The organism is Micromonospora sp. NBC_01796 (assembly GCF_035917455.1).
Lineage (GTDB): Bacteria > Actinomycetota > Actinomycetes > Mycobacteriales > Micromonosporaceae > Micromonospora_G.
Genome location: NZ_CP109078.1, coordinates 5,594,913 through 5,710,255 on the forward strand (window position 1 = coordinate 5,594,913; position 115,343 = coordinate 5,710,255).

Below are 115,343 nucleotides of genomic sequence, written 5' to 3' on the forward strand. Positions count from 1 at the left end.
GTGGTTACCGGGGATCGCGATGTTGTTGACCTGGCTGTTGATGAAGCCGTCGGCGTCGTGCCACTGGCCCCACTGTTCCTCGCTGTTCGCGCTGTCGATGAGGTCACCGGCGTTGACGACCATCTTGGCCTCGGGCCGGTCGGCGAACGCCTGCCGGAACACCCGCGGCAGCGCCGAGTCGAGGTAGTTCTGCGCGTCACCGTAGTAGATGAAGGAGAACGGCGAGAAGCCCTCGCCCGCGGTGGTGAAGTCGGACCACTCGCCCCAGTTGGTGCCGTCGCCGACCCGGTAGGTGTAACGGGTGTTCGGCTTGAGCTCGGTGAACTCGACCGTGTGGTAGGTCGAGGCGTAGCCGAGCGAGGTGTTCACCGCCGAGTTGGCGCTCGCCTTGACGGTGGTCACCGCGCCGGCCGCCGGCGCGACCTCGCCGAGTGCCTTGGGCGCCTCGAGAATCTGGGCCTGGGCCCACTCGGCGGACGCCTCGGCCCGCCAGGTCACCTTCTGGGAGGTGGCCGGCGTGGCGGTCGGCGTCAGGATGACGCGGTCGGGCATCGGGGAGGGCTTGTAGATCTCGGCCGCCGGAAACTTGGTCGGCGCGGCGTCACCGAACGCCGACGGGCCGAACGCGAAGCCGCCGACGATGAGCGCGGCGGCGCCCACGGCGGCGAGTTTCGCCCGCCGCGAGCCCGTGTTCCACGGTCGCTTGTTGTCGTCCAAGGTAGGGGTCACCCCTCAAGAGAAGTGGATCGTCCACCAGCGGGAGCGCGGCGGACCTCCGCATTGAGTCGGAGCAGGCCGACCTCCACTCGACGGTTGGCTTGCCACCAGGTGAACTGATGATCACTACGGCGAAGCACACGCCGGGCGTCATCCGGCGGTCGTCGGGCGGACGGCTCACGTCTCCCGTTGGTTCATCAACGCCCGCCTACCATGCGGCGGGGCCCGTCCGGTTGCCCGTACCACCCGTCCAGAACAGGCCGCGTCGATGACTCTCGCCCTGCCGAACGCACTGCTTCAGCGCCGTCGCCGCTGGGCCGCGGTGGCCGCCGTCGCGCTGATCGCGGTTTTTCCGAAGGCCGAGCCGGCGCAGCCGATCGCGGTCAAGGGTGACGACTTCATCTCCGCGGCGACCACCGGCATTCTCAATATCGAGGGGGGCGAGTGCTTCTCCGATCCCGCCTATTCGAAGCGGTCGAACGACGTGGTGGTGATCTACAAGGAGTGTGAGGAGCGGGCCGACAACGAGTCGTACGGGTTCGTGCACGTCGCCGACGGTGAGTGGAACCGCCCGGCGGTCGCCGCGTACGGGTGGGCGGAGTGCGGCAAGGACTTCCAGCGCCGGTGGGGCACCCCGGAGGAGTCCGGGCTGAACTTCTTCCCGATCCTGCCGACCGCCGAGACCTGGGCCGACGGCGACCGGGACATCATGTGTGTGGTCTACAACCCGGACGGCAAGATCACCCGGAACATGGTGCCGCTGGTGCACTGAACCGTCGGGTCCGTCCGCCGCATTCGGGGACGCCGACCAGACGGACAAATCCGGTGTGGTGACCCGGACCGACCGTCCTGTGTGGTGTCCCGCGCTCGACAGTCCAATCCCATCTGATGATGGCGAGCGCGATCGCGCGATCCGGTGCAATAGCGGTATGGCAGCCTCGAAGCTCATTCTCACGCGTACGCCGTCGGTCCTTTCGGTTGATTCGGAAGGTCCGTACGGCGTTTTTTGCTGATTCCGTCCGCTGAATTGTCAGCTTGCTGACATCCGCATTTCGTCGGTGGGCCCCCGCATTCCTCCGCCCTTCCCCTCCGGGTGAACCGTGACGCCACCAACGTGTCGGCGGCGGCGTCGCGGAACACCGTACGAGCAGTCAGGAACAGCCCGTGGCCAGATCACCAGACTCGGCAGCCCAGTTCCGGGCACGGGCCGAGCAACTCCTCCGACAGGTCGACACCGCAGCCCCGCCTGGTTCTCCCACCGCCGGGCTGCTCGAACCCGTACACCTGGCCGGCGCGGCCGTACGCGACGCCGTGGACGCCCCGCTGTCCGTGGCGGTGCTGGCCGAGTCGGCCGGCGACGACCGGGTGGTCAGCCACAACCTCTGGGGGCAGATCCTCGGCGACCAGGAGGTCCGGATCAGTCCCGAACGGACGATCACCGGCTACGTCACCGTCGTACGGCTGCAACCCGTCGACAGGCCGGCGGTGACGCTCGGCCCGGCCACCGTCGACATCCTGGACCGGGACGCCCTGGCCCGGTGCCGCCGGGACCTGCTCGCGCGGCTCGACTCCGGCGGCTGGGGTTCCCTGCCCGCCGACGCGGGCTGGCCCGAGGTGGTCGCCCAGGCCCGACGGCTCGGGCCGGCCACGGACTCGGACAGTCGCGGGTGGCTGCGCGAACTCTACGACCTCTACCGGGCGGAAAGCTTCGCCGAGCACCTCCTCGGTACGACGGACCGGCCGGTCCGGCTGGCCACCGTGCACCACGCGGCGATGCCGTTCGCCCGCCCCGACGCGGCGCTGCGCCAACCCTTCGCCGAACTCGACCCACCGGCCGTCGCCCTGCCCGCCGAGACCGGCCTGACCGACGGCGTCCTGCACCGGATCCTGCCGGCCGTCGCACGGGTGGTGGTTCCGGTGCAGGTGCCGGCGTCGCTCTGGGACCTCGACGCCGAGACGTTGGACCTGGTCGACCTGCCGATGCTGCACCCGCACCGACCCGCCGGCCGGGAACGGCACCTGATCGAGAACGAACTCGTCCGGGCCGGCGCGGTGGTGGTCCTGCCCGGCCCCGACGCCGCCGTGCCCCGGTTCACCGCGACCCTCAACGGCGCCGCCCCGTCGACCGTGCTCGACGGGCCGGAGAGCCGGTCGGTGCTCGCCGGGCGGGTGCCACCGGACCGGTACGAGCAACTGCGCGCCGCCGTGACCGGCACCGGGCGGGCCGCCGCCCTGGCCGTCCGCGCCGAACGGGCCCGCCTCGCCCACCTGGGCCTACGCGGAGCGATCCGGGAGGTGGTCGTCGCCCTGGACCGGGCACCCGCCGAACAGCCCGCGCCGACGGCCCGGCCCGAGGACGACCTGCGGGAGGTGCTGGGACGGATCGCGCAGGAGACCGCCGCCCTGATCGACGACGTCGAGGAGGGAATCACCGGCTCCCGCGCCCGCCTGGCCACCGGAATGACCCCGCAGGACGCGGTACGTCAGGCCGTCACCGCCCAGGTCCACGCCTGGCCCCAGTGGTCGGTCCTGCTCGCCGCCCTGAGCCAGCAGACCGTGAAACGCGGCACCGGGTTCGGTCGCGACGAACTGCCCGACACACCGGACGTCTTCGAGGCCCGGTTCCGTGCCGCCGTCGGGGAGAGCGCGGCCACCGTGGAACAGGTCGTGGACGCGGTGGTGGCGAACTGGTTGACCCGCCGGGCGGCCAGGGTGGTCGAGTTGAAGGCGGCCCTGCTGGCGCGGGTCGAACCGGTCCGGGGCCGGTTGGTGCGCCCGACCGGGGAACCGGTCCTGCCCGACCTGCGACGGGCCGTGCAGCTCGACTGGTTGGCGCAGGTCCGGCCCGAGGACGACAACCCGACGGGAAGCGCGGCGGCGGGGGTGCCGCGTACGGCGGCGGAGCGGCAGGCGTTGCGGCAGGCGTTCCCGCTCGACCCGGTACGGCCGCTGCCCTGGGCGGCCGACGGTGGGCTTCGCACCCCGTCCCCGCACGGGAACCACCAGGTGGCGGTGATGCGGCTGCGCCGCGAGCTGGTCGAGGCCACCCGGCGGCTCGCGCTGGCCCGGCTCGCGGTCGAGCTGCCCCGGCGGGCCGAGGCGATCCACCGCAGCCTGCGCGCACTGCAACAGCGGCTGCCGCGTACGGACGGCGAGCTGCGGGCCCTGGTCGACGGGCCGGACGCACACCTTCCGCCGGAGCCACCGGCCACCGTGGCGCGGCGGCTGGAGACGGCACTCGACCACGACGACGACTGGCCCACGCTCTCCGAGGAGCGCTGATGAGCGACAGCACCGACACGACGGATCGTCCGATCCTGCCGTACCCGCGTTACTGCCCCGACCGCCACGGCGGGTTCGCCGCGGTGGACTTCGGCACCACCAACTCGACCGTCACCCTCTACGATCCCAGCCGCCCCCGGCCGTCGCTGCCGTTGCCGGTCGACCAGCGGGCGGCCCTGCGTCGGCAGACGGCCGACCTGTTGCGCCGTGAACCCCGTGCCGAGGAGCTCACCGAGCCCCGGCAGGCGCAGTGCCGGGCGGAGTGGTCGGTGCTGCGTACCCGGATCGCGGCCGACCTGGCCCAGGTGGACCCGCAGGCGCTGGCCGACCTGGTCGCCGTCGACGAGTCGACGAACGGGCCGCTGCTCTACGACGTGCTGCTCGCCCTGGACAACGCCCAGATCGGGTGTACGCCCCAACTCGGCGCCTGGCTCGCCGCCCGGCTGCACCACTGCTACGACACCGCGTTCAGCACCCCCGCGTTGGCGCACCACTCGCTCTACCCGGTACGCCTGGACAGCGCGACGGAACTCGACGAGGTGTCGAGCCGGCTGGACGTCACCGACATCGACCCGTACCTGCGCGTACGGCTGGGGATCCCGCTCGCGCACGGCGCCTCGTACGGAACCGTGCTCGGTCTCAAGCACCACCTCAACGATCCCGACTACGCGTTGCCGCTGCGCGACGATCCGCGCCGGGTCGGTTTCGACGCGTTGCTCGGCGCGGCGGTCGGGTTCCTCCTCCAGGAGACCGACCGGTTCACCGGGGCGAACCCGGACCGGCTCGACGGGGCACCGGTCGACCACGTGGTGGCGACCTACCCGACGATGGCTCCGCCGTCGGCTCGACGCCGCCTGGACGAGGTGATCGGTTCCGTACTCGGCGTCGGCGACGTCGACCTCAGCTACGACGAGGCGATCTCGGCGGCGCTGTTCTTCCTGATGCGCGACCTCGGCACCGACTACGAACTGGGCATCGAGGCGCTCCGGGCGCGCTTCCGGCCGGTGCCGGGGGAGGAACGGCACTGGACCGAGAACATGCTCGTCATCGACATCGGCGGTGGCACCACCGACATCGCCCTGGTCACGGTCCACCTGCACGACGGGACCCCGGAACTGCCCGACGTCGAGCCCGGCACCGCCGGGCGGTACTACAGGGTGGTCCCGCAACTGCGCGGCACCAGTGGTCGGAACCGGCGCGGCGGCGACTTCCTCACCCTCCAGGTCTTCCACTGGCTGAAGGCGGTCATCGCCGACCACCTGCTGACCATCGCCTGGCCCGAGCAGACCGGGTTCGGCGAGAGCCGGGAGTCGTGGCGGCAGTGGCAGGACGGGGTGACCGCGAACCTGGAACGGTCCTACCAGGACGACAACGGCCGGTACGTTCCGGGCAGCCTGGTCGAGCGGACCCTGGAGGCGCTGCGCCGGGACACCGACGTGCCGGACAGCGACGCGGCGCAGCGGGTCCGGGACAACGTCGAACGGGTGGTCGGCACCCGGTTCGACCCGCACCGGATCGGACCCGGCTCGAACCAGGTCCGCGAGCAGACCTTCTGGGCGATCTGGCGGCGGGCCGAGGAGGCGAAGAAGCAGATCGCCCCGGGTACGCCGTACCGGCTCGCCACCGATCACGTGCAGGACATCGTACGGACGCTCGACAGCGTCCCCACCGACCAGCCGACGGAGATCGGCCAGGGCCCGGTGGAACTCGGGTACGGGTCGTTCACCGGCGCCGCCACGCCGATGCTGGTCGAGATCAGCAAGCTCGCGGCGGGGCTTGCCGCGAGCCGGCTCGACGCCACCGAGCGGTTGGACCGGATCATCCTCACCGGCAAGGCCAGCCAACTCGCCCTCGCGGCCGAGGTGGTCGCCCGGGAGTTCGCCGCCCGCCGTCCGCGTGGCGAGCCGGCCGTCGAGGTTGTCGTCGAGCGGACGTACCCGAAGAACGCCGCCTCGATCGGTGCGGCCTGGGCCGCGTCGATCAGCTCGCTGGGTGCCCCGGACGCGGACATCGAACTGCTCCGGCAGGGCGTGACCGAGGTTGCCGTGGAGGTCGACAACCTGCTCCTGGAGCTGCCCTGCGCGCTGGCGGTACGCAGCCGGGCCGACCGGAACCGGGTGGTGCTGCCGGCCGGGACACCGTTCGAGGAGTTCGCCGACGGCCGGCTGCGGGCCTTCGCCCGGCTCGGTGTCCTCGGTGACCGGTGTGTGATCGAGCGTCAGGTCGACGGGGGCCATCCGCTGCCCTGGGGTTCGTTCCAGTGGCGGGACCTCGACGCCCGGATCCGGGCCGAGGATCCGGGACTGTCCCTGGACCGCAAGCTCTGGCCGGCCAGGATCAGTGCCGGGATCGAGGTCGACGGCAGCCTGAGCCTGGAGTTGCTGCTCTGGCAGGGCAGCCGGCCGTACCTGCGGATCGACGAGTCACAGGCGGCGGTGCAGGTGCCGGCGGGGCCGTCCGGCGCACCGGCGGACGTGTTGCGGCTGGCCGACCGGATCCTGGTCGAACCGCCCGACGGGCAGCCGCCCCGACCGGCTTTCGGAAGCGGCACCGGCAACCGGGCCTTCACCCGCGAGACCTTCGTCGACGAGTTGGGCGAGAGCCGGCCGGGCGTACTCGGACACCTTCCCCTGCCGCCCCCCGACGACTCCGGGGGCTGGACCTTCCTGCTCCGTACGGACGACGGCGGTGAGCGGCCGATCGGGACGCTCGACGCGGCGTTCGACACCGAGGCGACGTACGTGGTCAGCCTGGACGCCCGTGGGGCGGTCCGGGTGCACGCGGGCGCACCGCCACTGTGGACCACCTCGACCGTCCTGGACATCGAACACGAGCGCGGCCTGGTCTTCCGGCTGCCGCTGGGCACCCCGCAGTCCGACTTCGACGACCATGACAGCCCTTTTGACGGGACACACTGATGGACAACCAGACCGAGTCCACCCGGCACGGCTTCGAGGACCTGCTCGGCGAGGTGCTCCGGGACGCCGGCCCGGCGGCGGACGCACTCCGTGCCCACCTGCCCCGGGTCGCCGGTGCCGTCTACGCCGCGATGCTGACCGAACGGATCGAACGCCTCGCCGCCGCCGGCAACCTCGACGACCCGGCCGATCGCGCCGATCCGTGGCGTCGGATCCATGAACTGGGCGCCCGGCTCTGGCAGTTCACCGAGCCGGCTGCCGTAGAGTCGGCCCCCGCGAAGCCGGCCGCCGTCGAGTCGGATGCCTTCGAGTCCGGCGATGCGGTGACGGACGTTTTCGAGTCCGGCGATGCCGTGACGGACGCCGTTGAGCCCGGCGATGCCGTGGTGGACGCCTTCGAGCCGGACGTCTTCGATCAGGACGCTGCTGGGTCGGGTGCCGCCGGGCCGGCGGCTGCTGGGCGGCCGGGTGCTGCCGGGCCGGGTGGGATGGATCGGCGGGGGACGCCGGACCCTACCGGCGGGACGGCGTCGGTGGGGACCCCGGTTCGTACCGAGCGGGTGACGGCCGGGACCGAGGCGTACGACCGGACCGGAGGAACCCGGCAGGAGGTCGGGCTGGCTCTGATCGCGGGGCAGGTCGAGGAGGTCCTGGCCAGATTCGTCGCCGACGACCGGGTACGGGTGTGGCTCGGCAACACCCCGGCTCCCGGTGGCACCCTGGCCGCCCGTTGGCGCAGTTTCCATCTCGGCCTGCTGCGGCTACCGGCGTCCGTCGCCCGGGAGTGGGCCGACGATGCGGCCCGGGTGGTGCCGAGGATCTGGTACGTCGCGGACGAGCGGTGGACCATGCTCCAGCACGTCTACCTGCACCGGGTGATCATCCCCGGCTGGGGTGGCGAGCCGGGGGTGTGCCTGGACCCGCAGGGCGGCGTCTCGCCGGGGGTCCTCGCCGCGTCCGGCTCCGCCTTCGAGGAACACTTCCGGGTCACCTCGTACGCCACCCAGGTCGAGTGGCTGGTGGCCAACGACCTCACCGCCCTGCACGTACGCGACGCCAAGCTGGAGCCGCTGCGTGACAAGGAGGAACAGCGGCGGTACCGCAAGCGGCTCCACGACGCCCTCCAGTCGTACGCCGGGCAACCGAACACCTCCACCGGGAACGGTGACCCGGCACAGCGGCTGATCCGCGCGGCCGGGCTCGCCGAGGTGCTGCGTTCGGTGGTGCACCAGCCACTCGTCGCGCCGGACAGCTGGTGGGGGAGCTTCCGCAGGGAGGTGTCCGGCCTGGTCGACGACACCGTCCAGCAGCTCGATCGGCAGTTCGGCCGGGAGCCCGAGCGGCAGTTCGACCAGCGATTCGAGGCCACGCACCTCAAGGGGTGGTACCGCGACCTGATCCAGCAGCAGCACACCGAGCGGACTCTGGACGTACGCCTGCCGGCGCCCCCCACGGCCAGGACCGGCGAGGTGCTCGACTGCCTGCGCCCCCGCCTGGTCCTCGGTGAGACCGGGACCAGACCGGGCGTGGTCATGTACGCCGACGAGGCATGAGGGGGATGACGAGATGACACACCTCGACCGGGCGTACCGGAAGCTGTTGCCGCTGTTCGCGGCGACGCTGGCGGTCGCCGTCAACGTGCTGTCCGTACCGGCGGCACCGGCCGTTCCGGCACGGTTCGCGCCCGCCCAGGCCGGTCTGGCCGAGGTGCTGCGCGACCTCCGGGTCGACCGGCTGCCGGCGGACTACGTCGTGCTGGTCGACGTCTCCTCCTCCATGCAGGACGGCGCCGACCTCTACCGGGCGGCCAAGGACGCGTTGCGCCCGTTGCTCGCCGAACTCGACCCGGTCGACCGGCTGCACCTGTTCGCCTTCGCCAACCGTCCCGACCCGAAGTTCAGCGGGGCGGTCGGCGGTGTCGGCGCCGGGGCGCTCGACCGGATGCCGGGTACGGCGGACGGCACCGCCACCGACATCGGCGCGGCCATCGAAGCGGCGCTCGACATCGTCGAGGAGGCCGGCAACACCGATCCCGCGACCGTGATCCTGCTGACCGACGGCCGACACGATCCGCCGGTCAACTCCCGGTACGCCGGCAACGCGTCTCCGGCCTTCGCCCGGCTCACCGAGCGGGCCCGCAGGGTCGAGCAGCGACGCAACGTCCGCGCGTACGGCGTACCGCTCGCCGGTCGGACCGACGTGCAGCTCCTCGATGAGGTCTTCGAGAACACGATCCTGATGGACCTGCCACCGGACCAGGTCGGCAGCTATCTCGACCGGATCCGGGGCCGGGTGGCGGTACAGAAGGCGGCCGCGTACGTGGCCCGGGACCAGCTCACCGCCACCGCCGCGCTGCCGCCGGGCGGGCTCACCGTCGGCGCCGAGCCGGTCGAGATCGTCGCCCGGTTCCGCAGCTCCGCGACCCGGGTCCCGATCACGGTCGGCGACCTGCGGGTCGAGATCGACGGCGTCGAGCTGCGTGCGGTGCCGGAACGGCCCGAGGTGCTGCTCACCCCCGCCGAGCCGGAGCAGGAGGTACGGATCCGGGTGGAGCCGGTGACGACCACCGAACGCCGGATCGGCGGTGAGCGTACGCGCGACGGCGAACTCCGGGTGACCGGGACGGTCGACTCGCCGTGGCGCGACGTCATCACCCGCGATCTCGAACTGGCGTTCACCCCGGCCCCGGCGAGCGCGACGGCTCCGGCCCGGCACACCACCACCGGCTTCCCGATCTGGCTCCTGGTGCTGGTGCTCGTGCTTCTTGTGATCGCCGTCGGGCTGGCCTTCTACCTGCCGGCGCGGCGGTGGAAGGCGATGGGCAGCGGCTCGCTGTCGATCAGCGAGCCCGAGCAGAAGGGTCCCTACCGCCAACCGCTCAGCGGTCGGACGGTCCGGTTCCCGAGCCCGCTGGTCAGGCGCGGCGGGCTGTCGGGCAGCGGCACCGTACGCGCCCGCCGCCTGCGCCGCGAGACCGGTTCGGGCCGGGAACTCGTGCTGTACGTCGACTACCGACGGGACGGGAAGCGGCACCGGGTGACCTGCCGGCCCCGGCAGACCGAGTCACTGCGCGACGGCACCACGTTCACCTACCAACCATGACGACCCGGGCCCTAGGACGGCGGACAGGAGGTTCATCGTGCTTCCCGCACTGGTGATCGGACTCGGCGGCACCGGAAGCGATGCCGTGGCACATCTGAAGCACCGTCTCGCGATCGAGCAGCGGTGGCGGGACCTCCAGCAGGACCCGGCGGCCGTCGAGCGGAGCAACGGCAACCGCTACGACTGGCCGGTGCTGCTGCGCGCGGTCGACGTGGACCGCAAGAACCGTCCCAACGTGGACGGGCTCACGCTGGACGTGGACGTCGAGGATCTCTACCTCAACAGCGCCGTCGGCGGGATGATCGACAAGATCCGGCAGGGCCCCGAGGTCGCGGAGGAGTTCTACCCGACCGTCGCCCCGTGGTTCGGCCCCCGCGACGCGGAGCAGATCCGGGAGGACGAGGCGCTCGCCTTCATGGTCGAGGGCGCGGGACAGATCAGGTCCTTCGGCCGGATGTCGTTCTTCGCCGACGTACTCGGTGCGACACCGGCGATGCGCCGGATCGAGCACGCGTTGGACCAGCTCACCCGGACCGACGCCGACACCACGCCGAACATCTACGTGGTCAGCTCGACCGCGGGCGGCACCGGTTCCGGGATCCTCCTCGACGTGTTGGCGTACCTGCAACAGATGCGTCTGGTGCAGGGCGGTGGCTTCTCGGTGACGCTGTTCTGCGTACTGTCCGGTGCGTTCGGGCGGACGCTCGAGGGGCCGCAGCGGATCAGGAGCGAGGCCAACGGGTACGCGCTGCTGCGCGAGCTGGACCGGGTGATGAACGTCGAGCGGAACAATCCGGCCGAGTTCCGCTGGGCGCCCCGGCACAGCCACGAGATGACCGCCGCGCCGGTGCAGTACACGTACCTCGTGGACGGGCGGCGCGGCCGGTCCGCCCCGCGTCGACTGGAGGGCTTCGACGCGGCTACGGTCTGCCCGGTCGCCGTTGCCGACGCGATCTACGCACACCTGCTGCCGACCGTCGGGACCGCGTTCAGCAGCTACCGGGTGAACGCGCGTCCGTACACCCGCAACAGCACCGACATCTACTCCACCTTCGGCGCCTACCTGGTGGAGTACCACTGGGAGTCGGTGCTGCGGGGCTTCGTCAGCCGGGCCGGGGTGGACGTACTCGCGCAGTTGCCGGACCGGGTGACCGACCTCGGTGCCGAGGTGGGCAAGTTCCTCACCGGCACCGATCCGGAGGCCGACGGGGCGCAACCGCCGCCGGTGTTCAAGGACCTGGACAGTGAGGCGGCCCGGGAGGGGCTGCTCTCGCCGACGTCCGGCTGGCTGCTCGCCGCGGGCAGGAACACCGAGCTGCCGGACCCGCCGAGCCTGTTCGCCCCGTTCGAGGACATCACCCAGTTCCGTACGGACCACCGTGGTCAGTTCGTGATCGACCAGACCAGGGCGAGGATCCGTGCCTTCTGGGGCGAGAGCGGGGTGCGGTTGGCGCCGAACAACGAGCATCAGTGGTACCCGGTCGCCGAGGATCACGAGCGGGAGATCCGGCGCCAGTGGGAGGTGGCGCTGCGGCTCGTGGTGGCGCAGGTGATGTCCCGCCGGGACGGCGGGCCGCTGGCCGGGCTGGCCTTCGTCGACCTGGTCACCCAGCGTCTGGAACTGTTCGGCCAGCGGGCCGAGTTGTGCCACCGGGCGGATCCGGCTCGCGCCCGGGCCGCGCTGGACCAGGCCGAGGAGCGGGTACGTGAGGACAAGGGTCTGCGTCGGGGCAAGCATCAGCTCAACTACCTGGGCGCGGAGCGGAACCTGTTGCTCGCCCTGATCCAGGAGGACTGCTACGACCGGACCCAGCGGACCCTGAAGCGGCTCGCCCAGGTCGCGGCCGAGGTCCGTACGGAGGTCGAGGCGTGGCGGTTGGCGGTCAAGGAGGCCAACCGGCAGCTCGTCGGTGCGGTCGAGGCGGTCGACAAGGAGCGCCGTGCGGCCGAGGGGTTCCCGTTGCGGCGGATCGTGCCCCGGGTCGGCGACCGCGACACCGAGGAGTGGCTGTACACCCACTACGCGGGTGTGCCCGACCCGGAGCGCGGCCGGTCCGGACTGGCTCCGGTCGCGGAGGCGCTGCGCTGGCGGGTGTCGACCGAGGGCGGCCGGCCGGTGCTGGCCCTGCGGGGCGGCACCCGGGTCGCCGGTCCGGGTCTCGTGGACGCGCTGGTCGACGGTCTCCGTAGCCGGGCCCGGCCGGTTTTCGCCCCGCTGCGGGAGCGGTCGGTGTTCGAGATCCTGGAGCACTCGGGGGAGTCCGGTGAGGCGCTCGGCCGGGAGCTGCTCGACGGTAGCGACTGGTTGGTCAGCTACGACGACGAGGAGCACCGCCGGCTGGTCAACCTCGACCAGGACGACGACGGCGAGGCGCAGCAGCAGGTGTACGCCTTCGCCGCGCTGCCGGCGAGCGGGGCGCCGGGCGCCGCGCTGAGCCGGAGCCTGTGGACCTTCCTCGGCGAGCAGCGGGTGGATCTCAACGACATCGTGCCGTCGAACGAGTCCGAGGAGCGTCCCGCGACCGACAAGATCATGCTTTTCGCGTCCCGGCACTCGCTGCGTCTGGGTGCCTTCGCCGGCTTCTCCGACCTGCGTCGGTCCTACCACCAGCGGCGCGGCGGCTACCCCTCGCCGCACGTCCTGGCGGAGGAGAAGACCGCGGCGGCGTTGGAGGCGAAGGCGGATGAGCTGTACGGGGAGGGGGTGATCCGGGAAAAGTTCGGCCCGCTGACCGGTCGGGCGCTGCTGTTGTGCCGCAAAGCCGATCTGCTCCGGGCGACCGCGATCGCGCTGGCCAACGAACGGCTCGTGCCGACGTACCATCCGCACCACCCGGACCAGGTGACGGGCTGGTCGGTGCGGTCGTACCGGGGTGGGCCGGACCAGGAACTCGGCGACAAGGCCAACCTGGGGCAGGTGCTGCGCGATCTGACGCTGTCCGGTACGAAACTGGCGTCGACCCGGATCGGCGCGGTGCGCTCGGCTGCGCAGGAGGTGATCGACGACGGCCAGGACTGGGAGTACGGCACCCGGCGCTTCTACGGGCTGCCGCCGGCCTACCCGCTGGAGCCCGGTCTGTGGCAGATGTTGACCGTCGCCGCCTACCTGCGCATCGACGAGCAGCGGCGTCGTTGAGCGGTCCGGTACGAAGCGGAGGGCCGACTGTTCGGTCGGCCCTCCGCTTTCCTACCTTCGTCCGCCGCGGGGAGGGGCGGAGGACAGGGTGGGGACCGGGCTCAGCCGACCTTGACGACCGAGGCCGGCCAGCTGTCCTGGAACACCTGGCTGCCGGTGTCGCCGCTGATCCGGGTACCGGCGAAGAGGTTGCTCACCCGGTTCGCCTCGGCGGTGCTCGGGTACGGGTTGGTGCAACTCGTACCGGCGCTGCCGCCGGACATCAGCAGGGAGCAGTTGCCGTTGTAGTTGTCGGGCAGGCCGAGGATGTGGCCGATCTCGTGCGTCATGATCCGCAGCGGGCTGTACTGCGCGGCCTGCTGGGTGTCGATGTAGACCCGGCCGTTGCCCAGGCTGGTCCGCACGGCGTACGAGCCGCCGCCGGTGATCTGGTAGATCCGCAGGTTGGACCCGCAGCCCGAGGAGAGGGTGAGGTTGACGGTCGCGTTGTTCCAGATCGTGGCGGCCTGGTTGGCGATCCCGGCATAACTGCCGGCCTGGCTGGTGTTGTAGCAGACCGTCGCCTGGATCGACACGTCCGCCGATGCCGGCGGGCTGGCGACCGTGGCGCCGATCATGGCACCTGCCGTCGTCACGATTGCGACCAGGAGCCGGCTGACTCTTCGTGAGGTCATAGCTCACTCTCCAATGCTTGCCGAGGGGTGCCAGGATCTTAAACATTCAGATATGTCGATTTCAATATCCTCTTATGTCAGATGATCTGGTATGAGAGGGCGCCTCTGTTGATCTGCGGGGATCAGGACGGGCCCACGGCGGCGGGGAGTGGGTGCACGGTGCCAGATGGCGAAACTTCCAGGTCGGTGGCGAGGTAAACCCCGGGCGGGGGCTATGCGTCAAAGGTGCATGACACGCCAGCGCGTACCGTTTCTCGCATTTGTGGTCGTCGTGCTCGCCGCCGGCTGCACGACGGCCGGCCGGGGCGGCCCGGCCACCCCGCAGCCGACCGGCGGCACGCCGGCGGTCGGACCGTCGTCGCCGCCCGCCGACCCCGGGGAAACGCCGGACACCCCGACCGGTCCGACCGGCTCCGATCCGTCCGCCACCGACTACCGGGTCACCTACGGCTGGGGGGTGCCGACCCGGGAGGCACGGATCAGCCACCAGGTCCGGCTGCCGGTCGTGCCGGCGCCGGGCCCGCCGCTGCCGCTGCTCGTGGAGGTACGGGTCGGTGACCATCCGGAGGAGAACCTGACCCGGATCACCTTCGCCTTCCGGGGCGGTCCGCCCTCCTACACGCTGGCCTACGTGCCCGGGGTGGTGGCCGACGGCACCGGCGATCCGGTGTCACTGGCGGGCAACGCCTTCCTGCGGATCCAGTTCGACCCGGCGCAGGCGCACGACGAGCACGGTCGCGTCTCGGTGAGCGAGTCGCCCGGACCACGGCTGGACTATCCCACCCTGCGCGGGTACGCCCTCGCGGGCGACTTCGAGGGGCACGTCACCCACGGCCTGGGCCTTCAGGTGGCGCCCGGCAGCGACCAGGCGTTACCGGTCCGGGCCCTGGAACTCACCCGCCCGGACGGCACCCGGGTCGTCGCCGTCGACGTGCGCCGGGGCTGACCGACCGCGGCCGATCAGCCCGCCACCGGTGTCCCGCCGTGGCGGGCGGGACCCGGATCAGACGGCGCGGTTCAGTGGTGCGCCTCCCGCCGTACGATCGCGATCGCCACCCGGCAGAGCTCGTCCATGTCCGGCGCGAAGCCGGCCGCGATGTCCGGGTGCAGACCGGCCCGGGTCTCGTCGAGCAGCCGCCGGCAGACCTCCTCGACCGGCTCGCCGTCATACCCGGCGCGGACCCGTTCGCTGGCCACCCGCAGGGCCGAGTTGAGCTGATCCTCCAGCGGTTCGCGCAGGCTCTCCAGAGCCGGGCTCAGCCCGCTCGGGTCCAGCGTGATGTGTGGCTCCGACATCGGTGCTCCCTTCGTCGGGTCCGCGGTACCCAGTCGCGGGCGCCGCTCAACCTGCCGCCGGTATCGCGGCGACTCGAACCTCGTACGACGTCGTCTCCGCCGGCTCCTCCCGGAACGACAACCGGCGGATCTGCCGGTTGTCGAGGTACAGCTTGACGTCGACCAGGGCGCCCAGGTGGGCCAGACCGATGTTGACCGCGTGTCGCTTGTCCTGGAGTACGGCGCCGACCCCGCCGAGCAGGGTTGCCGCGTCGGTGCCGTGGTGCCCGGGTGGGCAGTGCAGGACCAGGTCCAGTTCGATCGCCTCGGTCAGTGGTGTCCAGCCGCTGTCCTGGGCGGCGGCGCAGGCGGCCTCGAGCAGTGCCCGCACCCGGTTGGCCTGGCGGTGCCCGGCCGAGAAGATCGACAGTGCCTCGGTCCTCACCGGGGGCAGCCCGCTGACCTGGAAAGACAGCGTACGGGTCGAAGTGTCTCTGCTGATCGCGGGCGGGTTCACCGCCGTGACCACAGCGGTCCGAGTGTCCTGCACAGCGGCACCTCCTCGTTGATGACGATCCTGCCGAATGGATCGTCGGTACGGGGCGCGTTTCGCCGATCGGGCGCGCGAGCCGGAGGGCTTGGTCCGGGCGGCGTGCCGAGAGCGGGTCGGATCCGGGTCCTGCTGGTTGGTGGATCCGGGTGCGCCGGGATCCGGGTGAGCTGGCCGGCGTCGGCGGCGACCCGCTGTGATCGGAGAGCTTTCGACCACGGTATCCGACCGGCCGGCCACCGGGAATACCACTGTGGACCGGCTGAATGATCGATTTCGCTGGCCAGGACGGGGGTGAGGGGGCGCCCGGCTGGTTCGATCCTGCCGGCCGGGCGGCGCCGACGCTTCCTCCGGGTGGTGCCGCCGTACTCCGGCCGGTATGAGTCGATGTTTCTTCGCGAAATCAGCGGGTAGGTCGCAGTCAGGACAAAGCGGGCGAGGGGCAGGGCGGGCGAGGGGAGTTACCTGATGGCGAGCCGGACCAGCGCCGCGCCGAATCTGCGCGCCGGCCACCGTCGGCCTGCCGGGAACCGGTCCGGGACCGGGCCGGCGACGGTGGCGGAGGCTGGGGTGTCGTGGCGCGGGCCGGCGGACGGCGCCTGACCACGGAACGTGAACCGGTGGCCCGAGCGAGGGCTCTCAACCCGCTCGAACCACCGGCCCACAGAAGCCCTACCCAACATCCGGGCAGATATGCCGAACCGGATCGTTCACCGTGCCGGTGCCGCCGGGGTCGGCAGCAACTCGCCGAGCAACTCGCCCAGGACCGCCAGGCCGTCCTGGCTGAGCACGGACTCGGGATGGAACTGCACCCCGGCGAAGGTCGGACCGCGCAGGGCGTGCACCGCCCCGTCCCCGCCGTCGCGGGCGACCCGGACCGGCCCGTACGCGGTGACCAGCTCGTCGGCCCCGGCCAGGGCGGTGAAGGTGGAGTAGAATCCGACCCGCCGTACGGTCCCGAACAGGTCGACCTCACGTTGCAGCCCCTGGTACGGCGCGTCCCGCCGGTGCAGGCGCAGCCCGAGCAGCCCGGACAGCAACTGGTGACCGAGGCAGATGGCGAGTGTGGGCCGACCCTGCTCCAGCAACCCGGTGAGCAGGCCCCGCAGGGACGCCATCTTCGGGTCGTCGAGCTGGTTCGGGTCACCCGGACCGGGTCCCACCACGACCAGGTCGGCCCGGTCCGCCCCCACCGCGTCACCGGCGTCGTGCCAGGGGCGCAGCTCGACGGCGAGGCCGAGGGCCCGCAACTGGTGGGCCAGCATGCCGGTGAAGGTGTCCTCCCCGTCGACGATCAGCACCCGCCGGCCGGCCAGCGCCGGCACCAGGGCGGCGCCGGGGGCGCGCTGCTCCAGCCAGAACCGGGCGAGCCGGTCGTTGCGGGCGGCCAGCGCGGCCCGTACGGCCGGGTCGTCGGCCAGCCGGTCCGGCAGCCCCGCGGCCCGGACCGGGGCGGCCGGGCGCAACCCGAGCGCGGCGAGCACCCCGGCCGCCTTGGCGTGGGTCTCGGCCACCTCCCCCTCGGGCGTCGAGTGGCGGACCAGGGTCGCCCCGACCGACACCCGCAGCGCCCCGGCCGGGGAGATCTCCGCGGTACGGATCAGGATCGGTGCGTCGAGGGTCTGCCGTCCCTCGTCGTCCACCCCGAGCAGGGCCAGCACCCCGGCGTAGTAGGCCCGTCCCCGTCCCTGCTCCCGCCGGGCGATCACCCGGCAGGCGTTCTCCATCGGGGAGCCGGTCACCGTCGGGGCGAACATCGTCTCGCGCAGCACGTCGCGTACGTCCAGCGAGCCACGGCCGGCGAGCAGGTACTCGGTGTGGACCAGATGCGACATCTCCTTCAGGTACGGCCCCACCACCTGACCGCCCTGCTCGGCCACCGTCGCCATCATCTTCAGTTCCTCGTCGAGCACCATGTACAGCTCGTCGGTCTCCTTCGGGTCGGCGAGGAAACGCAGCAGCGCGTCCCGGTCCGCCGGTCCGTCCGGGTGCCGGAAGGTGCCGCTGATCGGGTTCATCATCGCCAGCCCGTCCTCGACGCTGACGTGCCGCTCCGGGCTCGCCCCTACCAGGATCCGGGTGCCGGTGTGCACCACGAAGGTCCAGTAGGCGCCGCGTTCGGCGGTCAGCAGCCGGCGCAGCGCGGCCAGGGCGGCGGTCAGTGGCGGTCCGACCAGGTTCGCCCGATAACTGCGGTGGATCACGAAGTTGGCGCCCTCGCCCCGGCCGATCTCCTCCCGCAGGACCTGCCGGGTGATCTCCGCGTACTCCTCGTCGGGGAGGTCGAAGGCGCCGCCCTCGGTGCGTACCGGCTGGTCCGGCAGGGCCGCCAGGGCGCGGTCCAACGGAACCCGCTGGTGCGCGCCGATGGTCAGGCACTCCAGCGGGGCACCGTCGTCGACGCAGGCGAACCCGCGCTCGGCGATCTGCCGGTACGGAACCAGCGCCAGGGTCCGGGCACCGGCCGGGCCGCCGGGCAGGGGGATGTCGGCGAGCCGGTCGACCGTACGCAGCTCCCCGGTGAACACCTCCAGCTCCGGGGCGTCGGCGCGCCGGATGATCGCGAACGGGCCGGGGTCGGTACCGGCGGCGATCGTGGCGAGCAGGTGCGGGAGCAGGTCCATGGGCGTCTCCTCGGGCCGGGGGCCGTCCGGCGCGGCGGCCGGGGAGTGAGGGGAACGCTGGCGGCCGCCGCGCTGGGCGGCCGCGTGGAAGAACTACGCGCGGAGGTCGGCCGCCGGGTTGGCGGGCCACCAGAATTCGGATCGCGCGAGCATGTTCCGGACGCTACGACCCGCCCCAACCAGCGCTCGCGACCGGCCCGCCCGACGTCCACCAGGTGGACCGGAATCGGCCAGCCGATCGTCGGGGATCGATGCGGTACGCATGTTCGGGGTACCGGTCGGGTGCCGGCGGCCGGCGCCGTGGGCGTACCGGCGACACCCGTTGGGTACGGTGGCCGGCGATGAACATTCTCGCGCTCGACCTGGGCACCTCGTCGGTACGGGGGCTGGTCCTCGACAGTGACGCCGTCCCGCTGCCCGGTGCCCTGGCGCGCCGGAAGATGGCCATCACCATCGGCGACGACGGTGCCGCGACCCTGGACGCCGCCGACTACCTGGCCGCGCTCGAAGCCTGCCTCGACGAGCTGAACGAGGCCGGGCACCTCGACCACATCGGCCTGGTCGCCACCGCCGCCCAGTGGCACTCGGTGCTCCCGCTCGACCAGCACGGAAACCCGCTCGGCCCGGTGCTGACCTGGCTCGACAGTCGCTCGTCACCACCGGCAACCCAGCCCGGCCCGGCGGACCCGGCGGACTTCCACCACCGTACGGGGACCTGGTGGCACCGGTTCTACTGGACCGTACGGCTGCCCTGGCTGCGCGAGTCGCTGGGACTTCGCCCGGCGCGTTTTGTCGGACTGGTCGAGTACGCCTTCGGCGCCCTGCTCGAACACGCCCCGATGTCGGTCTCCCAGGCCTCCGGCACCGGCCTGCTCGACCTGCGCACCCTGGACTGGGACGCCGAGGCGTGCGCCCTGGCCGAGGCGGGTCGCACCGAGTTGCCGGAGCTGGCGGCGGTGGACTGGACCGGACGGCTGCGCGCCGACTACGGCCGCCGCTGGCCGGGGCTGCGTGACGTACCGTGGGCCGCTCCGACCGGCGACGGGGCGGCGTCCAACGTGGGGTCCGGCTGCGTCGACCCGTACCGGGCGGCGGTCACCGTCGGCACGTCGGCGGCCGTCCGGTTGGTCCAGGCGGCGCCCGCCGGTGCCATCCTGCCGCCGTTGCCGGAGGGGCTCTGGCGGTACCGGGTGGACCACCGGCACGTGGTCACCGGCACCGCCTACTCGGCCGGCGGCAACCTCTTCGCCTGGGCGAAGAAGGTCCTCCTGCTGCCGTCGGGTGCGGAACTGGAAGAGGCCCTGGCCGCGATCGAACCCGGCGGCGGTCTGGTCGCCGACCCCCGGCTGGGTGGGGACCGGCCGCCGGGTCTCGCCCCGGCCGGCTCCGGCAAGGTGTATGGCCTGAGTTTCGGCACCCGGGCGGTGGACATCTTCGCCGGCCTGATGGAGGCCCTGTGCCGGCAGGTGGCGGCCGACCTCGCCGAGATCGAATCCACCGTGGACTACCCGGTCGAGGTGGTGCTCGGCGGTGGTGCGGTGGCCGCGTCACAGTGGTGGCGGCAGGCTTTCGTGGCCGCGCTGGCCCCCCGCCAGGTCAGCCACGTACGCAATCCGGAGATCGGTGCGACCGGAGCGGCATTGATCGCGATCGGTCGCTTCCACGACGGGGTCGGTCTCGAACGCATCAGCCGGACGGATGAGGGCCGATAGGCGACTCCGACACCAGGGGCTGGGCCGCAGTATCCTTCCTGTGCCGCGCTGCTGTTCGGATGGTTGACAGGGCTCTCCTACCTGGTTGAGATGAACCCCGCTCCTCGACGTGCCCGGCATCGAGGAAAGTAGGAGGCGTGGTGGCTGCTGCTCTTGACCCCTCGGGCAGCGGGGTGCCCAACCACCGTCGCCGCCGGCTTGACGTGCGGGTCGTACCGCATCGACGGCGGTCTCCGCTGCGCCTGCGGGACTGGCGACTGCGGGTCAAACTCGGCGCCGTGCTGATCATCCCGTCGGTGGCGTTCCTGGTGCTGGCGACCGTGCAGACCGGAACCCTGCTCGGGCAGGCCAACGTCCTGGGTGAGTTCTCCCAGGAGGTCACCATCGGCCGGCAGATCACCGCCCTGGTGCACGAGCTGCAGCAGGAACGGGACCGGACCGCCGGTGAACTGGCCGGTGCGGCGGCCTCGGCCAGCGGTCGCGGCGACCCGGGCCAGATCCAGGCCGCCCTCAAGTCGACCTACGACGCCGCCAACCTGGCGACGACCCGGTTGCAGGAGGCGGCGGCGCCGCTCGCCGACGCGGACGCCTCGTGGCGGATCTCCTACTCCAGGGCACTGGACGCGCTGCGCCAACTGCCCGACGTGCGGTCTGCGGTCCCGGCCGGCGTACTCAGCGTCAACACGGTGCTGGGCACGTACAACCGGGCCGTCGACGCGCTGCTGGCCCTGCTCGCCGAGCCGTCACCCGGTGACGACGAGCAGGACCTGACCGACCGGGTGCTGCGTTACGTCCAGATCGCCCGGGTCAAGGAGATCAGCTCCCGGATCCGGGGCACGCTCTACAGTGCCGCCCGCGCCGGTCAGTACGACCTCGACGACGCGGTGGAGCTGACCGACCTGCGGGCCCAGCAGCTCACCGCGCTCGGTGACTTCCGGGTCGCGGCGACCACCCCGCAGATCCAGCTCTACCAGCAGGCGTCGGCCGATCCCGGGTTCAAGACGGCGATCGAGATGGAGGAGGACACCATCACGGTCGGCGCCAGCGGGCCGCAGGTGCTCGTCGCCGACACCTGGTGGCGGGTCAGCCAGCAGCGGCAGGAACTGCTCCGTCAGGTCGAGGCCGCGGTGCTCGGGGACGCCGTACGCGTCGCGGAGGACCGCAGCTCCGACCAGTTGCGCCGGACCCTGCTCGTTGCCGGCGGGGTGCTGGCCGTACTCCTGATCGGTCTCGCCACCTCGATCATCATCGGCCGGTCGCTCAACCGCTCGCTGCGGATGCTGCGGGGTCAGGCCCTCCAGGTGGCCCAGATCGATCTTCCGGAGGCCCTGGAGCGGCTCCGTACGGTCGAATCGGGCGTCCCGCACATCGAGGTACCACCCGCGATCGTCCGGTCGATGGACGAGATCGGGGAGGTGGCCGAGGCGTTCGTGGCCGTACACCGCAGCGCGGTCACGGTCGCCGTCGAGCAGGCCGTGATGCGGCGCAACGTCAACGCCATGTTCGTCAACCTCGCCCGCCGCAGCCAACTGCTGGTCGAACGCCAGCTCGAACTCCTCGACGAACTGGAACGGGAGGAGGGCGACCCGGACCAGCTCGACAACCTGTTCAAGCTCGACCACCTCGCCGCCAGGATGCGGCGTAACGACGACAGCCTGCTGGTGCTCGCCGGCACCGAGTCGACCCGGCGCTGGAACCGGCCGGTGCCGCTGTCCGCGGTGATGCTCGCCGCGGTCGCCGAGGTGGAGCAGTACCAGCGGGTCCGGCACGAGAGCGCGGACCAGCTCTACCTCGTCGGGCACGCGGTCGCGGACCTGGTCCACCTCCTCGCCGAGCTGTTGGAGAACGCCGCGACCTTCTCCCCACCGGAGACGGTGGTACGCATCTCCGGGCGTGCACAGGCGCCGGGCGCGGGTCTGATCGAGATCGTCGACGAGGGGCTGGGGATGAGCCCGAGCGCCATCGACGAGGCGAACGCGCTGCTTGCCGTACCACCGGCGGCCGACGTCGCCGCGTCGGAGCGGATGGGCCTGTTCGTGGTCAGCCACCTGGCGGCCCGCCAGCACGTCGAGGTACGACTGTCGGCGACCGAGCACGGTGTGATGGCCTCGGTGCTGCTGCCGCCGGCACTGATGGCCGCCCAGCCGTCGCAGGCGGAGTTGGACCAGGCACCGAACCGGCGGATCCTGGCCGGGCTGCCGACCAACACGCCGCGCAACGGCTCCGGGGCGACCAGGGGGCTGCCGAACCCCGACGAGCTGCCGGTCGCCGGCCGCCCGCCCGGTCGCGGCACCTCCCGTCGACCCGCCCGCAGCGTGCCGACCCGCGCCGAGGACGTGCTGGCCCCGGCGGCCGGCGTAACGGCGGCGAACAGTACCTGGTGGTCCCGGCAGGGCAAGGCCGGCGGATCGTCGTCCGGCAGGGCGACGCCGGCCGCCGCTGCCGCACCGGTGCGCGCGGAACCGGTCACCCAGGTCACCGTGGCGGTGAACGCGAACGGCCTGCCGGTACGGGTGCCGATGGCGCAGTTGCCCTCGGCCAACGAGCCGACGCCGCAGGTCGTACCGGTGCAACGGTACGAACCGGATCCGGACGCGGTGGGTGGCATGCTGTCCAAGTTCTACGGCGGCGTACGGCGGGCCGAAGCCGAGGAGACCACCGAGATAACCATGGCGCCGGCCGGCGCGGGCAAGGAAGAGGAGCAACAGTGACGACGCTGAGTCAAGCGGCACGAGACCTGAACTGGCTGGTCAGTGGTTTTGCCGAGCGCGTGCCCGGAGTGGCGCACGCGATCGTGGTCTCCGCCGACGGGCTGCTCGTCGCGGTCTCCGACCACCTGCCGCGCGACCACGCCGACAAGCTGGCCGCGGTCACCTCGGGGCTGATGAGCATCACCGCCGGTGCGGCCCAGATGTTCGACGGTGACATCGTCAAGCAGACCGTGGTCGAGATGGGCCGGGGCTACTTCCTCGTCATGCAGGTACGCGACGGTTCGATCCTGGCGACCCTCGCCGCCACCGACGCCGACATCGGCGTGGTCGGCTACGAGATGGCCCGGCTGGCCAAGCAGGCGGGTGAGATGCTGACCCCGGCGCTGCGCGCCGAGTTGCAGCAGGCCCTGCCCCGCTGACCGGGAACGATTCCGTGGCCGGCGTGATCAGCGGAGCTGGCCGAGCTGGGCGACCAGCAGCTCGGCCAGCCACCGCTCGAACTTCTCCCGTTCCGGCCCCTGCCACCCCCGGGTGGCGCCCTCCACCAACATGATCAGGTAGAGGTAGCAGGTGTAGAGCGTCAGCCGTCGCCGTACATCCGGGGTCGGGTCGATCCGGTGGTGGCCGGCGGTGTTGTAGGCGGCGAGCAGGTCCGGGAGTTCGGCCGGGTCCCGGAACAGGGTCATCGCCACGAACTCGGCCACCGGGTCGCCGTAGAAGGCCCGCTCGCCGTCGATCAGCCCGGTCAGCGTGGCGCCGCCGGTGCCGTCGGGCAGGACGAAGACGTTGCCGTCCCACAGGTCGAAGTGGACCAGCGCCGGCCGGTCGACCTCGTCCAGCACGTCGAGGTGCCGGTGCAGCCGGTCGCCGATCTCGTCCGCGCTGATCGGCAGCGAGGTGCCCAGGCGCAGGGCGTCGTCCAGGATGTCCTGCACCATCGCCCCGAACGCCGCCCGCCACGTCGGCTGCCAGGTGCGGCTGTTGCGCAGCGGGTACCCGTACGCCGGGCCGGTGATCGTGTGCAGGCGGGCCGTCTGGGCGGCGGCCTGCGCGCGCACGGCGGCCAGACCCGCCGGGGTCAGGTCGTCGCGCACGGTGTTCAGGGCCACCCCGTCGATCCGGGCGAGGAACACGAAGTCGCTGCCGACCAGGTCCCGGTCGACGTCCGCGAAGACCACTTCGGGTACGGCGACGCCCGCGGCTCCGGCCCGGCGGAAGAACTCCACCTCGGTACGCATCAGGTCGACCTCGTGGCTGAGCAGCTTCAACGCCGGGGGTGGCGCGATCTTGAGGATCAGGTCGGCACCGTCGGCCAGCCGGATCGCGTAGGCGACGTTGTAGTGCCCCTCGGTCAGCTCGTGCCACCGTTCGATCCGCGCCGAGGGGCCGAAGCCCCGGCGAACCAGCGCCCCGAGTTCGGCCTCGGTGACCCGCAGCTTCGTCAGACTCTCCACGTTGCCCCTCCACCGCAGCCGCCCCGTCCCAGCCGAAACGCGCGTCTCCGTACGGTAGCGACCCCGGGGGTGGGTGTGGGTACGGGTCAGCGGCGGGGTCCGGAATGCGGGCCACCGCTGGCGTCGATGTGCCAGCGGCGGTCACCCGCAGGAGGATCGTCAGGAGGCCGACGGGACCTGGGTGTAGAACAGGCTCGGGTCGGCGGCCAGGGACGCCTTGATGTGTGCACTCCACTCGTCGACGATCACCTCGAACCTGCCCGCCTCGATGCCGTCGAGCCCGGCGCGTACGACCTCGGCGGGGTCGACCTTCGGGCCGTTGTAGTCGGCCATCATGTCGGTGTCGGCGGCGCCGAGGTGCAGCCCGGTGACCAGGGTCCCCTGGGCGGCGAGTTCGAGTCGGATCCCGTTGGTCAGGTTCCACTGCGCGGCCTTGGCCGCCCCGTAGGCGTTGGCCCCGTCGTAGGCGAACCACGACATCGCCGACAGGACGTTGAGGATCGCGCCACCGCTCGCCGCCAGTACGGGGGCGAAGGCGCGGACCATGTGGAGGGTGCCGTAGTAGTTGGTGTCCATCTCGCGGCGGATGGTGTCGAGGTCGCCGGTGACCAGGTTGGTGCCGGTGGAGATGCCGGCGTTGTTGACCAGGAGGGTGACGTCGGGTGCCGCCGAGGCTGCGGCCCGTACCGAGGTCGGGTCGGTGATGTCGAGTTGCAGCACCTCCACTCCCGGCAGGTCGACGAGTTCGGGGCGGCGTGCCGTCGCGTAGACCTTCTTCGCGCCCCGTTCCAGGAGTTGGCGGGCGAATTGCCGGCCGATGCCGCGGTTGGCGCCGGTCACCAGGGCAGTGGAACCAGAGATCTTCATCGCTACCTTCTCGGGTGGATATCGAGGACTGTGCTGCGCAGCGGTACGCGGACTACGCTAAAACTTGACGTTGACGTCAAAGGCAAGTGGTGTGACCCACGGCACACGAGGAGAAGCTGATGCGCATCGGTGAACTCGCCGACCGGACCGGCGTGAGTACGCGGGCCCTGCGGTACTACGAGGAGCAGCACCTGCTCGCCTCCGAGCGCAGCCGCAGCGGGCAGCGGACGTACCCGGAGATCGCGGTCGACCGGGTCCGGCTGATCCAGCAGCTCTACGCCGCCGGCCTGGCGAGCAGATCGATCGTCGAGCTGCTCCCGTGCGTCGTGACCGGTGTGGCGTCACCGGAGCTGCTCGACCGGTTGGCGGCGCAACGGGAACGCATCGACGGCCAGATCAACGACCTGATCGACACCCGGGAACGGCTCGACCAGATCCTTCACGCGGCGGCCGAGAGCGCCCGGCGGCCCTGCGCTCCGATGTAGCGGACGCGCGGGGTTAGCCGCCGTGGCATCTGGGCAAGAGATCAGGTCATGGCGGGTGTGGGGAACTACGGTACGGAACTGCTCGGCGGCCGTTACCGGCTGGTCGAGCGGCTCGGCGCCGGTGGGATGTCGGTGGTCTGGCGGGGTTTCGACGAGGTGCTCGGCCGCCAGGTCGCGGTGAAGGTGCTCGCCTCACGGCTGGCCAGCGACCGCGCCTTCCGGCACCGGCTGCGGATGGAGGCCCAGGCCGCGGCACGGCTGGTCCACCCGAACATCACCAACGTCTACGACTACGGCGAGTCCGTCGAGGGCGGGCTGACCGTCCCGTACGTGGTGATGGAGCTCGTCGACGGCGGCTCTCTCGCCGCCCGACTGGGCCGGGACCGTCAGCTTCCGTGGCGGGAGGCGGCCGGGACGGTCGCCGAGGTCGCGGCGGCGCTCGCCGCCGCCCACGCGCGCGGGGTCGTCCACCGGGATGTGACCCCGGGCAATGTGATGCTCACCGGCTCCGGGGTGAAGGTGGTGGACTTCGGCATCTCGGCGCTGGTCGGTGAGAGCGAGGCCGGCCCCGACGGCCAGATCTTCGGTACGCCCGCGTACCTCGCCCCGGAACGCCTGGACGAGGGGCAGGTCTCCGCGGCGACCGACGTGTACGCGGTCGGCCTGCTGCTCTACCGGACGCTGACCGGCCGGCTCCCGTGGCAGGCGAGCACCACCACGGAGATGCTGCGGGCCCACCTCTATGCCGACCCGGCACCGATGCCGCCGGTCGAGGGTCTGCCCGAACAGGTGGTCGCGCTCTGCTCCCGGTGCCTGGCGAAGGCGCCCGAGGACCGGCCGAGCAGCGCGGAGGTGGCCGGTACGCTCGCCGCCGTGGCCGGTCGACCGGTGGCCCTGCCGGTCTCGTCGCAGCCGTCCGGGGTGACGGGACCGGATCACGAGTCGGCCGAGCTGGCCGCCGCCGGCACCACGATCCTGCCCTGGTCGACCACGACCGGCGCGCTCTGGTCCGCCGCACCGACCCGTGAACCGGGCACCGTTCGCCGCAACCCTCTGGTACGGAACCCGGTGGGTCGTCGCCGGATCAGGGTTGCCGTGGCCGGGGTGGGTCTGCTCGCGTTGACCGGTGCGATCTGGGCCGCCGCCGCGTCCACTTCGTCCGGTGGCGGTGGCGCTCCCGTACGGGCCGCCGCCGGTACGGCCGAACCGAAGCCGCCGACCTGCCAGGCCGGGTACGCCCTGCGTACCGACTCGGGGCGGGCGTTCGACGCGGAGCTGACCGTGAAGAACACCGGTGACCAGCCGGTCCGTGACTGGCAACTGGCCTTCGCCTTTCCGGCCGACCAGGCGATCACTGGAACCGAGCCGGCCCAGTGGCAGCAGCAGGGCCGTGACGTGCTGCTCCGCCCGGCGGACGGCGCTGCCGACCTGGGTCCGGGCGCCTCCGTGGCGGTCCGGATCACCGGCACGTACGCGGGCGCGAATCCGTTGCCGGTGCGTTTCCAACTGGGGGAGTCGGTCTGCGATGTGCAGGTGTCCGGGGTTGCCGGCACGAGCGCACCGGCAGGTGGCAGCTCCGCCGGAGCGGCCGCGACCGTACCGGCATCCGGGGGAGGCAATCCGGTTGCCCCCCAGCCCCACCAGGTTGCCCCGCAGCCCCCGGGTCCCGCCGTGAAGGGCAAGGACAACCCGAAGCCCGAGCCGAAGAAGCCGCCGACCAGGCACACCGGGGACGACGAGGAAGAGGACGAGGACGAGGGCGACGAGGACGAGTGACGCGCCCTCGTCGCCGGCCTCGACCTGAGCGGACGGGGTGGTTCAGTTCCGGTAGCGGTCGGCCGGGACCGACCGGGACAGGTTCGGGATCATGGCCTGACGGGCGGCGTCGAACCTGTCCCAGTCGGCGATGTCCGGCAGGGAGAGCAGGGTCATGGGTTCGCCCGCGTCCAGGCCCGCGAGCGCGGCGTCGACCGCGGCGTCGGCGGACATGACCGCCTCCTCCGGGAACGCCGAGATCTCGATGCCGGAGCCGTCCCAGAACTCGGTACGGACCCCGCCGGGGAAAACCGCCTGTACCCGGATGCCGGATCCGGCGAGTTCCTGTTGCAGGGCCTGGGTGAACGCCACCACGTAGCTCTTCGTTCCGCTGTAGACGGCGCTGACCGGCAGGACGTTGAATGCCAGCGCGGATGACAGGTTGACGATCGTGCCGCTGCCCCGCCGGGTGAATCCCGCGAGTACGGCGGTGGTCAGCCGGGTCAGCGCGGTCACGTTCAGCGTGACGAGGTCTTCGAGCTGGGACGGATCGGCCTGGGCGAGTGGACCGAAGGTGGTGCCGCCGGCGTTGTTCACCAGCAGCGAGATCGACTCGTCGGAGCGTAGGCGGTCCTCGACCGTGGCGAGTTGACCGGGGTTGGTGAGATCCGCGGTGAGTACCTCGACCGTCCGTCCGGTGTTCGCGGTGATCTTCGACGCGACGGTGTCGAGCCGGCTCTTGTCGCGGGCGACCAGCAGCAGGTCGTAACCGCGGCGGGCGAGCCGATCGGCGTACACGGCGCCCATGCCGGTGGAGGCTCCGGTGACCACGGCAATACCCTGCGTGTTCGTGTCAGACATGGAGGCGATTTCCTTCGGGATCGGAAAGCGGCTGCCCGATGGGCGCCGCGTTGCTCCGTTTAGATTATCCCTGTCATCTAAAAGTCGCAAGCGGGGTCGCCGGAGCGGTCATCATGGGGCGAAGCGGTACAAAAGGGCGCCCACCAGGTGATCCGGCGGGCGCCCTTCGTGCTGCGGGTCGATTCAGTCTTCCGGGCGAGGTGGCGTCTCCCGGGGGGCGGCCACGCCGGGCAGCGCCTCGTGGGCGGCGGCCAGGATCCGCTCCGACAGGTCGGATCCGGCGGTGGCGCGGGCGAGCGTGAGTGCGCCGACGAGCATCGAGAGGGTGGCGAGATCCTCGTTGCCGTCCGTGGAGAGCCAGCGGGCGAACAGTCCCACGCCTTCGGCGTAGGCCGGTCGGGCGGTGCCGTCGACGTCCTCGTTCGCGATGTCCGAACTCAGGCCGGTGGTGGGGCAGCCCTGGCCGAGATCGTCCCGGTGTTCCGTCGACAGGTAGTAGTCGATCAGATCCTGGCGGGCCGCATCATGGTCGCCCGGACGCTGGTCGTCGAATCCCCCCAACTGCGCGGCAAGATCGGCGAACGCAAGTACGGTCGCCTCGGTGAGCAGCGCCTCCTTCGAGGTGAACTGCCGGTAGAAGCCCCCGTGGGTGAGCCCGACCTCGGCCATGAGATCGGCGACACTCACCGCCTGTACGCCCCGTTCGCGGAACAGTCGCGCCGCCGCGGCAACCACCTGCCTGCGGTTCTCCTGTGCCTGGGCCTGCGATACCCGCCCCATGATGCACCTCCTCCACCAGTATAGATGAGCAATCTCATCTATACTGGTCGCCGGCGGGCGGCTACGCCGGGTACGTGTCCCGGGCGTCGCCGTCCCCGGCGAGCAGGAAGGCCGGCCGATCCGTACGCCACTCCGGCACGTCCATCGAGTTCAGTACGGAGATCAACTTCTTCTCCTCGTAGATGAAGTGCGTCTCCATGATCGCTGCCAGACCCTCCAGTTCCTCCCGTACCCGGGTGGCCGTGGCCGGGTCCGGATCGGTGGGCAGGTCGCCCAGGAGCCGCTGGAGGCTGCCCAGGATCCAGTCGATCCGGTTGTGGTCGGTCTTCAGCTCGGTGATCACCTGGCGCAGTTCGGGGAACTCCCGCGCGATCACCGGGAACGCCCCGCCGTCCTCGCCCGTGTGGTGCCGGGTCAGCACGGAGCAGAAGCCGAGGCAGTACGCCCGCAGGTCGCGCGGCGGCAGACCCTCGCCCGCGAAGTACGCGTCGACGTTGTCCCGCAGGTCTTCGAGTTGTTCCCGTAGCCAGATGTGCACTTCGATCAACTGGTTGCCGAAGGCGGTGAGGCGACTGCTCGCCTCGAAGTCTGAACCCATGCTCTCCCCAGGATCGGCCGGCCCGCCACGGTGCACCGCAGTCGGTCGATCCAGTATTCCAACGCGACACCGGCCGCGCGGGGGCGCATCCCGTCGCCGGAACACGCCCCCGTGCGGCCGGGAGGCTCAGACCTGGTTGTCCTTGATCACTTGCCGGTACCAGTGCGCGCTGCGCTTGAGGATGCGCCGCTGGGTGGGGTAGTCGACGTAGATCAGGCCCCAGCGCTGCTCGTACCCCTGGTCCCACTCGAAGTTGTCCATCAGCGACCAGACGTGGTAGCTCTCCAGCCGTACCCCGTCGGCGATGGCCCGGTGGGCGGCGGCGAGGTGGTCGCGCAGGAAGCCGATCCGGCCCGGGTCGTCGACCCGGTCGCCGTCGAGCGTGTCCGGGGTGGGCAGGCCGTTCTCGGTGACGGTGAGCGCCACGTCACCGTAGTCGCGGCGTACCCGGGTCAGCATGTCGTACATCCCGTCGGGATAGATCTGCTGCCACTCGGCCTCCGTGGTGGGCCACTTCTGTACGGTGCCGCCGCCCGGGGTGACGTAGATCGGGGTGTAGTACTGCACCGCGAGCAGGTCGACCGGCGCGGAGATGATCTTCAGGTCGCCGTCGCGGATCGCCCGGACCATGCGGCTGTCCGGGCCGAGGTCGTCGAGGACGTCGGCGGGGTAGCTCCCCTTGAAGATCGGGTCCAGGTAGAGCCGGTTCTCGTACCCGTCGTAGAGCCGGGTTGCCGCCTCCGCCTCGGCGCCCTCGACGGCGGGGTAGCAGGGGTGCAGGTTGAGCGCCGGCCCGATCCGGCTCGTGCCCGAGGTGGCGCGCAGTGCCGCGACGGCGAGCCCGTGCGCGAGTTGCAGGTGGTGGGCGACCAGGTAGGCGGCCTCCGGGTCGCGGTGGCCGGGGGCGTGGTGCCCGTGCAGGTAGCCGTTCTGCACCACCGTCTTGGGTTCGTTGACGGTCAGCCAGACCGGCACCTTCTCGCCGAGGGCCCGGAACACGTGGTCGGCGTAGTCGGCGAACCGGTACGCGACGTCGCGGTTCTCCCAGCCGCCGGCGTCCTGCAGCGACTGGGGGAGGTCCCAGTGGAAGAGGGTGGCCATCGGGGCGATGTCGCGGGCCAGCAGCCCGTCCACCAACCGTCGGTAGAAATCGAGTCCGCGCTGGTTGGGCGCGCCGGTACCGTCGGCCTGGATCCGGGACCAGGAGATGGAGAACCGGTACGTCCTGAGTCCCAGGTCCCGCATCAGGTCGAGATCGGCCTCGTACCGGTGGTAGTGGTCGGCGGCGACGTCGCCGGTGTCCCCGCCCCGGACCTTTCCCGGGGTGTGGCTGAAGGTGTCCCAGACGGACTCGCCCCTGCCGTCGTCCTTGGCCGCCCCCTCGATCTGGTACGCCGAGGTGGCCGCGCCCCAGCCGAAGCCGTCCGGGAAGCGGAGGCCGAGCCGGGTCTCCGGACTCGGGCTGCGGTCCCGGTCGGAGTCGGTGTCGGCGTCGCAGGCGGCGGTGACGGCGGCGCTCGCCGCGACGGCGGCCGTCGTCGACGCGCCCGCGCTCACGCGGGCCGCGCCGGCGGCGCTGGCGGAGAGCGCGGCGCGGCGCAGCAGGTGGCGCCGGGTCAGTACGGACATATGGCTTGTCTCCTCGTGTGTGGGGCCCATCCGCGAATGGCGCGTCCGGGAGCGCTCCCATCACAAGGTAGCGGCTGCCCAGGTGGTTTGCGTATGGGTTGTTCGGCTGGCGAAAGGCTTCGGGCTGGGCCTCGTCCATCGCCCGCGCCCACGTACCGGTGACCACGCCGTCGGGGCCCCTCGCGGCCGGGGGCGCACTGACTCTTTCGGCGCCGGGCACGCAACAGGTCGACCGGGTGGGCGCGGTGCGCCTGTCCTGTCGACCTATTTCCCCCTTGCCGAAGGGGGTATAGCGTGGGGACGGGGAGGGCAACCCCCGTCCCCACCATCAGTTACACACACGCACGAACGGAATTGGCGTCCAGGTCGTGCGTGTCGCGCGGGAGCCGGGCCACGCGAGTGGCTCTGGTTCCACCTCCTCTCGACGGTGGTGAGTCGGCTGACGGCGGAGTCCGGGCTGGCCCGTCGTCAGCCCCACGGCTGAGCGGTCAGCGCTGTCCCGGGGGCACCGGGTAGCGCCCGATCGGGAGGTCAGGGGCATCGCGATGCTGGTTCGCCCCATGCTTCCCGTAGGTGCTGCAGGTTCTAAGCACTTACATCGCTATCGATGGAAGCGCTCCCATCGACGTGATTGGACTGTATCCCGCGTCACGGGTTTGTGAAAGACCCAAAATAAGATCGAAACATCTGACCAACGTCGATGAAACCCCGATGTGCTTGCCTTGATCAGCCATCGGTGCAGGCCAATACCCTTCGGCTGGCTGTCCCGGATGGACCGCCCCGGCCTCCGGCTTGCTGCGGGAGCGCTCCCATGCAAGACTGTCGAATTATCGCGGAGCGGGAGCCACGCCGACCGCGGGCCGCCGAGGGCATCCGACACTTTTTTCGGTACGGCGCCCAGCACCGACCAGAGCCGCCACGTCCGGCGCGCCCTGCCGTCGATCGCCGACCCCGGTCCGGGACGGGTCGACCACCTTCCCCGGCGCCTCCCACCCCATGCGCACACTCACCACCCCACCCCGCGCACGGAGGCGCCCTGCCGAGGCGACAACGCCCCGGCCAGGTCCGCGAGGAGAAGTCAGCACATGAAGCTCATCGCAAGTAGACGCCGGGTGGCGATCCTCGCCACCGGCGTGCTGGCAGCGCTAGGCGTGGTCGTCGTCCCCGGCGTCGCCCAAGCGGCACCGGCCTGCGACGTGGTCTACGCGACCAACGACTGGAACAACGGGTTCAGCGCCAACGTCACCATCCGCAACACCGGCGACCCGATCAACGGCTGGACCCTGCGCTTCGCCTTCCCCGGCAACCAGCGGGTCACCCAGGGCTGGTCGGCAAACTGGACCCAGTCCGGCACCCAGGTCACCGCCACCAGCATGTCCTGGAACGGCAACCTGGCCACCGGCGCCTCCACCAGCATCGGCTTCAACGGTTCCTACTCCGGCACCAACGCCAAGCCCACGTCGTTCTCGGTCAACGGGGTCACCTGTGGTGGCACCACCACACCGCAACCGCCCACGGTGACCCTCAGCGTCCCGGCCGGACCGTTCGTGGCCCCGGCCGACGTACCGCTGACCGCCACCGCGAGCGACCCCGACGGCACCATCGCGAAGGTCGAGTTCTATCGCAACGGGCTGCTGGTCAACACCGACACCACGGCGCCGTACAGCTATCTGCTGGAGGACCAGCCGGCCGGCAGCTACACCGTCCAGGCCCGCGCGTACGACAACGCGAACCTGACCGCGACGGCCGAACAGGCATTCACCGTCACCCCGGGCTCGGGTCCGGTCCTGGTGGCCACCCCGACCTCGGTGAACGTCACCGAGGGCAGCAGCGCGTCGGTGAACCTGAAGCTCAGTGCCGCGCCGACCGGCAACGTGGCGGTCACCCTGGCCCGTACCGGTGACACCGACGTCACCGTGACGCCCACCTCGACGACGCTGACCACGGCGAACTGGAACACCGGGGTCAACCTCACCGTCGCCGCGGCCGAGGACACCGACACCGCCGGTGGTACCGCCACCATCACCGCCTCGGCCAGCGGGTACGCGCCGCTGGCGATCGTCGCCACCGAGATCGACAACGACACACCCGGCGGCGGCGACAACGTCTACACCGCCCGGTTCCTCGAGCAGTACGGCAAAATCAAGAACTCCGGCTACTTCAGCCCGGAGGGTGTGCCGTACCACTCGATCGAGACGCTGATCGTCGAGGCGCCCGACCACGGGCACGAGACCACCTCCGAGGCGTTCAGCTTCTGGATCTGGCTCGAGGCGCAGTACGGGCGGGCCACCCAGAACTGGGCCCCGTTCAACAACGCCTGGACGGTGATGGAGCGTTACATCATCCCGTCGCACAACGACCAGCCGACCGCCGGCGTGGCAGGCACCCCGCAGTACGCGGCCGAGTACAACCTGCCCAGCCAGTACCCGTCGCAGTTGCAGCCGTCGGTGCCGGTCGGCGTCGACCCGCTGCGCAACGAACTCCAGTCGACGTACGGCACCGGTGACATCTACGGCATGCACTGGCTGCTCGACGTCGACAACACGTACGGGTTCGGCCGGTGCGGCGACGGGACCACCCGGCCGGCGTACATCAACACCTTCCAGCGGGGTCCGCAGGAGTCGGTCTGGGAGACCGTGCCGCAGCCGTCCTGCGACACGTTCGTCCACGGCGGCCCGAACGGCTACCTGGACATCTCCATCGCCGACTCGGGTGCGCCGGCGAAGCAGTGGAAGTACACCAACGCCCCGGACGCCGACGCGCGTGCCATCCAGGCCGCGTACTGGGCGTTGACCTGGGCGAAGGAGCAGAACAAGCAGGCCGACGTGGCGGCCACCGTGGCCAAGGCGGCCAAGATGGGCGACTACCTGCGCTACGCCATGTACGACAAGTACTTCAAGCGGATCGGCAACTGCGTCGGGGCGACCGCCTGCCCGGCCGGTACCGGCAAGGACTCCGCGCACTACCTGATGTCCTGGTACTACGCCTGGGGCGGCGCCACCGACCCGGCCGCCGGCTGGTCGTGGCGGATCGGTTCCAGCCACAACCACTTCGGTTACCAGAACCCGTTCACCGCCTGGGCGTTGACCAACGTCCCGGAACTGCGGCCGCGATCGGCGACCGCCGTGACGGACTGGACCAACAGCATGAACCGGCAACTGGAGTTCTACCAGTGGCTGCAGTCGTCCGAGGGCGCCATCGCCGGTGGCGCGACGAACAGCTGGGACGGCGCGTACGCCCAGCCGCCGGCCGGCAAGCCGACCTTCTACGGCATGTTCTACGACGACCACCCGGTCTACGAGGACCCGGGCAGCAACGGTTGGTTCGGCATGCAGGTCTGGTCGCTGCACCGGGTCGCCGAGCTGTACTACGTGACCGGCAACGCCAAGGCCAAGGCCATCCTGGACAAGTGGGTGCCCTGGGCGATCGCCAACACCACCATCGGCACCGGCGGGAACTTCCAGATCCCGTCCGACATGTCGTGGACCGGTGCCCCGGCGACGTGGAACCCCACGAGCCCGGCGGCGAACACCAACCTGCACGTCACGGTGACCGCGAAGGGCACCGACGTCGGTGTCGGTGCGGCGTACGCCCGGACCCTGATGTGGTACGCGGCGAAGTCCGGCAACACGGCGGCCAAGACCACCGCCAAGGGGCTGCTCGACGCGATGTACGCGCACGCCGAGTCGAAGGGGATCTCGACCACCGAGACCCGGGCCGACTACCAGCGGTTCGACGACGTGTACAACGCCTCCACCGGGCAGGGCCTCTACCTGCCGCCGAACTGGACCGGCGACATGCCCAACGGTGACGCGATCGCCGCGGGCAAGAGCTTCGTGGACATCCGGTCGTTCTACCGCAACGACCCGGACTGGCCGAAGGTCCAGGCGTACCTCAACGGAGGTGCGGCACCCTCGTTCAACTACCACCGATTCTGGGCCCAGTCCGACATCGCGATGGCGTTCGCCGACTTCGGCAGCCTCTTCCCGAACGGCTGACCCTCCCTGAGCGGCCTGATTCCCACGGTCAGGCCAATCAGTGGTGAGCCGGCCGGCTTGGCCAACGCAGCGAACCGGCCGGCTCACCACCCCCGGCGCAACCGCCGGGACACGGCCCCCGGGCGGGTGGCACCACGGTGTCACTCGCCCGGTTCCACCTACCGTACGGATGAATGATTGGCGGTCAGCGCTTTCCCGGCTCGCGCATGGCTCCGCTGCGATGTACCGTTTCTTCACGGAGAGGCCGCTCCCCCCGTGGCGGCCTCTCCGTCTATCTCCGCCCGATCCGTGCTGCCGTCCGGCGAGCTACCGGTCCGCCGTGATCTCCGCCGGCTCGACCGGGTGCCGCAGCCCCGGATGACCGGCCGGCAGGGTCCGCCGGATCACCCACCAGCTCACCGCGACGCAGGCCGCGACCAGCGGCCAGGTCAGCACCACCCGGGCGCCGACCAGCGCCACCACCTGGTCGGCGGCGTAGAGCGGGACGAAGACCGCCAGCCGGATCAGGTACTGGCAGACCCACACCCAACTGCCCCGGCCGTACGCGCGCAGCAGGTCCGGGTCGCGCCGCCAACGTCCACGTTGGCCGAGCAGGGTGCCGACCACCACCCCGAGCAGCGGCCAGCGCAACACGATGCTGACCAGCCAGGCGAGTGCGCTGGCCCCGTTCGACACGAGTTGGAGCAGGAAGAAGTCGCTGGCCCGCCCCGTACGCAGGACAACGAGGGCGGCGAGGCAGACGGCGAGCAGGCCGACGAGGACCGAGGCGGGCCGGTCGCCGCGACGCAGCCGCCACCCGGCGACCGCGACCCCGACGACCAGCGCGGCGAGGGTGCCGTACCAGACCGAGCCGCCGGAGAGCAGCCAGCCGGCGCCGAAGGCGACCGGCGGTACGGTGGCGTCCCAGCCGCCGCGCCGCCCGCCGAGCAGGTCGGCGAGGGATTCCGGCCGGTCCCGGACGGTTGCCATCGACCACCTCCGCAAGTCTTAGGGGAGCCTAACTTATGGCGGCCCGGAGACCCCCTCCGATCTTGCGGTCACGCCCGCGCGCGGGCGATTCGACCGCCGAGTTGCCGTGCTCCGGGAGTTCGTTACGGTGACCGGATGCATGGGCGCAGAACGGCGTTGACGGTGACTTGGCTGGTTCTGCTGACCGTTGTCCAGGTGGCCGCGTTTGTGCTGCTCTGGCGGTTCGCCGTACGCACCGAGCACGGTCAACTACTCGACACCATCGCACTCACCGGGAACAAGATCGGCCAGGACCGGATCGACGGGCTGGTCGGCACCGTACTCAACGCGATGTCGGTGGTCTCCCTGCTCGCCGCCACCCTGGTGATCGGCTTCATCGCGTTGATCCGGGGCCGGGTCGCGCTGGCCGTGGTCGCGACCCTGCTCGTCGTCGGGGCCAACGTCACCACCCAGGTCGCCAAGTACGTCATCCACCGACCGGACTTCGGCGTCGACCCGGAACGGGCCGCCGCCGGCAACAGCCTGCCCAGCGGGCACACCACGATCGCCGCCGCGGTCGCCGTGGCGCTGGTCCTGGTGCTGCCGCCCCGGGTCCGCGCCTGGGGCGCGCTGCTCGCCGTCGCGTACACCGCGCTGGCGGGGGTCGCGACCCTGTCGGCGGGTTGGCACCGGCCCAGTGACGCGGTCGCCTCGCTGCTCATCGTCGGTGCGTGGGCCGCCGTGGCCGGCATCCTGCTGCTGCTCTTCCAGCGGGAGCAGGCCCAGGTGGAGCCGGGGGACGCGCACTGGCGGGCGGTGACCCTGTTCGGGTTGGCCGGGTTGGCCCTGCTGGCCGTCGCCGGGTACGCGCTCTACTCGACCGACGAGGTGCTGGCCATCCCGGTCGACGAGCTGAACCGGCCGAGGCTGTTCGACGCGTACCTGGGCGGTGCCGCGGCGATCGCCGGTGCGGCCAGCCTGATGATGACGTTGCTGCTGGTCAGCGTGCACCGGGTGGTGCCCAGGCACAACGGCTGACCGGCCCCGAGCCGGGCTGGGCGCTAGCTCGACCGTCGCGTACGGAGGTCGCCCGCCGGCCGGGAGTCCCGACCGGCGGGCGACACTACGACGTCAGCCGCGTCGCCACTTCTGGTTGGCGGTGCCGGCACAGTCCCAGAGTTGCAACTGCGCCCCGTCGCCCGAGTTCCAGTCCTTGATGTCGATGCACCTGTTCGCCTGCGGGTTGACCAGGTCACCGGCGGCGGAGAGGACGAACTGCTGGGCCGGGTTGCCGCTGCACGTGACGATCTGGATCGCCGCGCCGTTCGCGGTCGAGCCCCAGGCGACATCCATGCACTTGTTGTTCGAGGTCTGCAGCATCCCGTTGACGAACGTCCACCGCTGCGCGTTGGTGGAGTTGCACCCCCACATCTGCAGCAGGACCCCGTCGGAGAAGTTCGAGTTCGGTACGTCGATGCACCGGTTGTTCCAGTTGCTGACCAGCGCACTGGTGCTGCCCCCGCCGCCGCCGGAGGTGGTCAGCGAGAGGCCGTACACGCCGAGGATCTCGTTGACCGGCTGGAACCACATGGTGCCGCCGGACGAACAGTTGCCCGTACCGCCGGAGGTGACGCCCTGGGCCTGGTTGCCGGAGATCCACGAGCCGCCGGAGTCGCCGGGTTCGGCGCAGGCGTTGCTGCGGGACAGGCCGGAGACGGCCCCCTGGGCGTAGACGATGGTCTCGTTGCGGCCGAGGATGGTGCCGCAGCGCCACCCCGTCGTACGCCCGGACCGGCAGACCGAACTGCCGATCGCCGCGTCCTGGGAGCCGGCCACGACGACGTTGCCGCCGGAGTAGTTGTTCACCCACGGCTGCGGTGTCCAGGAGGCGTTCGTCCGGATCCACGCGTAGTCGTTGCCGGGGAACGACGAGCCGGCGAAGTTGCCCTGCGAGACGTTGTTGTAGCCGAGGGTCGGGCTGCCCGTGCCGCCGCAGTGTCCGGCGCTGACGAATCCACCGGCGACGGCGAAGCCGACCGAGCAGAGCGTGTTGCCGTTGATGACGTACTGGTCGCCGCCGCGGATGTCGTACATCGGCCGGGGCGCCTCGGCGGTTTCGACGACGGTGACCGCGCCCGCGCCGCTGGCCTCGGCGTACGCCCTGGCCGCCGCCGCGCCGCCGGGTCCGGCCGTGACCACGACGCGGTTGTTCGCGGTGTCGACGTACCAGCCGTGGACCGGGCCGCCGCGCAGTCTCGCCGCGTTCCGGTCGAGCTTGGCGTGCGCGGCGTCGAGGTCGGCCGCGCTGCGCGCGACGATCCGCACGTCCGCACCGGCCGCGCGTACCGCCGTGGCCGCGGCCGGGTCGGTGACCGCGACCGTCAACCGATCTGCGCCGGTCGGGATCCAGGCGCCGGCGAAGGTCGCGCCGAGCCGGTCGCGCAGCCGTTTCTCGACCGCCGGTGCCGCCGCCTCGGTCGCCAGCCGGGCGGCGATCCGGTCGTCGGTGAGCCCGAGGTCCCGGCGCATCGCCGCGACCATGCCGGGGGCCATGTCGAACCGGGTGGTGGCGGCGGGTGCGCCGGGTGCGGGGGTGTCCGAGGCGTTGCTCGCGGGCGGGGCGAGGGTGGCTACGGTGAGTGCCACCGCGGCGATCCCGAGCGCCTTGACCGTACGGAACATAAGAGTCCTTCCGTGCAGGTCGACGGCCCGTCTCCGGGGACTGCGGTGACGGGGACGACCGTGCTGACTGGGAGAGTCAAGAGGAAAGAGAGCGCTCTCTTGATCGGAGTCTGTCGATAAGAGGGGGTCGATGTCAAGGATTCAGTAAAGGTTGTTAAGAGCGGTCGTGTCCCGGTCCGATGTGGACGGAAGGTCGCGGGGGCAGCCGGCGTCGGCGTACGCCGGTAACGTCGGGGCGGTGGGAGAGGGAACAGCGCTGCGACCCGTACTCGAAGCCGACCTGTCGTTTCTGCACCACCTGATCAGTGATCCGGCCGCGACCGGCGAGCACCAGTGGTACGGCTTCCACGACCCGCACCTCTACCGCAGACGCTGGGACGAGAACGGGTTGCTGGGCGACGACGGCGGTGTCCTCATCGTCACCGCCGAGGACGACCGGCTGGGCCTGGTCTCCTGGCGCAAGATCCTGACCACCAGGAACGCCTACTACTGGAACATCGGCGTCCTGCTCGCCCCCGAGGCGAGAGGCCGGGGCCACGGCACCCGGGCCCAGCGGCTGCTCGCCGAATACCTGTTTGCCCACACGACGGTGAACCGGGTCGAGGCCACCACCGAGATCGGCAACCTGGCCGAGCAACGGGCCGCGGAGAAGGCCGGCTTCACCCGCGAGGGCGTCCTGCGCGGCACCGGCTTCCGCGACGGTCGATGGCACGACGGCGTCGTCTACGGCCTGCTGCGCGCCGATCTGCACCGGGAGGTCTGACCCGGGCGGCGGCCCGGTCGGGCGGCGGTCAGCGGCGACCGCGCAGGTGGGCCAGGACCACCGGGTCGATCCGGCCGGACACCATCCGCTCCTCCAGGTTCTCCACCCCGGCCCAGTCCGTCAGGGCGGCGTCGACCGCGGCGTCGCCGGTGTCCGCCGGGGCGTGCCCGGCCGCCGTGAGCAGGGCCGCGACCTCGGCGGCCAGCTCACCGGTCAGGTCGAGCAGCGTCTGCGGGTCCGGCTTCTCGAAGAGCATGATGTGTACGTCGAGCAGCCGGGCCAGCTCCGCCACCGGATCCGGATGGTCGTCCACCCGCAGGTCCACCACGACGTCGCTACTGCCCCCGTACCCGCCGCGTTTCGCCACCACCAGCAGCCCGGCGCTCTGCCGACCACGCCGGTCACCGCCGGCCCGGTCACCGGCGTGCAACGCGTCGACCAGCCGTTGCGCGAACCGCCGCCCGGTGTCGCCGCCCAGCCAGGCGTCCCGGATCGCGTCGACCACCTCCGGGCCGACCAGGATGTTGCCCTGCGCGGCCCACCCGTCGCCGGCCTGCCCACCGGCCCAGTCGTGACAGTCGTCCCCGGTGTAGGTGGCGGCACCGCCGTCGGCGTCGACAACACCGAGCTGCCGGGAGGCGCGACCGGAGTCGGCGGCGACCAGACCGGCGATCACGTCCGCCGCCCCGAGCCCGGTACGCAGCAGGGCCAGCCCCTGCGGCCCGTACGCCAGGTTGGCGTGCGCCTGGGTGGCCAGCGCGCCGACCTCGGCCTCGGCGGCCGGCACCACCGCACCGGCGGCGAGGAACTTGCTGGCCACGGCGACGCCGTGCAGCCGCCCGTCATCCGAGCGCGCCACGATCGAGAAGGTCACCCGGTGAGGCTACAACCCGACGGGGACCGTCGAGGACCTGCCGTGTCGGGACCGGCCGGGATGGACACCGGGGAGATATTGCCCGTACCCCCGACTACCGGGCACGATCGACCGGTGACGAAACGTTGGGGTATGACGGTGCCGTTCAGCGGGGTCCCGCTGGCCGATCACGCCGCGGTCTACACCGCGCTCGCCGAGGCCGGCTTCACCGACCTGTGGTCGGCGGAGGTGAACGGGGTGGACGCGTTCACCCCGCTCGCCCTGGCCGCCGCCTGGCGTCCCGACCTGCGCCTCGGTACGGCGATCGCGCCGGTCTTCACCCGTGGCCCCGGGCTGCTGGCGATGACCGCGGCGGCGCTGGCCGAAGCCGCACCGGGGCGCTTCGCGCTCGGTATCGGCGCCTCGTCGCCGGTGGTGGTGGGGGACTGGAACGCGGTCGACTTCGTCGACCCGTACCGGCGTACCCGGGACATGCTGCGGTTCCTGCGGGCGGCCCTGCGGGGCGAGGCGGTCGACGAGGTCTACGACACCTTCGCCGTACGCCGGTTCCGGCTGGAACGACCGCCGGCCGTGCCGCCGCCGATCCTGCTCGCCGCCCTGCGCCCCCGGATGCTGCGGCTGGCCAGCGCCGAGGCGGACGGGGTCATCCTCAACTGGCTGGCCGCCACGGACGTGCCCCGGGTCCTCGCCGAACTGGGCGATCGGCGGGAAGGGTTCGAGGTCGCCGCGCGGATCTTCGTCTGCCCGACCGAGGACGCCGCGTACGCCCGCAACCTGGGCCGGCGGATGATCACGAGCTATCTGACCGTGCCGGCGTACGCGGAGTTCCACCGCTGGCTCGGTCGGGAGTCCGTCCTCGGCCCGGTCTGGCAGGCGTGGGAGGCGGGGGACCGCCGAGCGGCCAGTGCGGCGGTGCCGGACGAGCTGATCGACGCGCTGGTCCTGCACGGGCCGCCGGAGGAGTGTCGGGCGCAGGTCGGCAGCTATGCCGAGGCCGGAGTGGACGTACCGGTCATCGCGTTGCTGCCCACTCCCGAACTCGCCACCGGTGGCCTCGCCCCGCTCGCCACCCTGATCTCCCAACTCGGTCCGGTGCAGTCTCCGGCGCAGGGGACGGCGGCCATTTCCGGGCAGGTGCAGAGTCCCGCGGAGGTGGCGATCGGCACGGCGTTGGCCGTGGACGGCGGCTGAGGGCGGCACGGCGGGATCGCCTTCCCTCAATCTCCTATACGGTGTAGCGTAGATATACGGCGTATAGCTACCCCGTATCAGGTCGGGAGAGTCGATCATGTACGGACTTGACGGCCCAGCCCTGCTGCTCATGCCCCTGCTGTGGTGGATCGTCGGCGTCCGACCGGGACGATGGTCGTGCGCGGTGGCGCTCGCCGTCGACGCCGTGTTCCTGGTGGCCGTGCTCGGCGACCTCGCCTGGTTTCTCGACCGCGACAAGCGGTGGCTGCACGTCGCGCTGACAGTGCTGCCCGCCGTGGCGGTCTGCGGCTGGACGCTGCCAGGGCTGGTCCGCGCACGGGAGCCACGCCACCCGTGGCTGGTCGTGCCGGCGAAAGGCGCCGCGCTCGCTGCCGTGCTGAACCTCTACTTCGCCGCCGTCCCGCACAAGCGGATCACCGCCGCCGTGCTGGCCGCCCCGCTCGTCCCCGCCGCCGCCGTGCTCGCGGTGATCGTGGTGCTGCACCACCGTGACCGCCCGCGGGGACGCCCTGCCCGGGTGGCGATCGGAATCGGCACGGCGTCCGTCCTGGTGGTGGCCCTCGGAGTCGCTGCCGCGACCACCAGCACCGTCACCGGGTACGCCGCCGAAGACGTGGCCGAGGCCCGGAGCCAGGCCGACCGGGTCCCGGTCCGGACGGGAAGGGTCACCGCCGAAGGCGACGACCTCTACTTCGAGGTACGAGGATCAGGCCCGCCGCTGCTGATGATCGGCGGAGCCCAGGGCGACGCCGGCTTCTACACCTACCCGGCGGCGCTGCTCGCCGACCAGTTCCAGGTCATCACCTACGACCGGCGAGGCCACTCCCGCAGCACCCGCAACGTGACGGACTTCGACATCACCCAGCAGGCCCGCGACGCCCTGGCCGTACTCCGGGCCGCCGGCCACGACACGGCCACCGTCTTCGGTAACAGCGCGGGCGCGATCATCGCCCTCGAGCTGGCCACCCACTATCCCGACGCGGTAACCGCCGTCATAGCCCACGAACCGCCGATGATCGCCCTGGAGCCGGACCGCAGGTCGCTCGCATTCTTCGACGCCGTCGGTCGGACCTCGCGCATCCTCGGTCCCGAGGCCGGCATGTTCATGTTCTCCCTGCCGGTGGGTCTCCCCTTCACCGCCTACGGCAGCATCCCGGCCGACTTCAGCGCACGCACCGCCGAGAGCCAGTCCTACTTCGTCGAACACGAGATGCAGGAGTTCGTCGACTACGTGCCCGACCTCGCGGCGCTCCGGGCCGGCAACGTGCCCATCATCCCGGCGGTCGGCGCGACCACCCAGGGCACCAACCGGTACTACGGTCGACCGGCCGCGATTCTCGCCGAGCGTCTCGACGTACCGCTGGTCGTCTTCCCCGGGCATCACATGTCGTACTTCGACCTGTCACGCCTGTGGACCGAGGCGCTGCGTGCCACGCTGTACAGCATCACGGGCGTGCCGGGACGTTAGTCTCGACGGCATGACGCGGCGCGCCAACAGCGGAAGCCCACTCGGCACCGACGCCGAGGGTCGGCCGGTCCGCCGGGCGCTGACCCGCGACCACATCATCCGTACGGCGCTGGCGGTGCTCGACCGCGACGGCGTCGACGGGCTCTCGATGCGCAAACTCGGGGCCGAGCTGGGCGTCAACCCGATGGCGTTCTACCACCACCTGCCGAACAAGGCCGCGCTCTTCGACGGGGTTGTCGAGGCAGTGTTCGGCGAGGTTGCCGTCGGCCTGGACACCCTGAACCGGGAAGACACCTGGCGGGAGCAACTTGCCGCCCTCATGCGACAGTTCCGTACGGTGCTGCGCCAGCACCCCAACGTGTTGCTGATCCTGGCGACCCGGCCGGCGTACACACCGTCGCTGATGGCCTTCGGTGACCGCACGATCGGGCTGCTAAGCGACGCCGGAATCACCGCACACGACCTGCTCGTCATGATCAGCGCGCTGCGCTCGTACACGATCGGGCAGCTCCTCGTCGAGGTCGGCCAGCCCGTCGGCGGCCCGACAGCCGACCCGGACGAGGCCGCCGCACTCATCGCGCCCTACCCCAACCTGGCCACGGCCATCGCCGGTGGCTACGACCCCGACGGCCAGTACGAGATCACCCTGCAAGCCATGCTCGACGGCTTCGAACAGCGCCTGGGCCGCCCGAGGAGTTGAGGGTCCCCGGATCCCCACCCATCTCGGCGCCCCTCTCCGTGCAACGTCGCCTTTCCGTGCAACGTCGCCTTTCCGTGTAACGTTGCCGACGGACGCGGGTCAGCGGCGCCACCGTAGCGGGCCGGGGTGCAGCGACCAGAGCGCGCGCCGCCACCAGGGTCGGACCGCCCGCAGCGCGGTGGCGTACGCGACCGCGAGAGTGCCGGCCCGCCGGGCCTGCTCGTCGTCGGCGGTGCCGGGCGCGAACGTGGCCACGTTGACCAGGGTGGCCAACTCGTCGATCGGTGGCACCGCCGTTCGGGGCTGCTCCGGCGCGGGTGGTGGAGTGGGTCGTGGCCCCGGCGACGGGCGCCTCCTCGGCGGCGGTGCGGACGTCGGCGGTACGGCGGGATCCACCGCCACCCGGGCCGCGTACGCCGCGACCTCCGTCGCGTCCAGGTGCGCCGCGACCGGATGACCGGCCAGCCGCAGCGCGTCGGTCACCTCCCGCCACGCCCCGGCGATCCGTTCCGCCGGGCTGCCCTGGTCGAGCCGGCGCCGCCGCAGCCCCCGCCGCATGATCGTTACCGCTGCCACGAACGCGCCCAGGACCAGCAACAGCGCCCCCGAACCGCCACCGGCCAGCACGGGCAGCGACGGGCCGGAACCCCCGGCCGGGGCGGCGGCCGGTCCGGGGGTGGCCGGCGGGGTCGGCTCGACGGTCGGCGCCGGTTCGTCGGGTGCCGGCGGCGGTTCCTGCGGCTTCGGGGTGAAGTCCTCCTCGACCGGCCGGGGAACGGTGTCCGGGCGTGGCAGCGGGTCGAACGCCACCCAACCGAGTTCGTCGAAGAGCACCTCCGGCCAGGCGTACGCGTCGCCGCCGGTGACCGGACCCTCGCCGGTCGCCGAGTGGAACCCGACCACCACCCGGGTCGGCAGACCCATCAGCCGGCCGAGGACCGCGAACGTGGCCGCGAACTGCTCCGACGTGCCCCGCTGACCACCGCCCTCACGGGGTCCGAACAGGAAGAAGTTCAGGTTCGGGTACGCGTGCCCGCTCGGTGCGTCCGCCACCAGGCGGTAGTGCTCGGCGAGGAAGTCCTGGATCGCCACCGCCCGCGAGTACGGCGCCCCGTTGTCGGTGGCCAACTGGTCGGCGAGGCGCCGAACCGGATCGGGCACCCCTTCGGCGACCCGCAGCACCCGGGCCACCTGCTCACCCGCCGGTACGTTCGCCGAGGGGAGCAGGTTCACGTCGGGGTCCTCGCGGGCGGAGGTGACCGTGTACCGCAGCCCCGGCGTCAGCCCCTCCGGCCGGATCAGGGTCCCGCTGCCCTGGTCGTACGCGACCCGCGCCCCGGCGACCTCCCGGGGGGTCGGCACCGCCGGCAGCAGCCGTCCGGCCAGCTCACCGACGGTGACCTCCTGCTGGACCCGGTTCACCTCGACGTTGCTCGGCGGTTGCACCGCGGGCAGGATCCGCCCGGCGTTGCGGTACGTGGCACCGACCCGCCAGGTGACCCCGTCGTAGTCGCTGAGGACGGCGAGCCGCAGCCGGATCCCCCGGTCGAGGGGGGACGACGCGGCCGGGTCCGGATCACCGACCCGGCCTCCGGTGTCCTGCTCTCCGTCACCGGGCTGCTCGGGCGGGGTACCGGGGTCCCCGGCGGGCGGGACGGCGTCGTCGGCCGGCACCGCACCACCGGTGGTGTGCAGGTCGAGCAGCTTCTGGTCGGGGTTCAGCGCCCAACCGGAGATCCGGATCAGCGGGTTCTCGTCCAGACTGTCCACCTGGGGCGGTTGCACGTAGCGGCGCGGGTCGACCGGGGTGCTGCCGACCCGACCGGCGACCACCGGTGCCAGCAACGCGGCGAGTCCGACCACCAGCACCACCCCGGCGGCGGTCCCGGCGAGCATCCGTACCCGGATCGCGGCCCGTACCGCCGGGGGAATTGTCGTCTCGTCGCCGGCCGGTGCCGGGGGTACCGCTGCCACCGCCGGCACGGCCAGCCCGATCGCGGCGGCGGCGGCGAACGCCACCGTCCACCAGATCGCCGGCTCGGCGTTCGGACCCACCACATACAGGGCACCGGCGTAGAGCAGGGCCGGCGGGGTGTAGCCGAGCAGGACCCGGCCGGCCCGCAGCGCCACCTCCGCCCCGGCCAGCCCGGCCAGCCAGGTCGCGACCAGCGGCACGATCACGGTGTCCGGGACCGGCTCGACCGGGATCATCGCGGTGAGCAGCCGGGGAATGCCGTTCCGACCGGCCTCGGCGACCAGGTCGGCGAAGTCGCCGGGCAGTTGCGCCCGCTGCGCCGCCAACCGCAGGGCGAACCCGACGTAACCGACCATGGCCAGCACCGACACCGGGGCGACCAGCCAGGACGGCAGGCGCCGGGCGGCGACGCTCACCCCGACCGAACCGACCGCCGCGCCGAGCAGCAGTTGGCCCAGTAGCGGTCCGGCGTAGACCCGGCCGAGAACGGCACCGGCCAGGCCGATCATGGCGATCAGGGCCAGCGGGACCGGGACCGCCCGCAGCACCGAGGGCATCTTCGGTCGGCTCACCACCGGCGTACCCCGTCCCACTCGGCGGCGAACTCGACCCCGTCGGCCACGTCGAGGACCCGTACCCCGGCCGGTTCGGCCGGCGTCCGCGCCGGGTCACCGAAGACGGCGGCCAGCACCGACGGGTACGCCGCCCGCAGCGTCCCGAGCTGCCCCAGGTCGTCACGGCCACCCGGCCCGGTGAGGAAGATCAGGGTGTCGCCGAGCCGCTGCTCGCGCAGCCGGTTGAGTACGGCACGCAGCGGCTCACCGCCCCCGTCGGCCAGCTCCCGGTCCTCGCTGGTGATCCGGGACGTCGTACGCAGCTCGGCGGCGGCGAGCCGGTCGAGGAAGTCGTCCCCCGTCCCCGAATCGGCGACCAGGACCAGGGTGACCGGCAGTTCCTCCCGGCGGGCGGCGGCCACCACCGAGGCGGCCGCCTCGCAGGCCGACTCGAAGCTCTCCGCGACCCCGTCGACCACCACCGGGTGGGCCGTGGCCCGGTCGTCGAGCAGCACCACGAGCTGCGGCAGGCTGGTGTCGAGGCTCTCCCGGACCATCAGCTCACCGATCCGGGCACTGGTACGCCAGTGCACCCGGCGCAGTTCGTCACCGACCACGTACTCCCGCAGTGAGTCGAAGGTGATCGAGCCGTGCGGCACCCGGTCCACCCGACCGTCCATGCTCCGCGCCACCCCCGCCGGTACGGCGGTCAGCGGGTGGATCCGTGGGTGCACCCACACCCGGGCCACGTCGCCGTGGGCGCGGGCGACCACCACCAGCCCCAGGGCGTCGCGGCCGGTGACCCGCAGCGGGCCGACCGGGACCACGCCCCGGCGGTGGGTCGGCACCGGGTAGCTGACCGTGGTGTCCCGACCTGGTCGCAGCCGCAGCAGGGGCACCGGCACCGGGCGGTTGCCGCACCGGTCCTCGGCGATCAGGTTCGCCGAACGGACCCGGCCACCGTTGCGGATCGTCAGCGTCATCGTCGCCGGTTCGCCTCGACCGACCCGGTCCGGGTCGGCGACCCGGTCCACGTTCAGGCGGGGACGCCAGGCGGCGGCACCGACCGCACACCCGACCGCGATCGCGGCGGCGGTGCCCAGCAGGGTCAGCTCGGGGTAACCGAACCGGAATCCGAGCAGCAGGAGGAGGCAGGCACCGACGAGCAGGCCGATGCCCCGGGAGGTGATCGTCATGGCGTGCCCGGATCAGGCTCCGGTCCGGGCGAGCTGACCGGAGGGGAGCGGGACCGGGACCGACGCCACCGCCTGGCGCAGCACGTCGGCGGCGGTCACCCCGCGCACCTGGGCGTCGGGGGAGAGCAGGATCCGGTGTGCGAAGACCGGTTCGACCAGCGCTTTCAGGTCCTCCGGTTGGATCCAGGCCCGGCCGTCGATGAGCGCGTACGCGCACGCCGCGCGGGTCAGCGCGATCACCCCACGCGGGCTCACCCCGACCCGGACCTGCGCGTGGCTGCGCGTCGCGGCGGCCAACCGGACCGCGTACGCGTAGAGCGGGTCGGCGATGTGCACCCGTTGCGCCATCCGCACCATCTCGCCGACGGTGGCGGTGTCGGTGACCGGTTCGAGCGCCTCCGGGGAGCGGACCGTCGCGCCGCGCAGGACCTCGATCTCCACCGCCTCGTCCGGGTACCCGATCGTCAGCTTCACCAGGAACCGGTCGAGCTGCGCCTCCGGCAGCCGGTAGGTGCCGTCCATCTCGACCGGGTTCTGGGTCGCCACGACGAGGAACGGCTGCGGAACCGGGTGCCGTACGCCGTCGACGGTGACGGTCCGCTCCTCCATCACCTCCAGCAGCGCCGACTGGGTCTTCGGCGACGCCCGGTTGATCTCGTCGGCGATGACGATGTTCGCGAACACCGGTCCGGGATGGAACTCGAAACCACGGGTGGCCTGGTTGAAGATCGTCACCCCGGACACGTCGGACGGGAGCAGGTCCGGGGTGAACTGGATCCGCCGCCACTGCCCCCGTACGGTCGCCGCGATCGCCCGGGCCAGGGTCGTCTTACCCACCCCCGGTACGTCCTCCAGCAGCACGTGACCCTGCGCGAAGAGCGCGGTCAGGGCCAGCCGGACCACCTCCGGTTTGCCGAGCACCACCGAACTGACGGCGTCGGCGAGCCGGGCGGCCAACGCGGCGAAGCCCTGGACGTGCTGCGGGCTGAGCGGCTCGTGGCTGTTCATCGGCGGACGGTGCTCCTCGCGCGGTCGGTCCGGTTCGGTGGCGGTCGGATCTTCGGCGGCCGGTTGGCCGTTCAGCAGTTCGGCAGCACGTTGATGTTGTCGCCGCCCTCCAGGTTCAGCCATGCCCACGGGATGTAGTTGCGCCCCTCGTAATTCACCTGCACCCACCAGGTGCTGCGCTTGCGGCTGTTGTAGATGTACGAGTCGACGTCCTCGCCCTGCACCTTGCAGTACGCCTGCAGCCGGGTGCCGGGCTCCGCCCACCCGGCCTGCTGCGCGTTCTCCTGCCGGGGCACCCGGAAGATCTCGTTGCCGTTGCGGCCGTCCCGCTCCCGGTCACAGTAGGTCGCGGTGTCGCCGTTCTGCCCGTTGTTGCAGGTCGCGATCCCGAACTGGTCGTTGGTCTTTCGTGAGCCGGTGGCCGTGCCGGGACCCGCGGCGTTGTTCGCGGTGACGGTGAAGTCGTAGTCCGTGCCGGGCATCAGCCCGGTGACCCGGATGCTGGAGCAGGCACCGGCGACCGCCGGCCGCCCGGTCAGCGTCACCGAGCAGGTGGCCTGACCACCACCGGCGTCCACGGTGAAGTTGACCGTGACCGAGGTGACGTCGGCGGTGCTGCCGGTCACCGTCACCCGTGGCGGCGCCACCGTACGGGCCGTGTCAGTCGCGTCGGCGCCGGCACCGGCCTCGTTCACCGCGTGCACCTTGATGGTGATCGTCTGGGCGTCGCCGAGCCCGGTCAACTTCACCCTGGGCTCGGTCACCTCGGTGGTCTTGCCGCCGGCCGTGACCACGTACTTCGTCACCGGTCGGCCGTTGTCGCGGGCGTCGGCCCAGACCACCGAGATCGCACCGGCCTCGCCGGCCACCGTGGTCGCGGCGAGATTCGTCGGGGCGTCCGGCTTGGCGAACGGAACCACCGAGTTGCTCACCGGCGACGGGGTCGAACCCGCCCCCTTCTCGTTGACCGCGACGACCTGGAACGCGTACTGGGTGCCGTAGTCGAGTTCACCGGCCGGGATGACCAGCTCGGTCTTGGTCGACTCACCGGCCAGGGAGGTGGCGCCGGCGGAGATCGCGGTCACCGCGTACCGCCCGATCTTGTAACCCTGGCCGTTCGCCGCCGGCCACGACACCAGGACCGTCCCGTCCGGACGTTCCTGCGCGGTCACCCCCGCCGGCGGATCCGGCACCTCGGACGTCGGCACCACGGCGTTACTGGTCTTCGCCGGCCCGGTGCCCTTCGCGTTCACCGCCCGGACCGAGAACCGGTACGACTCCCCGTTGGTCAGGCCGGTGACCTCCAACGAGCGCTGGTTCGCACCGACCTCGAACTCCTTGCCCGCACCCTCCACCACGTACCGGGTGATCGCCGAACCGTTGGCCGGCGCCGCCCGCCAACTGACCCGGGCCTGCGCGTTCCCGGCCGCGGCGGTCACGTTCCTCGGCGCACCCGGCTTACCGACCAGCGGCTTCACCGGCGGGGCGGGCGGCGGGGCGACCGGCGGCGGATCCCCACCGAGAATGTCGTTCGCGTACTTGTTCACCGGTCGGGTCGCGTTCTTGTCGTCGACCACCTGCGCGTACGCCGAACTCGGCGCGTTGATGAACAGGTGGTTCTCCCGAACCTCCAGCTCCAACGGCCCGGTCGCCTCGGCGACCTTGATCGTGTCGACGATCTTGCCGGCCGAGTCGAACGAGTAGACCGTCCCGGTCTGGGCGTCGGCGCAGTAGAACCGGCCCGCCCAGGCGACCGCCGGGGTCAGCGGACCCGCACCGGGAACCGCGAAGTGCTGCTGCACCGCGTTGTCACCGACGACGTAGACGTTCCGGTCGTCCGGGACCGTCACCGCCACCCGGTCACCGGTCGACCGCACCGGCAGCAGGCCCGGCCCGCTCGTGTCGAGCTTGACCGTACGCGGCTGCTCCTCGCCCCGCACCGTGGTCAGCACACCCGCCGTCCGGTCCAGTACGGCCACCCCGTCGTCCAGGGTGGAAAGGGCAAGATCGTGACTCGGTTCGGCGACCGTGAGGCTCCGTACCTCCTTCGGGCTCAACCCGGCACCGTCCCCACCACCGGGGGAGGCCCCCGCCGACGGCACCGCAGCCGGCGTGATCGCCGAGATCGTGCCCTCGCTCGGCACCCCGATCCAGAGCCGGCCCTTGCCGTCGAAGGCACCCCCGGTGATTCCCGGCAGGAAACGCAGCTGCTCGCCGATCGGCGCCAGCGACCGGGGGTCGAGTTGGCGCACGATGCCCTGGACCGCGTCCACCACGAACGCCGAGTCCTCGTGCAGCGCGACGTTGACCCCGAGCCCGGAGGTGGTCTGCGTCCGGGCGACAACCTGGAGCGTCGCAAGATCGAGAGAGCTGATCTGACCGGTGGTGAGATCGCGCAGCACCAGCATCCGGTCGGTCTGGGTCACCTGCATCGGGTGGCTGCGCCCCTGCGGCAACTGCATCCGGGTGTCCACCCGCGCGGTGATCCCGTTGACCCGGGCCAACTCGCTGCGCGCCGTGCTCCACAACCAGGAACTGGCGTCGTAGCTGGCGACCGCGTTGTCCGCCGCGCCGAGCCCGAGCACGGTCAACCCCATCGCCGCGACCAGTGCCCCCACGACGCCGATGGTGACGAGGCCACCGCGCATCCGGGACCGCCGGACCGGCGCCGGGCCGGACATCGACGGGTCGCTGCCGCCGGGCTCGTTGGTGCTCATGGTGCCGTTGTCTGTGGTGACCACAGCCGGCCGCCTCTCACCTGATCGCGGCCGGATCCGACCGCGCGCCTCCCAGAAACCGGGTGCCATCATATGGCCTGGTCAATCCGGGTGGGAACCCGCCGGGTAGGTCTGTGGACACAGCCGGTGCCGACAGTGGACCCCACCGGCGGACCTAACCGCGCTTGGTGCACACCTGCTGAGAGGTGGCAACAACCTCGGTCGAGTAGACGGCGACCACGGTGAAGCAGTAGTCGACCGTCGCGCTCAACCCATTGACCGTGTGCTTCGTACTGCCGGGCTTGAGGGTCGCCATCGGACCGAGCTGCTGCCCGCTCCGGGCGCCCGCCACGATGAAGGACACCGTACCGCCGCTCGAGTCGACCCAGGTGATCGTGATCGCCGTACCCTCGTCGCGCAGGGCAAGGTCCGTCGGCGGACTTCCGCCGGCACCCGAATCCGGGTCGGCCCCCGCACTCTGTTCGGCGTCCGGCCCGGCCGGCGGCCCGTTGTTCGTAGCCGGCGCGTTCAGCAGGGTGACGACCACCACCACGATCGCGGCCAGCACCGCCACGGCCGCCGCGATCCCGGCCGCGATCACCGCGCCGTGACCCCGGCTCGCCGGGCCCGGCGCCGGCGCCGCCGGTGTCGATGTCGTGATCACCTGGTACGGCGGCAGCTGCGGCGCCGACACCGAGCGGGTTGCCTCCGGGTCCGATACCGGCCACCCCCGTTGCACCGGTACGGCCCGGGTCGGAGCCCCGTCAACGACATCGGTGTACGTCACCTGGAGCGCGGGCCCGCCGGTGGACGGGTCCGGCCGCGTCGGTACCGGCTGTGCCGGTATCCGTTGTGTCGCCGTCGGTTGTGTCGGCGTCGATTGTGTTGGTGTCGGTTGTGTTGGTGTCGGTTGTGTTGGTGTCGGTTGTACCGGCCGCGGTTGTACCGGCTTCGGCTGGATCGGTGCCGGCTCCACCCGCTGCCCCGGCAGGTCCGGCGCGGTCCGGGACGGGGACGAGGTGAACCGCGGTGTTGCCTGTGGCGGGGCTGCCTGTGGCGGGGCTGCCTGTGGCGGGGCTGCCTGTGATGGGGCGGCCGAGGTCGGCCATGCCGCTACAGGAGGGTGCGGGGTGGTGGTCCCGTCGACCGGTGGCGGCACGGGCACCGGTGCGTTCGGCACGGTGCCCCCGGCGCCGCCGACCGCTGACGGAGTTGCCGCTGCCCCGGTCCCGCTCGAGGCGAAGGTCGACGGACCTGCCGCTGTCCCGGTCCCGCTCGCGGCGAAGGTCGAGGGACCTGCCGCTGTCCCGGTCCTGCTCGCGGGGAAGGTGACGGTGGCCGGTTCCGGAACCGCGCCGGTGCCACCGGGCGAGGGCGACTCGCCGAGGTACTCGCGCGCTGCCCGTACCGTCCAGTGGTCGACACCGAGCGCCGCGGGCCCGGCGGTGGCAACCCGGGTGAAGTTGCGGCGGGCCTCGTGCCGGTTGCCCAGTTCCTCGGCGACCGTGCCAAGATCGAAGGAGATCGCCAGGAGCAGCGGATCGCCGTCGCCCCAACGCCGCAGACCGGCGGCGAGCGCCTCCTCCAGCACCCGCCGGGCAGCAGCCGGATCATCGGCCTGTACGTGCAGCCGGGCCAGCAGATGTCCGGTCGCCAGCACCTCCCGGTCATCCTCCCCGTACGCCGGCCGGCCCGCCTCGATCGCCTGGGCGAGCAGTCGGCGGGCGCCGGGGGAGTCACCGGCGTCGGCGAGCGCCTGCGCGTTGCGTCGGACGGCGGGCAGGGGAGGCGGCTGGGACACGTTCGTCATCGTGCCCGTCGGACCCGTCGGCACGCCACCCGGCCCGGTCCGGTTCCGCCCCGATCCGGTCGATCAGGGCACTTCTAGGGTGTCGGGTTCTGGACATCCTGCCGGCTTTCGGACATCCTGCCGGCTTTCGGAAAACCTGCCGGGCTCCGGCAAGTTCTCGGGTCCGGGTGGCGGACCAGGCGGTCGGGGACCCTAGGGCAGTGCGGCGGTGACGTCGAGTTCCACCAGTTGGTCCGTGAAGCCCAGCTGGGCCACCCCGAGCAGGGTGCTGGCGCTGGCGAACGCGGCGGCCAGCGGCGACTCCCGCAGACGCGACCAGACTCCACCGAGCACCGAGCGATCGTCACTGACCACGTAAATCACCGTCCGTACGACATCCTCGGGTCCGGCACCGATCGAGGCCAGTACGGCCATCGTGTTCGCCACCACCTGGTCGACCTGGGCACCGACGTCTCCCGGACCCACCAACGCCCCGGTCGAATCGAGCGGGCACTGCCCGGCGAGATAGGCCGTACGCCCAGCGGACACCACGGTCACGTGGTGGTACCCCGGAGTCCCGTGCAACCCCACCGGGTTCGTACGCGTGATCGTCATCGCGCCATGGTGCGCGGGAGTGGTGCCGGGGGCCACGGAATTTTTGCTTGATCGGATGTTTGGCCTGGTCAGCAGGGTGGGCGAGAGGCGTTGTGCATGATCCACGCCTGCCGTGTACAGTAATCCACCGTGCGGCCCGCCAGGCAGCTCACGGACGGTCTGACCGTTCCAAGGTCAACGGCGGGAAACGTATGTAAGTCCGGGTGGCGGAATGGCAGACGCGCTAGCTTGAGGTGCTAGTGCCCGTATAGGGCGTGGGGGTTCAAGTCCCCCCTCGGACACAAACTAGTACATGATCCATCAGGGTTGGCCTCCGCTTCGATGATGCGGAGGCCTGGTTTGTATGTGAGCTTGAGTCCGAGTTGCTGGTAGACCTGGGCCTTGTCGGCGCGGTCGGCGGTGCGCAGGATGTTGGCGATGCCGGAGAGTGCCTCGACCATGGTGTCGATCTCGTCGGGGGTCATGGTGCGGCGGCCGGTGAGTTGGCGTAGCTCGGCCTCGACGGTGGCCTTTTCTGCCTGGACTTGGGTGGTCCATTGCTGGACGAGTGTGGGGTCGGTGCCTGCTTCCAGTGCGGCTCGGTAGCGGTCGAGCTTGGTCTGGCAGATGGTGATCTTTTCGCGGGCGGCGGCGATGCGCTGCTGGTCGGCGTCGTTGTGCTGGGCGTCGGCGATGGCTTGCAGGGTGACCTGGAGGTTGGCTGGTCTGAATGCCCGACTGATCCACGGGTCGATCTGTTCGATGATTTTGTCCTCGCGGACGTAGAGGCTGCGGGGGTGGGCGATGCTGTTGGCGTCGGTGTATTCGGCGGCGTAGGTGCACCGGTAGTGGTTGCGGTTGTTGTTGAAGCTGCCGACCATCCGTCGTTCGCACAGCCCGCAGAACAACAGGCCGGACAGGGCGTAGCCACGCTTGCTCGCACGTGGCTTGGACTTGACGCCCGGCCGGCGTGCTCCCGCCGCGATCTGGGCCTGGACCTGCTCAAACGTGTCGTCGTCGATGAGGGGATCGTGCACGAGTGCGGCGGAGTAGATCCATTCGCGGGCGGGGTTCCAGCGCATCTTCGTTTCGTGGCCGAGGGCGACGTCTTCGATGTCGATGAGGATCTCGGCTTTACGTTGCCGGTTCCATACCTGCCGGCCGGTGTACCGGCGGTTTAGCAGGATCACGCGTACGGCGCTCTTGGCCCAGGCGTTGCCGTGTCGGTGGGGGTTGCGTCGCGGGTCGGCCGCAGACGGGGACGGGATGCCGTCGCGGGTGAGTCCTTCGGCGATGGCGTAGATGCCCGAGCCGGCGAGGAACTCGCGGTAGATCCGGGCGACGACAGGTGCGGTGAGCGGGTCGGGCTCGAGGCGGTGCAGTCGTCGGCCGTCGGCCGCCTTGCTCGGGTTCGGGTGCGGTCCAGCGTCAGCGAGCCGATAACCATATGGGGGACGACCGCCGAGGAATCTACCCTCGGTGGCGGCCTGGGCGGCCATCGCCGAGCGGACTCGGATCTTGATCCGGTTCCGTTCGCCTTTGCTCATTCCGCCGTAGAGCGACATAACTAGGTCGTGGGCGTCGCTGCCCGGGTCGACCGCGCCGCCGACTTCGGGAATCCACAGCTGGACGCCGAAGTGTTCGAACAGCGGGAAGGTAAGTCCGAACTGGTTGCCGTAGAAGGCGCGCTGTGGCTCGCCGATAACGACGCCGTCGAAGCCCCGACGCGGATTGCGCAGCGCGGTAAGTAGGTCCGCCGCCCGTGGTCGTCGTTTCCATGGCAGGGACCGGGAGGTGCCAATGTCGAAGTATTCCGTGATGATCGTGTGCCCGGCAGCTTCAATGAGGCTGCGGGCGCGGGCGATTTGCCAGTTGCGGGATGCTTCGGGGTCCTGATTGTCCTCGGTGGACACGCGTCCGTAGAAGGCAAATTTCATCCTGTGCTCCTGGATGGTGGGGGTTGCTGGCCGCCGGCCTGGTGGCGTGCGGCGTTGAGGATCAGTCGAAGCAGTGCCGCGGCTGTGCCTGGTGTGATCACGGGGTCGTGATCGGGTAGCTCGACCCGGAGTTCACGTCTTTGTGGCGGGTACGAAGCCGCGGCAGCGTAGTTTGACTCACCCGGCGACGGCAAGGCCGATGTCTTTGTGTCTTCGGTGGATAGTTGCGCGTCGTGATCAGTGCGATGCGCGCCGTGCGACTGCTTCCGGTGGTAGGCCTCACCGACGTGGGTGTCGTCGAGTCCGTCGCGTTTCGGGTGGGCGGTGTTGGTTGAGTCGTCGCGGCTCGTAGCCGGGTTGAGATGGGATTCGGGCATCGGTGGGTGGCTCCCGCGCCGTCGCGGGCCGTGTTCGCATCAACCAAATGCCCAACAGACGGCTGCGGCGCGTCGCCAGGGCCCGAAAGGCAACCCAACAGGTACCCAACAGGGCGGCACATGCCGGGCGGTATGGGGAGTTGGGTCTCCCCCGGAGGGTGGGGGAGACCCAGCTCCCCAACTGTCGGTAGCCGGGTTTGCGCTTCAGCTCAGGATGATCAGCCTCGGATCGAAGGCGGGCTGTTCGACAAGACGGAGGTAGTCGGGTGGGAGCAGGTGCCGTTGGACCGGTGGCAGACCGCAGTCCTGGGGGAGCAGCGCGGACAAGCCCGCGCGCAGGCAGTAGGTTGCTGCCGCCGCACTCAAATGGTCCGGCCCGGTGAGAAGCAGTCGACTCAGGTCGGTACTGGTCAGACCGTCGGGTGGGTCGCCGATCCTACGGCGATTATCCATCTCCCGAGCGTTCTGCCACAGGGCAGGATCGTCGATGCGCTGGATGAACGTCCTCACCACCTGTGGCCACCCGTTCGCTAACCACCAACGCCAGTTGAAGGTCGAACCGCGACAGGCAAGGAGGGTGAGGACGTCGGCCGCACCGTTTCTTGCCACCGTGTCGGTCCAGCCCTTGCAACATGCCTCGACGTGGGCCTGATACTTGGAGAGTTCCTGCTTGTTGGGAGCGAGGTCGAGCAACCTGCGCCCGTCCGGAAGCACGCGGTCAGGATCCGTCAGGACTTGGGAGACTTGGCTGAAGAGGTCCCCTTGTGCGCGCGAGTGGTCGACTAGGACGCTACGGACTAGTCGAGTGGCCGCTGCGTTCGCGCGCATCATGTCTCCGTCAGCAATGCGCCGAAATCGGACCGAATGCCAGTCCTCGACTGGACCGTCGCGCCACGCCATGCGGGTCACTGCGATGGCAGCCAGAGCATTGACCCGCTCGTCGTCATCTGGATCGAAGTCAAGTTGCGCACATGCGCGTCGCAGCAAAGCCTGATCCACGTTAGCCGCCTCCCCGGACGGGTTCAGATGCCTTGCCGGGGTCAAACCGATCCTCTGACTGATCGTTACCTGGCTACCAGCGTCGCAGGTTCGAATCCTGCCCAGGGCTCGAACCTGCGACACCCGGGTGACGAACAGCGGTTGTGGAGGCCGAGCCCGGGGACAAGATGCCCACGCCCCGGCATCTCCACCCGTCCGCGTGGCTGAATCGGGCGGAGAGATGCTCGGCGAGCGACGCCGGCAAACACTGCCTTGGCGTAGGTTGTGGCGTGAGCGTGACGTCGGCCGACAGCGACGCCAGTGGTTTGGTCCCCTCAATTGCCTCCGGCAGGAGCTGATTGACACCTGCCGGCTACCGGGTGTCGGCTCCGCCTGAAAACTGACCATGTGGTTCCGGCTGAATCGGGACCACCTCCTGAAGCATCGGGAGGGGGAGTGTGTCGATTTCGGCTCTGTCTCGCATTCGGTGGTGGCGGAGGGTGCTGGTCAGCCGAGCAGGATGCGGTGTCGTAGGAGGGCGAAGCCCGCTCGTCCATACATTTGCCGCTTGATGAGTTTGGTTTTGGTGTTGACGCCTTCGGTGTCGCCGTTGTGGAAGGGGTAGGTCAGTGCGGCGTTGACGGCGTGGCGGTCGAGGTTGAGGCCGCGGGTGAAGGTGTGTAGGTGGGGCAGGTCGATGGTCTTGACCTCGGTGATCCACGATTCGAGACGGTCGTCATTGCCTTGCGCGGGAGTGAGGAGCGCGGCGAAGGAGCTGATGAAGCCGGTCAGTGCGGTCATCTGGGGGCAGGTAGCGGTGAGGGTGTCGACGAGTGTCCGTTGAGGGTCTTTGAGCTGTTCGGGTGGGGTCAGGAGGTAGCGGGTCAGGCGCCGGGGTGACAGCGCCGGGCGGTCGGCTTCGACGCGGCCTTGGGTGATGTAGCGGTAGAGCAGGTTGAGGGTGCCGGTGTAACCCAGTTCCCTGATTTCGGCGAGGAGTTGGGTGGCGCCAACGGCGGGGTCTTGTTCCCGGCGGCGGCGTAGGTGGACGCGGTAGGGGTCGACGAGGGTGGGCCGGTACTGCGGTGCGCGGATGAGGCGTTCGGGTTCGCTGATTCGGGCGTAGCGTTTGACGGTGTTGAGGCCGAGGTTGAGACGGCGGGCGCATTCCAGCAGGCCGACGCCTTTGTTGAGCAGGTCGTGGACCTGTTGCCACCGCTGCCGGGTGGTCACGGCCCGTTTGCCCTCCTGCAGCGGCGGGCCTGCTTTGGCCCAGCACGAGCTGTGCGCGGTGACCTCTTTGCGGACGGCCTCGGCGAGGTTGTGCCATAGGTGCCAGCGGTCCGCGACGTGCAACGCGCCGGGCAGGGCGCGGCGGACCGCTTCGGCGTAGGCGCCGGAGGAGTCCCGGCATACCACCTCGACGCCGGGATGCTCACGCAGCCACGTTTCCAACGTGTTGGCCTTGCGGTCGGGCAGCACATCGATGCGCTCGCGAGTGACCGCGTCGATCAGGACGGTGGCGTAACGCTGACGTCGGCGCAACGCGAAGTCGTCAACCCCGAGCACGCGGGGCACACGCTGCTCGGGCAACGGTATACGCAGCAGTGTCCGCAGGGCGGTGTGCCGGGACATGACGACCGCCGCCAGGGCCGACAACAACCGAGCGCCCGCGCGGCCGGCCAGCTGACGCACGACCGCGGCGACGTGACCGATCAACCGGGATGTCCGACGCTGATAACGCTCCAGAACTCCCGGAAGCTGTTCCCGGAACGTCTGACGGGGATCGCCTCGTTGAACCCATCCAACCGCCGGGCGTGCTTCGGGACGATCCGCGGGGTGAACGACCCCGCCCGATCCCGAGGAACCTGAATACGCACCGGCCCGACCTCGGTCTGCACCGTCTTTGCTCCATGACCGTTACGGATGTTGACCCGCCGACCGGACTCCTCATCGACACCAGCCTCGTCGAGATGGGCGTCGAGTTCGGCGTCCAGGGCCGACTCGAGCACGGTGCGGGTGATCCCGGCCAGTAGCCCGCCCGGACCGACCAACGACACTCCGTCGGCCTTGGCCCGCTCGACCAACTGCTGGGCGCACTCCAACTCCGCCGGTGTCGCCTGCGGAACCTGAATAGCTGTCTTCTTGTCTGCCATGACGTGGTCCTTCCCGGACAGGATCGACGTCCTGTCCAACGGACCACACCCAGGTCAAACACGGAAATCTACGCAGTCCCAGGCGGCTAGCTCAAGGCTGGGTTTTTGGATGACGCAGGGAGTGCAGCATGATGACGGCTGCTGTGGTCGCGTCCTGCTGGGCTGTCAGGTCGCTGCGGAGATCGCTCTCATCGTATGCGTTGTCGCCCATCGTGCTGATCACGGGAACCCAATCACCTGGGCCTGCCCCGTTTTGACGGACATCCGAGATCAGGGGACCTGGGGTCTCCGGGAGGATGTCCAGCATCATGGAGAGCATGGGAAAGAAGCGGCCGCGGCCTCGGCGTTCGTTCACGCCGGAGTTCAAGGCCGAGATCGTCGAGTTGTGTCAGCGTGGTGACCGCACGCTCCGGCAGGTCAGCCAGGACTTCGACCTGACCGAGACGGCAGTGCGTGAGTGGGTCAAGCAGGCCGAACTCGACACCGGCGTCCGCGCCGATGGGCTGACCACCGACGAACGGGCCGAACTCGCACAGCTGCGCAAAGAGAACCGCAGGCTGCGCGAAGACGTCGATGTGCTCAAACGGGCAACGGCTTTCTTCGCGAAGGAGACCCGGTGAACGTCTTCCCGTTCATCGCCGCGGAGCAGGCCGGCAAGCACAACGTTAAACGTGCCTGCGAACTGCTCGAGGTCTCCCGATCCGCCTACTACCAGCAGAAAACCGGCACCCAGTCGCAGCGCGAGCGGGTCGATGCCCGGCTCACCGACAAGATCACCGTGCTGCACGAACGGTCCAAGGGCACCTACGGGGCGCCGCGGATCCACGCTGACCTCACCGAACAGGGGCTACGGCACGGCCGCAAACGCGTCGCCCGGCTGATGCGCATCGCCGGACTCGCCGGCAAGAGCCCACGCCGCTGGCGCACGACCACAATCCCGGATCCGGCCGCCGGGCTCCGACCTGACCTGGTCGGCCGCGATTTCCGTGTTGATCCTGGCGTAATCGATACCCGCTGGTGCGGCGACATCACCTACATCAACACGTGGCAGGGCTGGCTCTACCTGGCCACTGTCATCGATCTCGCATCACGCCGGGTCGTCGGCTGGGCCGTGGCCGACAACCTCAAGACCGACCTGGTCGACGCCGCCCTCGCCGACGCTGTCGCACGCCGCCGACCCGAGCCCGGGCTGGTGTTTCATTCCGACCGTGGCACGCAATACGTCAGCGCCCAGCACACCCGCCTGGCACACCGTCACGACATCCGCCTGTCCGTCGGCCGGCGCGGACAGTGCTGGGACAACGCAGTCGCCGAGTCGTTCTTCGCCACCATCAAAACCGAACTCCTGCACCGCCAGGCCTGGCCCACCCACCAAGCCGCCCGCCAGGCCATATTCGAATACATCGAGGGCTGGTACAACACCCGCCGCCGACACTCAACCCTCGGCTACCTCAGCCCTGCGGCCTTCGAGACCACCAGCTCACAACCGCTACCGATCGACCGAGCCGCCTAACTAAGATCAACACAACGACCCTGTCCGTCGAAACGGGTCAAGCCCAACCACCATCGCCGGTTGCATATTCGCGCCAAACTGATCCGATTTGAACGGTGGTGTGAACGGCGTGGTTGCGGCGGGTAACGGCGAGATCGATTAAGTCCAACGTTTCAGTCCAGTCGCCCACGCTTTCTCGAGCTAGTCGCCTACGGATCATCTGTGCTAGTTGACCTCCGGTTGCCTTCTTGAGATCGGTCAGGGGATCCAGGTGCCTCGCGATTGCCCCCAGCGCAGCCTCTGTCTCCGCGCCCTGAGCCATCACCAGGCCGCGCAACCTATGCATGTCTCGTGCCTGGAAATCATCGTGCGGATCGTAGGCTGTGTCCGGATAGAGCTCGTTCCAGACGGTCTGCCAGGACAAAACACGCTCCCCAAACCTTGGCCCTTTTTTAGTCTCAGTCACTAGAGGAGTATCTCCTGTGGGGACAAGTAACTCTAGTCGCTATCGGCGTCGCCGTAGGGTGCATCGGTCCGTGGAAAGGGTGCTACGGACCTCCCGACGTCGACACAGCCCTGCTTTCGGGTGGGGCGCTCCAGGGGGACTAGGCCAAGACCCCAGGCCAGGGGGCATCCCAGCGTTGCGCCACCAGGTGCACAGCGTCGGAGCCCGCCAGTGCGGCTATGAAGGGGGCGGCGGCCTGCGTCCGGGGCGCCAATCAGACCCACCTCTGCCTGGGATCAAAGCAGGGTGAGCTGCTCTTGGTCGACTCCGGGTGGGCGTACCTGGTTGGGTTTTCGTGCCGCCCTAGCCGATTTACGCGGAGCTGTGCGGAGCTCGGGTCTTGCGCTGATCACGGTGAGTGTCTTGCGTGCGCGGGTGAGCGCCACGTAGAGGTTAGTGGGTTCGTGTTGGTCGGCGTCGAGCACTACGGCATGGTCGTATTCCAGGCCCTTGATCAGGGTGGGTCGGGAGAGTGTGTACCTGCTGGCTCGCCGTCCTGTCGCTCGGGTGCGATTGCGATGTTGGATCACCGACTCGGCGACGAGCTGACTGCCAGCGTCCGCCGTACGCAGGGCGCTTAGCACCGTGTACCAGGCGTCGTGGCGGTAGGTGGCACCGCCGGGGAGTTGGGCGATGCTGAGTAGCGCCTCCCGTACCGCGTCAGGTGAGGGGCCGGTGAGGAGGGCGGTCAGGGACTCCTGGACCTTTTCCGCGCCTGGTCGGCGTAGGCCGATCGCGAAGACGGTCATGGGACGTACGTCGATCCGGCACGCGGGAACTCCGACTACTTTGTCCAGGTTAGTTGGCTACCTCAGCGTCCCGCTGATGGATTGCCCGTGCGGGGTGGCGGGTGGTGGCATCGGTTTGACGTGTCCGAGCCGGCGAGCGGCGACGAGTCCTGCGTGCGAGTCGGCGACTCAGCTCGGATGGTTCATGGGGTGTCGATGACCGCCCTTCCCCCGGGGGTAGCTCGCTCACAACCTGCGATGAGCGTCCGCCCGTCTGTGACATTCAGGTGACGACGACGCGGCGCCAGCGCCTCGCCTATCCGGAGTCCGTGGGGCCAGTAGTGGCACGAGCACCCATCTCCGAGTTCGAACCGCGCGACGAGTTGGTTGTCAACGGTGAGGATGCAAGAGTCGGCCTCGGGTATGCGAGGTAGCCGCATGTTCCGGCCTTGACCAGGCTGGACTCATCTGCTCCCGAGGCGCGCGGATGGAGGCCGACGGGATGAGCTGGAGGTGCGGCGGGGCAGGGGCGGGGCGGCGGCGAGGGCAAACCCCACCGCCGCCCTAGGGTGAGGTGGGTCAGCGGCGACGGAGGGTCCGCCGGGACGACCCGGAGAACGACTCGGCAATCCTCGGCAGATCCTCATGACGTGCGCGGTGGACGATGTAGAGCCAGAACGCTGACCTGCCAGCTGCCGCCATGCCGAGAACAATGGCGAGCGGCGTTCCGATTTCGGGCAGCACCGATTTCCCCTCCTTTAGGGGCTCGGCGCGTTTCCCGAGAACAAGCTGGGCTGCTCTCCGCCCGTACACCGGAAGGCGCGCAACTGGATTACGCCAGGAAGTAAGACCGGGTACAGCTTAGCCGCTGAGGAAATGCTCTTGCCGATCCACGTCGACGCGTGCCCGACCCGTCTGTGTATTGCAATCTGCCTCTTACCACGCGCTTATGGGTGCGCCAGTTGTTCGGTGAGTATGCCGTGGGGTGCCTGTAGATGAGTTCGGCACCCCACGGTGGGGTCGTTCTTACCCGACTTTGGTTGTTGGATCGGTTACGCGATGTAGATGAGGAGCGAGGTCCAGCTCATCCAGCAGGTAGTCAAATTGCTGCTCTCTGACGCTTGTGGGTAGTTGGAATTGGCCTAGGCCTCGTCGTCGGCTGCGATGGCGTCGACGACCGGTGTTTCGGGGGTGCCGAAATCATAGCGCCGTATAAGATGGCGCACAAACACGCAGGTCATGACCTTTGGGGAGAGTTTCCATCATTCCGATGTGTCCGATTTATCAAGGCTTACGTCATAATTGGCATGACGCGCCTGGCGACCATGACCTCTGTCGATAGTTCGGCGGTCGCTGATCTTCGAACCTCCAGGTCTTAACGTGCCGGAGGTTGATGAGTGACGGTAGAATTTTGTTTGCCCGTTCGAAGATCGCCGACCGTTGTCGATCTTTGGTGGATGCCGCTGGTGGAGTGGGGTCGCCATGTCGGATCAACTCGTCCTCGCTGTCGCAACCGTGTTGGCGACCAAGGGTGCCGAGGCGCTCGTGTCCGGCGGCAGGACCGCCGTCGGTGCCCTGCTTCGGCTCATCCGCACGCGTTTCGGCAAAGATACGGACGAGTCGGCCGCCCTGACCGCGGTGGTCACCTGTCCCGACGACCGTGCGCGCCAGATGGAACTAGCCTCCGCCTTGGCCCGGACGATGTCTGAAGATCCCGAATTCGACGCCGCGGTCCGAGCCCAGTGGCAACTCGTCGAGACGGCCATGTTCGCGACTCAGGGTGACGTTTCCAACCGATTCGCCGGCCAGGCGGATGTGGTCGTGCAGGCTCGCGATATTCACGGCGATGTCCGTTTCTAGTATCGACTGACCGCTTCCAACACGAGTCTCGGGGCCGCCGGTGGAGATCGAAGAAAGCGGCAGTGGTTCCGTGGCGCGGGGCGACACGTTAAATGATCTAGGCGGGACGGTATTCGGGCCGAATGTCCAGTCCGGTGTGATTCACGGTGGTGTGCATTTTCATGCTGGCGCGGGTCAACAGACGCTGGTACCTCGCCAATTGCCACCAGCGCCCAGCTATTTCGTCAACAGATTGGTGGAGATCTCGGCTCTAGATGATCTGTTCGGGCAGGACGCACGTGCTGTGGCGGTGCTATGCGGTCCGGGCGGTGTCGGAAAATCGGCGCTGGCGAGGTGGTGGGCGAATGAGGCGACGGGCAGATTCGCCCATGGGCAGCTCTACGCCGACCTTCGTGGCTTCGGCGGCGACGAGCCACTCGACCCCGGTGAAGTGTTGGCTGCCTTCCTGCGAGCACTCGGAGTTGCCCCGGAGCGCGTCCCGATATCGTTAGCTGAGCAGACCGCCATGTATCGGACAGTTACGGCGAGCCGTTCTCTGCTTGTCGTTCTGGATGACGCGTACTCCGCCGGGCAGGTGAGGCCGTTGTTGCCGGCTGCCGGGTCAGGGGTGCTGGTTACCAGCCGGCGCCGTCTCGTTGGTCTGGTGCCCGACGGGGCGCGGTTGCTGGAGATCGCCCCGTTGTCGGCCCGTGAATCGGTTGAGCTGCTGACCCGGGCTGTCGGAGGTGAACGAATTTCCCGGGAGTACGACCTGGCCGAGGAACTGGCTGGGATCTGCGGCGGCCTGCCACTCGCGCTCAACGTCGCCGCCGGCCGTTTGGTCGCCCGGCCGAAGCTGTCCGTGCAGGGTATCGTCACCGAACTCGCCGACGAGGCGGGACGGCTTTCTCGTCTCTCGACGCTGGAGGGCTCCTCGGTACGGGCCATGTTCGACGTGTCCTACCGTGCGCTGAGCAGGGACGCGGCCAGGCTGTATCGGGCGCTGAGCCTGCACCCGGGTCCGGAGCTTGGGGCGAGTCTGGCCACGACCATGGTCGTGGCAGACGGTGGCGATCGGTCCGGTGCGCTGGATGCCCTCGACGAGTTGCTGGACGCGTCCCTGTTGGACGAGGTCGCCGAGGACCGGTTCCGGTTTCACGACCTGCTGCGGCTGCATGCCCGCGAGATGTCTGACATGTATGACTCCGTGCTGGACCAGCAGGCCGCGCTGCGAGGCACGCTCGAGTTCTACCTGGCCGCGGCACGCCATGCCGACATGGTCCTCACGCCCTACCGGCGCCGGATACCGTACGCGTTCCAGCGGACCGACGGTGCGCTGCCCGAGTTCCTCACCAGAACCGACGCTCTCGCCTGGTTGTCGCGAGAGCGAGCCAATCTCATCCATGCCGGTCGAGCCGCGCTGGCGCACGACTACCCGGAGCTGGCCTGGCAGCTCTGCGATGTGATGTGGCCCCTGCTTCTCTACGTGAAGAACTACCGGGATCGTCTGGAGATCGATGAGCGGGGGGTGCAGGCGGCGCGGGCCTGGGGGAATGTGTGGGCTGAAGCTGACATGCTCAAGCGTCTCAGTGGGGTCTGCGCCCGGGTCGGTGACTACGAGTCCGCGGAGCGCCACGGTGTCGGTGCGGTCGACCGGTACCGGGAAGCCGGCGACGTCCCAGGGAGCCTCGACGCCCGCGAGGGCCTGGCCGGCATCTACCGCGACACGGGCCGTGTGGAGCAGGCGGAGCGGCTGCTCATCCGGATCCTCGCCGAAAACAGACAGCTCGGCCGCGCCCGGAACGTCGGCCTGACCTGCTTCAATCTTGGCACCCTCCTCACTCACACAGGACGTCCGGCCGAGGCACTACCACTCTTTGTCGAGGCCAAGGAGATCTTCGGAGGCCTCGCCGACGTCGACCCCTATAACGGGGCACGTGCGCTCATCGGTCTGGCCGGCGCCTACCTGGGCATTGGCGACATCGACGGTGCCGAACAAGCCGCGACCGAGGCCGCCGGGCGGATGACCGAGCTCGGCTCGGACCACGAGCGCGCAGAAGCATTGGTGGTGCTCGGGCATGCCGCGCGGCGGCGCGGGGCGGCACACGCCGCGCGGCGGCACTACCGGGAGGCGATGCGCATCTTCGACGCACTCGGTTCGGGTCGAGGTCGGGAACTGGTGCAGCGTCTCGCCGATCTGGACCGGGCCGGGGGAGGGGAGCAGCCTGCGCAAGGCGGATCCGTGGCTGTCCCTGCTGCCGACGGCCCAGACAGCGTAGAAAGAACGACCGATGCTGGAGAGGAGCGGGACGCTCGGCCGCAGTGAGGACCAAACGCCGTATCGGACGAGCGACGTCCCCAGTCGTACGCCGATGATGACCACGCCGGTCGATCCGCCCACCACCGTGATCGCCGCGCCGGGATAGCGGTCGAGCAACTCGGTCGCCAGATCTGCGGCCCGCGGATGGTCCGTGACAACAACCAGTACATCGGCCAGCCTTGCTGGCCGCGGTACCGGCTCGGACGGAAGAAGCGGCACGACAACCGGAGAGTCAGGACACCACACGGCCGAGCTCCCATCGTCGTGGCTGCGGAACTGGTACCGGATCGACCTGCCGGTGCCTGCCGGGTTCGACCAGTCGGAGCAGGCGGTACATCGTTTGGCGGAGCAGCACGGCCGCGTCACCGGGGCGAGCGGTCAACGCAGCGGTAACCGCATCCGGGTGAACGACCTGCGCGTTCCGCAACTGGGGGAGTAGTGCCTGCCGGGGGTTCAGGACGGGGGCACTCGCGGCGACCAGGTTCTGCGGCGACCTGCTCGTACGCACCGCCCGCATACCCGGCAGCAGCAGCACCCGCCGTCCGATCGCCGCCGAATAGGCCGTGACCGAACCGTGGTCGCCGATCACGTGGTCGGCCGCGACGACGGCCGCCCGCCAGTCCTCGGTCGGATCCGGCAGGATCAAACCGGCTTCGCGGCAGTCCCGCAGCCAGGCCCGGACCTGGCGGTGACCGTGCGCGTCCCAGACCGCGGGGTGCAGCAGCGCGGCGACCCGGAACCCGTGTCCCGGCAACTGACTCATGACCGTGGGCAGCAGGTCGGGCCACTGCCCGAAGAGCCCGTCACGTCCCCACGTGGAGCTGACCACGACAAGTTCCTGAGAATCGTCGACCTGCAAGGCGCTGCGGTACCGCTCCCGCAGGGGGACGCTTGCGACAAGGCGATCAAAGCAGGGATCACCCACCACGACGGCGGACTCGACGGCCTCCGGACACTGCCGTCGTAGAACCTCAAGATCGCTGTCATGCGACAGTGCGAGGGCCGAGGCTAAGACCCGGCCGCCGTGGACCAGCCGTTGGGCATCCAAGCCGTATACCGGGGGATCCACCAGCGCGGGGCCACCGTACGGACCGGGCCGGACTCTCTTGCCGTGCCCCGCACCATGCGCCATCAGCATCAGAGGTGCGTGGATCTGCGGCAGGCCACCGTAGGACGCGGCGAGCGCCAGGTCGAATCGCTCCCGGACAGCCTGCTGCCACGGCAGGACCAGCGCGCCGTGTCGCTCCAGGTAGCGGGCCACCTGGTGGTTGAACGTGTCAGGCCCTACGGTGAACACCACCTGCACCCGCGGGTCACCCTCCACGTAGTCGATCACGTCAAGCAACCGGTGACAGCTGGCGATTGTGTGCGCCACGACCAACACCGACCGACAACCGGATCTGGTAACCCAACGTCCAGCGTCGATGCCCACAGGTGCAACTTGCCATTCACATGACGTCATTTCGGCTCCCCCAGTGAATATTCAGGACTGGGATGAGAGTCGGTGCCCCGCCTATGGATCATGTTGCCAAGTAGCAGGTGACAAGCTTGCAGCGGACTGGGCAGCGGTATGTCGCATTTTCGACTGTGGGTACGTACTCTTGGAGTGTTAGGCGACAGAGGAAGAGAATCGGGGACAAACGCGGTGCCGGGGGGCCAGCGGAGGGACAATGCGGGTAGAGTTCAGCATTCTCGGTCCAACCGAGCTCAGGGTTGATGACCGGATAGTTCCGCTCGGCCCGGCAAAGCAACGCGGCCTACTCGCCCTGCTTCTCTACCGTGCCGGAAATCCAGTACGAACCGACTCAGTCGTGGAACTTCTATGGCCAGGCCGCCCGGTCGACCCATGCCGTCCCCTTCTGTATTCCTTGGCCAGCCGCCTACGAGCCATCCTGCGAGGAGCCGGCCTACCCGAAGCCCTGGTTCGCGTCGCGAGCACCGGGGCCTACAGACTTGACGTCGACCGCAACACCGTCGACTACCACCGCTTCCTGCACCTGGCCGCCGAAGCCCGCCTAGCCGCCAGCCGACAGCGCTACGACCGCAGCACCGCCCTGCTGGCCACCGCCGTAAGCCTGTGGCGGGACGACCCACTCGCCGACCTACGCGGGGCGCAGGCCGAACACCTACGCCGCGACATGCAAGGCAAACTGCTCGACGCATACAAACTACTAGCCGAGCACGAACTGCACATGGGGCATCACCACACCGTACTGACACGACTCGAACCGTTGATGCGCGAAAACGAGTTCGACGAGCGCCTCGCGAGCCTGTGGGCCGCCGCACTACACGCGTCCGGCCGTACACACGACACCCGGGCCTTCATCACCACCTTCCGACAGAGCTACCGAAGAAAGATGCGAGCCGATCCCGTCCTCGACCACGAAAACATACAAGATGTCGTGACACAGACGACCACGACATCGGGCGACGCGAACCTGCCACAACGACGGAAAAACATCACCACAGTCTGGGTGCCGCAACAGCTGCCAAACGACGTCTCCGACTTCACCGGACACGCCCAGCTATTGGCAGACCTCGACAAATTCGCCTCCGACGACGCCACCGCCAAAGTAATCGTCCTAACCGGAATGCCCGGAGTGGGAAAGACAACCCTGGCAACACACTGGGGACAGCGCCGGCGCGAATGGTTTCCCGACGGACAACTCTACTTGAACGCCGAGGCGCACGGCCCCGTCCCACCGGTCCGCCCCGAGAACGCCCTCAGCAGCTTCCTCAGCGCGCTCGGAGTCCCAGCGGAGCGCATACCAGTCGAACACGAACAGCGGCGAACGCTCTACCTGCAACTCGTCGCCGGCCGGCGTGTGCTCGTCGTACTCGACAACGTCCTGGACTCGAACCAAGCACGCCAACTACTCCCCAGGTCCGACACCTGCCTGACAATCATCACCAGCCGCAACCGACTCAAAGGACTGACCATTCGCGAGGGAATCCGCAGCCTGACCGTACCGCCGCTGCCGGAGCCAGAACGGCGACACCTACTCAGCAACATCTTCGGCCCGGAACGTGTCGATGTTCAGCCCCAAGCGTTGAACAAGCTCGGGAACCTGTCCGGAGGACTACCGCTAGCCCTGCGCGTCATCGGCGAACACGTCGTATCCCGCCCACACACGCGAATAGACGACCTCGCGCACGAACTGACCAGCAGACTCCTCGACTGCGAGGGGGACGAGACCGACGACGCCACCCTGCGCACCGTCTTCGGTTGGTCCGTCAACGCCCTCACCCCCGCGGCCGCCCTGCTGTTCCTACGACTTGGCGTTTTCCCGGGAACAACCATAAGCGCCGGGGCCGCAGCGGCACTCCTCAAGGTCGACCACCCTCACGCGGAAGCCGCCCTGAACACCCTCGCCAGAGCACACCTGGTCAACCACGACACCCTCGGCCGATACCGCATGCACGACCTCCTAAGGCTCTACGCCACGGACCGCAGCATCGAAGATGAGACCCTCGAGCAACGGCGAGCCGCGATCCACCGGATTTTGGACTGGTACCTCCTCACGGCCAACAACGCGATCAAGCTGTTGGAACCCGAGCGTCCCCCGGTCCCCGACTTACCAGACCCCACAACCGTGACGGTCACCCCAGAGCAATTCGCCTCAGACACCGACGCGATGCGGTGGTCGGAGTTGGAACGGACGAACCTACACGCCGCAGTCCGCGCAGCGGCAACAGCGGGATTCCACCGCCACGCCTGGCAGATACCCGGCGTCACCCACGAAATCTTCGACCGATACGGTCCACAAAACGATGTACTGGACGCACTGCACGTTGCGGTCGAAGCCGCAGCGGCCGACGGTCACGACGTCGGCCGGATAGGAACCTTTATCAACCTCGGCGCAACCTACTTCGCCACACACGACTACCGCCGAGCAGCCGACGCCTTCGAAGACGCACTGCGGCTCGCCCAGAGCATCGAACTCATCGACGCCCAGGTGATCTGCATGCACAACCTGGCCGACGTCCACATCAGAACCGGGGCAACGACTGAGGCCATCCCCATCCTCGAGCAGGTCCTCACCACCTGCCGCAACAGCGACAACCCAACGGGCGAAGCATTCACCCTACACAGCCTCGGAGACGCTCACCGCCAACTCAAGCAGTACAGGCAAGCCGAACAGTGCTACCAGGCCGCGCTTCCCGTCTGGGACCGGATCGGGTCGCCGCGATGGCGCAGCCGAGACCTAGTCCGGCTCGCTGAACTGAAACTAGAAACGGGACACCCTCAACAGGCCCTCACCTGGTGCAGAGCAGCCCTCGACCTTCACCCCCGGGTCACCGGCGACGCCATCCACTGCGACGCACTCATAACCGCAGCCGATGCAAGACGCCAGCTCGATAGATATGACGAGGCTATGGCCGACGCCACCGCCGCGATCAACATCAGTGCAAACATCGCCGACGCGCTCCGCAACGCGCGAGCGGTAGCAGTCCTTGCCGACACCCTTGCAGACACCGGAGACACTTCCGCAGCGGAGGCACGGTGCCGGGAAGCCCTGCAAACGCTGCAAAACACGGACCATCCAGAAAACCGCGCCGTAGTCGACCGTCTCCGCAGCACCGCAAGACGCTTGGCAAGGCCCAGCCACCAGAGCCGGCGAGCCGGGTGACACCACCGGTAGCTTGAAATGCTGGTCGAGCCAGTCGCGTCACCCACCCTGAGCGAGCAGGACCCCCAAGCGGGCGAGAGTAGTCACGGTGGCGTGGTGGTCGATCCCGAGACCGCGACAAGAAAGGGGAACCAAACCTGGGTTGGCTGTGAGCAACGCCTTCACGGTGCGGCAAGACGTTCTCCGGTTCGGCATCCGGAGCATGCGATGACACTCCAGGATCACAACGAAGCACCTCGGCGTGGCAGAAAAGATTTTGATCCACTAACGTGGGCGTCCAAAGCAGAACTCGGCCTACGCAACCTCACCGACTGCTGTAACCGCATCGTGTGATCACGAGGAGTGACTCAATGGCAAAGCAAATCATCACCGTGCTGACCGATGACCTCGACGGTGGAGACGCCGATCGGACTGTGGAATTTGCTCTGGACGGGACCAACTACACGATCGATTTGTCCGAGGGGAATGCGGGCAGCCTTCGGAAGCTGCTCGACCCCTACATCACGGCAGGCACCCGTGTCGGCCGCGGCGGGATCAGCCCACGCCGTTCGATAGCGAGCGCCGCGCCTACCCGGAGCGACCGCGAGGAGAACAAGGCGATTCGCGAGTGGGCCGCCAGTAACGGTCACGAGGTTTCGGAGCGCGGACGCATCCCAGCGGCGATCGTCGAGGCGTACAAGGCGCGCTAGGTGCCATGGAAGCGCACCTAGGCGAAGGGTGACGTCGACCCGTTTGGTGGCGGTCAGGGTGCCGCGTGCGGTGCCGAAGTACGAGCCGGAGGTCGGGGCGACGTCGGTGTAGTCGCGGCCGGCGCGGCGGCCGTTGCACGGGTCGAACGCCACCGCCCGCGCCCGGCCCGCGTCGGCGACCACGACCTCCACCCAGGCGTGGGTGCCGCCCTCGCCGAGCAGGTGTCCCGAGACGTACCTGGCCGGTAGGCCGACGGCCCGGCAGAGCGCGATCATCAGGTGGGCACTGTCCTGGCAGACGCCATGGCCGCCGGCGAGCGCCTCGGCGGCCGTGGTCGCGACCGAGGTGACGCCGAACCTGTAGGTGATCGCGTGGTGGACGTGGTCGCAGAACCGTTCCGCGACGGCCAGCCGGTCCTTCCCGTCCATCGTCGCGGCCAGGTCCCGGATCGCGGGGTCGGCGGCGGTCAGCCGGGTCGCGCCGAGCAGCCGGGGGCCGGTGAGCGCCGAGGCCGGCAACAACACGTCGGAAACCGGTCCGGTCCGTTCGACGATCGCCTCGACCTCGAACTCGATGTGGTCGTGCACGTGCGGCACCCGTGCCCGGATGACGGAGTTGCCGGCGGCGTCACGGCGGTGGGTGGTGCGGCCGTCGGAGACGGTGTCCGAGTGCCGCATGATCACCTGTGTCGTCGTGTCCCGTCCGTAGTTCGCGCATCGGGCTCAGTCGGTGTTTAAGCTGGCTGTGGTCAGCCTCGATTGGGATCACCGCGGATCATCCTTCCAGCGGACCACCCCCACGGGCGTGGGGAGCACGCCGATCACATCGACATCTACCCCGTTTACTACGGACCACCCCCACGGGCGTGGGGAGCACGGGCACTTCCGGTGGGCGGCGACGGTCATGGGCGGACCACCCCCACGGGCGTGGGGAGCACTTCAGCCTCCGTCACGCCGGCCGGGTCTACACCGGACCACCCCCAAGGGCGTGGGGAGCACGTGCCATCACGTCGGAATGGGGGCGTGATGGGAGGACCACCCCCAAGGGCGTGGGGAGCACGCACAAAGTCACGGCGACGCCGTGATGGTCGACGGACCACCCCCACGGGCGTGGGGAGCACGGTGGGGGCCTGGAGCATCCGCAGGGGCACCGCGGACCACACCCACGGGCGTGGGGAGCACGCCCGACCGGACCCGGAGAACGTGCGCGCGATCGGACCACCCCCACGGGCGTGGGGAGCACGCGAGCAGGCCCCGGGTCTTCCGGGCGGTCGTGGGACCACCCCCACGGGCGTGGGAGCACGGCGGAAAGCCACGATGGCGGTTATCGAGCGACGGACCACCCCCACGGGCGTGGGGAGCACGCCCGAATAGCGTCCATGTCGCCGGACCACCCCACGGGCGTGGGGAGCATGACCTCTTCCCGTCCGGGTTGAGCAGGATCCGCGGACCACCCCCACGGGCGTGTGGAGCACTCCTTGCACTCGGCCTCCCCACGTGATGTGGCCGGACCACCCCCACGGGCGTGGGGAGCACCCGTTCGCGCTGGCTGCGCGGGAGCCGTTCGACGGACCACCCCCACGGGCGTGGGGAGCACGTCGGCCTGGCTCTCGCCGCCGTCGCGATCAGCGGACCACCCCCACGGGCGTGGGGGAGCACCAGAGCGTCGGTGCTGGTTCCTCGGTAGCCAGCGGACCACCCCCATGGGCGTGGGGAGCACGCGGGCGTATTCGCCCTGCCGTTCAACAGGGACGGACCACCCCCGCGGGCGTGGGGAGCACGTGTTCGACTCGCGGAGGATGCGGCGCCTTGACGGACCACCCCCACGGGCGTGGGGAGCACTTCGGGGGGAGCCACGTTGCGAAAGCCGACATAGGGACCACCCCCACGAGCGTGGGGAGCACACGAACGGGACCTGGACGACCGACCCGGCCGACGGACCACCCCCACGGGCGTGGGGAGCACCCGTTCATAGTCTGGTCCGCCGACCAGCTGTTCGGACCACCCCCACGGGCGTGGGGAGCACAGCCAGTCGAGGTGCTCGGTGACGATCTCCCGCGGACCACCCCCACGGGCGTGGGGAGCACCAACAGACCCCCGCCGCCGACTTCGCCGCCATCGGACCGCCCCCACGGGCGTGGGGAGCACGCGGCATCTGCTCGAACTCACCACACCCACCACGGACCACCCCCACGGGCGTGGGGAGCACGCGAGCACCTGTTGCGCCGGTTCCCGGGCCGACGGACCACCCCCACGGGCGTGGGGAGCACTTCGCGTCCGTTCGGACCTCGCGCCACAGGTCGGGACCACCCTCACGGGCGTGGGGAGCACAGCACGGCCTCGGACCCGCAAACCGTCGACGACGGACCACCCCCACGGGCGTGGGGAGCACTCGCGCAGCAGCGGCATGACCGTCGCGCCCGTCGGACCACCCCCACGGGCGTGGGGAGCACAGCGTCCACAGCGAGTACGCCGCCCGCGTGAGCGGACCACCCCCACGGGCGTGGGGAGCACATGTGCGCCGCCGTGAGCGGGCTCTTGCCCTTCGGACCACCCCTACGGGCGTGGGGAGCACCGGCCGGTAGACCGCTGGCCGGCTGCCGGGCGCGGACCACCCCCACGGGCGTGGGGAGCACTGCGCGATCTCCGTCGCGACCGGGCCGGACGCCGGACCACCCCCACGGGCGTGGGGAGCACGACAGACTGGGGACAACCTAGCTGTCGGAGGGCGGACCACCCCACGGGCGTGGGAGCACCAGAGGGGGTAACCATCAACCCATCCGGGGTGCGGACCACCCCCACGGGCGTGGGGAGCACAACGGGACGCCGCCCGCGCTGACGTCACCCGCCGGACCACCCCCACGGGCGTGGGGAGCACGTCAACCGGAAGGATGCGAACCCGCACGTTCTCGGACCACCCCCACGGGCGTGGGGAGCACACGACGAAGCCCCGGTGCTCGGCGTCGTCGACAACCACCCCCACGGGCGTGGGGAGCACGTTGTCAGGTGATGCAAATGCAACACCTAGTGCGGACCACCCCCACGGGCGTGGGGAGCACCGCCACTGTGGACGTGCCCAGTGGTCACCGAACGGACCACCCCCACGGGCGCGGGGAGCACACCGTACGGGGCACGGCCACCTGCACCGCCGACGGACCACCCCCACGGGCGTGGGGAGCACGGTGCCGGCGGCGGGGGCCACTGCCGCGTCACCGGACCACCCCCACGGGCGTGGGGAGCACGCCTCGGGCCTCGACGTGTCACTCAACCAAGTCGGACCACCCCCACGGGCGTGGGAAGCACGTGATCGCACCCATCTCGCGGATGTCGTTCGCCGGACCACCCCCACGGGCGTGGGGAGCACATCGCGACGAGGCTGTTACGCGGGCGCTCCGACGGACCATCCCCACGGGCGTGGGGAGCACGGCAGAGCTACCTCAGCCGTTGCGTGCAACTCCGGACCACGCCACGGGCGTGGGGAGCACAAGATGCGGTCAAGGCTGGTCGATCGCGTCGGACGGACCACCCCCACGGGCGTGGGGAGCACTGCGGATGATGTCGGGCCAGCCCATCCCCGGGAGGACCACCCCCACGGGCGTGGGGAGCACCGCGCGTCCCGCGCGGCTCTCTCGGCGGCGCGCGGACCACCCCCACGGGCGTGGGGAGCACACGCCAGCAGCCACACCGCCGGCTGGTGAGGACGGACCACCCCCACGGGTGTGGGGAGCACTCGGCCGACTGGATGATCCCTCGCATCCGGACCGGACCACCCCCACGGGCGTGGGGAGCACCGCGACGTGGGCGGGGTCCAGGGCGGGGAGGAGGGACCACCCCCACGGGCGTGGGGAGCACGCGGTGACCATGTCGTCGGTCAGATACCGCTGCGGACCACCCCCACGGGCGTGGGGAGCACTACGCATCACCCAGTGGCTGGCAACCCAACAAATGGACCACCCCCACGGGCGTGGGGAGCACGCTCGATCACCCGCGACGGCACCTGACCTCGACGGACCACCCCCACGGGCGTGGGGAGCACATCAGGTTAGGGAACGGGTTGCGCCGTAGGACCGGACCACCCCCACGGGCGTGGGGAGCACTCGAAGAACACGCCCTCGGTCAGCGGCTTCATGGACCACCTCCACAGGCGTGGGGAGCACGAGCGCGAGTCGGCCGTGTACGGCAAGAACATCGGACCACCCCCACGGGCGTGGGGAGCACGCCTTGAACAGGATCGCCTCGCGGCCGTTCGCCGGACCACCCCCACGGGCGTGGGGAGCACGCCAAAGCGAACGACGTCCCGGACCTGGACGACGGACCACCCCCACGGGCGTGGGGAGCACATATAGTCCCGCCCCTTTAAATGGTCGGACTAGGGACCACCCCCACGGGCGAGCACGCCCAAGCGCGTGAGCGGCAGTCGTTCGTCTCCGGACCACCCCCGCGGGCGTGGGGAGCACGACACCGGTCACGGCGGCCGCCGTCTGTGCCCCGGACCACCCCCACGGGCATGGGGAGCACCACTGCACCGCGATCGACTCGGCCCGCAACCATCCCCACGGGCATGGGGAGCACTGGGAAAGCGCCCGTCCGTACGCTCCGTGGAACGGACCACCCCCACGGGCGTAGGGATCACGCGGTCTCCGCCGCGTTCGTGCTGCGCGCGAGCGGACCACCCCCCACGGGCGTGGGGAGCACCCGGACGCCGGTGACGCGCAGCCGATGGCCACCGGACCACCCCCACGCGTGAGGAGCACTCATGAATGAGGTACTCGAAGTCGTCGACTCACGGACCATCCCCACGGGCGTGGGGAGCACGCCCTCGAACGGGCTCAGGCACACATTTTGTGAGTTGTGCTCGCGGGTAGTTCGGGTTGGGTGCCGGGATGGAGATCATCATGGCGTTGCTGCCGCATCTGGTTGGGCTGCGGTTGGAAACGGTGGTGGTCCGGCCCGACGTTTGTGTCGTGCTCCCCGCGCACGCGGGGGTGGTCCCGCCACCCCGCCAACGGAGGCGGAGTCCCGTGCGTGCTCCCCGCGCACGCGGGGGTGGTCCCGGGGTCGGTCGATATAGCCGGGCGCAAGTGCGGTGCTCCCCGCGCACGCGGGGGTGGTCCCGAGATTTCGTCACGACCAGCGTGTTACTCAGGGTGCTCCCCGCGCAGACGGGGGTGGTCCCGGGGCCAGAGGTGACCGCGCTCGCCCTGGTCGTGCTCCTCCGCGCGCACGCGGGGGTGGTCCCGGGTCCGGGAGATCGGCCTCGCCCTGGAGCCGGTGCTCCCCGCGCACGCGGGGGTGGTCCCGACCGGGCACACCGGCTCGGCCGGGAGATGGCGTGCTCCCCGCGCACGCGGGGGTGGTCCCGTGACCGCCCACAGCCGGCCCCATCGCCACTCGTGCTCCCCGCGCACGCGGGGGGGGTGTCCCCTGGCCGGACCCCAGCTCGCTACGTCAGGACGAGTGCTCCCCGCGCACGCGGGGGTGGTCCCTCACGGAACCCGTCACCCCACCGGCCGTAGAGGTGCTCCCCGCGCACGCGGGGGTGGTCCCGCGTTCTCACGACGGATGACCGCCTGGGGCGCGGTGAGCGCGTTGAGCGACGAGTGCGGCTTGACGCTGGTCTTGGTGCCGCGTGACGCGGGTGGGGCCTACTGACAAGGCCACAAGTCCGATCCGCCCGGTCACAGTCGCCCATGACAAAGCACTACTAGGACCTCGAGGTCTCCGGTGGCTACAACCTCTGTAGGGCCGATGTTCAGGCGACCGTGACGCTGATCTGGGGCTTGGTGCGGCGCCGGGACAAGTTCGACAGCCGTCCCTCCTGCTTGAGCCGGGTGAGGACCCGGAGGTGATGGGTGTCATTCGGGAAGGTCGGCGATGCGGCAGGGGTGGCCAGATCAACGTACGGGCTCCCGAGGTTCGCGAGGACGGCGATGATCTGGTCGGTTGAGATGGCGTTCCCGAGCTGGTCAACCAGCGGGACCACCAGCGCCGCGTCGCGGGTCACCCGGGCGATCCGCTCCAGTTGGGCGTAGCTCAGCGGCACCTGGGCCGTCGCGGCGAAGCGCCCGGCGGCCCGCAGCGCGTCGCGATGGTCTGTCGGGACGAACTCGTCCAGGCGGGACAGGACGGTCTGCCGGACCGTCTGGCTGATCGAGGCGCTGCCCAGCAACCGGGCCGTCATGTCCTCGTCGAGCAGGGCGGGCGTGACGAAGTCGGCGAACTTCGCTGAGCATTCGATGCCGTGCCGCAGTGTCTCCCAGTCGGCGGTGGCGAATCGCTGGAACAGTTCGGCGGTGTCGTCGCAGATCTGGTGGCGGAGCACCTCGCCGAGCAGGGGGCCGTTCTCCGGCTCGACGCGGCTGGCAGTGATCGACTCGGTCAGGGCGAGCGTGGCGACCAGAGTGGCACGGGTCTCGGGGGCGGGGATCGTCTCTCGGCTGCGAAGGATAGTCACGGCGACTTGCGTCTTCTGCTCGGCGAGCCGATCCGGCTCTCCCGGGGGAGCGGTGATCGCGCCCGCGTCAACGAGCAGGCCGGCTAGATCGGCGTCGACCCCGCCGGTCTGCTCGATGTATGCGGCGGTGTTGGTCACCGTCACTGGGATCTGTCGTGAGCGTGCCAGCGCGGGCCAGACCTTTGCGGGTACCTCGGCGAGACGCTCGATCCGGCACTCCGCCGCTGCGGCGCGGCAGGCCCGCTCCGCCAGGCTGGTCTCCCAACCGGCGATGTCCGTGACGATGTCCGCGAAGGTACCGGGATCCGTGACCGTCATCGTGGTGGGCCCGTCGTTTTCGACCGCGGCGAGGTAGGCGGCGGGATTGGCGACGCAGTAGCCGTAGACGGTGGGGTCGATCGTTTGGATGGTGTCCAGGCTCAGGACTGGCGGGTTGTGCAGCGCGCTGCGCAGGTTCCCCGCGGTGAGGGTGTACATGCTGTCGGCGACGATCAGGGCACGTATGCCCTGATCGAGAACGGTTAGATCGTCGATCACTACCCGAGCCTGCCGCAGCAGCGCGACCACGTTGCGTGCCGGCAGCTCGTCGATGGGCCGGGTCAGGCAGGTCAGGCGTGCGTAGTTGTCCTGGAGGTAGGTCGTCACCTGCTCCTCGATCTGCCGATCGAGGTTCGGGCCGGCGTGCGCGACTCCCTCGTCGACCAGGTTGAGCCGGCGTTCCGGCTGCAGGTCCGGAACCTGCAGGATCCGGCTCAGGACCGGCGGCCAGGTGCCGGACAGCCGCCGGACCGCCTCCACGGCCTGTGCTCCACCGCTCAGGTAGGCCTCGAAGAAGGCACGCTCGGCCGGGCCGTCGATCTCGGCGAGGCGGTCGAGGACAGCCCGGGCGCCGGGGTGCTGATTCGCCAGCAGGTAGTCCAGTATCTCGAGGTTGTAGGCGCTGTTCAGGTCGAGGAAGTCCGCCTTGGTCTCCCGCAGGACGCCGGCGATGTCGTCCGGTCCGTTGAAGGCGTAGTACGTGTCGGGGATGTTGGGCTGCACGTGCTGCACGATGAAGTTCATGGCGCGGATGGAGACGCGCTCGCCGTAGTACTGGGCGACGTAAAGGGCGAAGTTCTGGTCGACGAAGCCGCGGCGGATCAGGTCGCGGGCGACCTCGGAGCGGATCGTCTCACCGAGGAGCGTCTCGAAGGTGATCTCCGCGGTGTCGCGGGCGAGGGTGAAGGCGGGGTTCGCGGCGAGGTCGGCGAAGTCGGCCTTCCGCAGCGCCTCGATGTCGGCGATCGCCGTCCCACGTTCGGCCTCCAACGCCTCACGTTCGCGGGAGTCCCAGTCGTCCAGGTCGAGTTCGGCCCGGAACAGTTCGCGGATGTCGCCGATCGGGATGCCAACGGTCAAGGGCGAGTTGTAGTGGTGGGTGAAGCTCGCGGTCGGTCCGTTTCCGTCGGCGATGAGCATCCGCCAGAATCGGGCGGTCCCAGCCTCTGCAGGAGTGAAGGTTTCGGCGCCGATTGTGTAGCCCGTAAGGGTGTAGCGAGGAGTGTTGCCGGAGCGCCGGATGACTTCGGCATGCCAGTTCAAACGCTCGGCGAAGCGCTCGGGCTTGTCCCGCAGAACGTCGGCCAGTGCCTCGGAGTCGGCGAGCTCGCTGAGGCGGTCGCGCCGCCTCGCGATGGACTGATTCACCAGGTCGCGGCTGAGTTTGTAGAGCTTGTCGAGGTCGCTGCGGCCCAGCGAGACCTGCTCGAAGTCGGCCAAGTGGACGTTCTTGTAGACCATCATGGCGAAGACCGAATCGGCGCGCAGATGGGGCACACCGTGCTTCGCAGTGATCAGGCGGGCGGCGAACACGGCGTACTCGTTGCGGATGTTCTTCAGCAGTCGCATGTCGCTGATGTGCCGCGCGATCAGGTCGACCAGGTCGGGTGTCACCGGGACGAGCGCCGGGCCGGCCAGCAGCTTGGAGAGCAGGTCACGTGACGTGCGGTGGGTGATGAACGGAACCACCGGCACGACGAGGTCGAAGAACTTCGTGCGGTTCGCCCGCACCGACTCGGCGGAGGCGCCGTCGTCCAGATGCATGGTGTCGTTGCCCAGCCGCTCGAAGATGCTGTCCTTGAGCGCGTAGACGAACCGGATCGTCCGGCCTCGCGCCGCGTGCGAGGTGTTGAGCAGGGTGTTCAGCTCGCGCAACGCCTCGAAGATGTGCGGGTCGTCGAACCGGTCGAGGTCCTCGAAGACGACGACGTCGAACTTCGTCGACTCGAAGAAGTAGACGATCTCGTCGAGGTACTTGTCGAAGTAGCTGACCTCTTTTGCCCCGAGCGCGACGGTGGCCCCGGCGGCGGAAACCGAAGAGACCTCCCGGTTGTGGACGACCTGCCGGATCCAGGTCAGCACGGCCACCATCAGCAGCCCGAACAGCAGGACCGCCCCGGCCCGCACCGGCCAAGGATGGTCCTTGGTGGCGCCGGCCAGGCGCGGGAAGCGGCCGAGGAGGAACAGGGTCAGCGCGACCACCGCGACCTGCGTCGTGGCGGATGCGACGGCTCGGCGGAGGTCCGGCTTGTCGATGCGCCGGAAGTGCGAGCGGGGCAGCGCCCGCTGCGGCTGGCTGTGCAGCAGTTGTTTAACGAGCTCCTTTTCGATCCGGTTGGTGATCGACTTCTCTTCCTCGGGAGGCCCGAGGGTCGACAGGGAGAGGTTGAGAACTCGTCCTGTGTGTTGGTCGGTGAACGCCTTCAGGATGCTCGACTTGCCCGCGCCGTAGCGACCAGTCAGCGCGATGTTGCGGACGTCCGAGTCTTGCAGGGCGGCGGTCAGCCGTACGACGTACTCCTCATGCTGTTCCGGCTGAAATTGCGGCGTCAGCGGAAGCAGCGCGACATCACCGTCGGTAGACCTCGACGGGCCGACCCGCCCAGCCTGTCGTCGTTTCCACCAGCGCACGTTTTCCCCTTCCCCAGTGACCAGTGACCGATGACCAGCCAAGGTTAGGGGAGATCGCTGCGTCGCCCACGCGCAGTGTCACCATTCGAATGGTGACACTGCGCGTGGGCGACGCAGCCAACGGGGACAAGTCCTTTCCATCTCACAGCAGGTGCGAATCCACCGTTGCCGCAGGCGCTGCGACCGGTGCTCCGCGCTCTCGCCGTCGATCTCGACGACGCTCGTGGGGTAGCCGTACCACGACTCCTTCTGCAACGCGCCGATCCGGCGAACGCTCCCGAGTGATGGGGCTGCGGGAGCGGCCTGGTCTGGGCAGTTACGCACGGTGGTTGTGGATAACTGGCGTGTTGTCCACAGGTTGAGGTCTCGGTCTTCCCAGACCCTCGAATGCGCCCGCACCCTGCTTCCATGCGAATGCCAACCGCACCACCATCAGCAGGTCGCAATCCGGGATCGTGGCATTGTCACGGGGTGGAGGCACGGTGACGACGCTGGCGCAGGTCGGCGCACGTCTACGCGCCGCCGTCACCACCCTCCGCACCGCCGTGGCGCTCTCGAAGCAGGCGTCGACGCAACTGTCCGAGGCCACCCACCGTCTGCGGGAACACCTGCGCGGCGCGGACGCGCCCTCGACCACGCTGCTCATCGCCACACTGTTCCGCGCGGCCGTGCGCGCATCCGAGGCTGCAGCGGCAGCCACGAAGAGCGCCGCCGCGGTCGAGACGTACATGATCACGATCGGCATACCCGTGTCCGGCGGCGACCCGCCACCTGCATTGGGCACAACGGCCCCTGTCGACCCTCCGCCGCACCTGTCGGAGATCGGGGCGAGCCTGCGGGCGATGCTGCCACGGGGAACGAAGACGGTCGGCATGCTGGTCAGCCCGGATGGCCGTACGCGGAGCAAGCCGATCTGGAGCGGCGAGGACGGCCCTGGACACGGTGCGCCGGGACTGCGCCGCGACTCCCCGCTGCGCTGGCACCAGATGGCTGCGGCCACCCAGCACGTCGAAGGCCACACCGCCGCAGTACTGCGAGAGCCGAACGCGCCGAAACGGGCGGTGCTCGTGGTGTCCGCCCCACCGTGCGGCGGACCGAAGGGCTGTCACCGGCGACTGGCCGAGATGCTTCCCGAAGGCACGACGCTCCGGGTGTACGTTGCCGGTGACGACGGCACCACCACCTGGTGGGCGGACTACCATGGCAACGGCGGAGGAGTCGTATGAGCACCGGCTACTCGCTTCACTGGGGGACGGACAACACCGCCCAGGCGCCCACACCCCACGACCTGGACGCCGTGCTCGACCAGATCGCCGCCGCCGGCCCGCAGATCGTTGACGTCGTGCCCGACGACAACGACGACCTCGGCCTCCAGATCGGCGTCGGTCACCCCGCCCGCGCGGTCCTGCTCGTCTTCGGCGTCGAAGGCGGCTACGCCTACGAACCTGACCTTTCGACCTGGCTTGAGCCGATCGACTACGACCAGGGCGGCCAGGCCACCACCTACGTACCGGCACGGACCAGACTCACTCCGGCCACCGCCCGGCGAGCCGTCCACCACTATCTCCTCACCGGGGCTCCACCAGCCGATCTGCACCTCGACCCGGGCGAATAGTGTTGAGGACCGTGCCGGTGCTGACCACAATCCGCAGCAGCCAGCGCGAGTCGCGGTTCGTGGCGGTGCACATGTGCGGTGCTCGTGTGAAGGCGCTCGGCGGATTGCCCCGGTCGGTCATGTCCCTACCCGGTTGGTTCCGGCGTCGATGTCGAAGCCGGTGATGGTTACGGCGGTGTCGGGCGGGTAGGTGGGGTCTGCGGTGAGGTCCCAGGAGATCGTGAGCAGGAACTGGGTGGCCAGTTGCGCGTCCAGCTGTTTGTAGATGATCTCGTACTCGGTGCCCCAGTATTCGGCGTCGTGCACGACGGCGCTGTATTCACCGTCGAGTCGCCCGCTCACCTGACAGGTGATCCGGCTGCCGTCGCGCTGGAGATCGTCGAGGTGTATGGCGACGGTCAGTTCGTCGGCGCTGGTGGATTCGACGCTGCCGGTGTCGCCGCCGCAGGCGCTGCGGACTGCCTGCTCGATCTGGGCTGCTGCGTGACTAACGATTTCGCAAATGCCGTCTCGGATGACCCTGTCGAAGGGGCGGCCGCAGATCTGCTCGATCCATCCCAACATCAGGCGGCCTCGGGCGTCGAGGGTGAACGCCACCCACACGAGCCTGCCGACATGCAGGCCGATCTGGTGGGGCACGAGGAAGTCGACCCGATCCTCGTCCAGCAGTGCCAGGGTCTGTACGACCGCAGGGGCATGCTCCAGGAATTCAGTGCGGGCCCTCGGGTCGCTCAGGTCGGCGCGTGCCGCAGTCATCAGGCTGCGGGCCACCTGGCGGGCGCTGGCGTGCCCGTGGACCCGCCGGATCACCTCACGGCTGCGCTCTTCGGCGATGTGCAGGATGGTGGTCATACCCAGGGTGTGCAGGATCCGGTCGCGCTTCCTGCCGTTGCAGGGCACGCAGATCACGCTCAGGTTCGCGGGCCGGTCGACGTGGAAGTCTGGGGCCAGGCCGTGATACTCGATCAGGTCCTGCAGCATATCCGGGTCGACGGTGCGCGGGATCAGGTGCTCGATCTGCGTCTCGGTGAAGACCTGGGGCTGCTCGCAGGAGCTGCAGACGGTGTTCCACACGTCGAAGAGGGCACCGCGCAGGACTTTGTCGTCGCTGCCGCAGTAGCCGACCTCACCGGCTGGCAGCGGTCCGGACGCCGGGTGGCGGCGGCTCACCGGTCACCGCCGGCAAGGCTGGTATCGCCTGGTCTACTTGCAGGAGAGCTACTCTCGAATCGCGGTGACGCGGGACGCCGGTCGGCGGTGACGCGGGTCCACCGATGCCGCTGGTGTCGCGACACCTCGTCGCCACGTTGAATCATTAGCCAATGCACGGAAGCCATTTTGCCGGGCCAGAGCAACGCCACTGCACCCGCCGTCGGGGTACGGCTTGGAGTGCAGTGCCAGGTACACGATGAGCGGCTCTGGCGCTGATCTTGTGACGGCCCCTAGCTCCCATGGAATTCCTCCAGGTCGAAAGGCCAGAACGCCAAACCAAGCTGGTCAAGCGAAATTGCTCCGACCCTCGGGTCAGCTCCGCTCTCTCGGCGAGCGTCCTCAACCCATGACTGAAGATGTCGCCACATGATCAGCGACAGAGCTCGATGAGCTCCATAGATCCACAAGCCGACGGATCGACGTCGGGTGCATCGAGGGCCGCCGTCGACCACCAGCACGGCTGCCTAATCTAGCTATGTTGGGTCACCGAAGGGCGGAGGAATGAGCGCGGATCGTGGCAGATGAGGAAGCTCCGAAGGACCTGGATAGCCACAAGTGTCGCGGATCAGCTGAACCGTCAAGGCCAGACCTGCTCTGCCGTGATTGGGATGTCTGAGACGTTCGAGGTCGACCGCGTAAACCGTATCGCGGATATTCTTTTGGGCGCCGCTACAGCGAAGGGACTGATTGGCTATCGGGTGGACACCAGGCCGGACTTTCTGAGCCAGCCGCTCGACGAGGTCTCCCGTCGAGCGTTCGACAAGGGTGAGCCGATGTAGAGCGTGGTGGTCGTGTCCCGTAGCACCGACCGACCGAATTCGGGCTTCTGCGGCTTGGCCCGGAAGATGCGGCCCGAGTATCCCTTGCTGAGCGACGACGAGGGGAACAGGAACGCGAGCGCTGTTACGAAGCGGCCTCCTAAGAATCAGTCCTCGTGGGTGCGGCGGGCCCGCGGACCACCCCCACGGGCGTGGGGAGCACCAGCACAGGTACCGCATGTCCGAGCCCTTGAGCGGACCACCCCCACGGGCGTGGGGAGCACGAACCGGGACTCCTGATGATTCACTCATTACGGGGACCACCCCCACGGGCGTGGGGAGCACGTGATCGCACCCATCTCGCGGATGTCGATCGACGGACCACCCCCACGGGCGTGGGGAGCACGCCGGCCTGGGTCGTACTCTCAGAGCAGGCATCGGACCACCCCCACGGGCGTGGGGAGCACAGTTGCGCCCGGTAGTTCCGGAGCGCGCGTTCCGGACCACCCCCACGGGCGTGGGGAGCACCCGCCGACCCGGATCCGCTGGTCGACCCGCTGCGGACCACCCCCACGGGCGTGGGGAACACCTGGCGATTCTCGGCGCGGTCATCGTCGGCGACGGACCACCCCCACGGGCGTGGGGAGCACCCCCTGGGCACGGACGAGTGGTACCGCAGCGGCGGACCACCCCCACGGGCGTGGGGAGCACTACCGGAGGGGGGGTCAACCCCGCCGCCGACACCGGACCACCCCCCACGGGCGTGGGGAGCACGAGCCCGGCCGGGTGGTGCGGGATCCAGCCGCCGGACCACCCCCACGGGCGTGGGGAGCACTCAGGCAGCACATCCAGCACCGGCTGACGGTACGGACCACCCCCACGGGCGTGGGGAGCACTGCCGTAAGGGCTTTCGCGGACGATTCCACGGCGGACCACCCCCACGAGCGTGGGGAGCACCCGGTCCCACATTGGCTGTACTCCTCGCTCCCCGGACCACCCCCACGGGCGTGGGGAGCACCACGAGCACGTCGTCGTGCCACCCGGCGAGGTCGGACCACCCCCATGGGCGTGGGGAGCACAGCGCCTTGGTCGCGACGAGCTGCACCGCGTTCGGGCCACCCCCACGGGCGTGGGGAGCACATCGCCCAGGTCGGCGACACCATCGGCGACACCGGACCACCCCCACGAGCGTGGGGAGCACGCCGGCCGGCAGGTGGCCGAGCAGCTCATCCGCGGACCACCCCCACGGGCGTGAGGAGCACCTCGAAACCCTCAACGGCCACAGCTACTCCAGGGGACCACCCCCACGAGCGTGGGGAGTAGGGCCGTCAAGTCGACCTAGGACCTGTTAGCCATGGGGCCACCCCCAGGATCCGGGGACACCTAACGGTTTGTCATGTATTCGACAAAGCCCTTGGGTGGACCGGGTGACTTGAGCGATCCTCGGGCGTCCGTAATGGGCGGCGGACACTGTGTCATCTTGATCGTGTCACCTGCTGCCGCGCCGTACCCGGCCCCCGAAGCAACGAAGCTGAGGTTAGTAGGTGCTGTGCCAGAGCAAGACCAGGTCGACGTACGAGTTTTTTGGGGCAAGGCTGGCCGGGCGAAAGCGGGCGAGGAGACCGTCCCGCATCCGCTCATCTGTCACACCGTTGACACGGCCGCGGTCGCGGAGATCCTCTACACGACGCTGCTCGGGTCTGCCTGCCGGGCGCAACTGACCGAGACGTTCACGTCTCTCGGCGGCGATGTCCGCAGCTGGGTGGCGCTCCTATGCGGCTTACATGACCTGGGCAAACTCTCCCCGGCTTTCCAGGCGCTACGGGCCGATGTGGCAGTGTCGCTGCTGCCGGAGATGGCGTCGGCGGAGGTTGAAAGCCTGGCCGGTAGGCGGACGCTCGGAGGTCGTACGGACACGTTCCATGGCATCTTGACGGCGTACCACTTCAGAAGACTGTTGAAGGACTGGGGTGCCTCCACGGAGACGGCGCTCGTGCTGGCGCAGGTGCTCGGCGGGCATCACGGCAGCTTCTTCGCTGACACGCTGATTCAAAATGGCGGCGCGGCCAAGTTCGACAACGGCGGCGAGAGGTGGGCCGGGTGGGCTGAGGCATTGGTCTGCCAAACCGCCGAGCTGCTCGGGCTGCCTGATCCCCGGACACTGCCCTGGTCCGCGGTACGGATCGGGACGGGCGCTGCGGTGGCGCTCGCTGGTCTCGCCACGGTGAGTGACTGGATCGCCTCAGGTTCCATCGACAAGAGCACGCATGCGGGCGCCGACGTCGATCTGTTCAAGTATGTCGAGCTATCTCGTGAACGTGCGCGGGAACAGGTGGTCGACCGATTGGGATGGTCCGCCTGGTCACCGTCGGGCGACGTCAGCTTCGCGTGTCTTTTCGCCGAGCAGCCCCGGCCGCTGCAGGTGGCGACTGAGCGACTGGTCGGGTCGAAGAACCGCCCCGGCATTCTTGTCATCGAGGCACCGACCGGTGAGGGCAAGACGAAGGGCGCCTTACAGTGTGTCGTCAGTCTGATCCGCCAGCTTGGCTTGGCCGGGTTCTTCGTGGCCATGCCGACCCGGGCCACGAGCAACCAGATGTTTGACGAGGTCGAGGAGTTGCTGCGGCGACTTGACAGCACCGTGACCGCGAAACTCCTGCACGGCACGGCGGCCGAGTACCTGGCCGACCGGCGGGCGCAGGCGGCGCGGGCCGAGGTGATCCGTCCGGAGGACGTCGGCGGTGACGGGTCCGACGGTGCTCAGGATGAGGCGGTACGCGAGTGGTTCACCCGGGCGAAGGCGCTGCTCGCACCACTTGCCGTCGGCACGATCGACCGCGTCCTACAGGGCGGGATTCGGTCGCGCTGGGCACCTGTACCTTTGGTCGGCCTCTCCAACCGAGTCCTCGTACTCGATGAGGTGCACGGCTACGAGGTTTACATGTCGACGATCCTGGACCGCCTGTTGTGGTGGCTGGGCTGGTTCGAGGTCCCGGTGATCCTGCTGTCGGCGACGCTGCCGGCGGTCCGGCGGAAGCAGTTGGTGCACTCGTGGTACGCCGGGATCGGACGCTGCCGGCCGCATGAGGTCGAGCTTGTTCTCCCTCCTGCGGGCTACCCTCGGGCGCTCTGGATCGACGGGCGGGGTGCGCCTGAGCTGGTGGAGGCCGTGGCGTCGGAAACGAACTCGAACCGACGGGTCGCACTGGCGCACCTTGGCGACCATGTGCTGGTCGAGTGGGCGCTGCGGCATGCCGCCCGAGGCCAGGGCGTCGCCATCATCCACAACATCCACAGCCGCATCACGAACACGCTGACCGCGTTGCGAGAGGCGGTCGGGGCACTCCCGGAGGCGAAGCGTCCCAAAGTCGTCGAAATCACTGGCCAGCTCGCCCACGCGCAACGGGCCAAGATCGAGGCAAAACTGAAGTCGCTGTTTGGCCGCAACGGCAAGCGCGCTCCCGAAACCGGGTACATCGTCGTGGGGACGCAGGTGCTCGAACAAAGCCTGGATCTGGACTTCGATGTCATGGCGAGCGATCCCGCCCCGGCCGACAGCCTGATCCAGCGGGCCGGGCGGCTGCACCGGTTCCGTCCGACGGATCCCCGCACCCCACCCACGTTCGCCATCCTCGGTGTGACAGAACAGAAGACCGGGCCGAAGTGGCCGGCATACACGACGAACATCTACCAGGACCTGGTGCTGCTGCGCACCTGGGCGTTGCTGCGTGACCGAACGGAACTCCGACTGCCGGACGACATCCCGACGCTGGTGGACGCCACATATCCGGGAACAGACAACCTCGCGGGTTGCCCGGCGGGCTGGGAAAAGCGTTGGGTCGGCGCGATCGCGAAGATGCGACGCACACAGGACGCCGATCAGGCAATGGCGCGGGACCTGTTCCTGCCACCCCCGACACGCGAGGACGCGCTCCTGGACTTGACCCGCCATCCGAAGAACATCTCTCAGACCCGCAAGCCTGACCCGCGAGGCCGCCGCAATGACTGACGGTCTACTGGACTACCTGCCCGGCTCAGGCATCCACGTGGTGGTTCTGCGAGCCCCCGCCGATCACGCCGTGCCGGTGGAAGGAAAGACCACGTTCGACCTGGACCGCAGCGAGGAACCATCAGCGCAGTTGCTGTCCGAGCTTCTGGGCTCGACCGTACGGGTCACGACCGCCGAAGGCATTCCGTACGACGTGCTGGCGGTGCTGGAGGGCATTGCCGTGCCGCCAGCCTTCCGCGCCTCGCCCTGGCTCGCCGACAGCCGTCCGATCCTCGTGCAGGACGACGGCACGGGCCAGATCGGGGACCTTCCGGTCCGGTACAGCGCCGATCGGGGCCTCCAGATTCTTTACCCACAACAACAGCCGGAGCCTGATGACAGCGATGGCGATGACGGGAATGGGTGATCCGTGCCTTTCGACCTGATCGAGGAGCGCTGGCTTCCTGTCGTGTACCTCAACGGGCAGACCGACGACGTTGGCCTCGCAACGCTGCTCCACGAAGCACAGCAGATTCGCCGGATCATCGGGCAGACCCCGCCGATGACCGCCGCCCTTCACCGGCTGGTACTGGCCCTCGCCCACAGCGTCTACAAGCCGCTGGGCAGCGTGCGCTGGGAGAAGTTCTGGAAGGACAAGCAGTTACCGCCCCAGGAACTCACGAAATACCTAGTCAAACACCCGGGGCGTTTCGACCTCTTCGACGAGACGCGGCCGTTCTTTCAGTGCCCGGCCCTGGCGACCGTTGCCGCATCGAGCGCGGCGAAATTGGTGCCATACCGGTCGGTGGGAAACAACACCACGCTGTTCGACCACACCACATCGAAGGACGAGGTGACGCTGACGCCGGCGGAAGCGGCTCGATGGCTGGTCACGCTGCAGGCGTACGACCCAGGCGGACTGAAGACGCCATACACCAAGGAGAAGTCGTCGCAGGCCGCGCCGGCCAACTCGTTTGGGTTGGTGCTGTTGGAGGGGAACAACCTTCTAGAGACGCTGCTACTCAACCTGATGCCGTACAACCCGGACGATGAGCAGCCACGCAGCACCTCGTTGACCGACCGCCCAGTGTGGGAAGCCGAACCGCCTGACCCGGAGCCGGACGCGCGACGTCCGAAGGGTTGGACCGACCTGTTGACCTGGCCTTCGCGGCGAGTGTGGCTGGGCCACCGTCAAGCGGGGGACAGGACGGTAGTAGACCGGGTCGTTATCACTCCCGGCGACCGGCTCGATGCTGCTCGGGAAGACAACGAGTGGATGGCCGCCTACCGCCGACCCGAGGTCAGGAAGGCAGGGCAGGCGAAAGGCGGGACGAGTAAGCCGACATATGGGCCTTGGTATCCGATCAGGCTTCAGGAGCACCGGGGCGTCTGGCGGCACAGCCAGGAACTCTTCCTCGCACCGACCGGCGTGGAAGAGCGACGCCAGCAACGGCCGGCAACACTCGACCACGTCGCGAGAATGGTGGGACGCGAGGCGATCCCGGATGACGCCGTGTACACGCTGCGGGTCTTCGGACAGCAACTCGACAGCAAGTCGGCGGTCGTGCATCAGGCGCTGGAAGAGTCCGTCGCCGCCCCGGTAGCCCTACTCAAAGCCGAGTATCAGGTCGCGGGACCGGTCATCGGGCACAGCATCGAACTAGCCAACCTGGTCGGCGGTGCGTTGAACCAGATGGAACGTGACTACTGTGCGGAGTTCCGCGGGCTCCCGTCGGCGTCCCTTGAGCTGGACTACTGGCCTCGCCTGCCACAGCCGTTCGACCGGTTCCTCCTGGCCCTCGCCCTAGCCCTGAAAGCTGATCAGACTCCATCGCCGGCGGCCAAGGTCTGGGCCAAAAAAATACGACAAATCGCTGGACAGGTCACAGACCGCTGGGCCGAGGGTTCTCCCCGCCTGGGACGAAACGTCGAAGCGGTCGGCGCCTACCAGGGAAGGTTCCTCGGGCAGCTAGACCACTTCGTGCACCGCTACCACGGGCATCTCGCCGGGTACATCGACTAGGAGTCAACAGCCTTGGATCCCATCGTCACCATCGACGGCCGGAGGCAGGCCCTGGTGCGCCACCTCTACGGGCTGCACCAAGCCCTCGGCTCTGGCAACCCTCAGCGTTCCGCCGAGGCGCGCCGTACCCTCGCCCGGCTCCGGCGGGCCTTTGCCGGCAGGCAGCAGGAGGCAGAGGCGTATGACGTCGTCTTCCCTCACGACCCACCGGTCGAAGAGCAGGAACTGTGGCTGCTGGTCGCCGGCCTCTTCGCGCTGCATCCGCACGCCGACAACGCCAGAAGGCGTTCGATCGGCGGAGCGATGCGGCTGCTCGTAGCCGACCGGCCGTCGGCCGCGCGTCGCTTCACACAACTGCTGTCCGTCGACCCGGCCGCGATGCCGCACTACCTCCGGCAGACCATCCAGCTACTTCGCTCAGACGGGATCTCGGTCGACTATCAACTCCTCCTCGCCGACCTGGTCAAAATGCACTCCTCGCGCGAGGAGGCTCACCGGGTGAGGTTGCGGTGGGCCCGCGACTACCACCGGCCGAATCGCCAGCCCACCAGCCAGAACACCGAGACCACCGAACCGGAACTGACCGAAGAAGCCGACGTCGAACCTGTCGACGCCTAACCAGGAGAACCCGTGATCATCGAACTGCACCTGCTCCAATCCTTCCCGGTCAGCAACCTCAACCGCGACGACGTGGGCCAGCCCAAAACCGCGACCTTCGGCGGGCAACTGCGAGGACGGATCTCCAGCCAGTCGCTCAAACGGTCGGCCCGTGTCCTCTTCACCGATCGCGGCCTTCAAGCTGGCGAGACCGGTGTCCGGACAAAGCGGCTGGTGTCGAGCGCGACCAGGGTTCTTGTCGACAACGGCCGCGACGAAGCGGAGGCCGTCGCCGTCGCCCAAGCCGGGTTGCGGGCGCTCGGCTTCGGCATCGACGACAAGAAACAGTTGACGCAATACCTGCTGTTCGTCGGCAACAGTGCCGCCGAGCTGCTCGCCGCCTACTGCGAGCGAGACTGGGACCGACTCTCCGCCGACGCCGCCGCCCGAGCCAAGGCCGCCACGAAGAACTCCACCACCCTCAAGGGCGAGCGGCAGCAGGAGGAAAAGCCCTCCAAGGCGAAACCCGACAAGCAAACCCTCACCGAGGCGGCCCGGATCCTCGACGCACGCCGGGTAGTCGACGTCGCCCTCTTCGGCCGCATGATCGCCGACAACAAAGACTTCAACGTCGATGCCGCATCCCAGGTCGCGCACGCGATCTCGACCCACGCGGTGGTCAACGAGTACGACTACTACACCGCGGTCGACGACCTGAAGCCGCAGGACGAGTCCGGCGCGGACATGATCGGCACCGTCGACTTCAACGCCGCCTGCTACTACCGCTACGCCAACCTCCACCTGGACCAACTCGCCAAAAACCTCGACGGTGACACCGACCTGATCGACCGGGCGACGAGCGCCTGGCTGAACGCGTTCATCGACGCCGTACCCAGCGGCAAACAGAACTCGATGGCAGCACTCACCCCGCCGGAGACTCTGCTCGTGGTCGTCCGCGACCGCGGCGCCTGGAACCTCGCCAACGCGTTCCTACGCCCGGTCCAGGACACGGATCTGATGGTCGGCTCCACCCGAGCCCTACTAGGACACTTCGGCCGGCTGCGGCACTTCTACGGCAACGAGGACCTTCGCACCGTGGTCGCGGCCTCCGTCACCGCCGACCTCGACGGGCTCCCGGCACACGAGGTAGCGGAAACCCGAGACGATCTGATCGCTCGCACTCTCGCCGCCACCGCGAAAGCCTGACCCGTGCCGGCATACTCACTCGCGCTCTGCTTCGACGCACCAATGCAGTCCTGGGGCACCCGGTCGCGCGGGATCATCCGCGACGCAGGCAAGGAGCCGAGCAAATCAGGCGTCATCGGCGTGCTCGGCGCCGCGCTGGGAATACCCCGCGACAACCGTGAAGCGATCGCCAGACTGGCCCAGCTGCGCATGGCAGTGCGGGTCGACCGGGAAGGCATCCTCGAACGGGACTACCACACCGTGCAGAACGTGCCGACCACCACCGGCACCGGACACCGCACGGCCGTCAGCCACCGCTACTACCTGGCCGACGCCCTCTTCCTCGTCGTACTCGAAGGCGAAGAACAGGAAAAACTCGACCGCATCCTGGCGGCACTACAAAAGCCGGTCTGGCCGCTCTTCCTCGGCCGCCGCGCCTTCCCCCCAGCCCGACCCCTAACGACCAGCGGACAACCCAACGAGCCGCGAACCGGGCTGGGACTGCTCAAGCAACCCATCGACTGGGTCCTCGCGAACCACCCCTGGCTCGAAGATCGCGCCGAGATACGCGCCGCCGAACGCCAGCGCAACGACCGCAGCCCGCTACGTACGGTGGCCGACTGCGCCCCCAGTGACCCAGCCGCCGAAACCCGCCTCGACCTGCCCATCTCCTTCGCACAGTCCGACCGCCAATTCAGCACACGAGCTGTGCGGACCGGCCACGTGCCGCTGACCGACCACCTGATCACGGCGGAGGCAACCTCGTGTACCTGAGCAAACTGCAAGCCAACACATACTCCCGCGAGTTCCGCCGCGACCACGCCGACATCCGGGAAATGCACCGCTCGGTCATGTCAGGCTTCCCCGACCTTCCCAAGGAGACCCCCGCCCGCCAGTCCCAGGCTGTGCTGTGGCGCCTCGACGGCGTCCACCGGGGCTTCGTGGCGTACGTGCAAAGCAGCTCAAAACCAGACTGGAGCCGGCTACCAGAGAACTACCTCACCGAAGCCCCCCAGGTACGCAGCCTGCAACCCGTGCTCGACGCAATAGCACCCGGACGGCGTTTCGCATTCCGACTCATCGGAAACCCCACCCGCACTATCCCTCGCGCCGGCAACCCAAAAAGCCCCGAGCCCAGGCGACGAACCAACAGCCAGCGCGTAGCCCGACGAAAGCCGGAAGAACAACTCGAGTGGCTCATCCGCAAGGGCGAACAACACGGCTTCGTCATCCCGTCAGCCCACAACGGGCAGCCCGACGTCTCGCCATCACCGTGCCTCACCTTCACCGGCCAGAAACGGCCCAACGATAAGGGCCACATCACGCTCGAGCCCGTACGGTTCGAAGGCCACCTGATCATCACCGACGCCGTAGCCTTCCTAGATGCGCTACAGAAGGGAATTGGCCACGGCAAGGCATACGGATGTGGCCTTATCAGTCTCGCCCCACCTCAACGAAGTTGATCTACGTCGACATCCCACGACGAGAGCGATCCTTACAACCGCAAAACCGTGTGCCGTTCCCGCACCTTCACCCGTGCGCGCCCAACGTCCCGCCATCCTCGTCGCCGCGTACGACGGCGTACTCCAGGTCGAAAATCCCGACCCGCTGTGACGGCTCCTCCGCGACGGCATCGGCCAGGCGCAGCCCACGGATGCTGACTCATGACGACCCCAAGGGCGTGGGGAGCACACCAACAGGGCGGCGTACCGCTGCGGCATGCGCGATCAGTGACCGCTTCGGCCTGATCAAGAAGGCCCTCGGTGGGTACGTCCGAGTTGGGCACGCTCACGCGTACCTGACTAGCCACGCCAACCTGTACGCCGACAGCACGTCTCGATCTGTCCCACCGTCACACCGATGGCCGAACCACCCCACGGGCGTGGGGAGCACTGGCGTGAGCCCCGTACCTGTGCCAGTACCACGGACCATCCTCACGGGGCGTGGGGCAGCACGTGGTCACGTTGCGGCGCAGCTCGTTGAACGCCGGACCACCCCCACAGGCGTGGGGAGCACACTGCTCGTCGGTGAGGGCGAGGATCCCGTGACGGACCACCCCCACGGGCGTGGGGGACACCTGCGCGGTACGAGTCGTCATGCGGTGAAACTCCGGACCACCCCACGGGCGTGGGGAGCACACGCGGAGTGCGGCACGGCGCCCCCTCTACAGCGGACCACCCCCACGGGCGTGGGGAGCACGCCGGCTTGCTCCAGCTCGGTTGGGTCAACGGCGGACCACCCCCACGGGCGTGGGGAGCACGGTGACCAGTCCAGCTCACCGAACACGCAGACCGGACCATCCCCACGGGCGTGGGGAGCACGCGGCATCCGGGCTCACCTCACCCCGCTCGGCCGGACCACCCCCACGGGCGTGGGGAGCACCCGTAGTGTCGGGCATGCGCGCCGCATATCCTCGAACCACCCCCACGGGCGTGGGGAGCACTTCACCAACTCGGCCAGGGCCCGTTGGACGGTCGGACCACCCCCACGGGTGTGGGGAGCACGTGCCGATCCGAGCGACCCGGTCGTAGGCGGGCGGACCACCCCCACGGGCGTGGGGAGCACGAGTAGAGGGCGCCGAGGGCGCCGTTCCAGTCCGGACCACCCCCACGGGCGTGGGGAGCACATCTCCCGGATTCGGTTACGGAGCGCATCCGGCGGACCACCCCCACGGGCGTGGGGAGCACTTCTCCCACGGCGCCGACGCCTTCCCGCCCTCCGGACCACCCTCACGGGCGTGGGGAGCACGCGTCACCCATGACGGCCAGCTCGATGCTGTGCGGACCACCCCCACGGGCGTGGGGAGCACAATCAACCGGAAGGCAGACACCCACCCATGGACGGACCACCCCCACGGGCATGGGGAGCACGGGCGGCAACCCTGATTCGAGGCCGTGAGCGTCGGACCACCCCCACGGGCGTGGGGAGCACATCACCCCCGGGCGGCAACCGTTCGAGGTGACCGGACCACCCCCACGGGCGTGGGGAGCACTGAAGCACGCTCAGCACCACGGCGATCGCCGTCGGACCACCCCCACGGGCGTGGGGAGCACCGGAGGATCGAGCCGCCGACCGTCGCTGCGGCCGGACCACCCCCACGGGCGTGGGGAGCACGTACCGAATGTCCCGCGCTTCACCACGTACAACGGACCACCCCCACGGGCATGGGGAGCACTCGGCCGCCTTGTCCGCGGAATCCCCGACGTCCGGACCACCCCCACGGGCGTGGGGAGCACGTCGGGAGGTCGTCCGGCAGGGTGTAGCCGAGCGGACCACCCCCACGGGCGTGGGGAGCACGGCAGCGTCGCCGGGCGGAACATCGGGTCCTGCGGACCACCCCCACGGGCGTGGCGAGCACAACGGGTCCTTGCCCGTGCCCTTCGCGCCGCGCGGACCACCCCCACGGGCGTGGGGAGCACACCTCACCCAGCGTCGGCGTGTACGTCGCCACCGGACCACCCCCACGGGCGTGGGGAGCACGACGACACCATGACGACACCCCGCCAGCCCGGCGGACCACCCCCACGGGCGTGGGGAGCACACCTTGTGCGCGGCGTGCCCGATGTCCCAGACCGGACCACCCCCACGGGCGTGGGGAGCACTCGTCCGCGGGCAACGCGGCCAGGCCCAGCCTGGGACCACCCCCACGGGCGTGGGGAGCACGCGGTGCCCGCAAGGGGCCTACCTCTGGTCGGCGGACCACCCCACGGGCGTGGGGAGCACGACCGGGCCGGCCTGGACGCCGCGAACGCCAGCGGACCACCCCCACGGGCGTGGGGAGCACGGCATGGGGAATTCCTCGTCCGAGCCGATCAGCGGACCACCCCCACGGGCGTGGGGAGCACGCCGCCACCGAGATCCGCCGGGCCTACAACACCGGACCACCCCCACGGGCGTGGGGAGCACGCGACGGTTGGTGCGGATGACGGCTGCGATGCCGGACCACCCCCACGGGCGTGGGGAGCACCCAGGTCATCGACCTGCCCGAGGTCCACGCTGCGGACCACCCCCACGGGCGTGGGGAGCACGCCACCACCGCGGTTCACCCCACGACCCGGCACGGACCACCCCCAGGGGCGTGGGGAGCACTCGCTGGCCGGGTCTCCGGACAGGTGCACGTGCGGACCACCCCCACGGGCGTGGGGAGCACTTGTGGGCGGCCGCGATCGATGTCGGTATGGACGGACCACCCCCACGGGCGTGGGGAGCACGCCCCAGCCGGGTAGTCGTTCCAGTTGATCTGCGGATCACCCCCACGGGCGTGGGGAGCACAGCACATGGTGAGGTTCTATCGCTGGGCCACGCGGACCACCCCCACGGGCGTGGGGAGCACGCGGACCCGGATCCAGTGCGGCACGGTGCCTCCGGACCACCCCCACGAGCGTGGGGAGCAACGATGCCTGCGGCGACGCCGGGCGTCATCGGCGGACCACCCCCACGGGCGTGGGGAGCACCGTACGGCGTCCGGCGTCAGGTTGTAGGTCACCGGACCACCCCCACGGGCGTGGGGAGCACTTCCGGGCGGTGGTCTTCCGGGCGGAGCCAGGCGGACCACCGCCACGGGCGTGGGGAGCACTTCACAAGTTGCGGCACCCAGGCACAGCATGCCGGACCACCCCCACGGGCGTGGGGAGCACGATCTTCAGGATGCAGACGGAGACGTCCGCCGAGGACCACCCCCACGGGCGTGGGGAGCACATCTGGATCATCAGCCCGACCTGCTCAGCCATCGGACCACCCCCACGGGCGTGGGGAGCACTGCACCCAGCCCACGACCGTGCTCACAAACTCCGGACCACCCCCACGGGGGTGGGGAGCACTTACTGCGGGATCTCCGCACCACGATCGGATCCGGACCACCCCCACGGGCGTGGGGAGCACGAGAAAATCGGCGCAACCGACGTTGCTCGCGCCGGATCACCCCCACGGGCGTGGGGAGCACTCCGAGGAACGGCGCACGGCCTTCCTCGCCAACGGACCACCCCCACGGGCGTGGGGAGCACGGTCAGTGCCCAGACCTTGTTCCCGCTGCCGTCGGACCACCCCCACGGGCGTGGGGAGCACCGTCACCGAATCAGCGAGGTTGTCGACTGCCGCGGACTACCCCCACGGGCGTGGGGAGCACGAGCCCTGTCGGCAGGGCGGCACCGAGTACGCCGGACCACCCCCACGGGCGTGGGGAGCACGCGACAACGGACTGGACGTCCTGCTGCCCGTCCGGACCACCCCCACGGGCGTGGGGAGCACGCCGAGAGGCACGCCTACGCGGCGCCACTCAGAGGACCACCCCCACGGGCGTGGGGAGCACGGCCAGCACCTCGGGGACGGGCCAGCCAGTGGCGGACCACCCCCACGGGCGTGGGGAGCACGGTTGACCTCATCCCCTGCTACGGGCCGTCGTCGGACCACCCCCACGGGCGTGGGGAGCACATCGGCGCCTCGCTCAAGGACGCCGCCCGACCAGGACCACCCCCACGGGCGTGGGGAGCACGTGACACCGTTCCAGCTGTCGGTCGCGATCTGCGGACCACCCCCACGGGCGTGGGGAGCACGAGCACCCGCACATCAAGTACGAGGACGTCGACGGACCACCCCCACGGGCGTGGGGAGCACGGTGCCGTCGTTTACGTGGCGTAGCCCGATGTCGGACCACCCCCACGGGCGTGGGGAGCACATTCGTCCAATCGCCTGGCTACGGAATTCAACTGGACCACCCCCACGGGCGTGGGGAGCACATGATGACGCCGGATCGTCATACATGACGGAACGGACCACCCCCACGGGCGTGGGGAGCACGGCGCGCACCGTCAACAGCGCCTCGAACGCTGCGGACCACCCCCACGGGCGTGGGGAGCACGGTGTCCTGCACTGGGGTGGGCCCCTTTCCGACGGACCACCCCCACGGGCGTGGGGAGCACACCTCAAGCCGACCTGTCCGCCGAGCCCTTCCCGGACCACCCCCACGGGCGTGGGGAGCACCCTGCTCCGGTCAACCCGAGCAGTAACCCGGCCGGACCACCCCCACGGGCGTGGGGAGCACCATCCGCACCGGGCGGTGCACATCGGCCAGCCCGGACCACCCCCACGGGCGTGGGGAGCACCTCGGCGGGGCGGTCGCCATGTTCGCCGCGTCCGGACCACCCCCACGGGCGTGGGGAGCACGGACCAGACCGGTCACCGATCGGGCCGATCACCGGACCACCCCCACGGGCGTGGGAGCACGCTGGCACCAACCACAAATTGTCGTCGTGCGGCGGACCACCCCCACGGGCGTGGGGAGCACCGTTGGTCGGCGGCGACGCGGGCGCGTTCGGTCGGACGACCCCCACGGGCGTGGGGAGCACACTTCGCGACCTGGGGTTTTAGGCGGGGGTCGCGACAGATCGGGAGTGGGAACACGATGTTGTCGCGCATGTGTCGCCTGCTTCGTCTGTACACCCTGGACCGCCTTCTAGCCGTGAGACAGCGACCATGAAAGATGATAAGCCGAGCGTCGATCTTCGAGCGGAGGTGTCGATGCGTGGAAGAGGCCACCGGACCACCGACGGGATGAGAAGTTTCTGGGGGAAGCTGTTCGATTCCTGAGCGAATGTTTCTCGCGCCTAGTGGCGGAAGTTCCTGAACTGTCCATCAATCCGACTATTCAACGGTTGCGTTTGGAATATGGATAGGTGTTTCGCGACGGAGTGGTGCCACTACCTTGGGTGTTGGCGCCACTCTGTCGCGTGCGGCGCGTAGCGTCGTGGCGTCGATCCCCGGAACCCGCTGCGGTGCTGATCCACTGAGGGATCGTCACGGCCTGTTGCCGCGCCGTGGCTGGTTTGATGCTCCGTCCGCCTCCATCACCACGCCGAGCACCGCGACACCCCCTACCTCAGATAACGCCCCCCATCGATGCCCTGCCCACCGAAGGGCGTGGATGTCTTCCCAGGTTGCCGTCACCGTCGCCGTCAAACCGATAGATTTCGAGCGGCGAGTTGGTACCACACGCGAAAGGCCAGGGTGAAACGCCATGAACACATAAGTCACACTGCGTGAAAGATCATCGATCTTGCACACGATCTTAACGGCATCGAGCACCTTCAGTTACCACCAAGTGTGAGACAGAGCCCGAATCTGCTGCCGAGGTTGCCTTAATCGGCGACGCTGCGGGAATGACAAATAACAGTCAGCTTAATTGAAGGTCGGTGGCGATTCTGATTGTGTAGTTGGGGTTCGGACACGTTAACCCCCACGGGTGGTCTTCACGGCCGCTGAGGGTGACTCGGCGGGGGTTTCTTCCGCTCGGCGTTGGTGGGGGATCGCGGGTGGTCGGTGTGTCGCCGCCCGGGTGAGGTTCTCGGTGATGGTCAGCGTTCCGCCGATGGCGCAGGTGACGTGGACATTGTGTTCGAGTAGCGCGGCTACGACGGTGTCGGGGTCGGCGGCCGGGATGCCGAGCCACTGGGCAACTTGTTTGATCGCTTTGGCTTCGTGGATGTAGACGTTGCGCGGCCGGGCCGTCCCATCTGCCGTTGCGTTGCGATGGCCGTGGCGGCAGCGGTAGGCGGGGTGCTTGTTGACCCAGTGTGCGTCGAGGATCCGGTCGCATTCCTGGCAGCGGATCAGTCCGGTCAGCAGGTAGCGTCCGCTTTCGTTGTCGGCCGGTGTAGGCCGGGCGTTGGCGTGTTGGGCGGCGACGAAATCGTGCTCGCTGACCAGCGGCGGATGTGCGATGTCTCGGGAGATGACCCACTGTTGCATCAGGTTCCAGCGGCGTACCTCCGATTGACCGAGCAGATCATCGGCGGTGTCGAGCGGGCCACGGTCGGTGTGCTGCCGGTTCCAGACTTGCCGGCCGGTGTAGCGAGGGTTGGCCAGGATGGGGCTGTTGCGTTGCCTGCGGCCAGGGGGCGAGGCAGGCTTGACCGGTGAAGCTATCGCGTCGTCGTTCCTGGTCGCCGCCGAAGTCGGCGTTCGCTGGGTTTCGTTTCCCGGCCGAGGTGATCGTCGTCGCGATCCGCTGGTACCTGCGTTACAACCTCTCCTACCGGGACGTGGAGGAGCTTCTCGTTGAGCGCGGTGTTGAGGTCGACCACGTCACCGTGTTCCGGTGGGTGCAGCGGTTCACGCCGCTGCTCGCCGACGCCGCCCGATTCTGCCGCCACTCGCCGGGTGACCGTTGGTTCGTGGACGAGACGTACGTGAAGGTCAACGGTGTGTGGCGGTACGTGTACCGGGCGGTCGACCAATACGGGCAGGTCATCGACGTGCTCGTCTCCGCCCGCAGGGACGCCGAGGCGGCTAGGCGGTTCTTCCGTCGGGCGCTGTCAATGCTGAAGGTGACACCGAGCGAAGTCGTCACCGACGCCGCGCCGGTCTACCCCAGAGTCCTCGACGAGCTGATCCCGCAGGCACGGCACCACGTCGAGCGATACGCGAACAACCCCATCGAGGCCGATCATAGCCAGCTCAAACGCCGGTTGAGACCGATGTGCGGCCTACGAACCGACAAAACAACGCGGGTGATCATCGCCGGACACGCCTTCATGCAGAACCTCCGACGCGGCCACTACGAACTCGCCGTCCACACCCCGCCGGCAATGCGGGTGTCGACGGCGTTCGCTGAGCTCGCCCAGGCGATCTGAACCTCGGCCCCCATCCAGGTACAACGCGTTCATCGATCCGGCAACGCAACAGCACCCCTCGGCGGCATCCTGCTCGGCGCCATCGGCGGCGGACCCACCCCCACGGGCGTGGGGAGCACAAGAGCGCCAAATGGTCGCGTACATGAGGCAACGGACCACCCCCACGGGCGTGGGGAGCACGCCGGCAAACCCGTGACGGCCAAGGAAACCTCCGGACCACCCCCACGGGCGTGGGGAGCACTGTTCGCGTCGTGGGTACAGGTAGCGGCCGAGCGGACCACCCCCACGGGCGTGGGGAGCACACTTCGCGACCTGGGGTTTCAGGCGGGGTTGTGACAGGTCGGGAGTGAGAACACGATGTTGTCGCGCTTGAGTCGTCTGCTTCGTCTGTACACCCTGCTGCTCGGCGTCGCCCGGAGCCCGCCGTCACAGTCGGCAGTGGTCTGCCCCGGACGTCTGGTTCGACGGGGCGATGTTCCACGGCGTCGCCAGCCTGTGTGACGAGTTGTTGCGCGTACAGGTGAAACCGGCCCCTGGCTCCGGGCAGGTGCCGCAGATTGGTCGTGGTGGCGCACCGACAGTCTGGACGGCCCGATCGGATAGGTGAGGCACCGGACGCAGGTGAAGGGCGACCGCTGCCAGGGAAGATAGATACAGCGCTATTGTGGACACAAGATGGGCAGAGTATGTAGAGTTTCCTCATGCCGCGGACCCCGGATACCTCGCCCCAGACGCTGCGCGTCTTCGAGGCCCTGTTGAGCAACCCGAATGCCTGGCGTTACGGGTACGACCTGAGCAAGGAGACCGGTCTGGCCTCGGGGACGCTGTACCCGATCCTTATGCGGCTGGCCGAACGCCAGCTACTCGAGACGAGGTGGGAGCCGGCGAGCCGACCGGGGCTTCCGCCACGGCACACCTACCAGCTGACCGCGGACGGCGCCGTCATCGCCGCCCAGCGCGTGGCCGCGCGAGACGCGGCACCGGCGCGGGCACGCGCCGGCAACCGGATCCGCCAGGCAAAAGAGGCGTACTTCGCGCTGTTCCTGGGTGCCACCTCATGAGCGCCGCGTGGGCCGAGCGTCGGATCAGGGGCGCCTCGCTCGCTCTGCTGAGTAGAGCGGTCCGTGGCCGCGACGAGCGTGGCGCGGAATGGGGCGAGGCGATGCTCCGCGAGTTCCCCGAAACCTGCGGAGCGCAGGAGGCGGTGCGCTGGACAGCGAGTGGGCTGCGCGTGGCGCTGCGGGAACGACGCGGGCGTGGCCAGCGGGCACGGCGACCGTTGACTCGCCGCACCCGGCTGTCCCGGCGGATGATCGTGACGGCGCTGACGGTGACCGTGGCCGGAGTGCTCATCAATCAGTTCGTCCTCGGCTTGGCGCCGGTCGCGTCCACCTCGATGGAGCCGAGCCTGCGGGTCAGTGACCGCGTCCTGGTCGACCGTCTCGGTTTCCGCCTGTCCCACCTCAACCGTGGCGACGTGGTGCTGTTCCGGCAGCCCGGCGACGCGACGTCGCTGCAGCGGGTGGTGGGGCTGCCCGGGGACCTGCTCTCCTGTGCTGGTGGGCGCCTGCACCGCAATGGTGTCCCGGCGGAGGAGCAGTATCTGCGGGCCGGCGCCGAGGTGGTCACCGACTGCGAGCCCGTGACGGTGCCCGAGGGTGCGGTTTACGTGATGGGCGACGATCGCGCGATATCGCGGGACTCGCGAACGTACGGACCCGTCTCCGACGGCGATGTCACCGGCCGTGTCGTCACACGGCTGTGGCCGCTCGGATGAGCGGCGACGGTGCGGGCTGGCTCGCAGCCCAGACAGCGATCGACATCCGACATCTCCTCTGGCGGAGGAACCTCAGCGTGTCCTGCTTCTATGTTCCGCGACTACCCATTCTGCGATGCTGAGTCCGTGAAGCAGGTTGCGTTACATCGATGGGGACAACTATGCTCTCTGTGGGCGCCCAGCCATATCTATGTCCGACATCGTAGTTGGGCACCGGACGGGGAGGATTGGGCCTTTGTCAAGGACTAAAAAGCTGCTCGCGACTTCGGGATTGGCCGCAGCATTCGTACTGGGTTTCGCATCCACGGCGCAGGCGCTGGGCGGCCCCCTGAACCTCAACAACGGCACTGGTCATTTCTCGGGGAGCTGGGAATTCTACCCTCAGGGCACCGGGCATGGCGGGCTGCACGTCTGGGGCAGCGTCTGTGACGACAGTAACGACGGCAACGGTGTCTACGGCGAGGGCAGGGTCCACGGCTACGGCTGGTCGAGTAACGTCGGCGACGGCAACGGGTCGGCTGCGGGCTGTGGGTCGGAGAACCGCGAGTTCTACGACAGTGCGACCGTGTACTCCAGCTACGGCTGGTACCAGGTCTGCACAGACGATCTGGGGTCGGACACCTGCGCTACTTCGGCACGCCTGAACCGGTAATTACCGAAGCAAGCTCCGCCATCAACCAAGGAAGAACATCTCTGTGCTCTCAGCGGAAAATTTGACGCTGAGCTACGGAAGCACGGTGGCGCTCGCAAATGCGAGTGCCACCGTGCACCGTGGCGAGGTGGTGGCCTTTGTCGGTCCGAGCGGTTCCGGCAAGTCGACAATGCTTTACTGCATGGCGGGATTACTTCATCCCGATGGCGGTAAGGTCTCTTTCGACGGCGTCGACCTGACTAAACTCGACGATCCTTCACGGTCTGATCTGCGGCGGCGCGACTTCGGATTCGTGTTCCAGTTCGCCGAGTTGGTGCCGGAGCTTTCCCTGCGCGAGAACATAATGCTTCCGCTGGAGCTCAATGGCGTCGGGCGGCGGGACCGCCGCGCTCGCGTTGAGGAGTTACTGCAGCAGTTGGGCATTGAGGAGCAGGCCGACCGGCGACCGGCGAAGGTGTCCGGTGGACAGGCACAGCGTGCTGCCGTGGCGCGGGCCATGGCGCACCGGCCCCGCGTCCTCTTCGCCGACGAACCGACCGGCGCCCTAGACAGCCAGAACGGCGTGGTGGTGCTCGATGCCCTACTCAAGCTTGCCTCTGTGGACGACACCGCCGTCGTGCTCGTGACCCACGATCCACAGGTGGCCGGCCGCGCGCACCGGACCGTACGCATGCACGACGGGATGGCGCAGCTTTGATGAGCGGGAACGTCCTTCTTGCCGTACGCCTGGTGCGCGGGGGCGGGGTAGCGGGGATCGTCCGGCTTGCCCTCATGGTCGTCGGCATGGCGGTGGGCGTCGCGGTAAGCACGCTAGTCGTAATGCTCCCGTCGATCCTCGACCATCGCGCGGACGCTTCTTCGGCACGCCTGCCTGCCCCCGCCGAGGCCGAGAGCAGACGGCCCACCAGTTTCCTGTTCGCCCTCGTCGACGACTCCTGGCAGGGCGCGCGCTTCAGCCGGGTGCTCCTCGCCCGGGTCGACCCCGCGGCCGAGCCGCCGCCGGGCCTGGAGCGCTTTCCCGCCGCCGGCGAGATCATGGCGTCCCCGAGGGCCGCCTGGCTGCTCGCCACCGAGCCCGAGCTGGCCGCCCGCGCGCCTGGACGGGTGGTGGCTGAGATCTCTCCGGCAGGGCTACTCGACCCCGACGAGGTGTTCGCCTACATCGGTATACCACCCGAGCAGTTGAAGGAAGGCAGCGAAGCGTCCGGCTTCGGCGTGGGCTTCCAGGACGACATGGTCCGCGAACTGTTCGACGGCGTGGCCCGGGAGCTCGCGGTCCTCGTCCTCGCTCCGGCAGCGATCTATCTGATGGTGTGCGGCCGGCTCGCGGCGGCGACCCGCGCCCGCCGCTACGCGGCACTGCGCCTGGTAGGTCTGCGGCGCGGTTCGATCCTGCGCATCGCGGCCACGGAGTCGACGATCGCAGGCGGGCTGGGCGGGTTGCTCGGCGTACTCCTCTACTCGCAGCTGAGCCCGCTGCTGGCTCGCAGCGGTGCGCTGGGCTTCACCTGGTTCCCGGCCGTCAGCACGATCGGCCCGCTCGGCACGGCCGCCGTCGTGCTGCTCACCGCAGCCCTGTCAGCCGCCGTCGGAGCCCTCGGCCTGCGGCAGAGCCTGTCCCGGCCGCTGGCCACCCGGGCATCGGTGGAGGAGCCCCGTGCCCGCTGGTGGCTGTTGCTGCCACTCCTGCTGGGTCTCGGCCTGATGCTCCCGGTTATCCTTCGGCCGCTCACCGCGCCGCAGGGCTCTCGGGTCGTCTACTCCGACACGCAGGTCGCCCTGGTCCTCGCCGGCATGGTCCTCGCATCCATCGGCGTCTTGCTGGCTACACGGCCCATCGTCGCGTCGACCGCGTGGGCGGCCGCCCATCCGGCCGCTCCGCTACCGCTGCGGCTCGCCGGCCGGCGACTGAGCTGCGCACCGGCGAGCACCCTGCGGTTGCTGTCCGGCCTCGCCGTGCTCGTGTTGGTCGGCGGGGTGAGCGCTGGTGTGCTTCGAGACGACGAACTCGCTGCCGGGCCTGAGGTCGACGCCTTCACGGTGACGGTCGACGCCCGCCGAAGCGCATCCTCCGACGCCCGGGCCCGGATCGCGGCGACACCCTCGCAACACAAGTGGACGGAGCAGTACTCCGAGGCCAGCCCACCAGCGGGGCTCGGTCAGCCGGAGTCCGCCGCGGACCGAGTCGCCATGTTCGGCCTCGCCATGGTGACGGCGTCCTGCGCCGAGATACGGGTGCTGGTCAAGGCGGCCCTGCCGACGTGTCGAGCGGGCGGCGAATACCGGATCGTCGACGCCGAGCTCGTCAACACCGTCAACGACGTGCCGCCCGGCGTCACGGTCCAGTTCGAGGACGACTCCGGCGGGGAGGCGTCGTACCGCACGCCGGAGGCCGGTTTGGCTGTGGATGACCTGGAGCAGTCGCCCCTTCACCTGAGCAGCGCCGTGCTGGTGGCCGCCGAGCGACCTCTGTTTGGCTGGGCTCGGAACGTGAGGATGCACTTCGTGGTGGCGGAGCCGGAGTCCAACGTCGAGGCGTTCAAGTCGGCGGTGCTCGCTGCTGATCCGACCTCTGAGGTCACCGTGCATCTGCGCAACATCGCGGCGATGGAGGCGTACCGGGCACACCGCGGTACGATCAGCATCGGAGTGCTCATCGGGTTCCTGCTGGGCGCGGTGGCGTTCCTCATCTCGGCGGTGGACCGGGCGATCGAGCGGCGCCGCGACGTGGTGTCCCTCCTCGTCCTCGGCATGCCGATGCGGGCGGTGCGTGCAAGCCAACTGTTCCAGATCATCCTTCCGCTACTCGCGGTCATCGCGCTCGCGCTCGGGGTGGGGCATGTTGCCGGCAACGCGTGGCTGCAGCTGAATGGGCGCTACCACGGCTGGTACAGCGGCACGCTCACGGCCATGTTGCCGCTAGCCGGAATCGGCATCGTCGCGGCGCTGGGCGCAGCCCTGATCGTAATCGGCAAGAACATCAGGGCCGAGGACATGCGTCGTGAGTAGTTCTGACCGGCCCATGGCCTGTGCGGTGCCAAAACCCGTGCCGGGTTCGTGGCCTGGGGCTTCGTTGGTCGGGCTAGTACTGCGACGGTACTGGAGGAGTCGCGTCCTGTTCACGTTCGTTGAGTGTCGCCCGATGGACGCCGATGTTGGTCGGTGGCATGGAGAGCCGGATCAGCTTCACAGCCGGCTGGGTGGCCGGTTTCGTCGGGCGGGCGGTGGCGGCTACTAGCCGCAGGATCTGACACAGGATTTAGGTATCCGAAGGATAGGAACATGCCTGCCTCCATGCCTCGCTACCAATTGATTGGGCCACACAAAACCATATCTCCCATCCAGAACAAGGGGCTTCCGTGCGGCACGCGGTCGAGGCAAAGATCCGCTTGTCATGAAACATTCACCATGATAGCTTTATGTGGCGCGCGCATCTCTCGGGCAGGCCAGAAGAAATCGATGGCGTTTCAATCTGGAGGTTTCGTGGAGCAACAACGACCCAAACTCGATGGATCCGTCGCAAGCAGGAGGGCGCGTCGCAGTCCTCTTCGAGTCGTGGCCGTCGCGTTAGTCATGGTGTTGGCCGCGCCTTTCGTGGCTCAGGCTCCGGCCATGGCCGTCACTAATACCGCGATAAATCCCTCCTCGGCCTATCGTGTTGGCGAGGACTTTGAGCACAACAATTATGGCGGTGCTTATCTCTACGTCAATCTGCCCTTCACGTGCAGCGGCATAGGTACCGACCGTGACTTTGGGTTGGGCAACATGCCAGCAACCTGGAGCAATGAGGTCACGTCTTACCGGACCTTCAGTACGTGCGCAGCCAGACACTGGATGGGTACGTTCTTCAGTGGGGCGAACACGGGGTTGAGCTACGGAACTCCGAATGTGGGAGCAACGTACAACGACAATACTGAATCGATTGAATGGACATAGGAGCTTTAGCATTGAAGCGCGGGGCCGGAACCGGTTCCGCGCTTCAGTGGTGTCCGACGGAACATCCTCGCGGAGGCTATAAGGTGAGCGCTCGGATCGTGCTGGTTTGCACATTGTTGACAATGACCCTGACGGCCACAGCTTGCGGCAGCGCTGCGTCGCCCGAGCCCGAGCCCGAGCTGGGGTCGATTCTTGAGGTTCGTACTGCAAGCGACATCGTTACACCGCTAGACGCCTACGAACCGACGCCGGAGCAGCAGCGGACGATAATCGAGGCCCACCAGCTCCTGGTTCAGAAGTGTGCGCAACGGTTCAGCTTCGACGTGAACATGCCCGAGTCTGTGAGTACGCCAGACGTCAAGCACGCGCGGCTGTTCGGAATAGTGAACGCGGAGGAAGCCGCGAGCCATGGCTATCGCGTACCAGGAATGGAGGCGCCGCCCGGGGCTACAGGTCCCTCGAATACAAAGTCGGCTACTGGGGGATGGAACCCGTCGGATGACGAATTCATCGTCGTGCGAGGAGTCGACAGGTACACCGGACAATCCAAGACGGGCAAAAAGATCAACAGTGTTCCCGTTCCGGATGGAGGTTGTGCAGGGGAGGCGATGCGACAGCTGGGTGAGGGTGGATCGGCAACGGCGCCTGACCTCATGGAGTTGCCCAGCAGGCTTTCCAGCGGAGCGCACCAGAGCGCGGAGAAAGACAGCAGGGTCGTAGCTGCGTTCGGTGCGTGGTCGGCTTGCATGAAGGAGGCGGGATATGAATTCAGCAACCCCTGGGAGCCCAACGACAAGAACTGGGGTCGTCAGGTAACATCTGAGGAGATAGCCACGGCCACGGCCGACGTCGAATGCCGACAATCGACCCGACTCGTGGAAATCTGGCTTGCTGTCGAGGTTGCCTATCAGAATCGTGAGATGGAGAATCATGCGGCGGATCTCTCTGCGGCTAAAAATAGCTTCGAGACGCGCTTGAAGAATGCGGCCAAGATTCTCGCGGGGGCTTAGAGCGCGATCTCAGTTCAGTGATCCTTCGAATACGGTGTCGGTGGAAATGGAAGATGTGATCGACGTAAGCGATCGAGGCTTGTCGTCGCCGCTGGTGCGGCGTCGCCGCTGGGTGGTCGTGGTCGCCATTGCCGCTGCTATCCTCTCAACGTCGGGTCTCTTTGCATCTCTCGTGATCAAGTCACCGCAGCAGATGGCTGCCGAGGCCGGCGAGCCTAGCGCGACAGTGCTCACTGCAGCCGTGGAACGCAGAGTGCTCGTTGACACGGTTGTATTGCGGGGGACAGTGACGCCGCAGTTGTCTCTGGATTTGACGCCCTCGACGGCCCGAGATGGCGGGAAGCCGGTCGTGACCTCGCTGCGTGCCAAGATCGGCGAGCCAGTTCTCGCGGGCCAGGTCATAGTGGAGGTCTCCGGTCGCCCGCTCATCGTTCTTGAGGGTGCCATTCCAGCTTATCGAGACCTGCGTCCTGGAACGGAGGGGCCGGACGTAGAACAGCTTCAACGGGGACTACGGACGCTAGGGTATGCCAACTCGGACAAGCGGGGTACCTTCGGTGAGGCGACGAAGCGTGCGGTTGTCAAGTTCTATTCGGACAGGGGTTACGTAGCCTTGACCGCCGGTGAGGACGACGAGCAGAGGCTATCTGCCGGTGCTCGCTCGGTGACACAGGCTGAATGGGTACTTGAGGACGCGAATCGCGCTCTGGAGCAGGCGAGGTTAGCCGCTGCTCACGATCCCGGGCCGGCCCAGACAGGCGAGGTCGTCACGGCAGAGATTGCCGTTGGCCGGGCGAAGTCTGAACTGGCTGCCAGACGGGACGAACTTACGACCCTTCGTCAACGAACGGGTGCGATGGTGCCACTCTCGGAGTTAGCGTTCCTACCAACAATGCCTGGACGGGTCGAGAAGTTGCCGGTTGGAGTGGGTGAGGTCGTTACCTCGCCCCTGGTCAGGCTATCGAGCGGTGCCCTATCGATCACATCGTTCCTCAGTCCGGGCCAGCGCGAACTCGTAGACCCTGGAATGTCGGTAAAGGTGTCCGCCGAGCTTGCGGGACTCGAGAGCGACGGAACCATCAAAACGATTGGCGAGTTGATTCAGGACGATACGAAGGGGCGGGGGTATCCGCTGACCGTCGAGACCAGTACTGGTCTCGACAAAAAGTTCATCGGGACTGACGTGCGACTCGAAGTGGAGCGCGCGCGAACCGATGACGAGGTTCTCGTTGTCCCGCTCGCCGCGATAACCACGACGTCCACGGGGCAGACGATAGTGATGCGGAGGATGCCTGACGGTCAAGATGAGCATGTCATCGTGACCGCCGGTGCCTCCGGCGCGGGCTTCGTAGCCGTTACGGCCGTGTCTGGCAGCCTGTCTCCGGGTGACAACGTGGTAATTGGAGGCTGAGCTCACGTGTCGACAAGCCCCCGGCCGCCGGTGATTGCGCTCCGGCAGGCCGGCCTGGTCTATCCCGGGTCACCATCGTATGAGGCGTTGAAACCCTGCGAGCTTTTTGTCGAGGCCGGGCAGTATGTCACGGTCGTTGGTCCATCGGGATCGGGGAAGTCGACGCTGCTGAACATACTGGCGCTGCTAGATCGACCGACGACCGGAACGTACGAACTTGATGGCATTCACACCGAGTTGCTTGCGGAGAGTGACCGTACCGCCCTTCGGGGCCATCGAATTGGGTTCGTCTTTCAAGCATTTCAGCTTTTGCCGCACCGTACGGCGGTGGAGAACGTCGCGATGGCGATGGTGTATAAAGGCGTCCCATCCAGTTCCCGTCGCCGACGCGCAATTCAAGCGCTGGACAAGGTCGGGTTGAGCCACCGACTCGGCTACTTACCCTCGCGTCTCTCAGGTGGCGAGCGACAGCGGGTGGCGATCGCGCGTGGCCTGGTCACAGAGCCGAGCCTGCTCCTGTGCGACGAGCCGACAGGCAACCTCGACTCGGCCAATGCAGAAGCCATCCTCGGACTGTTTGACAAGCTCTGGGCCGGGGGCATGACGTTGGTGGTCGTTACCCACGATCCGACAGTAGCGAACCGGGGCCAGCGAAGGTTGGAGATCGTTGACGGCCGAATCATATCGGACATACTTAACCCGATGCGGTCGGCATGCTAAGTCGAAAACGTGGCCGTTCGGACACGCCAGACGTTGGCGACACTTTTATTGAGCCGTCACGTCTTGCTCTTCGTGACCTTTTTGCCGAGACCCTTGCCGGTGTTCTCCAACGGCCCGGGCGGACATTTCTGACCGCAAGCGGAACGGTGCTCGGCGTGGCGTCGCTTATCGCGATACTGGGGTTGACGACAACAGCTAGCGCACAGATCGGCGCCCGTTTCAACGCGCTGGTCGCGACCGAGGTTGTCGTAGAGGACACTGGAGGGGAGGAAGGCGTATCCGCACCAATGTCCTTTCCGGCTGATTCCGGCGACCTGGTCGAGTCGCTGAATGGAGTGCGGCATGCAGGGGTGATGTGGTCTTTACCTGAGCAGTTCGAGGTTACGGCAACGCCCATGCTCGGCGCTGCCACAGTCAACAGCGTGGATGTCGTCGCGCTTTCACCCGGAGCACTGCAGGCGACACATCCAAGATTGAGCAAGGGGCGGATTTACGAGAAGTTCCACAATCAACGCGCGGAACGAGTCGTGGTTCTCGGGGCGGTAGCCGCGCGGCGCCTAGGAGTGAGCCGCCTTGACGCCCAGCCTGCGGTGTTCATTGACGGGACGGCGTTTACCGTCCTGGGTATCATTGACGAGGCGGATCGTCACTCCGACCTCCTGTTTGCGGCAATGGTTCCAGTTGTGACCGCCCAGAAGCTCTGGGGCGATCCTCACACAGACCAGCGAGCATCGATGTGGATAGACACACAGCTTGGTGCGGCCTCGTTGATCGGCCGCCAGGTCGCGTTGGCCCTCCGGCCCGACGCGCCGGGACTGTTCAAAGTCCTACCGCCGGCAGATCCTCGCGAACTTCGCAATGACGTGGCAGGAGACCTCAACGTATTGTTTCTCGTTCTTGCAGTGGTGTGTCTGCTGGTCGGAGCCTTCGGAATTGCTAACACGACGCTAGTATCAGTTCTTGAGCGAGTGGCTGAGATTGGTCTGAGAAGGGCGTTGGGTGGAAGACGTCGACATATCGCTGCCCAGTTTCTCGCGGAGAGTGGTGTCGTTGGAACATTCGGTGGCCTGCTTGGCGCCACAATCGGTATTGTCGTGGTAGTGGCAACGGCTTTGATTCGCGAATGGACCCCGGTCGTCGATCCGTGGTTGCTTCTCGGCGGGCCGGTGACTGGACTCGTCATCGGGATCCTCGCCGGCGTCTACCCCGCTATAAGGGCGATGCGCTTCGAGCCGGTCGAGGCGCTGCGTCGATAGCGTGGATGGGACCATCGGCCGGATCCTGATCTGAAAGAAAGGCCACGCCCGCATCGTGCGGGATGGAGACGCCTACTGCCATTTCGAGGGGCATCGCCCGACGTCCGAGCCTCGCCGCGCAGCCGGCGACCGGCCGACTCACACCCGACCTGGAACAGACCCGGCATCGGGGCCACCGCCACGATCCCCCGCGGAACCGCGGTGCCGTCGCGGCACTTTGCCGAACGTCGTCGGGCGGCGTGACGGCCCGCCTGATCAAGGCGAGGGCTGCCACGCCGCCCGACGACGCAAGGGCCCAACACCGCTGATCCCGCAGGTCCAACGGGTACTGGATAGCAACGCCCAGATCTGCCTCCGCCACCGATCGGGTCGAGGTGGGTCGGCGAGCGGTAGTACCGGGAAGAGCCCAGGAGAAGTGGGAGTGCACCACTACTCAGCAGGTGGTCGTAAAGCCCGCCCGACCACCCATCGGCTGAGGGGGCAGCCGTCCCTGGGCCGATGCTACCCCCCAAGGCGATCGAGGATCGTGACGGCCAGTGTCATGAAGCCGAGAACAGCGCCACCTGCACCCATGACGATGCTGGATGGGCGGCTTTGTTCCATCCATAGCAACGCGGCAATAGAACCGCCGACGAGCATGGCGAGGACCAAGACCACGACCGTCGACACCAGATGACAGTTCATCACTCTTCCTGACCCTCCATGAGGCGATCCAACACCATCCTTCTGTCGGCGCCTGAGGGTCTGTGGATTTAAGGGCTCTGTCTCACATTCGGTGGTGACGGAGGGTGCTGGTTAGCCGAGCAGGATTCGATGGCGCAGGAGAGTGAAGCCCGCGCGTCCGTACATCTGTCGCTTGATCAGTTTGGTTTTGGTGTTGACGCCTTCGGTGCCGCCGTTGTGGAAGGGGTATGTCAGGGCGGCGTTGACGGCGTCGCGGTCAAGGCCGAGGCCGCGGGTGAACGTGTGTAGGTGGGGCAGGTCGGTGGCCATGACCTCGGTGATCCACGCGGTGAGACGGTCACCGTTGCCGTCGGCGGGCGTGAGTAGCGCGGCGAACGAGCCGATGAGGCCGGCCAGCGCAGTCATCTGTGGACAGGCCGCGGTGAGAGCGTCAATGAGCGTCCGCTGATGTTCCTTGAGCCGGTCGGGCGCGGTCAGGAGGTAGCGGGTCAGACGCCTGGGAGATAGAGCCGGGCGGTCGGCTTCGACCCGGCCTTGGGTGATATAGCGATAGAGCAGGTTGAGGCTGCCGGTGTAGCCCAGTTCCCTGATCTCCGCCAGGAGTTGGGTGGCGCCGACGGCGGGGTCTTGTTCCCGCCGGCGACGCAGGTGGTCGCGGTAGGGGTCGACGAGGGTGGGCCGGTACTGCGGTGCGCGGACCAGGCGTTCGGGTTCACTGATCCGGGCGTACCGTTTGACGGTGTTGAGGCCGAGGTTGAGCCGGCGGGCACATTCCAGGAGGCCAACGCCCTTGTCGAGCAGGTCGTGGACCTGCTGCCACCGCTGCCGGGTGGTCACAGCCCGCTTGCCCTCCTGTGGCGGCAGCCCGGCTGCGGCCCAGCATGAGCTGTGCGCGGTGACCTCTTTGCGGGCGGCCTCGGCGAGGTTGTGCCACAGATGCCAGCGGTCCGTGACCTGCAACGCCTCGGGCAGGGCGCGGCGGACCGCTTCGGCGTAGGCGCCGGAGGAGTCCCGACACACCACCTCGACACCGGGATGCTCACGCAGCCACGTTTCCAACGTGTTGGCCTTGCGGTCGGGCAGCACATCGATGCGCTCACGCGTGACCGCGTCGATCAGGACGGTGGCGTATCGCTGACGTCGCCGCAACGCGAAGTCGTCCACCCCGAGCACCCGGGGCACAGGCCGCTCGGGCAACGGCAGGCGCAGCAGCGCCCGCAGGGCGGTGTGCCGAGACACGACCACCGCCAACGCCGACAACATCCGCGCGCCAGCGCGGCCGGCCAACTGCCGCACGACCGCACCGACCTGGGAAATCAGCCGAGATGTGCGGCGCTGGTAGCGGTTCAGGACCCCAGGCAGTTGTTCCCGGAACGTACGACGGCAGCCCCGAGTCGGGCACACCAGACGACGTATGCGCACGTGGACCACCACCGGTCGGGCGTCGACCGGCACATCCGCCAGGCTCCGCTGGTGATACCCGTGCACCCGGCCCGTCACGGCCGCGCAACCCGGACAGGCCACCGGTTGCTGCGGAGTCCGAGCCCGCACCAGGATCCGTTCCCCCTCGTCCGTCACGTCGTCGATCACCAGCGGCAGCAGCCCCGAGAAGACCATCTTCGTAAGATCACCGATCTTGCACACATGATCTCAACGACATCGACCACGTTCAGTCACCACCGAATGTGAGACAGAGCCGTTGGCGAGACAGCCCCCGAGTGTTCGATTTCCGTGTTTGGGCCTGTGGTGTGATCGAGGTTGTTAGATGGTGATCCGGTCGCCGTAGGCGAGGATCAGGGCGTTGAGGGCCTTGGCCCAACCGTAGACCCGGCCGGTGAAACTCCCGCCACCTCGGCGTTTTTTGCTGGACGACGAGGTACAGGACTTTCATCGCGGCCTGCTCGGTCGGGAAGTGCCCGCGTCGGCCGGCGGCTTGCCGGAACCGGGCGTTGAGGGACTCGATGATGTTGGTGGTGTAGAGGACTTTGCGGACCTCGTGGTCGTAGTCGAGGAACGGCACGAACTGTGGCCAGGAGGTCCTGTACCGTGCCAAAACTCGTTTCAAGGCGGTGACCTGGTGTTTTGGAGATCGGGTTAGGCTGCTCGGTGGTATTCGTTGATCACTCCGTCGAGTCGTCGTCGGCGCCGTACGGGCTTGTCCATGGGGATGATGACGGCTGGGTCGTGGTTGGGCGGGCGCTGCTGTCGTCCTTGGTGGGGCCGGTGGTTGTTGAAATGTTTGACGTACTCGCCGACCACGGCCTGCGCGTGCCGCTCGTTGTAGAGCAACATGTGGTCGGTGCATTCTCCCCGGAGGCTGCGGCCCCAGCGTTCGATGAAGCAGTTGGCCCGTGGGGTGCGGGGCGGGATCTTGACCACCGTGATGCCCTCGGCGGCGAACACCCCGTCGAACGCGGCGGTGTACTTGGCGTCGCGGTCGCGGATCAGGAACCTGAACCGGTTGGCATGCTCGCCCAGGTCCATGAGGAGGTTACGGGCCTGCTGGGTCACCCATTGCCCGGTGGGATGGGCGGTGATGCCGAGGAGATGGACCCGTCGGGTGGCTACTTCCATAACCATCAGCGCGTACAGGCGCCGTACCAGGTTGGTGTCGAGGTGGAAGAAGTCGATTGCCAGTAGCCCGCTGGCCTGATTGCGCAGGAAGGTGCGCCAGTTGGTGTCCTGTTGGCGGGGCGGCGGGCCGACACGTTGGCGGGCCAGGATTCGGCGGATGGTTCCTGCCCCGATGCGGTGGCCGAGCTGCTGTAGTTCGCCTTGGATCCGGCGGTGTCCCCAGCGTGGGTTCTCGCGGGCCAGCCGCAGCACCAGGTCACGGATTTCGTCGCTGACCGGTGGGCGGCCAGTTAGGTCCAGCGGTGTCGCACCAGCCGTCGATGCCAGTTCAGCAACGTGGCCGGGGTGACGATCCGGTGTGCCCGTATCCGGCGGGGCAGCAGGCGGGCGAGGGCGGACAGGATCGCCCGGTCCGGCCAGGACAGCCGCGGCCGGCCGTGAATGTGGCGGCGTAGCACCGCTGTCTCGTGCCGCAGCGCGAGGATCTCGACCAGCAACGCTCTGTCGCTGCGGATCAGCAACCCCAGACCATTGAACAGGTGGATCATTCCCAGGTACAGCAACCGCACGACCATACCGGCGATCATCAGACCGAGCCAAGAACTCCCAGCTCACAGCCTGTGCGACAGGTTTTGGCACGGTACACGGTCTCGGC

At 69.0% G+C, this 115,343-nt stretch carries 78 protein-coding genes, 1 tRNA gene, 3 pseudogenes and 7 CRISPR repeat arrays (1 of these 89 only partly in view); of the genes and pseudogenes, 45 read left to right on the top strand and 37 right to left on the bottom strand.

The features are described from left to right. A protein-coding gene (locus OIE47_RS25785; RefSeq protein WP_326557097.1) for a metallophosphoesterase family protein crosses the window boundary here: on the bottom strand, positions 1-729 show its beginning. Its footprint begins 963 nt before the window's first position; only the first 729 of its 1,692 coding nucleotides appear in the window; the start codon lies at positions 727-729; the stop codon falls past the left edge of the window. A 256-nt stretch (positions 730-985) separates the two neighbouring features. Between OIE47_RS25785 and OIE47_RS25790 the strand changes: the two genes are divergently transcribed. From OIE47_RS25790 to OIE47_RS25815, 6 genes are all read left to right on the top strand, one after another. Next, positions 986-1,489, top strand: a complete 504-nt coding sequence (locus OIE47_RS25790; protein WP_326557098.1) for a hypothetical protein — start codon at positions 986-988, stop codon at positions 1,487-1,489. 392 nt (positions 1,490-1,881) lie between these two features. After that, positions 1,882-3,999: a hypothetical protein gene (locus OIE47_RS25795; protein ID WP_326557099.1), complete on the top strand. Its 2,118-nt coding sequence runs from the start codon at positions 1,882-1,884 to the stop codon at positions 3,997-3,999. After that, the gene (locus OIE47_RS25800) at positions 3,999-6,917 is read left to right on the top strand and encodes a hypothetical protein (RefSeq protein WP_326557100.1); all 2,919 of its coding nucleotides are present in this window, start codon (positions 3,999-4,001) and stop codon (positions 6,915-6,917) included. Before OIE47_RS25795 ends, OIE47_RS25800 begins: the two co-directional genes overlap by 1 nt. Then, the gene (locus tag OIE47_RS25805; RefSeq protein ID WP_326557101.1) at positions 6,917-8,470 is read left to right on the top strand and encodes a hypothetical protein; all 1,554 of its coding nucleotides are present in this window, start codon (positions 6,917-6,919) and stop codon (positions 8,468-8,470) included. Before OIE47_RS25800 ends, OIE47_RS25805 begins: the two co-directional genes overlap by 1 nt. 13 nt (positions 8,471-8,483) lie before the next feature. Then, positions 8,484-10,019: a vWA domain-containing protein gene (locus OIE47_RS25810; protein WP_326557102.1), complete on the top strand. Its 1,536-nt coding sequence runs from the start codon at positions 8,484-8,486 to the stop codon at positions 10,017-10,019. 37 nt (positions 10,020-10,056) lie between these two features. After that, complete coding sequence (locus tag OIE47_RS25815; protein ID WP_326557103.1) at positions 10,057-13,155, top strand: tubulin-like doman-containing protein; 3,099 nt, start codon at positions 10,057-10,059, stop codon at positions 13,153-13,155. Positions 13,156-13,256: 101 nt separating this feature from the next. Here OIE47_RS25815 and OIE47_RS25820 read toward each other — a convergent pair whose 3' ends face one another. Further along, positions 13,257-13,829: a snapalysin family zinc-dependent metalloprotease gene (locus OIE47_RS25820; protein WP_326557104.1), complete on the bottom strand. Its 573-nt coding sequence runs from the start codon at positions 13,827-13,829 to the stop codon at positions 13,257-13,259. Positions 13,830-14,058: 229 nt separating this feature from the next. Here OIE47_RS25820 and OIE47_RS25825 point away from each other — a divergent pair, with 229 nt between their 5' ends. Further along, the gene (locus OIE47_RS25825; RefSeq protein ID WP_326557105.1) at positions 14,059-14,775 is read left to right on the top strand and encodes an AMIN-like domain-containing (lipo)protein; all 717 of its coding nucleotides are present in this window, start codon (positions 14,059-14,061) and stop codon (positions 14,773-14,775) included. 71 nt (positions 14,776-14,846) lie between these two features. Here OIE47_RS25825 and OIE47_RS25830 read toward each other — a convergent pair whose 3' ends face one another. The 3 genes from OIE47_RS25830 to OIE47_RS25840 form a co-directional block, all read right to left on the bottom strand. Then, the gene (locus OIE47_RS25830) at positions 14,847-15,125 is read right to left on the bottom strand and encodes a hypothetical protein (RefSeq protein ID WP_326557106.1); all 279 of its coding nucleotides are present in this window, start codon (positions 15,123-15,125) and stop codon (positions 14,847-14,849) included. 46 nt (positions 15,126-15,171) lie between these two features. Next, positions 15,172-15,606, bottom strand: coding sequence for a hypothetical protein (locus tag OIE47_RS25835; protein WP_326563247.1), 435 nt, complete (start codon positions 15,604-15,606; stop codon positions 15,172-15,174). A 758-nt stretch (positions 15,607-16,364) separates the two neighbouring features. After that, on the bottom strand, positions 16,365-18,278 hold the full coding sequence (locus OIE47_RS25840; protein WP_326557107.1) for a chorismate-binding protein: 1,914 nt from the start codon (positions 18,276-18,278) through the stop codon (positions 16,365-16,367). A gap of 341 nt (positions 18,279-18,619) precedes the next feature. Between OIE47_RS25840 and OIE47_RS25845 the strand changes: the two genes are divergently transcribed. The 3 genes from OIE47_RS25845 to OIE47_RS25855 all read left to right on the top strand — a co-directional run bounded on the left by OIE47_RS25845 (position 18,620) and on the right by OIE47_RS25855 (position 23,120). Beyond that, on the top strand, positions 18,620-19,990 hold the full coding sequence (locus tag OIE47_RS25845; protein ID WP_326557108.1) for an FGGY family carbohydrate kinase: 1,371 nt from the start codon (positions 18,620-18,622) through the stop codon (positions 19,988-19,990). A gap of 140 nt (positions 19,991-20,130) precedes the next feature. Then, positions 20,131-22,701 carry a sensor histidine kinase gene (locus OIE47_RS25850; protein WP_326557109.1) on the top strand — a complete coding sequence of 857 codons (2,571 nt, stop codon included), beginning with the start codon at positions 20,131-20,133 and terminating at the stop codon, positions 22,699-22,701. Beyond that, on the top strand, positions 22,698-23,120 hold the full coding sequence (locus OIE47_RS25855) for a roadblock/LC7 domain-containing protein (protein ID WP_396816306.1): 423 nt from the start codon (positions 22,698-22,700) through the stop codon (positions 23,118-23,120). Before OIE47_RS25850 ends, OIE47_RS25855 begins: the two co-directional genes overlap by 4 nt. 27 nt (positions 23,121-23,147) lie before the next feature. On the opposite strand, the gene OIE47_RS25860 is transcribed toward OIE47_RS25855, so the two are convergent. Beyond that, positions 23,148-24,155 carry a phosphotransferase family protein gene (locus tag OIE47_RS25860; protein ID WP_326557110.1) on the bottom strand — a complete coding sequence of 336 codons (1,008 nt, stop codon included), beginning with the start codon at positions 24,153-24,155 and terminating at the stop codon, positions 23,148-23,150. A gap of 159 nt (positions 24,156-24,314) precedes the next feature. Then, complete coding sequence (locus OIE47_RS25865) at positions 24,315-25,022, bottom strand: SDR family oxidoreductase (protein WP_326557111.1); 708 nt, start codon at positions 25,020-25,022, stop codon at positions 24,315-24,317. Positions 25,023-25,141: 119 nt separating this feature from the next. Here OIE47_RS25865 and OIE47_RS25870 point away from each other — a divergent pair, with 119 nt between their 5' ends. Further along, positions 25,142-25,507: a MerR family transcriptional regulator gene (locus OIE47_RS25870; protein ID WP_326557112.1), complete on the top strand. Its 366-nt coding sequence runs from the start codon at positions 25,142-25,144 to the stop codon at positions 25,505-25,507. Between the two features lie 48 nt (positions 25,508-25,555). Then, positions 25,556-27,283, top strand: coding sequence for a serine/threonine-protein kinase (locus tag OIE47_RS25875; RefSeq protein WP_326557113.1), 1,728 nt, complete (start codon positions 25,556-25,558; stop codon positions 27,281-27,283). 42 nt (positions 27,284-27,325) lie between these two features. Here the strand turns inward: OIE47_RS25875 and OIE47_RS25880 are convergent, their stop codons facing one another. The 4 genes from OIE47_RS25880 to OIE47_RS25895 form a co-directional block, all read right to left on the bottom strand. Further along, positions 27,326-28,123: an SDR family NAD(P)-dependent oxidoreductase gene (locus OIE47_RS25880; RefSeq protein WP_326557114.1), complete on the bottom strand. Its 798-nt coding sequence runs from the start codon at positions 28,121-28,123 to the stop codon at positions 27,326-27,328. Between the two features lie 183 nt (positions 28,124-28,306). Beyond that, positions 28,307-28,903, bottom strand: a complete 597-nt coding sequence (locus tag OIE47_RS25885) for a TetR/AcrR family transcriptional regulator (protein WP_326557115.1) — start codon at positions 28,901-28,903, stop codon at positions 28,307-28,309. Positions 28,904-28,964: 61 nt separating this feature from the next. Then, positions 28,965-29,501, bottom strand: a complete 537-nt coding sequence (locus OIE47_RS25890; RefSeq protein WP_326557116.1) for a hemerythrin domain-containing protein — start codon at positions 29,499-29,501, stop codon at positions 28,965-28,967. A gap of 126 nt (positions 29,502-29,627) precedes the next feature. After that, entirely contained in the window at positions 29,628-31,130 is a 1,503-nt protein-coding gene (locus tag OIE47_RS25895) for a GH1 family beta-glucosidase (RefSeq protein ID WP_326557117.1), read from the bottom strand. Between the two features lie 1,094 nt (positions 31,131-32,224). Here OIE47_RS25895 and OIE47_RS25900 point away from each other — a divergent pair. Then, complete coding sequence (locus OIE47_RS25900) at positions 32,225-35,128, top strand: glycoside hydrolase family 48 protein (RefSeq protein WP_326563249.1); 2,904 nt, start codon at positions 32,225-32,227, stop codon at positions 35,126-35,128. A 306-nt stretch (positions 35,129-35,434) separates the two neighbouring features. Here the strand turns inward: OIE47_RS25900 and OIE47_RS25905 are convergent, their stop codons facing one another. Then, positions 35,435-36,097 carry a DUF3159 domain-containing protein gene (locus tag OIE47_RS25905; protein ID WP_326557118.1) on the bottom strand — a complete coding sequence of 221 codons (663 nt, stop codon included), beginning with the start codon at positions 36,095-36,097 and terminating at the stop codon, positions 35,435-35,437. 135 nt (positions 36,098-36,232) lie between these two features. Here OIE47_RS25905 and OIE47_RS25910 point away from each other — a divergent pair, with 135 nt between their 5' ends. Continuing rightward, complete coding sequence (locus tag OIE47_RS25910) at positions 36,233-37,114, top strand: phosphatase PAP2 family protein (protein ID WP_326557119.1); 882 nt, start codon at positions 36,233-36,235, stop codon at positions 37,112-37,114. Positions 37,115-37,207: 93 nt separating this feature from the next. On the opposite strand, the gene OIE47_RS25915 is transcribed toward OIE47_RS25910, so the two are convergent. Further along, positions 37,208-38,758: a ricin-type beta-trefoil lectin domain protein gene (locus OIE47_RS25915; RefSeq protein WP_326557120.1), complete on the bottom strand. Its 1,551-nt coding sequence runs from the start codon at positions 38,756-38,758 to the stop codon at positions 37,208-37,210. 238 nt (positions 38,759-38,996) lie between these two features. Between OIE47_RS25915 and OIE47_RS25920 the strand changes: the two genes are divergently transcribed. Continuing rightward, complete coding sequence (locus tag OIE47_RS25920; RefSeq protein WP_326557121.1) at positions 38,997-39,521, top strand: GNAT family N-acetyltransferase; 525 nt, start codon at positions 38,997-38,999, stop codon at positions 39,519-39,521. Between the two features lie 28 nt (positions 39,522-39,549). On the opposite strand, the gene OIE47_RS25925 is transcribed toward OIE47_RS25920, so the two are convergent. Beyond that, the gene (locus tag OIE47_RS25925) at positions 39,550-40,395 is read right to left on the bottom strand and encodes a DUF1028 domain-containing protein (protein WP_326557122.1); all 846 of its coding nucleotides are present in this window, start codon (positions 40,393-40,395) and stop codon (positions 39,550-39,552) included. A gap of 132 nt (positions 40,396-40,527) precedes the next feature. On the opposite strand from OIE47_RS25925, the pseudogene OIE47_RS25930 reads away from it, so the two are divergent. The 3 genes and pseudogenes from OIE47_RS25930 to OIE47_RS25940 all read left to right on the top strand — a co-directional run. Then, positions 40,528-41,484, top strand: a pseudogene (locus tag OIE47_RS25930) (LLM class F420-dependent oxidoreductase); the annotation flags it as partial. A gap of 199 nt (positions 41,485-41,683) precedes the next feature. Further along, the gene (locus OIE47_RS25935) at positions 41,684-43,075 is read left to right on the top strand and encodes an alpha/beta fold hydrolase (RefSeq protein ID WP_326557123.1); all 1,392 of its coding nucleotides are present in this window, start codon (positions 41,684-41,686) and stop codon (positions 43,073-43,075) included. Between the two features lie 10 nt (positions 43,076-43,085). Next, complete coding sequence (locus OIE47_RS25940) at positions 43,086-43,775, top strand: TetR/AcrR family transcriptional regulator (protein ID WP_326557124.1); 690 nt, start codon at positions 43,086-43,088, stop codon at positions 43,773-43,775. 99 nt (positions 43,776-43,874) lie between these two features. Here the strand turns inward: OIE47_RS25940 and OIE47_RS25945 are convergent, their stop codons facing one another. The 6 genes from OIE47_RS25945 to OIE47_RS25970 form a co-directional block, all read right to left on the bottom strand. Beyond that, the gene (locus tag OIE47_RS25945; RefSeq protein ID WP_442791992.1) at positions 43,875-46,343 is read right to left on the bottom strand and encodes a DUF3488 and transglutaminase-like domain-containing protein; all 2,469 of its coding nucleotides are present in this window, start codon (positions 46,341-46,343) and stop codon (positions 43,875-43,877) included. Then, on the bottom strand, positions 46,319-47,500 hold the full coding sequence (locus OIE47_RS25950) for a DUF58 domain-containing protein (protein WP_326557125.1): 1,182 nt from the start codon (positions 47,498-47,500) through the stop codon (positions 46,319-46,321). Before OIE47_RS25950 ends, OIE47_RS25945 begins: the two co-directional genes overlap by 25 nt. A gap of 12 nt (positions 47,501-47,512) precedes the next feature. After that, positions 47,513-48,508: an AAA family ATPase gene (locus tag OIE47_RS25955; RefSeq protein WP_326557126.1), complete on the bottom strand. Its 996-nt coding sequence runs from the start codon at positions 48,506-48,508 to the stop codon at positions 47,513-47,515. Positions 48,509-48,579: 71 nt separating this feature from the next. Continuing rightward, a complete protein-coding gene (locus OIE47_RS25960; protein ID WP_326563251.1) occupies positions 48,580-51,189 on the bottom strand; it encodes a fibronectin type III domain-containing protein in 2,610 nt (869 codons plus the stop codon). Between the two features lie 211 nt (positions 51,190-51,400). Beyond that, a complete protein-coding gene (locus OIE47_RS25965) occupies positions 51,401-53,026 on the bottom strand; it encodes a tetratricopeptide repeat protein (protein WP_326557127.1) in 1,626 nt (541 codons plus the stop codon). Between the two features lie 201 nt (positions 53,027-53,227). Next, positions 53,228-53,629: a RidA family protein gene (locus OIE47_RS25970; protein ID WP_326557128.1), complete on the bottom strand. Its 402-nt coding sequence runs from the start codon at positions 53,627-53,629 to the stop codon at positions 53,228-53,230. Between the two features lie 197 nt (positions 53,630-53,826). Between OIE47_RS25970 and OIE47_RS25975 the strand changes: the two genes are divergently transcribed. After that, positions 53,827-53,910: transfer RNA gene (locus OIE47_RS25975), tRNA-Leu, on the top strand. Here the strand turns inward: OIE47_RS25975 and OIE47_RS25980 are convergent. The 5 genes and pseudogenes from OIE47_RS25980 to OIE47_RS26000 form a co-directional block, all read right to left on the bottom strand. Further along, the gene (locus OIE47_RS25980) at positions 53,866-55,545 is read right to left on the bottom strand and encodes a recombinase family protein (protein WP_326563252.1); all 1,680 of its coding nucleotides are present in this window, start codon (positions 55,543-55,545) and stop codon (positions 53,866-53,868) included. The two genes, OIE47_RS25975 and OIE47_RS25980, sit on opposite strands and share 45 nt — an antisense overlap. 581 nt (positions 55,546-56,126) lie before the next feature. Further along, the gene (locus OIE47_RS25985) at positions 56,127-56,921 is read right to left on the bottom strand and encodes a hypothetical protein (protein WP_326557129.1); all 795 of its coding nucleotides are present in this window, start codon (positions 56,919-56,921) and stop codon (positions 56,127-56,129) included. A 486-nt stretch (positions 56,922-57,407) separates the two neighbouring features. Beyond that, positions 57,408-58,682, bottom strand: a pseudogene (locus OIE47_RS25990) (ISL3 family transposase); the annotation flags it as partial. After that, positions 58,616-59,056 (bottom strand): transposase, encoded by a 441-nt coding sequence (locus OIE47_RS25995; RefSeq protein WP_326557130.1) that lies wholly within the window; start codon positions 59,054-59,056, stop codon positions 58,616-58,618. The gene OIE47_RS25995 and the pseudogene OIE47_RS25990, both read right to left, overlap by 67 nt. 91 nt (positions 59,057-59,147) lie before the next feature. Beyond that, complete coding sequence (locus tag OIE47_RS26000) at positions 59,148-59,366, bottom strand: hypothetical protein (protein WP_326557131.1); 219 nt, start codon at positions 59,364-59,366, stop codon at positions 59,148-59,150. Positions 59,367-59,373: 7 nt separating this feature from the next. Here OIE47_RS26000 and OIE47_RS26005 point away from each other — a divergent pair, with 7 nt between their 5' ends. After that, the gene (locus tag OIE47_RS26005) at positions 59,374-59,676 is read left to right on the top strand and encodes a transposase (RefSeq protein ID WP_185755210.1); all 303 of its coding nucleotides are present in this window, start codon (positions 59,374-59,376) and stop codon (positions 59,674-59,676) included. After that, entirely contained in the window at positions 59,673-60,569 is an 897-nt protein-coding gene (locus OIE47_RS26010; protein ID WP_326556611.1) for an IS3 family transposase, read from the top strand. The genes OIE47_RS26005 and OIE47_RS26010 overlap by 4 nt, the downstream gene beginning before the upstream one ends. 37 nt (positions 60,570-60,606) lie before the next feature. On the opposite strand, the gene OIE47_RS26015 is transcribed toward OIE47_RS26010, so the two are convergent. Together OIE47_RS26015 and OIE47_RS26020 are read right to left on the bottom strand one after the other, a co-directional pair. Further along, positions 60,607-60,972 carry a hypothetical protein gene (locus OIE47_RS26015; RefSeq protein ID WP_326557132.1) on the bottom strand — a complete coding sequence of 122 codons (366 nt, stop codon included), beginning with the start codon at positions 60,970-60,972 and terminating at the stop codon, positions 60,607-60,609. Positions 60,973-61,289: 317 nt separating this feature from the next. After that, positions 61,290-61,802 carry a hypothetical protein gene (locus OIE47_RS26020; RefSeq protein ID WP_326557133.1) on the bottom strand — a complete coding sequence of 171 codons (513 nt, stop codon included), beginning with the start codon at positions 61,800-61,802 and terminating at the stop codon, positions 61,290-61,292. A gap of 1,461 nt (positions 61,803-63,263) precedes the next feature. On the opposite strand from OIE47_RS26020, the gene OIE47_RS26025 reads away from it, so the two are divergent. Both OIE47_RS26025 and OIE47_RS26030 read left to right on the top strand, forming a co-directional pair. Beyond that, entirely contained in the window at positions 63,264-63,641 is a 378-nt protein-coding gene (locus tag OIE47_RS26025; RefSeq protein WP_326557134.1) for a hypothetical protein, read from the top strand. A 40-nt stretch (positions 63,642-63,681) separates the two neighbouring features. After that, positions 63,682-65,946 (top strand): ATP-binding protein, encoded by a 2,265-nt coding sequence (locus OIE47_RS26030; RefSeq protein ID WP_326557135.1) that lies wholly within the window; start codon positions 63,682-63,684, stop codon positions 65,944-65,946. Positions 65,947-66,172: 226 nt separating this feature from the next. Here OIE47_RS26030 and OIE47_RS26035 read toward each other — a convergent pair whose 3' ends face one another. Next, on the bottom strand, positions 66,173-67,315 hold the full coding sequence (locus OIE47_RS26035) for a hypothetical protein (protein ID WP_326557136.1): 1,143 nt from the start codon (positions 67,313-67,315) through the stop codon (positions 66,173-66,175). Between the two features lie 295 nt (positions 67,316-67,610). On the opposite strand from OIE47_RS26035, the gene OIE47_RS26040 reads away from it, so the two are divergent. Both OIE47_RS26040 and OIE47_RS26045 read left to right on the top strand, forming a co-directional pair. After that, positions 67,611-70,571, top strand: a complete 2,961-nt coding sequence (locus OIE47_RS26040) for an AfsR/SARP family transcriptional regulator (RefSeq protein WP_326557137.1) — start codon at positions 67,611-67,613, stop codon at positions 70,569-70,571. A gap of 350 nt (positions 70,572-70,921) precedes the next feature. Further along, a complete protein-coding gene (locus tag OIE47_RS26045; protein ID WP_326563253.1) occupies positions 70,922-71,260 on the top strand; it encodes a histone-like nucleoid-structuring protein Lsr2 in 339 nt (112 codons plus the stop codon). Between the two features lie 180 nt (positions 71,261-71,440). On the opposite strand, the pseudogene OIE47_RS26050 reads toward OIE47_RS26045, so the two are convergent. Together OIE47_RS26050 and OIE47_RS26055 are read right to left on the bottom strand one after the other, a co-directional pair. After that, positions 71,441-71,938: pseudogene (locus tag OIE47_RS26050) on the bottom strand (transglutaminase domain-containing protein); the annotation flags it as partial. Between the two features lie 109 nt (positions 71,939-72,047). Next, a CRISPR array of direct repeats spans positions 72,048-72,504; the repeat unit is 29 nt; unit sequence CGGACCACCCCCACGGGCGTGGGGAGCAC. A 202-nt stretch (positions 72,505-72,706) separates the two neighbouring features. After that, positions 72,707-73,958: a CRISPR direct-repeat array (repeat unit 29 nt; unit sequence CGGACCACCCCCACGGGCGTGGGGAGCAC). A gap of 90 nt (positions 73,959-74,048) precedes the next feature. Continuing rightward, positions 74,049-74,686: a CRISPR direct-repeat array (repeat unit 29 nt; unit sequence CGGACCACCCCCACGGGCGTGGGGAGCAC). Positions 74,687-74,778: 92 nt separating this feature from the next. Continuing rightward, a CRISPR array of direct repeats spans positions 74,779-75,601; the repeat unit is 29 nt; unit sequence CGGACCACCCCCACGGGCGTGGGGAGCAC. Between the two features lie 1,411 nt (positions 75,602-77,012). Continuing rightward, complete coding sequence (locus tag OIE47_RS26055) at positions 77,013-80,663, bottom strand: YobI family P-loop NTPase (protein ID WP_326557138.1); 3,651 nt, start codon at positions 80,661-80,663, stop codon at positions 77,013-77,015. Positions 80,664-81,145: 482 nt separating this feature from the next. On the opposite strand from OIE47_RS26055, the gene OIE47_RS26060 reads away from it, so the two are divergent. Both OIE47_RS26060 and OIE47_RS26065 read left to right on the top strand, forming a co-directional pair. After that, positions 81,146-81,889 (top strand): DddA-like double-stranded DNA deaminase toxin, encoded by a 744-nt coding sequence (locus OIE47_RS26060; RefSeq protein ID WP_326557139.1) that lies wholly within the window; start codon positions 81,146-81,148, stop codon positions 81,887-81,889. After that, positions 81,886-82,278: an Imm1 family immunity protein gene (locus tag OIE47_RS26065; protein ID WP_326557140.1), complete on the top strand. Its 393-nt coding sequence runs from the start codon at positions 81,886-81,888 to the stop codon at positions 82,276-82,278. The genes OIE47_RS26060 and OIE47_RS26065 overlap by 4 nt, the downstream gene beginning before the upstream one ends. A gap of 117 nt (positions 82,279-82,395) precedes the next feature. Here the strand turns inward: OIE47_RS26065 and OIE47_RS26070 are convergent, their stop codons facing one another. Then, entirely contained in the window at positions 82,396-83,448 is a 1,053-nt protein-coding gene (locus OIE47_RS26070; RefSeq protein ID WP_326557141.1) for a hypothetical protein, read from the bottom strand. A gap of 650 nt (positions 83,449-84,098) precedes the next feature. On the opposite strand from OIE47_RS26070, the gene OIE47_RS26075 reads away from it, so the two are divergent. From OIE47_RS26075 to cas6e, 8 genes are all read left to right on the top strand, one after another. After that, positions 84,099-84,269: a hypothetical protein gene (locus tag OIE47_RS26075; RefSeq protein WP_326557142.1), complete on the top strand. Its 171-nt coding sequence runs from the start codon at positions 84,099-84,101 to the stop codon at positions 84,267-84,269. 173 nt (positions 84,270-84,442) lie between these two features. Then, positions 84,443-85,510: a CRISPR direct-repeat array (repeat unit 29 nt; unit sequence CGGACCACCCCCACGGGCGTGGGGAGCAC). Positions 85,511-85,797: 287 nt separating this feature from the next. Next, a complete protein-coding gene (gene cas3, locus OIE47_RS26080; RefSeq protein ID WP_326557143.1) occupies positions 85,798-88,257 on the top strand; it encodes a CRISPR-associated helicase Cas3' in 2,460 nt (819 codons plus the stop codon). Next, positions 88,250-88,663, top strand: coding sequence for a hypothetical protein (locus OIE47_RS26085; RefSeq protein WP_326557144.1), 414 nt, complete (start codon positions 88,250-88,252; stop codon positions 88,661-88,663). Before cas3 ends, OIE47_RS26085 begins: the two co-directional genes overlap by 8 nt. 3 nt (positions 88,664-88,666) lie before the next feature. Then, a complete protein-coding gene (casA, locus tag OIE47_RS26090; RefSeq protein ID WP_326557145.1) occupies positions 88,667-90,259 on the top strand; it encodes a type I-E CRISPR-associated protein Cse1/CasA in 1,593 nt (530 codons plus the stop codon). Between the two features lie 12 nt (positions 90,260-90,271). Further along, positions 90,272-90,877 carry a type I-E CRISPR-associated protein Cse2/CasB gene (gene casB / locus OIE47_RS26095; RefSeq protein ID WP_326557146.1) on the top strand — a complete coding sequence of 202 codons (606 nt, stop codon included), beginning with the start codon at positions 90,272-90,274 and terminating at the stop codon, positions 90,875-90,877. A gap of 12 nt (positions 90,878-90,889) precedes the next feature. Continuing rightward, positions 90,890-92,062: a type I-E CRISPR-associated protein Cas7/Cse4/CasC gene (cas7e, locus tag OIE47_RS26100; RefSeq protein WP_326557147.1), complete on the top strand. Its 1,173-nt coding sequence runs from the start codon at positions 90,890-90,892 to the stop codon at positions 92,060-92,062. A 3-nt stretch (positions 92,063-92,065) separates the two neighbouring features. Beyond that, the gene (gene cas5e, locus OIE47_RS26105; RefSeq protein WP_326557148.1) at positions 92,066-92,815 is read left to right on the top strand and encodes a type I-E CRISPR-associated protein Cas5/CasD; all 750 of its coding nucleotides are present in this window, start codon (positions 92,066-92,068) and stop codon (positions 92,813-92,815) included. Then, positions 92,806-93,504, top strand: a complete 699-nt coding sequence (cas6e, locus tag OIE47_RS26110) for a type I-E CRISPR-associated protein Cas6/Cse3/CasE (RefSeq protein WP_326557149.1) — start codon at positions 92,806-92,808, stop codon at positions 93,502-93,504. Before cas5e ends, cas6e begins: the two co-directional genes overlap by 10 nt. Before the next feature lie 524 nt (positions 93,505-94,028). Further along, positions 94,029-95,705: direct repeats of the CRISPR family, unit length 29 nt; unit sequence CGGACCACCCCCACGGGCGTGGGGAGCAC. A gap of 91 nt (positions 95,706-95,796) precedes the next feature. Continuing rightward, positions 95,797-98,204: a CRISPR direct-repeat array (repeat unit 29 nt; unit sequence CGGACCACCCCCACGGGCGTGGGGAGCAC). Between the two features lie 1,061 nt (positions 98,205-99,265). On the opposite strand, the gene OIE47_RS26115 is transcribed toward cas6e, so the two are convergent. Next, entirely contained in the window at positions 99,266-99,961 is a 696-nt protein-coding gene (locus OIE47_RS26115) for a recombinase zinc beta ribbon domain-containing protein (protein ID WP_326563254.1), read from the bottom strand. Here OIE47_RS26115 and OIE47_RS26120 point away from each other — a divergent pair. The 10 genes from OIE47_RS26120 (at position 99,952) to OIE47_RS26165 (ending at position 111,430) form a co-directional block, all read left to right on the top strand. Further along, positions 99,952-100,668 carry an IS6 family transposase gene (locus OIE47_RS26120; protein WP_326557150.1) on the top strand — a complete coding sequence of 239 codons (717 nt, stop codon included), beginning with the start codon at positions 99,952-99,954 and terminating at the stop codon, positions 100,666-100,668. The genes OIE47_RS26115 and OIE47_RS26120 overlap by 10 nt on opposite strands. Positions 100,669-101,369: 701 nt before the next feature. After that, a complete protein-coding gene (locus OIE47_RS26125; RefSeq protein ID WP_326557151.1) occupies positions 101,370-101,729 on the top strand; it encodes a PadR family transcriptional regulator in 360 nt (119 codons plus the stop codon). Further along, the gene (gene lepB / locus OIE47_RS26130) at positions 101,726-102,445 is read left to right on the top strand and encodes a signal peptidase I (protein ID WP_326557152.1); all 720 of its coding nucleotides are present in this window, start codon (positions 101,726-101,728) and stop codon (positions 102,443-102,445) included. The genes OIE47_RS26125 and lepB overlap by 4 nt, the downstream gene beginning before the upstream one ends. A gap of 271 nt (positions 102,446-102,716) precedes the next feature. After that, positions 102,717-103,097, top strand: coding sequence for a hypothetical protein (locus OIE47_RS26135; RefSeq protein WP_326557153.1), 381 nt, complete (start codon positions 102,717-102,719; stop codon positions 103,095-103,097). A 43-nt stretch (positions 103,098-103,140) separates the two neighbouring features. After that, positions 103,141-103,794, top strand: coding sequence for an ABC transporter ATP-binding protein (locus OIE47_RS26140; RefSeq protein ID WP_326557154.1), 654 nt, complete (start codon positions 103,141-103,143; stop codon positions 103,792-103,794). Next, the gene (locus tag OIE47_RS26145; RefSeq protein WP_326557155.1) at positions 103,794-106,106 is read left to right on the top strand and encodes an FtsX-like permease family protein; all 2,313 of its coding nucleotides are present in this window, start codon (positions 103,794-103,796) and stop codon (positions 106,104-106,106) included. The genes OIE47_RS26140 and OIE47_RS26145 overlap by 1 nt, the downstream gene beginning before the upstream one ends. A 1,049-nt stretch (positions 106,107-107,155) precedes the next feature. Beyond that, a complete protein-coding gene (locus OIE47_RS26150; RefSeq protein WP_326557156.1) occupies positions 107,156-108,043 on the top strand; it encodes a hypothetical protein in 888 nt (295 codons plus the stop codon). Between the two features lie 46 nt (positions 108,044-108,089). Beyond that, complete coding sequence (locus OIE47_RS26155; protein ID WP_326557157.1) at positions 108,090-109,454, top strand: peptidoglycan-binding protein; 1,365 nt, start codon at positions 108,090-108,092, stop codon at positions 109,452-109,454. Between the two features lie 6 nt (positions 109,455-109,460). Then, positions 109,461-110,174, top strand: a complete 714-nt coding sequence (locus OIE47_RS26160) for an ABC transporter ATP-binding protein (RefSeq protein WP_326557158.1) — start codon at positions 109,461-109,463, stop codon at positions 110,172-110,174. Continuing rightward, a complete protein-coding gene (locus OIE47_RS26165; RefSeq protein WP_326557159.1) occupies positions 110,168-111,430 on the top strand; it encodes an ABC transporter permease in 1,263 nt (420 codons plus the stop codon). Before OIE47_RS26160 ends, OIE47_RS26165 begins: the two co-directional genes overlap by 7 nt. Before the next feature lie 501 nt (positions 111,431-111,931). Here the strand turns inward: OIE47_RS26165 and OIE47_RS26170 are convergent. From OIE47_RS26170 to OIE47_RS26190, 5 genes are all read right to left on the bottom strand, one after another. Continuing rightward, positions 111,932-112,114 carry a hypothetical protein gene (locus tag OIE47_RS26170; protein WP_326557160.1) on the bottom strand — a complete coding sequence of 61 codons (183 nt, stop codon included), beginning with the start codon at positions 112,112-112,114 and terminating at the stop codon, positions 111,932-111,934. A 111-nt stretch (positions 112,115-112,225) separates the two neighbouring features. After that, positions 112,226-113,731, bottom strand: coding sequence for an ISL3 family transposase (locus OIE47_RS26175; RefSeq protein WP_326557161.1), 1,506 nt, complete (start codon positions 113,729-113,731; stop codon positions 112,226-112,228). 52 nt (positions 113,732-113,783) lie between these two features. Further along, positions 113,784-114,134 carry a transposase gene (locus OIE47_RS38060; protein WP_442791993.1) on the bottom strand — a complete coding sequence of 117 codons (351 nt, stop codon included), beginning with the start codon at positions 114,132-114,134 and terminating at the stop codon, positions 113,784-113,786. A gap of 74 nt (positions 114,135-114,208) precedes the next feature. Beyond that, positions 114,209-114,940 carry an integrase core domain-containing protein gene (locus OIE47_RS26185; protein WP_326557162.1) on the bottom strand — a complete coding sequence of 244 codons (732 nt, stop codon included), beginning with the start codon at positions 114,938-114,940 and terminating at the stop codon, positions 114,209-114,211. Between the two features lie 38 nt (positions 114,941-114,978). Continuing rightward, the gene (locus OIE47_RS26190) at positions 114,979-115,263 is read right to left on the bottom strand and encodes a hypothetical protein (protein ID WP_326557163.1); all 285 of its coding nucleotides are present in this window, start codon (positions 115,261-115,263) and stop codon (positions 114,979-114,981) included. Positions 115,264-115,343: the final 80 nt, after the last annotated feature.

What these genes read in the sequence shown, in the direction of transcription:
- OIE47_RS25790 (WP_326557098.1), top strand. Translation starts at nt 986, where the DNA reads ATGACTCTCGCCCTGCCGAACGCACTGCTTCAGCGCCGTCGCCGCTGG.
- OIE47_RS25800 (WP_326557100.1), top strand. Translation starts at nt 3,999, where the DNA reads ATGAGCGACAGCACCGACACGACGGATCGTCCGATCCTGCCGTACCCG.
- OIE47_RS25805 (WP_326557101.1), top strand. Translation starts at nt 6,917, where the DNA reads ATGGACAACCAGACCGAGTCCACCCGGCACGGCTTCGAGGACCTGCTC.
- OIE47_RS25810 (WP_326557102.1), top strand. Translation starts at nt 8,484, where the DNA reads ATGACACACCTCGACCGGGCGTACCGGAAGCTGTTGCCGCTGTTCGCG.
- OIE47_RS25820 (WP_326557104.1), bottom strand. Translation starts at nt 13,829, where the DNA reads ATGACCTCACGAAGAGTCAGCCGGCTCCTGGTCGCAATCGTGACGACG.
- OIE47_RS25825 (WP_326557105.1), top strand. Translation starts at nt 14,059, where the DNA reads ATGACACGCCAGCGCGTACCGTTTCTCGCATTTGTGGTCGTCGTGCTC.
- OIE47_RS25830 (WP_326557106.1), bottom strand. Translation starts at nt 15,125, where the DNA reads ATGTCGGAGCCACACATCACGCTGGACCCGAGCGGGCTGAGCCCGGCT.
- OIE47_RS25840 (WP_326557107.1), bottom strand. Translation starts at nt 18,278, where the DNA reads ATGGACCTGCTCCCGCACCTGCTCGCCACGATCGCCGCCGGTACCGAC.
- OIE47_RS25845 (WP_326557108.1), top strand. Translation starts at nt 18,620, where the DNA reads ATGAACATTCTCGCGCTCGACCTGGGCACCTCGTCGGTACGGGGGCTG.
- OIE47_RS25865 (WP_326557111.1), bottom strand. Translation starts at nt 25,022, where the DNA reads ATGAAGATCTCTGGTTCCACTGCCCTGGTGACCGGCGCCAACCGCGGC.
- OIE47_RS25870 (WP_326557112.1), top strand. Translation starts at nt 25,142, where the DNA reads ATGCGCATCGGTGAACTCGCCGACCGGACCGGCGTGAGTACGCGGGCC.
- OIE47_RS25875 (WP_326557113.1), top strand. Translation starts at nt 25,556, where the DNA reads ATGGCGGGTGTGGGGAACTACGGTACGGAACTGCTCGGCGGCCGTTAC.
- OIE47_RS25880 (WP_326557114.1), bottom strand. Translation starts at nt 28,123, where the DNA reads ATGTCTGACACGAACACGCAGGGTATTGCCGTGGTCACCGGAGCCTCC.
- OIE47_RS25885 (WP_326557115.1), bottom strand. Translation starts at nt 28,903, where the DNA reads ATGGGGCGGGTATCGCAGGCCCAGGCACAGGAGAACCGCAGGCAGGTG.
- OIE47_RS25890 (WP_326557116.1), bottom strand. Translation starts at nt 29,501, where the DNA reads ATGGGTTCAGACTTCGAGGCGAGCAGTCGCCTCACCGCCTTCGGCAAC.
- OIE47_RS25895 (WP_326557117.1), bottom strand. Translation starts at nt 31,130, where the DNA reads ATGTCCGTACTGACCCGGCGCCACCTGCTGCGCCGCGCCGCGCTCTCC.
- OIE47_RS25905 (WP_326557118.1), bottom strand. Translation starts at nt 36,097, where the DNA reads ATGGCAACCGTCCGGGACCGGCCGGAATCCCTCGCCGACCTGCTCGGC.
- OIE47_RS25910 (WP_326557119.1), top strand. Translation starts at nt 36,233, where the DNA reads ATGCATGGGCGCAGAACGGCGTTGACGGTGACTTGGCTGGTTCTGCTG.
- OIE47_RS25915 (WP_326557120.1), bottom strand. Translation starts at nt 38,758, where the DNA reads ATGTTCCGTACGGTCAAGGCGCTCGGGATCGCCGCGGTGGCACTCACC.
- OIE47_RS25935 (WP_326557123.1), top strand. Translation starts at nt 41,684, where the DNA reads ATGTACGGACTTGACGGCCCAGCCCTGCTGCTCATGCCCCTGCTGTGG.
- OIE47_RS25940 (WP_326557124.1), top strand. Translation starts at nt 43,086, where the DNA reads ATGACGCGGCGCGCCAACAGCGGAAGCCCACTCGGCACCGACGCCGAG.
- OIE47_RS25950 (WP_326557125.1), bottom strand. Translation starts at nt 47,500, where the DNA reads ATGACGATCACCTCCCGGGGCATCGGCCTGCTCGTCGGTGCCTGCCTC.
- OIE47_RS25955 (WP_326557126.1), bottom strand. Translation starts at nt 48,508, where the DNA reads ATGAACAGCCACGAGCCGCTCAGCCCGCAGCACGTCCAGGGCTTCGCC.
- OIE47_RS25960 (WP_326563251.1), bottom strand. Translation starts at nt 51,189, where the DNA reads ATGTCCGGCCCGGCGCCGGTCCGGCGGTCCCGGATGCGCGGTGGCCTC.
- OIE47_RS25970 (WP_326557128.1), bottom strand. Translation starts at nt 53,629, where the DNA reads ATGACGATCACGCGTACGAACCCGGTGGGGTTGCACGGGACTCCGGGG.
- OIE47_RS25980 (WP_326563252.1), bottom strand. Translation starts at nt 55,545, where the DNA reads ATGAAATTTGCCTTCTACGGACGCGTGTCCACCGAGGACAATCAGGAC.
- OIE47_RS25995 (WP_326557130.1), bottom strand. Translation starts at nt 59,056, where the DNA reads ATGGCAGACAAGAAGACAGCTATTCAGGTTCCGCAGGCGACACCGGCG.
- OIE47_RS26000 (WP_326557131.1), bottom strand. Translation starts at nt 59,366, where the DNA reads ATGATGCTGGACATCCTCCCGGAGACCCCAGGTCCCCTGATCTCGGAT.
- OIE47_RS26005 (WP_185755210.1), top strand. Translation starts at nt 59,374, where the DNA reads ATGGGAAAGAAGCGGCCGCGGCCTCGGCGTTCGTTCACGCCGGAGTTC.
- OIE47_RS26020 (WP_326557133.1), bottom strand. Translation starts at nt 61,802, where the DNA reads ATGACCGTCTTCGCGATCGGCCTACGCCGACCAGGCGCGGAAAAGGTC.
- OIE47_RS26025 (WP_326557134.1), top strand. Translation starts at nt 63,264, where the DNA reads ATGTCGGATCAACTCGTCCTCGCTGTCGCAACCGTGTTGGCGACCAAG.
- OIE47_RS26040 (WP_326557137.1), top strand. Translation starts at nt 67,611, where the DNA reads ATGCGGGTAGAGTTCAGCATTCTCGGTCCAACCGAGCTCAGGGTTGAT.
- OIE47_RS26045 (WP_326563253.1), top strand. Translation starts at nt 70,922, where the DNA reads ATGGCAAAGCAAATCATCACCGTGCTGACCGATGACCTCGACGGTGGA.
- OIE47_RS26065 (WP_326557140.1), top strand. Translation starts at nt 81,886, where the DNA reads ATGAGCACCGGCTACTCGCTTCACTGGGGGACGGACAACACCGCCCAG.
- OIE47_RS26075 (WP_326557142.1), top strand. Translation starts at nt 84,099, where the DNA reads ATGTCTGAGACGTTCGAGGTCGACCGCGTAAACCGTATCGCGGATATT.
- OIE47_RS26085 (WP_326557144.1), top strand. Translation starts at nt 88,250, where the DNA reads ATGACTGACGGTCTACTGGACTACCTGCCCGGCTCAGGCATCCACGTG.
- OIE47_RS26125 (WP_326557151.1), top strand. Translation starts at nt 101,370, where the DNA reads ATGCCGCGGACCCCGGATACCTCGCCCCAGACGCTGCGCGTCTTCGAG.
- lepB (WP_326557152.1), top strand. Translation starts at nt 101,726, where the DNA reads ATGAGCGCCGCGTGGGCCGAGCGTCGGATCAGGGGCGCCTCGCTCGCT.
- OIE47_RS26145 (WP_326557155.1), top strand. Translation starts at nt 103,794, where the DNA reads ATGAGCGGGAACGTCCTTCTTGCCGTACGCCTGGTGCGCGGGGGCGGG.
- OIE47_RS26150 (WP_326557156.1), top strand. Translation starts at nt 107,156, where the DNA reads ATGACCCTGACGGCCACAGCTTGCGGCAGCGCTGCGTCGCCCGAGCCC.
- OIE47_RS26155 (WP_326557157.1), top strand. Translation starts at nt 108,090, where the DNA reads ATGGAAGATGTGATCGACGTAAGCGATCGAGGCTTGTCGTCGCCGCTG.
- OIE47_RS26165 (WP_326557159.1), top strand. Translation starts at nt 110,168, where the DNA reads ATGCTAAGTCGAAAACGTGGCCGTTCGGACACGCCAGACGTTGGCGAC.
- OIE47_RS26170 (WP_326557160.1), bottom strand. Translation starts at nt 112,114, where the DNA reads ATGAACTGTCATCTGGTGTCGACGGTCGTGGTCTTGGTCCTCGCCATG.
- OIE47_RS26175 (WP_326557161.1), bottom strand. Translation starts at nt 113,731, where the DNA reads ATGGTCTTCTCGGGGCTGCTGCCGCTGGTGATCGACGACGTGACGGAC.
- OIE47_RS26190 (WP_326557163.1), bottom strand. Translation starts at nt 115,263, where the DNA reads ATGGTCGTGCGGTTGCTGTACCTGGGAATGATCCACCTGTTCAATGGT.